Consider the following 85,272-nt stretch of genomic DNA (forward strand, 5'->3'; position numbering starts at 1 on the left):
TCAGCATCATACGGGTTGCAGGGCCGAAATTGAGAACAAAGGCCAGCGCAACCAATAAAATATTAAGCCAAACCAACTGGCGGAAAGCGCTTTCGTAGCGGTATGCCGCGCTGAGGCCGTCGCGCGAATAACCAACGGCTTTAATCATGCGCGTAATGCCTTTTTTTCCTTTAACTGTTTCTGCATATCGTTCATTCTGCATGATTCTTATCCTGTTTGTTTTCAGACGGCCTTACGGTTTTGCCCATGCCGCAACGGCATCGGCGAACATGGCTGCCACATCAAAGCCTTTCTGCTTCATGATTTCCTGAAAACCGGTGGGGCTGGTTACGTTGACTTCGGTGAGACAGTCGCCGATTACGTCCAAGCCTGCCAGCAAAATGCCGCGGCGTTTCAATTCGGGCGCGAGGGTTTCGGCGATTTCGCGGTCGCGCGCGGAAAGCTCCTGCGCCACGCCGCGCCCGCCTGCGGCCAGGTTGCCGCGCGTTTCGCCGTTTTGCGGGATACGCGCCAGCGCAAACGGCACCACTTCGCCGCCAATCACCAACACGCGTTTGTCGCCGTGCACGATTTCGGGAATATAACGCTGCGCCATGATGGTGCGCGTGTCGAGCTGCATAAGGGTTTCGAGTATGCTTCCGGTGTTGGGGTCGGCTTCGGTGAGGCGGAAGATGCCCATGCCCCCCATACCGTCGAGCGGTTTTACGATGATGTCGCCGTGTTCCTGCAGAAAGGCGCGCACGTCGGCGGCGCGGGTGCTCACCAGCGTGGGCGCGGTAAAGCGGCCGAAATTCAGAATTGCCAGTTTTTCGTTGAAATCGCGCATGGCCTGCCCGCTGTTAAACACTTTCGCTCCCTGCCCTTCGGCCAGCGTGAGCAGCTGGGTGGCGTAGAGATACTGCATATCGAAAGGCGGGTCGGTGCGCATAATCACGGCATCGAAATCTTTCAAGGCCGTCTGAATTTTACCGCCTGCTCTGAACCATTCGTGGTCGTGATCATTTTTCGCGCCGGCAAACTCAAACGGTGCGGCCTGCGCCGCTACGCTGCCGTTTTGCACCGAAAGCTCGCTGCTCAGTGTATGAAACAGCGCCCAGCCGCGCGCGGCCATTTCGCGCATCATGGCGTAGGTGGTGTCTTTATAGGTTTTGAAAGTTGCCAACGGGTCGGCGATAAATAAGATTTTCATAGGTTTCCTTTTGAATCCGGCCAATCATACATGCTGATACCTTTGCAAAAACCGCCTTCAGGCCGTCTGAAAATACCGCTGCGGTTTCAGACGGCCGCAATTGTGTTTTCACTACACCTGCCAATCCACCACGCCCAACCCGTGTTGCTGCAAATAAGCGTTGGCCTGCGAAAAATGGCGGCAGCCGAAAAATCCGCGGTAGGCCGACAGCGGCGACGGATGCGGCGCGCTCAACACCAAATGGCGGCTGCGGTCGATAAACGCGCCTTTCTTCTGCGCGTGGCTGCCCCACAGCATAAACACCACGTTGCGGCGGTGTTCATTCAATTGCGCAATCACGCAGTCGGTAAACTGCTCCCAACCCAGCGCGGCGTGGGAATGCGCCTGATGCGCGCGCACGGTGAGTACGGTGTTGAGCAGCAGCACGCCCTGGTCCGCCCAATGTTGCAGATAACCGTGATTGGGAATGCGAAAGCCTGCGATATCGCTTGCCAGCTCTTTATAGATATTCGCCAGCGACGGCGGAATATCCACTTCGGGGCGCACCGAAAACGCCAGCCCGTGCGCCTGCCCCGCGCCGTGATAAGGATCTTGCCCCAGAATCACCACCTTCACTTGGCCGAACTCGGTGGCTTTGAACGCATTAAACACATCGGCCGCCGGCGGATACACCGTCTGCCCGCTTGCGCGCTCGGCTTTAACGGTGCTCAGAATATGTTGGAAATAAGGCTGCTGCTTCTCCGCGCCGAGGGCGTCGTGCCAAGTCTGCATAAACTGCTCCGTAAACGGTGTGAACGAACCGTGCCATTATATAAGAAAGGCCGCCCGAAATGTTTCAGACGGCCTTACCGCACCAAGCGATAGACTATATAATCGCAGCCTGACTATATTTTTTCCGCTTTGCCATGCTTAAATTCACCCTGCACAAAACCGACGGCCACGCCCGACGCGGCACGCTCGAACTCAACCACGGCAAAATCGAAACCCCCGTATTCATGCCCGTGGGCACCTACGGCTCGGTGAAGGCGATGACACCGCAAAACCTGCACGATATCAACGCGCAGATTATCCTCGGCAACACCTATCATTTATGGCTGCGCCCCGGGTTGGAGGTAATCGAACAATTCGGCGGACTGCACCGGTTTATCGGCTGGGACAAACCCATTCTCACCGATTCGGGCGGTTTTCAGGTGTTTTCGCTCTCCGATATGCGCAAACTCACCGAAGAAGGCTGTACCTTCAAAAGCCCGATTAACGGAGACAAACTGTTTTTATCGCCCGAAATCTCGATGAAAATCCAAACCGTGCTCAACTCCGACATCGTGATGCAGCTCGACGAATGCACGCCCGGCGAAGCCTCGCACGAACAGGCGAAAAAATCACTGCAAATGAGCCTGCGCTGGGCGGAGCGCAGCAAAAAAGCGTTTGAAGATTTGAACAACCCTAATGCCCTCTTCGGCATAGTGCAAGGCGCGATGTATGAAGACCTGCGCGAAGAATCGCTGCGCGGGCTGGAGCAGTTTGACTTTCCCGGGCTGGCCATCGGCGGCTTGAGCGTAGGCGAACCCAAGCCCGAAATGTACCGTATGCTGCGCGCCGTCGGTCCGATGCTGCCCGCGCACAAACCGCATTACCTGATGGGCGTGGGCACGCCCGAAGATTTGGTGTACGGCGTGGCGCACGGCGTGGATATGTTCGACTGCGTGATGCCCACACGCAACGCCCGCAACGGCTGGCTGTTCACCCGCTTCGGCGACATCAAAATCAAAAACGCCAAACACAAACACGACACCCGCCCGCTCGACGAAACCTGCACCTGCTACGCCTGCAAAAACTTCAGCCGCGCCTATCTTTATCATTTGCACAAAGCCGGCGAAATCCTCGGCGCGCAACTGAACACCATCCACAACCTGCATTTTTATCAGGTAATCATGGCAGAAATGCGCGAAGCCATCGAACAGGGCAGGTTTGCCGGCTGGCAGGCGCAGTTCCACGAAAACCGCGCGCGCGGCACAGACTGAAAATTTGCCGGCTTTAAACAGGGAGAATCCGATGCAAACCAAATTGCTTTCATTTATTTTAGGTATCGCGATGATACAGGCGGCTTTTGCCGATGTGCTTATCGACGTTCGCTCGCCCGAAGAATATGCCCGGTCCCATATCAAAAACGCCGTACTTATGCCCGTAAATACGGTGAAAAACAATATTGCCGCCGTTGCACCCGATAAAGCGGAAACGGTTTACATCTATTGCCGCAGCGGCAACCGTGCTGAAAGTGCGCGCCAAACGCTGCTTTCAATGGGCTATACCGATGTGAAAAACTTAGGCGGTTTGGAAGATGCCCGTATGTTTCTTCAAAAACACCCCAAAACAGCTGCCTCAATCCGGAAACCGAAATAAAAGCCGGATGAAGCGCAATAAACAATCCGGCATTTTCCAATAATAACAGGCCGTCTGAAACTTTCAGACGGCCTGTTAACACAACAGCGGCAACCGCTTTATTTCTTACGTTGCGGCGGCAAATCGGTGCACACGCCTAAAGCCACCTCAGCGGCAAGGCCGATGGTTTCGCCCAAGGTCGGATGCGGGTGGATGGTTTTGCCGATATCGGCCGCATCGCAGCCCATTTCGATGGCCAGACAGATTTCGCCGATCATGTCGCCGCCATTGGGGCCGACGATGCCGCCGCCGATGATGCGGCCGGTTTCCGCGTCGAAAATCAGCTTGGTAAAACCCTGATCGCAACCGTTGGCGATGGCTCGGCCGGAAGCTGCCCACGGGAAGTTGGCTTTGGTGATTTTGATGCCCTGCTCTTTGGCAAAAGTTTCGGTTACGCCCACCCACGCCACTTCGGGAGCGGTGTAGGCCACACCGGGAATCACGCGGGCATCGAAATAGGCTTTGTGGCCGGCGCAGTTTTCGGCGGCAACGTGGCCTTCGTGCACGGCTTTATGCGCCAGCATGGGCTGGCCGACGATGTCGCCAATGGCGTAGATGTGCGGCACGTTGGTGCGCATCTGTTTGTCCACTTCGATGAAGCCGCGCTCGGTAACGGCCACACCGGCGTTTTCTGCACCGATTAATTTGCCGTTGGGCGCACGGCCTGCCGCCACCAGCACCACATCGTAACGTTGCGGCCCTTGGGGGGCGTTGGCGCCTTCGAAAGTAACGTAAATGCCGTCTTCTTTCGGCTCCACCGCCACGGTTTTGGTGTTGACCATAATGTTGTCGAAGCGGTATTCGTTCTGCTTCTGCCACACTTTCACCAAGTCGCGGTCGGCGCCCTGCATCAGGCCGTCCATCATTTCGACCACGTCTAAACGCGTGCCCAGCGTGCTGTACACCGTACCCATTTCGAGGCCGATAATGCCGCCGCCGATAATCAGCATTTTGCCCGGCACCGATTTGAGGGCGAGTGCGCCGGTCGAATCGATGATGCGCGGGTCTTCGGGAATAAACGGCAGGTTCACCACGCGGCTGCCGGCGGCGATGATGGCGTTTTTAAACGCAACGGTTTGTTTTTCGCCGGTTTCGTCTTTACCGCTGCCGGTGGTCAGCACCACTTCCATGTGGTTGGAGCCGACGAATTTGCCGTTGCCGCGAATCACGTCGACTTTGCGCATTTTCGCCATGCCGGCCAAACCGCCGGTAAGCTTGCCGATTACTTTTTCTTTATAGGCGCGCAACATATCGATATCCAGCTCGGGTTCGGGATATTTGATGCCGTTGGCGGCCAGATGGCGCACTTCGTCGATTACGTTGGCGTTGTGCAGCAGGGCTTTAGAGGGGATGCAGCCCACGTTCAGGCACACGCCGCCCAAGGTGGCGTAACGCTCGACGATAGCAACTTTCAAGCCTTCGTCGGCTGCGGCAAACGCGGCGGAATAACCACCGGGGCCGCCGCCCAGCACCACAACGTCGTATTCGGCATCGGCCTTGCCGCCGAATTGCGCGGCCTGAGACGCGGCAGCAGCCTTAGGGGCTTCCTGCTGCGCGGCTTCGGCTTTGGGCGATTCTGCGGCGGCTTCAATCACGGCAATCACGCCGCCTTCCGAAATTTTACCGCCCACTTGCACTTTTACTTCTTTCACCACGCCGGCGGCTTCGGCCGGCACGTCCATGGTAGCTTTATCGGTTTCCAGCGTAATCAGCGTATCTTCAACCGCCACAGTGTCGCCCGCTTTGATTTCTACGGCGATGATGTCCACGTTTTCATGGCCGCCGATGTCGGGCACTTTCAATTCAATCAAGCTCATGTTTCAGCCTTTCTTTTCAGGCAGTCCTGCCTGTTTCAATACAGTTTTTCAGACGGCCTGCCGTTTCCGGCGGATGCCGTCTGAAAAGTTTTTACAGCACCACGCGGCGGAAGTCTTTCAGCAGGTTTGCGAGATACACGGTAAAACGCATACCGGCCGCACCGTCGATAACGCGGTGGTCGAACGACAGGCTCAGCGGGCACATCAGGCGCGGTTCGAAAGCCGAGCCGTTCCACACGGGCTTCATCTGCGATTTGCACACGCCCAAAATGGCCACTTCCGGAGCGTTGACAATCGGGGTAAAGCCGGTACCGCCGATGCCGCCCAAGCTGGAAATAGTAAAACATGCGCCCTGCATTTCTTGCGGTTTGAGTTTGCCTTCGCGAGCTTTTTTGCTTAATTCGGCCAGCTCTTGCGAGATTTCTTTCAAGCCTTTCTTATCCACGTCTTTAATCACGGGCACAACCAAACCGTTGGGCGTGTCGGCGGCAAAGCCGATGTTGTAGTATTTTTTCAATACCAGATTGTCGCCGTCGAGTGAGGCGTTAAATTCGGGGAAAGCTTTCAGTGCCGTTACCGATGCTTTGATAATGAAAGCCAAGGGCGACAGTTTCACGCCTTCGCGCTCCCATTCTTTGTTGAGCTGCCTGCGGAATTCTTCCAAATCGGTCATGTCGGCATCTTCATTAACGGTAACATGGGGGATCACCACCCAGTTGCGCGACAGGTTTTGGCCGGAAATCTTCTTGATGCGGGAAAGTTCTTTAACCTCGATTTCGCCGAACTTGCCGAAATCGACTTTCGGCCACGGCAGCAGGTCGAGGCCGCCTCCCAAAGAAGCAGTGGCTGCAGCCGGGGCAGCTTTGCCCGCACCACCCTGCATGGCGGCTTTTACAAAGGCTTTAATGTCTTCGCCGACGATGCGGCCTTTGGCTCCGGTTCCTTTTACCAAACCCAAATCCACACCCAGCTCGCGTGCCAGTTTGCGGGCGGAGGGGCCTGCGTGGGCTTTGGCAAATGCTGCTTCGTTGACCGGGGTATTGCCGAATGCAGCTACGGGGGCGGCATCGGCTTTAGGTGCGGCAGGAGCCGGAGCAGCTTGTTGTGCGGGAGCGGCTGCGGGTGTTTCGGCTTTCGCTTCTTGAACCGGTGTGGCAGCAGCGGCGGAGGCACCACCCGCGGCTTCCACTTCGATAATTTGAGTGCCTTGCGAAACTTTGTCGCCCACTTTCACATAAACCGCCTTTACCACACCGGCTGCGGTACTGGGCACGTCCATGGTGGCTTTGTCGGTTTCCAAAGTAATCAGGGTATCGTCTTCCGATACGGTATCACCTACTTTGATTTCTACGGCAATCACATCCACATTATTGTGGCCGCCGATGTCAGGCACTTCTACTTTAACGGTTGCGCCGCCTGCCTGTGCGGCAGGAGCGGGAACGGCCGTTTGGGCGGCTGAGGGAGCAGCGGCAGCGGTAGGGGCAGCCTCAGGCGCTTTTTCTGCCGGAGCGGGCGCGGCGGCGGCACCGGCGGCTTCCACCAGCACAATAACGCTGCCTTCCGACACTTTGTCGCCCACTTTCACTTTCACTTCTTTCACCACGCCTGCGGCGTCGGCCGGCACGTCCATGGTGGCCTTGTCGGTTTCCAGCGTGATCAGCGTGTCGTCGACGGCGATGGTGTCGCCCGCTTTCACTTCAACGGCAATCACGTCCACATCGCTGTGGCCGCCAATGTCGGGTACTTTGATTTCTACGATCTGACTCATCGTGATATTCCTTTATCAACCGCAGTTTGATCGCTGCGGCTTGAATGTTTCAAATGTCTGCCTGTTTTTCAGACGGCCTTAACAACAGGCCGTCTGAAAAGCGGCATCAGCGTTTCCAGCTCGGTGCAGTGTCGGTTTTGATGCTGTATTTTTCGATGGCTTGCTGCACGACGGCTTTGTCAACTTTGCCCTGATCGGCCAGCGCGCTCAGGGCAGCTACGGCAACGTGGCGGCTGTCGACCTCGAAGAAATCACGCAGGTTGGCACGCGAATCGCTGCGGCCGAAACCGTCGGTGCCCAAAACGTGGTAATCGTTGGGGATATAGGCACGGATGCGGTCGGCAAAGCTGCGGATGTAGTCGGTGGAGGCAATCACCGGCCCTTCGCGGCCTTGCAGCTGACGGGTAACGTAAGCCTGTTTTGCCTCTTCCAGCGGATGCAGGCGGTTATAGCGTTCGGCCTCAATGGCGTCGCGGTACAGCAGGTTGAACGAAGGCACCGACCAAATGTCTGCCTCCACGCCGAAATCGGCTTTGAGCATATCGGCGGCTTTAATCACTTCGTTCAGAATCACGCCCGAACCCATCAGCTGCACTTTTTTGCCGCCCTTGCCGCCTTCTTTAAACAGATACATGCCTTTAAGGATTTCTTCTTCGATTCCTTGGCGCTGCGGCATGGCGGGGTGGGCATAGTTTTCGTTCATCACGGTCAGGTAGTAGAACACGTCTTCCTGCTCCACATACATACGGCGCAAACCGTCTTGGATAATCACCGCCAGCTCATACTGGAAAGTGGGATCGTAAGAAAGGCAGTTGGGAATCAGATCGGCTTGGATGTGGCTGTGGCCGTCTTCATGCTGGAGGCCTTCGCCGTTAAGTGTGGTACGGCCTGCGGTGCCGCCTACCAAAAAGCCGCGTGCGTGCATGTCTCCCGCCGCCCAAGCCAAATCGCCCACACGTTGGAAACCGAACATCGAATAGTAGATATAGAACGGAATCATGGCGTAGCGGCTGTTGGCATAGCTTGTAGCTGCGGCAATCCAGTCGGCCATCGCACCCGGTTCGTTAATGCCTTCCTGCAGAATCTGGCCGTCGACCGATTCTTTATAGAACATCAGCTGGTCTTTATCCTGCGGGGTATAAAGCTGGCCTTTGGGATTCCAGATACCGTATTGGCGGAACATGCCTTCCATGCCGAATGTGCGGCTCTCGTCGGGCACAATGGGCACAATGCGTTTGCCGATTTGTTTGTCTTTCAGCAGGGTGGAAAGAATGCGCACGAACGCCATGGTGGTGGAAAACTCACGCTCGCCGCTGGTTTGCAGCTGCGCATCGAAAGCTTCCAGTGCCGGTACGGGCAGGGCTTCGGTGTTGGGGTTGCGTTGGGGCAGGTAGCCGCCCAAAGCATTGCGGCGCTCCCGCAGGTAGCGCATCTCTTCGCTGTCTTCGGGAAAGCGGTAATAGGGGATGTCGCCGCTGTCGATTTGTTCGTCGGTTACGGGAATGCCGAAACGGGTGCGGAATTTTTTCAAAGACTCCACATCCATTTTTTTTGCCTGGTGGGCAACGTTCTGCCCCTCGCCCGACGCACCCATGCCGTAGCCCTTGATGGTTTTTGCCAAAATTACGGTGGGGCGGCCGCCGGCGTTGTTTACCGCTTCGTAATAGGCGGCATATACTTTGTGCGGGTCGTGGCCGCCGCGGTTGAGCGCCCAGATTTCTTCATCGGACATACTGGCTACCATGGCCTTCAGCTCGGGGGTGTTGAAGAAATGCTCGCGCACATAGGCGCCGTCTTTGGATTTGTAGGTTTGGTAATCGCCGTCCAAGCATTCATTCATACGCTGTTTCAGCGCATTGTCGGTATCGGCGGCCAAGAGGTTGTCCCAACGGCGCCCCCAAATCACTTTCAGCACGTTCCAACCTGCACCGCGAAAATTGCCTTCCAGCTCTTGAATGATTTTGCCGTTGCCGCGCACGGGGCCGTCGAGGCGCTGCAGGTTGCAGTTAATCACGAAAATCAGGTTGTCCAAACCTTCGCGGGCGGCTAGGGAAATCGCACCCTGGCTTTCCGGTTCGTCCATTTCGCCGTCGCCGCAGAACACCCACACTTTTCGGCCTTTGGTTTTGGTCAAACCGCGCGATTCAAGGTATTTCAGAAAACGCGCCTGATAAATGGCCATCAGCGGCCCCAAGCCCATGGATACGGTGGGAAACTGCCAAAAATCGGGCATCAGGTGCGGGTGCGGGTAAGAAGACAGGCCTTTGCCGTCCACTTCCTGACGGAAGTTGTCCAACTGCTCTTCTGTCAGGCGGCCTTCCACAAAGGCACGGGCATAGATACCGGGAGCCACGTGCCCCTGGATAAACACCATATCGCCTTCTTCGCCCTCGCCTTTGGCGCGCCAAAAGTGGTTGAAACCCACATCATATAAAGTGGCTGCGGATTGGAAAGATGCGATATGCCCGCCCAATTCCAAATCTTTTTTACCCGCACGCAGCACCATGGCTGCAGCGTTCCAGCGTATGGCGGCACGGATGCGGTGTTCCAGCTCGTGATTGCCCGGCGACTTCTGCTCTTTGCCCACGGGAATAGTGTTCAGGTAGGCCGTGGTGGCGTCAAACGGCATGTGCACGCCGCGGCGGCGGGTGTATTTCACCAATTGCTCCAGCAGGAAGTGCGCACGCTCGGTACCTTCGGTTTCCAAAACCGAGCTTAAGGCATCCAGCCACTCCTGGGTTTCAATCGGATCAGCATCTTGAATTTGGGTGGACATATTTATCCCTTCTTTCGAGTGTAAGAATAGGCCTTTTCAGACGGCCTTTCCGTTTTCGTTTATGAAAACCCTGTGTTTTCCGCTTACGCTGCAAACACGCGGGCAACCTGCAACACACCCCGCAGCGCCGATCTAAAGTGTTAATATATTTAAAACTTTAGCGACAAACCGCCCTTATTCGGGCACTGTTCGGACTGTGCCGCAATATCCATTGCTTAATGTAAAATCCTATCAGCAAACCGTGCGGCTGGCAAATTGTGCTCATCAAGCCTGCAACACTTCCGCACACAATCTGAGCCGGTTTTTTTCTTTATAGAAAAACATAAACTTAAAACGGCCGTTTTATTTTCTTTTTTAATCAAAAAATGAACTGGAACGAATATTTTTGCTGTGTAAAAAAACGTTGCGGCTGCCCCGGCGGAAAACAGGTTTTTCAATATACCCGATTGAAAAAACCGACGGGCAAAAGCAGGCAGAATATTGGCAAGCCCCGTCGGAATCCAAACGGCGGGGCTTTTACAGAATTCATGCCGGTATTTAAAAACTCTGCGCCATATCCGCGCATGGCGGCACATAAAATTTTCAGACGGCCTGAACAAATGCAGCAAAAGTTGCGGCCTGTTTCAAACCGGCACCGTCAATCCGCCTGCGGCTGCGGATTGAAAACCGGCACCGTCAATCCGCCTGCGGCTGCGGATTGAAAAACGCCAGCAGCCGCCCTCCGCCCTGCTTCAGGGCTTCAAGGAAAATCGCCACTTCGCGTTCCTGCGCTTCGGGATGGCTCACGGTAAACAGCCAGCCTTCCTGTGTCAGCGTATAGTTGACGCCCAAACCGCCAGGCGACGTGGGGGCGAAAGCAAAGTTGACAATTACGGCATCGTCGCCCAAGGTTGATGTGGAAAGAAAATCGGTGCAGAAAGTTTGATAACCCGCACTTTTGAAAAAGGCGGGCAGGCGGCTGCCGTTGCGTTGGGCCGTCAGTTGCAGGCCGAGCAGGTGGCGGTTGGCACCCTGCCCCATCTTGGCGGCCTTTACCCGCGCTTTGTGTTCGGCCAGCGCGGCGTCGAGCAGGGTTTGAACAGGTTTTTCCTGCAACAGCGAGGCCACAAACGCGAGCGATTCTTCCGACACGGGGCGCACGCATTCGGTACGGCCGTAGGCGAAATGGCTTGCATCCACCGCTTCGTAGGTGTTGCGGATGTCGCCGTAGGTGGTTAATTGGGCGTATTGCAGCAGAAACTGCATCAGCGCATCATGGCTCACTCCTTTGGGCACGCTGCCGCCGTTGAACGGGATAACGGTGCTTTTTACGCGCATTTTGCGGGCTTTGGCGGCATAATCCTGCTGCCATTGCAGCCAGTTTTTCTTTTGGGCGGGCGTTAAATGCCAGGTGTGGCGGCTGATGGCAGGGGCGGTTTTCCGGCCTGTGGCACCGGTTTTTTCCGCCGCCAGCGCAACGATGCCTTTCAATGCGCCGCCGTCTTCCCATGTGTGTTCGCAATGCAGAAACAGGCGGCCGGTGGCGGTGTTGTAGCAGAAGGTGGCCGGCTTGTAACACCAGATGTTTTGCTGCGGCGCAAACGTGGCGCGTGCCAAATCTTCGTCGGCACTCAGGTTTTCCTCACGGTAAATACTGATGTGGAACAGATCGGTTTCGAGATAATCGGCCAGTTCGGTGTTGTCGTCTTTGCTGCGCAGGGCTTTATAGACGCGAGCGGTTCGGTCGCCGCCGAGGTAACACGGCACGGCCACGGGGAACGGGTTTTCGGCGGTGTCGGCCAGAATTTGGGCGATTGCCTGTTGAAACGTGTCGGGGTGGTAGGCTTCGTGGTTGTCGTCGAGCGCGGTAATGCGGTAATAAAAACCGTTGTGCAGCACGCCGATGTGCCGGCCCGGGGTGTCGGCGATGCGGAAGGTGTCGCAACCGTTTTGCGGCACCCTCGCCGCGCCGCGCAGAATCTGCCATTGCGCCATACACACAGGCGTACCCTGCGGCGTTACGGACGCGCTGATGCGGCCGTGGCGGTAGTCGGCGCACACGGCGGCCAGAGCGGCTGCCCATCCGCCCAAATCTTTGCCGTGGGTGCGGATATTGAAGCCGACATTGCTCGCCAAAGGCAGCGGCGTGCGGATTTTCAAATAGCTTTCCAGCCATGCGTCAATCAGCCAGCTTTTTTCGGATTGCCCGGCAAATTCCTGCAAAGCAGCCTGCAGGTTCTTCCCGCTGCGGCCTTGAAACTGCCTGACAGAGGCGGTTGCGGCAGCATAGGTTTCATCATCAAGCAGCGGTTTCACCTGCTTGAGGTAGCGGGCACAGGTTTCGGCGAGGTCGGGCACAGGCAGCGCAGGCGGCTTCCGCATGGTTTTCTCCTTTGGTATTAAACGCATGATATTTCGAAGATTGTAGCTGAAAGCTGCCGTATTGGTAAGCCCGGTTTTCTTCTGAAACCTGTTGGTATTTTCAGACGGCCCGGAATATTTATTTCAGGCCGTCTGAAAGTATCGGGGAATCCGGTTTTACGCCGTTTTGCTTTTACTTGGCGCAGCGGAACCCTAAATTGTTGAGTACGAATTTCGACTGCAGGCTGGTGCGTATGCCGTAACGCATAAAGGCAGCATAATCGCTCGGATCGGCCGAACCGGCAGAAGCGCCGCTGCAAAACATGTTGCTGCCTGCCGCCGAGGCGGAGGTGAGCAGGCTGCTGTTGAAGTCTTCGGTCCACTCCCAAATCAGGCCGTGCATGTCGTGTATGCCCCAATAGTTCGGTTTGCCTTTTCCGACATCCCTCAAGCCTTTGCGGCTTCCTTCGGCATACCAATCCAAAATGGTGCGGTTATAGCCGGGTTCCGCAGTGCCGTTGATTTTGGTAGCTGATGCCTGCCCGGCAAATTCCCATTCGTCGATGGTGGGCAGACGCTTGCCTTGTGCGGCACAGTAAGCATGTGCGGCAAACCATGAAACGTTGGTTACGGGTTTGTTCAAATCGCCTTTTTGCGGAACAAAACCGCCGCCGCCCGCCACCCAATGGCGCAGATAACCTTGTTCGGCATGTTTGCTGCTGACTTTGTTGCGCTGCCATTGCGGGTGTTTTTGCACAAAAGCGGAAAATTGGGCATTGGTAACGGGCAAAGTGTCTATTTGAAACGCTTTTACAGTAATCATCGGCGTTTCTTTTTTCAGATAAAGCGGGCGGTACCTGCCGCCGCTGACTTTGGCCATTTCCGCCGCACCGGCTGCGGAAGCTGCTAAAAGCAGGAAGGTACCGAAAATTTTGACAGTATTCATAGCAGTGGTTCCTTTATTACGCTTTCAGACGGCTTTAGAGGCCGTCTGAAAAGGTCTGCATTACAGGCACCGCTTACAGACGGCCTGTGCGGTTCGGCTGCTTTTTAGCTGCCGCGTTCTTTGGCCACATCGGCCGGACTGAACTGGCCGCCACCGTTGCCGAAGCTGTTGAGGATATAGGTTACCACATTGGCGGTATCTTCGTCGTTTAAGGCAACGGAAGGCATTACACTGTTATATTCCTTGCCGTTAACGGTGATTTTGCCGCTCACGCCTTTGAGTACGGCGTGGATACCGCGTTTGGGATCGGCTTTCAGGTAGTCGGATTCGGCCAGTGGGGGAAATGCGCCTTCAACACCCTTGCCTTCCGCACCGTGGCATGCCATGCAGTTGGCATTGTATACGGCTTTACCCAGTTTGATCTGCTCTTCTTTGTTGGAAGCCTTGGCAGGCCCGGCTTGCACTTTCTGTTCTTCTTCGGGCGTTAACGGCACGGTTTGAATAGCACCGCCTTCGGGCCGGTAAACCGTATCGCTGATTTTGCCGGAATAGATTTCTTTGTTTTCAGGCCCTTCCACCACCAGCTGGCCGAGTGCGCCTTTATTGAACGCACGGAAAATGGAGTGGTCGACCAAAGTGTAACTGCCGGGAACATCAAGTTTGAAATCTACAATCGCGGCACCGCCCGCAGGCACGATGGTGGTTTGGATGTTTTCGTTAATCAGTTTCCCGCCTTCTACATAAACCTTATCGAAAATTTCACCGATAACGTGGAATGACGACACCAGGTTGGGGCCGCCGTTGCCGACGAAAATGCGTACGCTTTCGCCCACTTTGGCTTTCAGGGCATTATCGCCCGCAATTGCGCCCACGTGGCCGTTAAACACAACATAATCAGGTTGCTCTTTAATGGCTTTTTCCATATCGAAAGGCTGCAGGCCGGTTTCGCCGTATTTGCCCTTGGTGTAGAAGTCGCCCTGAACCACATAAAACTCTTTGTCCACTTTGGGCAGCCCTTCTTTCGGTTCGACCAAAATCAGGCCGTACATGCCGTTGGCGATGTGCATACCCACAGGAGCGGTGGCGCAGTGGTAGATATACAGGCCGGGCTGCAGGGCTTTAAAGCTGAATGTGGAAGTGTGGCCGGGGGCGGTAAATGTGGCTTCGGCACCGCCTCCCGGACCGGTAACGGCGTGGAAGTCCACATTATGCGGAACAGTGGAAGAAGGATGGTTGGAAAACTGCACTTCTACCGTATCGCCTTCGCGCACACGTATGAACTGGCCGGGAACGTCTCCTCCGAAAGTCCAGTATTTATAGTCTACGCCGTCGGCCATCGGCATCACTTTTTCGATAACTTCCATTTTAACCACCACCTTGGCCGGATAGTCGCGGTCAATCGGCGGCGGCACTTCTGGAGCCGAAGTCATTACGGCATCGATAACCGGCAACTCGCCCTGAGGCCGGGTGTCGGCTTTTTGATCTGCAGAAGCCGCGGCCGGTGTGTCGGCAGACTTGTCGGCTGCCTGCTGGCCGCAGGCTCCGAGAGCGAACAGAGAGGTTATCAGTACGGCTAAAATGTGGCGTTTCATAGCTGGTTCCTTTGTGGTTATCCGCTGTGCGGTGTTATCGTCGGCCGCGATGTTTTTTCAAACGGAAATTAAAGTTGAGGCCGTCTGAAAACATGCGTACCGGTAATTTTTGTTTTCTAAAATGTGTGCCGTGCCCTATGTTTAGGGTTGCCGTTTTATTTTGATTGGTTTCGCCTGCTTGGGCAGATTATGGGTTAAACCTGTAAATACCATTTTGACTTACGTCAAAAGTTTTATTTAATCTGAATCTTAAAGAAATCAGAAGAGGAAATTCCAAATCAAGTCTCAAAGAGCCCTACAACACTGTTTTTCTTGGAATATCAAATAAAAATTCACTTTAAACCTTGATTTTAATTTGATTAAGTTTTTTTAGTTTGGATTAAAAAACCCAGCATTTCAGCCGTATCTATTTTCAAAAACCCGTGTTAGAATGTTTTAACATTCCTATTTAATGAATGTTAAACCACTCCCAACCGAAATGAAGGAGCACAAAATGGGACAGTACAAAAAGCTCTGGTATTCGCTGATTGCCGTGCTGGCGATTACCTTCTCGATACTCGGCTATCTGGGTATTGAAGTTTACAGGCAGGTTCCGCCCGTTCCCCAAGCCTATGTGTCGGAATCCGGCGAAACCGTTATCAGTAAAGAAAACATCCTGGCCGGGCAGTCGGCCTGGCAGAGCACGGGCGGCATGGAGCTGGGGTCGATACTCGGCCACGGCGCTTACCAAGCCCCCGACTGGACGGCCGACTGGCTGCACCGTGAAGCGGAAGCCTGGCTCGACATCACCGCCGAAAAAGAAACCGGCAAAAAATATGCCGAACTGGATAAAGCCACCCAAGCCAATATTCAGGCGCGCCTAGCCGACGAATACCGCAACGGCAGCCGCGTAAACGAAAACGGGCAGGTGGTGTTGTCCGATACACGTATCGAGGCGGTTAAGCGCGTTGCCCCCTACTACATCACGCTCTACGGCGACGACCCGTCGATGATTAAAACCCGCGAAGCATTTGCCATGAAAAACGGCACGCTGCCGAGCGAAGAAGCGCGCCAAAGATTAACCGACTTCTTCTTCTGGACGGCTTGGGCATCTTCGACCAACCGCCCCGACCACGATGCCACCTACACCAACAACTGGCCGCACGAGCCTTTGGTGAACAACGTGCCGACCACCGAAAACTATATGTGGTCGTTTGCCAGCATCGTGTTTCTGCTTCTGGGCATCGGCCTGTTGGTTTGGGGTTTTTCGTTTTTGAAAAAACACGACGAAGAACCGGCCGCGCCGTCTGAAGACCCGCTGTCTAAAGTGGTGCTGACTCCGTCGCAAAAAGCCTTGGGCAAATATGTGTTTTTAACCGTGGCATTGTTTGTGGCGCAAGTGTTGCTGGGCGGCCTGACCGCGCACTACACCGTTGAAGGCCAACAGTTTTACGGCATCGACATCTCGCAGTGGTTCCCCTATGCATTGGTGCGCACCTGGCACATCCAGTCGGCGATTTTCTGGATTGCCACCGGTTTCCTCACCGCCGGCCTGTTTCTGGCGCCGGTTATCAACGGCGGCAAAGACCCGAAATTCCAACGGGCGGGCGTGAACTTCTTATACATCGCCCTGTTTATCGTGGTACTCGGCTCATACGGCGGCAATTTCTTGGCATTAAGCCATGCGATGCCCGCACATCTGAATTTTTGGTTCGGCCATCAGGGCTACGAATATCTCGATTTAGGCCGTTTCTGGCAGATTCTGCTGATGGTGGGTTTGCTGCTGTGGCTGTTTTTGATGCTGCGCTGCACCGTAAACGCCTTCAAACAGAAAACCGATAAAAACATGCTGGCGATTTTCGTCGCCTCGATGGCCGGCGTGGGCCTGTTCTACGCACCCGGCCTGTTTTACGGCGAACACACCAGCCTCACCATTATGGAATACTGGCGCTGGTGGGTTGTGCACCTGTGGGTGGAAGGCTTCTTCGAAGTGTTCGCCACCGCCGCCTTGGCTTTTATTTTCTACAATATGGGTTTGGTGTCGCAACGCACCGCCACCGTTACCGCCCTGGTTTCCGCCAGCCTGTTTATGGTGGGCGGCGTGCCCGGCACTTTCCACCACCTTTATTTTTCAGGCACCACCACGCCCGTGATGGCGGTGGGCGCGTCGTTTTCGGCTTTGGAAGTCGTGCCGCTGATTCTTCTCGGCCGTGAAGCTTACGAGCATTGGTCTTACCAGCACGCCGCACCTTGGGCGAAACGCCTGCGCTGGCCGCTGATGTGTTTCGTTGCCGTGGCGTTTTGGAACATGGTGGGCGCGGGCGTGTTCGGCTTCTTGATTAATCCGCCGATTTCGCTCTACTACCTGCAAGGTTTAAACACCACAGCCGTGCACGCACACGCGGCCCTGTTCGGGGTGTACGGCTTCTTGGCGCTGGGCTTCGTGCTGTTGGTGGCAAGCTACATCAAACCGAATGCCGAATTTAACGAAAGCCTGATGACTTGGGGTTTCTGGCTCCTAAACAGCGGCCTGGTGCTGATGATTGTTATCAGCCTACTGCCGGTGGGTGTGATTCAGGCCTATGCCAGCATCACACAAGGCTTGTGGTATGCCCGCAGCGAAGGCTTTATGCAGCAGGAACTGCTCGACACCCTGCGCTGGGTGCGCACCGTTGCCGACCTGATCTTTATCGGCGGCGCGTGCTGCGTATCGTGGCAGGCAACGAAAATGGTTTTTGCCCGCAGCAAATAAACCGGTGTATCCGAATCTCGAAAGGCCGTCTGAGAAAATTCAGACGGCCTTGTTTGCAATAGCCAAAATAGGTTTGCCGGCCGCATACCGTATGAAAATCTACGGTAAAACAAAAAGAAAAAAGTATTGAAGCTGCAAACAGCACCGGCAGTACAGAGCGGGAACTGCCGCTGCCGATACCAAAAGAGACCTTTGCTCCAGATGTGGATGCAGTTCAAGGCATAGCAGCGCAGCGGGCGCAGACATATCAAGTACAAGGCTAAGCGGGCGGGCAGTGCACAATGCAGAAATGCGCCGCAGATGGGGTTTTTGCAAAGGTCTCAAAAATACGTTTTTTCCGCTATATAATATCGGATATGGATAACCGCCTGATATGGCAGCCCCGCCTGCCCGAAAACATTTCACCCCGCTCACCGCAAGCCGCCGTGATGCGGGCGCAGTCGCTCACCGCTGCCTTGCGCGGTTTGAACGCCGGCTTCTCCGTGCGCCTGCTGCATTTGGGAAGCAGCAGCTTCGACCGCCTTTTTTCAGACGGCCTGCAAAACAGCACCCCACAAAACTGGTTTGCCCGCGACGTATTGCTGTGTTTGGACGGAGAACCCGTCGTATGGGCGCGCAGCCTGTGCCGGCAAACGTCGGCCGACTGGCTCGGCCTGCTCGACTGCGGCACGCGCCCCCTCGGCGAGCAGCTGTTCGACGGTTCGCTGCCCTTAACGCGCTCACCGTTCGAATATACCGCCCTGCCGCCGCATTACCCGCTGGCGGGTTTCGACGGCCATGCCTCGGTGGCGCGCCGCTCGCTGTTTGACTGGCAGGGCGAAACGCTCGGCCTGGCAGAATGCTTTCTGCCCGCGCTGCAAAGTTTTGTTCAGCCCGCTGATGAGTGAGATAGAATTAGATTATAATCGCCCCCACGATACAGGCTGAGACCTTTGCAAAACCGCCACCTGCGGCGCATTTCTGCGTTATGTGCTGCCCGTCCGCTTGCCTAACTCCACGTTATGTCTGCGCCCGCTGCGCTGCTACGCCTTGAACTGCATCCGCATCTGCCGGTTTTGCAAAGGTCTCAGGCCGTTTGGAAACAAGCGGCTTTATCCGTATCGGCTAAATTTATAATTAAAGTTAATATCACACATGAACATTAAACGGTTGCTCCTGAAATTTCTGCCCCGCTATACGGTCGGCAGGCTGGTGATTTACAGCCGGCTGATGCGTATCGAAAAACCTATCGGCACCCTGCTGCTGCTGTGGCCCACTTTTTGGGCGTTGTGGATTGCCTCGCAGGGCATACCCGACTTCACCATTCTGCTGGCCTTTGCCGCCGGCACCTTTCTGATGCGCAGCGCAGGCTGCGTAGTCAACGATTTTGCCGACCGCGGCATCGACGGCGCGGTAGAGCGCACCAAAACGCGGCCTTTCGCACGCGGCTTGGTTTCCGCCGAAGAGGCCGTGCTGCTGGCGCTGATACTCTGCCTGGCGGCCGCCCTGTGCCTGCTGCCGCTCAACCGCCTGACTTGGCTGATGAGCCTGCCCGCGCTGTTTCTGGCGGTAAGCTACCCTTTCACCAAACGTTTTTTTCCACTGCCGCAGTTTTATCTGGGGCTGGCGTTTTCGTTCGGTATACCGATGGCGTTTGCCGCCGTAACCGAAACCGTGCCGCCGCTGGCCTGGCTGCTGTTTACCGCCAACGTATTGTGGACGCTCGCCTACGACACCATCTATGCCATGGCCGATAAAGAAGACGACCTCAAACTCGGCATCCGAACCTCGGCCATCACCTTCGGCGACAACGACGTATGGGCCATTATGCTGTGCCATTTCTGGTTCAGCGCCCTGATGGCGGTGCTGGGCCGGCAAATCGGCGCCACCTGGCCTTTCTGGATCGTACTGCCGCTCACGGTTTACTGGCAGGTGCAGCAATACCGCCAAATCCGCACCCGCGACCGCTGGGTGTGTTTCCGCACGTTTTTAGAAAACAACCGCATCGGCCTGGCTTGGTTTTTGGGCATCGCCGGGCATTATCTGTGGCTATCGCTTTATTCGGCCGTCTGAAAACGCTTTTCAAAACTCCTCCCCGCCTTGCGGAACACCCTGCCACGGGCTAGAATCGGGCGTTCCGGCCGGAGGAACCGTATGCCGGAAAGCGGGCGCAGCAAGCTGCACGCATTACGGTTTTTTTTCAACAGCCGGCAACCGCGCCGCACCGTACCCGCATACCGATTAGGCTTTCTTTCCAAGGCACATCAATATGTTACCCACTCCCGTTTATAATTTTTCAGCCGGCCCCGCCGTGCTGCCCGATGCGGTGCTGCATACCGCACAAAACGAAATGCTCGATTACAACGGCACCGGCTTTCCCGTGATGAGCATGAGCCACCGCTCCGATGTGTTTATGAGCATCCTCCACCACGCAGAGCAGGATTTGCGCACACTGCTGGATATTCCGAACAACTATAAAATCCTGTTCCTGCAAGGCGGCGCCAGCTCGCAGTTCAATATGGTAGTGATGAACTTCGCCAACGGATTCAAACGGGTGGATTCGGTGGTAACGGGCAATTGGTCGTCGGTGGCGCACAAACAGATGGGCAAGCTTTCCGATGCCGAAATCCATCTTGCGGCCGACGGCAAAACGCTCGACTATCTCGACCTGCCACCCGCAAACACTTGGGATACCGGCCGGCACTCGGCTTTCGTGCACTTCGCGAGCAACGAAACCGTAAACGGCCTGCAATACGGCGAACTGCCCCGGCCGGACGCAGATATGCCGCCGCTGGTTTGCGATATGTCGAGCGATATTTTGTCGCGCCGCATCAACGTGCGCGATTTCGGCGTGATTTACGCCGGCGCGCAGAAAAACATCGGCCCCTCGGGCGCAACCGTGGTGATTATCCGCGAAGACCTGCTCGAACGCTGCTCGGCGCGCGTGCCCGACGTATGGAACTACCAAGCCCACATCAACCGCCAGGGTATGCACAACACGCCCGCCACTTATCCCATCTATATCGCCGGGCTGGTGTTCCGCTGGCTGCTGGCGCAAGGCGGCGTGGCGCAAATAGAAACGGTGAACGCGCTGAAAGCCGCCAAACTCTACGATGCCATCGACGGCAGCGGCGGTTTTTATATCAACAAGATCCGCCCCTCCGCCCGCTCGAAAATGAACGTGGTGTTCGGCACGCAAAGACCCGATCTTGACCAACGCTTCGTGCAGGAAGCCGATGCCGCCGGCCTGAAACTGCTGCAGGGCTACAAATCGGTGGGCGGTATGCGCGCCAGCATCTACAACGCCATGCCCCTACAGGGCGTGGAAGCGCTGGCCGGCTTTATGCAGGACTTCCAACGCCGCCACGGCTGATCAACAAACCCTAAATCAAAATTCAGGCCGTCTGAAACATAAAGTTTTCAGACGGCCTGATACCTTTCAAAAAAGTCAGATGCGGATGCAGTGCAAGGCGCAGCAAAGGCTTCAGCCTCGCTTCTTCTTAATTTTGTTTCACTACAAGTTTAACCTTCCCGCCCGCAGAAACGGTTGCGTTTCAACAAAATCCTCACTGCGCCGTCATTGCCGGGGCGCGGTTCGGTATAAGCCAATACATCAGGGTGGGCCATCAGCCAGCGGCGCACCAGATTTTTCAGCACGGGTTTGTAGCCTGAAGAACCCAAACCGCTGCCGTGGATAATCTCACCGCACACACCGCGTTTTTTGGTGAACTCTATAAATTCGTTCAACACCTGCTGCGCTTCTTCCTGCGTGTAGCCGTGCAGATCCACATCTGCCACCACCGGCCAGTGGCCGCTCTGCAAACGGCGGATGTCGTTTTTACCCTGCCCGTTTTTGCTGAAAGTGGCGGGCGGCTCGTCGGCTCCGCCGTCGCCCACATAAAAATAATCTTCGGCCGCCAACGCCTCTGCCTGGATTTTGCGCGGTCTGATGGGCGACATGTCGCGCGGCGGCACATAGCGGTTGCTGTTTTTCAACGGGGTAACACCGGCCATTTCTTTGGCGAAATCCACTTGTTGCGCCGCCTGTTTGCGTACCACTTCTTCGGCTTGTGCCTTCTCCTCGGCGGCCTGTTTGGCCTGTTTGCCCAATGTTTTTAAAACGGATTGGAAATCGTTGCTCATTGCTGTTGCTTTCTATGGCCGGGTTTTCAGACGGCCTTATCGAAAATATTTCATGCCGCACCTTAACGCAGGCGGCGCACATCATCAATAACGTTTGTGCCGAAACACCCGCTTGCAATCATTCCGGCAATTCCGGCGGCGGCGGTTTCGGGGCTGCTCAGTCCGCCCTCTGCTTTCAGATCAAGAAAACGCCGCACCATCGGAAAATCTGCTTCATGCACCCGGCGGATTTCGTCCTGCATGGCGGTATCGATCACGCCCGGGGCGATGGATGCGATTTTCACGCACGGATGTTGTTCGGCGGCGATGCAGCGGGCGTGATGGTCGAGCGCGGCTTTGGCGGCACCGTACACGCTCCAGCCAGGATAAGCGTTGCGCCCTGCCCCGCTGCCGATATGGGCGATTTTCAGCACCGATCCTTCGGGCTTGCAGGCTATCAGATAATTGGCCAGCAGCATGGGCGCGGTAATGTTCAGCGAAACGGCGGCGGCAACCTCGGCTGCCTGCTGCCGTCCCGCCACGGCATTGGGAACAACGGTTGCGGCATTGTTGATTAAAACGATTTCCCTGCCGTCTGAAACAAAATGTGCCAATTCACCGCTTTGCAGCCATGCCGTCAAAGCGTCGGTATCGCTCAAATCGATACTGTGCTGCACGATGTTTTCAGACGGCCTGAAATCTGCCTGCCGCCGCGCAATGCCCAATACACGGCAGCCTGCCTGCAGATAATGCACGGCCAGTGCTTTACCCAGGCCGCTGCTGTGGCCGGTGATGATGATTTTGGTGTCCATACGGTCTGTTTGATAAGGGAAGAAAACCCTATTTTAACGCGGACACTGTTTTTGCCAAGGCTTCGGCCGTCTGAAACAGGCATGGTATCCAAGCCTTGTGTTTTGCGGTATATTGACCCGCTTCATAAGCAGGCACCGGCTGTTTCCAACCGGTTTGGCCGATAGTTTTAAAAAAAAGGAAATGCGATGTTTAAACGCCCTGAAGAACTGATTGTGGCCGTATTGGCGGCCTTATGGGTGGTACTCTCCTACCTGATTGCCAATTATTTCGGCGCTCCCGCACAAACCAAACTGCTGATTTCAGCGTTAACGCTGATTTGCGTAACCGTATGCTTCGTGCTGTGGCAGCGCAACCTGAGCCGCACGGTCTGGCCGTTTTTTCTGGGGCTGCTGACAGCCTGCTGGTGGCCGTACCTCGATTGGGTGGCGGTGCGCGATATTCTGGTGCCCGGTGCGGAATCTTCGGCCATCGTTATCAGCAAACCCTGGTATGCCGGCTGGACTTTTAAAATCATCACCGCCGCCGTACCCGTAGTGCTGGGCTATGCGGTAAAATGGAAGCTGCACAACAAACACAGGCATAAAGCGGTGGATTAAACCGTACCAATCCGCAAAGGCCGTCTGAAAAACGCTTTTCAGACGGCCTTTGCACAGCACTGCTTTATTTATGGTTATAAAACCAGCTTTTGAAATACACGTCTGCACCTTCGCGCAGCAGCACCAGCGTTACCGCCGCCAGCGGCAGGCCGACGAGCATGCCCACGAAACCCATCAGCTGCCCGAACGCCATCAGCGAGAAAATCACCCAGAAAGGCGACAGGCCGATACGGTCGCCGACGATTTTCGGTGTGATAAAGAAACTTTCTAAAAACTGGCCGGCGGCAAACACCCCCCACACCATCAACAGCCCCTGCCACGAACCGAACTGCAACAGCGCGGCAACAGAAGCGAGCAGCAGGCCGGTAAATGCGCCCAAATAAGGCACAAATACCAAAATGCCGGCAATCATGCCGATGGCAAAACCCGAATCCAGCCCCACCAGCATCAGCCCCATGCCGTAAACCAAACCCATAATCAGCATCACCATCAGCTGGCCGCGCAGAAACTCGCCCAACACCTTATCCATATTGCCGCTGATACGCACATAGCTGCCGATAAAACGGCGCGGCACCAGCTTGCGCACACCGTCGCCCCAACGCTGCCAGTCGAGCAGGAAGTAATACAGCAGAAAAGGCAGCAGCAACAGGTTGGAAACCCCCGCCGCCACATTGCCGCCCTGCCGTATCAGAGTGGGTGCGGCCTTGCGCAGGGTATTGCTCAATTCGCCCGTGTGCGACTGCAGCCACACGGTAATGCTCTGCACGTCGACTTCCACCCTCTCTCCCGCCAAACGGCTCACCCACGGCAAGAACCTGTTTTGAACAAAGCCCACAATTTGCGGCAGGCGCTCCACCAGATTGTTAAACTGGTTAATCAGCATCGGCACAATAATCAGCACCAGCGCGAAAATTACGGCCAGAGAAAAAACCATCACCACCATCGCCGCCGGTGCGCGCCCCATACCTTTGGCGCGCAGCTTTTCCACCAGCGGGTTGAGGATATAGGCCAGCACAGCTGCCACCACAAACGGCGTAAGGATATTGCCCAATGCATAAACCAGCCATATAAAAGCGGCCAATACCGCCGCCATGATTATCCACGGCCGTGCGCCGCGAGGTTTTTTGCGATACATAAAATCAAATAAACAGTTTGTTTGCAGGTTTCAGACGGCCTCAAGCATATCATATTTGGCTTTAAAAGCCGTCTGAAATTACAGGCAGGCATCGGCAGCCCCAAGCCCTCACCTGCATTTCCGGCATGCGCCGGAAGCTTTCGGACGGCCGCAACAACACCGCATAATAATCAGGTAAAATAACCTAATTTTTACCTTAGAAAGAAAGCCCCGCGATGAACATCCCTTCCCTAAGCTACCGCGACGCAGGCGTCGATATCGATGCAGGCGACCAATTGGTCGAAAACATCAAACCCTTTGCCAAACGCACCATGCGCCCCGAAGTGTTGGGCGGCTTGGGCGGCTTCGGCGCGCTGGTGGAAATCAGCAAAAAATACCGCAACCCCGTTTTGGTTTCGGGCACCGACGGCGTGGGCACCAAACTGAAACTGGCCTTTGATTGGGACAAACACGACACCGTCGGCATCGACCTCGTAGCCATGAGCGTGAACGATATTCTGGTGCAGGGCGCCGAGCCGCTGTTTTTCCTCGACTATTTCGCCTGCGGCAAACTCGACGTGGCACGCGCCACCGATGTGGTCAAAGGCATCGCGCAAGGCTGCGAAGAATCGGGCTGTGCCCTAATCGGTGGTGAAACCGCCGAAATGCCCGGCATGTATCCCGAAGGCGAATACGATTTGGCCGGCTTCGCCGTGGGTGTGGTGGAAAAAGATCGGATAATCACCGGCCGCAGCATCGCGCCGGGCGACGCGGTATTGGGCTTGGCTTCCAACGGCGCACACTCCAACGGCTATTCGTTAATCCGCAAAATCATCGAGCGCTGCCAACCCGATTTGGATGCCCCGTTCGACAACGGCCAAACCCTGCGCCAAGCCGTTATCGCCCCCACCCGCCTGTATGTGAAACCGGTTTTGGCCGCACTGCAAAAATTCACCATCAAAGGCATGGCGCACATCACCGGCGGCGGTATCACCGAAAACCTGCCTCGCGTGTTGCCCGAAAACACCGTCGCCCAAATCGATGCGGGCGCATGGCAGATGCCAAAACTGTTCCAATGGCTGCAACAGGCCGGCAATGTGGAAACGCAGGAAATGTACCGCACCTTCAACTGCGGCATCGGCATGGTGGTGATTACCGCCGCCGAAGATGCCGATGCGGTGCAAGCCTTCTTGGCCGGACAAGGCGAAACCGTTTACCGTTTGGGTTCGATTCGCGAACGCTCGGGCAACGAACACCAAACGCAGATTGCCTGATTTTGGTTTGATTGTCCGAACATACGGATAAATCGGATTCACACCAAATCAGTACTGCAGTAAAAATGCCGTCTGAAACAATTTACTGTTTCAGACGGCATTTTGATTTGGTAATCCCGAACAAAGTAATTTTAGAAAACTTTATACAACCGCAATAAATTCGATATCTTTTTAGCATAAATAACGATTATTTTATAGGTATTTACAAATCAAATTTAACCGATATGATTATTCATTTTTCAATTAAACTACATAATAACAGATGAAATCCAGCAGCATTTTTAAAATGGTTGTATTCATTATAAATTACCTATCAAAAATGCCGAAAACATTTACGGCTGCCACACAGCGGAATCACTGCTTTGCAACCCCAGCTATCCAAGTTCTCCGGCAAGCCGGCCTGCGTCAAAAGCTTTGTCCGTAAACAGTGCCTCCCACCACCTTCAAGCAGGGCTTTCATACCACAGATACCGTTTCGCTGTCCGGAAAGCAGTTCGAAATCCGACAAATTGCCTAAAGCATCAATCATGGCAAGGATTTTTAGCACCCATTTTGTCCTTTACACCAAAAAACCAACTTCAAAATGAAACTTTTTTTTATTTTGATAATCGTAACAGTGAATCTCCATAGAACGGGATTTATGTTATTGATGATTTCATATTAAAGGAATAATTATGCATACCTTGAAACACAGTGAATTGAACCATGTGTCAGGAGGATTTGCCTTAAACGCAGGAGGCGCTGCCTTAGGAGCATTAGGAGGCGGTATTTCCTATGCTACTTATAATTATGCAAGTAACGGCAAATGGAATTGGACTCACTTTGCGGGATCCGTAAGTGGGGGCGCAATGGCTGGTGCTTTAATGAATCCGGTTGCAGTTGCAACAGTAGGTGCCGCCGCTAACGGAGCAATAGCAGGCACTGCCGCAAGAGCCAAATAAAAAAACAAATCAGCTTCTGCTAAAGCGGAAGCTGATTATCAATAACAGAGACAGGGTTATTTCAGATGAATTTTTTATGGAAAATTTTAGCCCCCTCCGATTCGTTTGCACAAAATATGTATGTCGTTTTTTTTATTTTTATCGGCATGGTATTTATCATGCCGGCATTTTACCGTCTGTTTGCAGGAATCGAACCTGTTACGGCTATGGGCCGCTTTGCCGTTCCGTTTTTATCACTGCTTGCAACTATTGCCGTTTCCACCCTGTTTACTTTGTTTTCGGCCAAACTTCATAAACAGAGTAAAAAATGCAAACATGATTAAAAAAAAACTGTGGGAAAAGGTCGGGTTGTTTACACTTTTTATGCCAAACGACTTTTGTTTTTTGCTGGAATGATGGTTTCGTGATTTTTGAGCATTCTCAAGAACGATGCGGCTTCGCCGTGCCTTTCGGCATTCTTGACAACCCTCAAAAATCCCAAAATGGGTCTGCATACAAAAAACGGAAAGTGTAAACAACGCTAGAATTTCCTACAATATACAGCAGGCCGTAACAGCAGGCTATAAGACTAAATTGATTTCTTCAGGCCATATTCTTTTGGATTCGCATTTTTCAATACAAGGCAGCCGGCCGAAAACAATACAAACAGCAAGAGACAGCTTCTGTTTCTGCTGCGGTTTATAAAACGTTCTCTTTAGGTCAAGGTGCAGCATCACCGTAGCAAAAATTTAAGCTAACCCACCATTTAAGCTTTGAATGTTTCAACACACAGGACGACACATAAAGCGCCGCCCTACGTGTTGCCCTGATTGGGAAGGGGTTACACCCCTACCCGATAAACCCAAATTCTACCGCCATAAATGGCGGGGTCTCAACCGAAAAGGAAACTTGATAAAATCCCCAACCGGACGCAGATTTCAAATGCGGTTCTGCTAAAACGTTTTACCCATTTCGATAAACATACGGTTTTTGCGGTACCCGTAATACACATCGTTGCTCGATGTGCCGTTGTGGCCGAACGTGAGGCGCGGGGTGATGCCGCCGAAGTGGACGGCGCGGTGCCACAGGCTCACCGAAGCGTTCCATTCTTTATCGCGGCGGTTTTCATTATCGCTGAACAGGCTGGGCGTGTAATAAACGCGCTTGGCCGCCCCCGCCTGCACACGGCTTGAGAAGCCGCCCTTCCATTCCTGCCCCCATGCGGCCCGCAGGCCGAAACGGTTGAAATTGTCGGAACGGTCATCGCGGTTGCGCTCTTGGTAAAAATCCTGCCCCACCAGCCAGTATTGCCGCGCATTGCGGTGGAACACCAGCGAAGCGCTGGCCAAACGGTGCTGCGTATCGGAATACGGCCGCCTCAGGTTGTTCAGGCGGCCTGTTTCCAATGCGGCCAAACTTTGCAGCCTGGGCTGCCACCAACGGTTCCAATAAAGGCGCACACCGTTGGTATAACTGTAAGCGTCGTTGCCGTAGAAGCGGCGCTCGTGAAACACGGTTGCTCCCGTATCGTTGCGCTGGCCGGCACGGCCCAAACCTGCCGACAGCCGCGCAGAGGCATCGTTGTACCGCGAATAGGAACGGTAGGCCTTACCCCACACATCCGCACCGGCCTTGGCGTAAAAGCCGTTTTTCAGCGACTGTTTTTTCTCTGCTCCCGCCTGATAGCTAAGGCCGGTTGTATCGATGGGCGGGTTGAAACGCCAGCCTATAAAACAGTCGTTGTCCGGCTCGTTGATTCTTTGGCGGTATTGATCGCATTCCGCGCCTTCAAGCTGCGTGCCCAAGCGCTGCTGCCTCGGGGCTTGGTTGATATTTTGCTCGCGGGCAAAGTTTACCCCGGCATAAAGCTGCCACGAGTCGCGTTTGCGCAAGGCTTCTCGGTAGGCTTCGATACGCTGCACCACCGCTTCGGGCAGCCGCTCGGTTTTCAGGCGGTCAAACTGGTCGGCGGCAGCTTCGTTTTGCTGGTCTTCAAACAGTGCCTGCGCAAGCTGTAGGCGGATAACGGGCGAACCGGGCTGCGCCGCAATCAGAATGCGGTAAAGTTTCACCGCCTCGGCCGCCCGCCCGTCGTTCTGCAATACCAATGCGCGGCCGAACATGGCCAGCTCTTTATCGTGTTGCGGCCATTTTTCATAAATCGGCAGCAACATCTTGATACCCGCCACGTTCATCCCGACTACGGCGGAATACATCGCCCGCGACAATAATTCCGTGTCGGCCAGCAGCACCGTTTCGTCAACCTCCAACACCCTGCTCCGGCTGCCTTCCGCATCCGGCGGGGTTTGTTCCTCCGCATGTTCGGGCGGTTCGGCGGCACGGATGTTCAATTCCAGCTCGGGTTTGGGTTGGGGCAGCGGCGGCGCGGCGGCAGGATCGGGCGGCGTATCGGCACGGGCGTGTGCAAACAACCCGGCCAGTGCCAGAAAACATAAGACGTTTTTCATTAAACTTATCGTTATTAAAGTTTGTTTACAGAATAAAAATGAATTTTAACACAAAGCGTTTTAAAAGCCAGCAAAGCCGCACACGATTTCACACGGTCCGCACGCTCGCTTTACGGTAAAATACACCCGTTCGCCGCCGCAAGGCCGTCTGAAAGCACTTGAATTTATGACCGACATCACCGCTTTTGCCAACCGTTTGGGCAAAAACATCAAACACTACCTGAAATGGGCGCGGCGCAACGGCATCGAAGCGTGGCGCATGTATGACCGTGATATTCCGCAGTTTCCGTTTGCCATCGATATTTACGGCGACCAAATCCATTTGCAGGAATACGACACCGGCTGGCTGATGCAGCCCGAAGCATATGAAGCATGGCTCTCCGGGGTATTCGAAGCCGTTGCCTTCGTAACCGGCTTTACGCCCGCACAGATCCATTTCAAACGCCGCGAACGCCAGAAAGGCTTGCAGCAATACGAAAAAACCGGCAGAGAAGGCGGCGATTTCATCATCAGCGAAAACGGGCGGCGGTTTTGGGTGAACCTCGATAAATATCTCGACACCGGCCTGTTTCTCGACCACCGCAACACCCGCAAAAAAGTGGGCGAAACCGCCGGAGGCAAACGCTTTCTCAACCTGTTTGCCTACACCGGCAGCTTCAGTGTTTACGCCGCCACCGGCGGCGCGGCCGCCAGCGAAACCGTGGATTTGTCGAACACCTATCTCGATTGGGCGAAGCGCAATTTCGAGCTTAACGGCATCAACACCGAACAGCACCGTATCGTGCGCGCCGATGTGTTCCAATACCTGCAAACCGCGCAGGCGGAAGGCAAAACATTCGATTTGATTGTGATGGATCCGCCCAGTTTTTCCAACAGCAAAAAAATGCCCGGTATCCTTGACATCCTGCGCGACCACCCCAAACTGATAGACGGCGCCATGCGGCTGCTCGCTTCAGACGGCCTGATGTATTTTTCAAACAACCTGCGCAGCTTCGAGCTGAGCGGCGGCATAACGGAACGCTACCGCGTGAAAGACATTTCCAAACAATCCGTTCCCGAAGACTTCCGCAACAAAAAAATCCACCAATGCTGGGAAATCCGCCATCAGGCCGTCTGAAAGGATATTTTTCATGAAAAAAACATTATTTATCCTGCTCGCGCTGCCCCTTGGCGGCTGCTTCTACGCCGAAACCCCGTACGGGCGCGCGGCGGCGGTGGATTTGCCGCTGCACAGCCAAACCACCGTCAACAAAAACATCACCATCAACGCCCCGCCCGGCAGCACGGTGATTTATCAGGAAGCCCAGCCGGTGATGCCCGCCTATCCGCGCTACCGCCGCTATTGAAGCCTGTGGAAGTTACGGGCAGGCCGTCTGAAAAAACCTCCCGCTTTACACCCCGCCGCAACCTTTCAGACGGCTTCTCAGCCGCCCGCAGCCATCAAATTCCGCTATCGCACCAACATTTTTTTCAATCGCAACTTCGGCTATAATATTGCGCTGCCATTCCCTTTCCCTCGATCACAATGCAACTCACCGCCGTCGGCCTCAACCACCAAACCGCCCCCCTGAGCATACGCGAAAAGCTGGCCTTTACTGCCGACGGCCTGCCCGATGCCCTGCGTGCGCTGGCCGCCGAAGCAGCCGTGAAAGAAGCAGTGATTCTTTCCACCTGCAACCGCACCGAGCTTTACTGCGTGGGTGATGCCGAACACATTGTCCGCTGGCTGGCCGGCTACCGCCGGCTCAATATCGAAGAAATCCGCCCCTACCTCTACACCCTAGGTTGCAGCGACACCATACGCCACGCCTTCCGCGTGGCCTGCGGCTTGGATTCCATGGTGCTGGGCGAGCCGCAGATTCTCGGCCAAATCAAAGACGCCGTGCGGGTGGCGCAAGATCAGCAAATGGTGGATACCTGGCTCAACGCCCTGTTTCAGAAAACCTTTGCCGTTGCCAAAGAAGTGCGCACCGGCACGGCGGTGGGCGAAAACTCGGTTTCCATGGCCGCCGCATCGGTTAAGATGGCCGAACAGATTTTCCCGTCGGTGGGCGGTTTGAACGTGCTGTTTATCGGCGCCGGCGAAATGATCGAGCTGGTGGCCACCTATTTTGCCGCAAAAACCCCGCGCCTGATCACCGTGGCCAACCGAACGCTGCCCCGCGCGCAGGAATTGTGCGAAAAACTGGGCGTAGACGCCGAACCGCGCCTGCTTGCCGAACTGCCCGAAATCCTGCACGAATACGATGTCGTAGTGTCTTCCACCGCCAGCCAGCTGCCCATCGTCGGCAAAGGCATGGTGGAACGCGCGCTCAAACAGCGCCACCATATGCCCGTGTTTATGCTTGATCTGGCCGTGCCGCGCGACATCGAAGCCGAAGTGGACGATTTGAACGATATTTACCTCTATACGGTCGACGACATCGCCAACATCGTCCAAACCGGCCGGCAGGCGCGCCAAAAAGCCGCCGCCGAAGCCGAAGCCATGGTGGAGCAGAAAGTGGCCGAATTCGTCGAATGGCAGCGCAGCCGCCAAAGCGTGCCGCTTATCCGCGCACTGCGCGACGAAGGCGAGCGCGCCCGCCGCCAAGTGCTTGAAAACGCCATGAAACAGCTCGCCAAAGGCACTGCACCCGAAGAAGTGTTGGAGCGTTTGTCGGTACAGCTCACCAACAAACTGCTGCACTCGCCCACCCGCACCTTAAACAAGGCCGGATCGCAGAATCAGAATCTGGTAGACGCCGTGGCGCAGATTTATGATTTGGAACATCCGAACAACGGTTTGTAACCGCTGTTATCTCAGGCCTGCCGCTTTGTATCGAAATCATTCACCCCGCCATAAATAAGGCCGTCTGAAAACATTAAGCTTTTCAGACGGCCCGAACTTTCAATCAATTCAATCAAACCGCCGCGTCGGATCGCTCGCCCGTGCGGATTCTCACGGCCTCTTCCACCGGCAGCACGAAAATTTTGCCGTCGCCGATTTTGCCCGAGCGCGCGGTTTCAATGATGGTTTCCACCGCACGCTCCACATCGGTATCGGCCAGCACCAGCTCCAGCTTCACTTTGGGCAGAAAATCCACGGCATATTCGGCACCACGGTAGATTTCGGTGTGGCCTTTCTGGCGGCCGAAACCTTTCACTTCGGTAACGGTCATGCCGGTGATGCCGATTTCGGTAAGGGCTTCGCGCACGTCGTCGAGTTTGAACGGCTTGATAATGGCTTCTATTTTTTTCATGGTTTGCTCGCTTGTTTTCAAATGGCTTTCAGACGGCCTGTTTTTAGCATAAAGGCTGATCTTCTTCAATCGGCCCATTCAGCTTTTCAAGAGGCCGTCTGAAACCGAAATACCCGAGCAGCCTACCCCGCTTTCGCGTACAATTACGGTTTTTCCAACCGCCATCCGAGAGCCACGTCATGTCCGTTGTTTTACCCCTGCGCGGCGCACCCGCCCTGTCTGACTTCCGCGTTGAAAAACTTTTGCAGAAAGCCCGTGCCGCCGGCCTGCCCGAAGTGGGTTTGAGCAGCGAATTCTGGTATTTTGTGAGCAGCGGATCCGCCCTAAACGATGAATCCGCAGAAAAACTGCAGGCCCTCCTGGCAGCCGAACGTATCGGATACACCCCCAAAGCTGCAAACGGCCTGCATTTGTTTTTGATCACCCCGCGCATCGGCACCATTTCGCCGTGGGCTTCCAAAGCCACCGACATCGCGCACAACTGCGGTTTGTCTGAAATCGAACGCATCGAGCGCGGTATGGCGGTTTGGCTTTCAGGCAGCCTGAACGATGCCGAAAAACAGCAGTGGGCGGCCTTGCTGCACGACCGCATGACCGAATCGGTATTGCCTGATTTTCAGACGGCCGAAAAGCTGTTTGCCCACCCCGAAGCGCAAACTTTTGAAACGGTAGACATTCTCGACGGCGGCAAAGACGCGCTGCTCAAAGCCAACCGCGAGCTGGGCCTGGCGCTCTCGCCCGACGAAACCGACTATCTGCTGGAAAATTATCGGATTCTAAACCGCAACCCCAGCGATGTGGAGCTGATGATGTTCGCACAGGCAAACAGCGAGCACTGCCGCCACAAAATCTTCAATGCCGACTTTATCCTAAACGGCGAAAAACAGCCGAAATCGCTGTTCGGCATGATCCGCGACACCCACAACGCCCACCCCGAAGGCACGGTGGTAGCCTATAAAGACAATGCTTCCGTTATCGAAGGTGCGAAAATCGGGCGGTTCTACCCCGATGCCGCCGAAAACCAAGGCTACCGTTTTCATGAAGAAGACACCCACATCATCATGAAAGTGGAAACCCACAACCACCCCACCGCCATCGCCCCGTTTGCGGGCGCGGCCACCGGTGCGGGCGGCGAAATCCGCGACGAAGGCGCCACCGGCAAAGGCGCGCGCCCGAAAGCGGGTTTGACCGGCTTTACCGTATCCAACCTCAATATCCCCGGTTTCAGGCAGCCTTGGGAGCAGGATTACGGCAAACCCGGCCACATCGCCTCGCCTCTGGACATCATGATCGAAGGCCCCGTCGGCGGTGCGGCTTTTAACAACGAATTCGGCCGCCCCAACCTGTTGGGCTATTTCCGCACCTTTGAGCAGGCGCACGAAGGCACGGTGCGCGGCTATCACAAGCCGGTTATGATTGCGGGCGGCCTGGGCAATATTCAGGCGCGACAAACCCATAAAGACCGCATTCCCGAAGGCGCGCTCTTAATCCAGCTCGGCGGCCCGGGCATGTTGATCGGGCTCGGGGGCGGCGCGGCTTCTTCGATGGACACCGGCAGCAATGCCGCCGATCTGGACTTCAATTCCGTGCAGCGCGGCAACCCCGAAATCGAGCGGCGCGCGCAGGAAGTGATCGACCGCTGCTGGCAGCTCGGCGAAGCCAACCCGATTATCGCCATTCACGACGTGGGCGCGGGCGGCCTCTCCAACGCCTTTCCCGAGCTGGTGAACGATGCCGGCCGCGGCGCGGTGTTCAAACTGCGCGACGTGCCCTTGGAAGAACACGGCTTAAGCCCGATGCAGATTTGGTGCAATGAAGCGCAGGAGCGTTATGTGCTCTCGATTCTGCCCGAACATTTGGATTTGTTCCGCCGAATCTGCGAGCGCGAACGCTGCCCGTTTGCCGTGGTCGGCACCGCCACCGACGATGGGCATTTGCAGGTGCACGACGATCTCTACGGCAACAATCCGGTCGATCTGCCGCTCAACGTATTGCTCGGCAAACCGCCCAAAACCACCCGCAGCGACCACACCGTAAGGCCGCCTGAAAAAGCATTCGACGCATCCGGCATCAATTTGAAAGAAGCCGCCTACCGCGTATTGAGCCTGCCTGCCGTGGCCGCCAAAAACTTTTTGATCACCATCGGCGACCGCAGTGTCGGCGGCATGACCCACCGCGACCAGATGATCGGCCGTTACCAAACCCCCGTGGCCGATGCCGCCGTTACCCTGATGGGCTTCAACACCCACAAAGGCGAAGCGATGGCGATGGGCGAAAAACCCGCGCTCGCCCTGTTCGACGCGCCCGCCTCGGGGCGGATGGCCATCGGCGAAGCCATCACCAACCTCGCCGCCGTGAACATCGGCGACATGGGCAACATCAAACTCTCCGCCAACTGGATGGCCGCCTGCGGCACCGCCGGCGAAGACGAAAAACTCTACCGCACCGTCGAAGCCGTTTCCCAAACCTGTCAGGAACTGGGCATCAGCATTCCGGTGGGCAAAGATTCGCTTTCCATGAAAACCGTGTGGCAGGAAAACGGCGGACAAAAAGCCGTGGTTTCGCCGCTCAGCCTGATTATCACCGGCTTCGCACCGGTGCAGGACGTACGCAAAACCGTTACCCCCGAATTGAAAAACGTGCCCGACAGCGTGCTGCTGGCGGTTGATTTGGGCTTCGGCCGCGCCCGCATGGGCGGATCGGCGTTGAGCCAGGTGTATAACGATTTAAGCGGCGAAGCGCCGGATATCGAAGCAGGCCGTCTGAAAGCGTTTTACGAAGTGATTCAGCAGCTGGTGGCCGAAGACAAACTGTTGGCCTATCACGACCGCAGCGACGGCGGCCTGTTTGCCACACTGGCGGAAATGGCGTTTGCAGCGCGTTGCGGCATTGAGGCCGATGTTTCCCAATTGGCGGCCATGCACCATTCAGACGGCCTGAACGGCGCACTCTTGCGCGTACTGTTTAACGAAGAACTGGGCGCAGTGCTGCAAATCCGCGAACAGGATTATCCCGCCGTGCGCAACCTGTTTGCCGATAAAGGCATTCCCCTGCCCGCCCCGATCGGTAAAACCGCACCGCACGGACGCTTTACCGTATCCGTGAACGAAACCGCGTTTGAAAACCTCAAACAAGACCGTTTCGGCGGCGCACGGGACGACGTAATCCTCACCGTTTTGGACGAACCCCTCGCCGACCTCCAACGCGCCTGGCAGAAAACCTCCTACCACATTCAAAAACTGCGCGACAACCCCGAATGCGCCGACAGCGAATTCGCCCTGCTCGCCGACAACCGGCGCAGCGCGCTGTTTGCCGACCTGAAATTCGACCTGAAAGAAGACATCGCCGCGCCGTTTATCAACACAGGCGTCCAACCCAAAATCGCCGTGTTGCGCGAACAGGGCGTAAACGGGCAGGTGGAAATGGCCGCCGCCTTCACCCGCGCCGGATTCGATGCCTATGACGTGCATATGTCCGACCTGATGGCCGGCCGCTTTAACCTCACCGGCTTCCAAATGTTGGCCGCCTGCGGCGGTTTCAGCTACGGCGACGTGCTGGGCGCGGGCGAAGGCTGGGCAAAATCGATTCTGTTCCACCCCGACCTTCGCGATCAGTTCGCCGCCTTTTTCGCCAACCCGAACACCCTCACGCTGGGTGTGTGCAACGGCTGCCAAATGGTCAGCAACCTCGCCGAAATCATTCCCGGCACACAAGGCTGGCCGAAATTCAGGCGCAATGCGAGCGAACAGTTCGAAGCGCGTTTGAGCATGGTGCAAGTGCCCCAATCGCCCTCGCTGATTCTGGCCGAAATGCAAGGTTCGAGCCTGCCCGTGATTGTCAGCCACGGTGAAGGCCGCGCCGACTTTACCCATTTGGGCAGCCGCAATGTTTCAGACGGCCTCAACACCGCCCTGCAATATATCGACGGCTTGGGTGCGGTTACCGAAACCTACCCGCTCAACCCCAACGGTTCGCCGCAGGGCATCGCAGGCGTTACCAACGCCGACGGGCGCATCACCATCATGATGCCCCACCCCGAGCGCTTATACCGCACCGCACAGATGAGCTGGCACCCCGACGAATGGAAAAGCAGCGAGCTTTCCGGCTGGTACCGCCTCTTCGCCGGCGCGCGCAAGGCTTTGGGCTGACCTGCCGTTTTTGACAACAACGGCCGTCTGAAACTTTCAGACGGCCTCACAGCGTTAAATATAAATTTTCCGCTTTAATGTTTCAACACATCAGCTATACCCCAAAACCGTTCAAACGGCCTTTATGCTAAACTGGCCGCCCGTTCCCCAATCTTTTCCAGAAGCAAAACACCATGGCAGGCAACACTTTCGGACAACTCTTTACCGTAACCACCTTCGGCGAAAGCCACGGCCCCGCCTTAGGCTGCATCATCGACGGCTGCCCACCGGGTCTGGCCTTAAGCGAAGCCGACATCCAGGCAGACCTCGACCGCCGCAAACCCGGCACCAGCCGCCACGTTACCCAGCGGCGCGAGGCCGACGAAGTGGAAATCCTATCCGGCGTGTTCGAAGGCAAAACCACCGGCACCCCCATCGCACTGTTAATCCGCAACACCGACCAGCGCAGCAAAGACTACGGCAACATCGCCCGCCAATTCCGCCCCGGCCATGCCGACTACACCTACTGGCACAAATACGGCACGCGCGACTACCGCGGCGGCGGCCGCTCTTCCGCCCGCGAAACCGCCGCCCGCGTGGCTGCCGGTGCGGTAGCGAAAAAATGGCTAAACGAAACATTCGGCACACAAATCATCTGCTGGGTAACCCAAGTGGGCGAAGTGGAAATCGCATTTGAGGGCGAAGAATGGATTGGGCAAAACCCGTTTTTCGCCGCCAATCAAAGTCAAACCGCCGAACTCGAAGCCTATATGGACAGCGTGCGCAAATCACTGGATTCCGTGGGCGCGAAACTGCACATCGAAGCGCGCAACGTGCCCGTGGGCTTGGGCGAACCCGTGTTCGACCGCCTCGATGCCGACATCGCCCGTGCCCTGATGAGCATCAACGCCGTGAAAGGCGTGGAAATTGGCGACGGCTTCGACGTGGTGGCGCAACGCGGCAGCTATCACGGCGACGAACTCACGCCCGAAGGCTTCGCCTCCAACCACGCAGGCGGCATTTTAGGCGGCATTTCCACCGGCCAGGCCATCACCGCCAATTTCGCCATCAAACCCACCAGCTCCATCGCCACCCCGCGCCGCAGCATCGACATCGACGGCAACAGCGTCGAAATCGCCACCCACGGCCGCCACGATCCCTGCGTGGGCCTGCGCGCCGCCCCCATTGCCGAAGCCATGCTCGCACTGGTGCTGATCGACCACGCGCTGCGACAGCGCGCACAAAACGCCGATGTTTGCGTGAACACGCCCGATATCGCACGTTTCTGAATACAAAGCTTTTCCGGTTATCATAACATCTGCTTCAAAGTTAAATGTTTTCCCGTCCGAATCAAAAAACGGGCGTACCCTCTGAAGGTACGCCCGTTTTTCAATTATATTTTTGCGGTTATCCGCGCTCCACCTGGCTCACATCGCGCACGGCGCCGGTGTCGGCGGAAGTGGTCATCGCGGCATAGGCGCGCAGGGCGGCAGAAATGCGGCGGTCGCGGTTTTCGGGTTGCCATGCTTTTGCGCCCCGCGCTTCCATTTCGGCGCGGCGGCCGGCCAACTCTTCGTCGGATACGGCTAGGCGGATGCTGCGGTTGGGGATATCGATTTCGACGGTATCGCCCTCGCGCACCAAGCCGATGGCGCCGCCTTCTGCCGCTTCGGGGGAAACGTGGCCGATGCTCAAACCGGAAGTGCCGCCTGAAAAACGGCCGTCGGTGAGCAAGGCGCAGGCTTTGCCCAAGCCTTTCGATTTCAGGTAGCTTGTGGGATAGAGCATTTCCTGCATGCCCGGGCCGCCTTTGGGGCCTTCGTAGCGGATAATGACAATGTCGCCGGCGACGATTTGGTTGTCCAAAATGCCTGCCACAGCAGCGTCTTGGCTTTCAAACACGCGGGCGCGACCGGTGAATTTCAAAATGCTGTCGTCCACGCCGGCGGTTTTTACCACGCAGCCGCGTTCGGCGATGTTGCCGAACAGCACCGCCAAGCCGCCGTCTTGTGAGTAGGCGTGTTCTTTACTGCGGATGCAGCCGTTTTCGCGGTCTAAATCCAAGCTCGGCCACTGGCGGTTTTGCGAAAAGGCTTGCGTAGTGCGCACGCCGCCGGGCGCGGCTTTGTAACGCGTGTGCGCCGCTTCGTTGGCGGGATTCATCACGTCCCATTGTGCCAGCGCGTGTTTCAGCGTGGGCGCGTGTACGGTGGAGACATCGGTTTGCAGGCAGCCGGCGCGGTCGAGTTCGGCCAAAATGCCCATCACGCCACCGGCGCGGTGCACGTCTTCCATGTGGTATTTCTGGGTGGCGGGGGCGACTTTGCACAGGCACGGCACTTGGCGGCTGATGCGGTCGATATCGGCCATTTTGAAATCCACTTCGGCTTCATTGGCGGCAGCCAGCAAGTGCAGCACGGTGTTGGTAGAACCGCCCATTGCCACATCAAGGCTCATGGCGTTTTCAAAGGCGGCTTTAGTGGCGATGCTGCGCGGCAGCACGCTCACGTCGTCTTGTTCGTAATAGCGTTTGGTGATTTCCACAATCAGACGGCCTGCTTCCAGAAACAGCCCTTTGCGCCCTGCATGGGTGGCCAAGAGCGAGCCGTTGCCCGGCAGCGACAGCCCCAGTGCTTCTGTGAGGCAGTTCATTGAGTTGGCGGTAAACATGCCCGAGCACGAGCCGCAGGTGGGGCAGGCAGAGCGTTCCACCGCCGCCACTTCTTCGTCGGAAACCTGATCGTTGGCGGCATCCACCATGGCGTCCACCAAATCGAGCTTGCGTTCATCAACGATATTGGCCACGCCGATCACTTTGCCCGCCTCCATCGGGCCGCCGGAAACAAACACGGTGGGGATGTTCAGGCGCATCGCCGCCATCAGCATGCCCGGGGTGATTTTGTCGCAGTTGGAAATACACACCAGCGCATCGGCGCAGTGGGCATTCACCATATATTCCACCGAATCGGCAATCAAATCTCGGCTGGGCAGGCTGTAGAGCATACCGCCGTGGCCCATGGCAATGCCGTCGTCCACCGCGATGGTGTTGAATTCTTTAGCCAAGCCGCCCGCTTTCTCAATTTCGCGGGCAACCATTTGGCCCAAGTCGTGCAGGTGCACATGGCCGGGCACGAATTGTGTGAACGAGTTGGCGATGGCGATAATCGGCTTGCCGAAATCTTCGTCGGCCACGCCGGTGGCGCGCCACAATGCGCGGGCGCCGGCCATATTGCGGCCGTGGGTGGAGGTTTTGGAGCGGTAGGCTGGCATGGTTGTTATCCTTTTTCTGAATCGGTTGCAGGCCGTCTGAAAGATTGCAGCGGTTTGAATATCGGTTTTGCGGTTGCAAATATGTTGCAGAAACCGTTTTCAGACGGCCTTAAATAAATACGTTTGACGATGTTTTTTTTAAGGAGTGTAGTCAGGATTTTAACCAAAAATGCCGCCGCAACGCGGTCGACTACACGCCCTAAGGCTTACAAGCGCACTTCGATACCGGCTGCGCGCATAGCCAGTTTGGCTTCGTGTATGCCCACTTCGCCGAAGTGGAAAATGCTGGCCGCCAGCACCGCATCGGCTTTGCCTTCTTTCACGCCGTCGATCAGGTGCTGCACGTTGCCCACGCCGCCGGAAGCAATCACGGGAATATCCACCGCCTCGGAAACGGCGCGGGTGAGCGGCAGGTTGAAGCCGGCTTTGGTGCCGTCCCTGTCCATGCTGGTGAGCAGGATTTCGCCCGCGCCGCGTGCCTGCATGTTTTTCGCCCATTCCACCGCATCAATGCCGGTGGGTTTGCGGCCGCCGTGGGTAAACACCTCCCAGCGGGTGTTTTCGGGGTTGACGGCTTTGGCGTCTATCGCCACCACAATCGCCTGCGAACCGAAAAAACCGGCCGCTTCGTTAACCAAATCGGGGTTGGTAACGGCGGAGGTGTTGATGCTGGCTTTGTCGGCGCCGGCGTTGAGCAGGCAGCGCACGTCGGCCACGCTGCGCACGCCGCCGCCGACGGTCAGCGGGATAAACACCTGCGAGGCCACATCTTCGATAACGTGCAGAATGGTGTCGCGGTTGTCGCTGCTGGCAGTGATGTCGAGAAAGGTCAATTCGTCGGCACCTTCGTCGTTGTAGCGTTTGGCCACATCGACGGGGTTGCCCGCATCGCGCAGGCCGACGAAATTCACGCCTTTGACCACGCGGCCGTTATCGACATCCAAACAGGGGATGATGCGTTTTGCTAATGCCATGTTGTGTTTCCCGAAACAGGCCGTCTGAAAAAACGGCACGGGTGTTTTCAGACGGCCCTGGTTGGTGCGGTTTCTCAAACCGCCAAACCCGCCACCCAGCCGGGCAGCCGTTCGAAAAGCTGGTAATAGCCGACTGCGCCTATGGCGGCCATCACCATGGTGCTCATAAAACTGCCGGCAGCGCGATTGACGACGGCAAACACCAATGCCGCGTAAGCCCACAAAATGCCCATCACCGCGCACCACTGCGCATCGATTTGCGGCAGCGCGAAATCCATGCCCATGCTGATTAATATACTGATAATGGTGAAGGCCAGCCCTTCGCTGACGGCATGGATATCTCGGTCGGACGACCACAGCGTCCAAAAGCCCAAAACAAATGCCTGAAACATGGTTCTACCCCTTTTAATAAAATAACAATCTGTTTTTGAAATATTTTAAATTTCCTGCAAAATTGCGGCAGCCGTTTCGGACGGCCTTTGTTTATTGCCCCGCAAGCGAATCGGCCAGTTTTTGCGCTTCGGCAAAATCAATGCTGCCTTCGTAAACCGCCCGGCCGGTGATAGCGCCGGCCACGCCGCTTTTTTCTACGGCGCACAGGGCGCGGATATCGTTCAAATCGGTCAGCCCGCCCGAGGCAATCACGGGAATGCGCACGGCTTCGGCCAGTTTGACGGTGGCCTCGATGTTTACGCCGCTCATCATGCCGTCGCGGCCGATGTCGGTGTAGATGATACTGTTGACGCCGTCATCTTCAAAGCGTTTGCTCAAATCAATCACATGGTGTTCGGTAACGGTTGCCCAGCCGTCGATGGCAACCATGCCCTCTTTGGCATCCAAACCCACGATGATGTGCCCCGCGAATTCTTTGCAGGCTTCGCGCACGAATCCGGGATTTTTCACGGCGGCGGTGCCGATAATCACATCGGTCAGCCCCAAATCAAGGTATTTTTCGATGGTGTGCAAATCACGGATACCGCCGCCCAGCTGAACGGGAATCTCTTTGGCCACTTCGCTCAAAATGCCGCCGATGGCTTCGAGGTTTTTCGGTTTGCCGGCGAAGGCGCCGTCCAAATCCACCAAATGAAGGCGGCGCGCGCCTTGTTTGAACCAGTGCAGCGCGGTTTCGGCCGGGTTGTCGGAAAACACGGTGGCCTGGTCCATCAGGCCCTGCTTCAGGCGCACGCAGCGGCCTTCTTTCAAATCGATTGCGGGAATCAGCAGCATTTTATTTCCTGGTATTTTTCATGCTTTCAGACGGCCCCGATGCCGTCTGAAAAGGCTGTATTTTACACAATTTTAACCGTTCCAGCGGAGAAAATTACGCAGCAGCAGCAGGCCGCCGTCATGGCTTTTTTCGGTGTGGAACTGGGTGGCAAACACGTTGTCTTTGCCCACGATGCAGGCAAATTCGTTCGGATATTCGCTGGTGCCGAACACGATGTTGTTGTCGGCGGGGGCGAAATAGTAGCTGTGCACAAAATAGAAACGAGTGTTTTGGGGCACATCTTGAAACAGCGGATGCGCCTGCGTTTGATGCACGGTGTTCCAGCCCATATGCGGCACTTTGAGTTTGTTGCCCTCCGCATCAAGGCGGTTGGCGGCAAAACGTTTCACGTCGCCCGCAAACCAACCCAAACCGGCGGTATCGCCCTCTTCGCTGTGGTCGAACAGCAGTTGTGCGCCCACGCAGATACCGAAAAAAGGCTTGTTTTTCAGGCCGTCTGAAACCGCCTCGCCCAAGCCGCTGCGTTGCAGCGCGGCCATGCAGTCGGGCATGGCGCCCTGCCCCGGAAACACCACTTTATCGGCGGCAAACACTTCTTCGGGGCGGTCGGTGAGCACGATTTGCGCGTCCACATCCGCCAGCTTTTGCGCAGCCTGCACCGATTTGAGCACCGAATGCAGATTACCCATGCCGTAATCGACGATGGCGACTTTCATGCTTAATCCTTTTTGGCGGTTAAAACAATTTGCAAACGGCAGATGATAACAGAAACAAACAAAAGCGGGAAAAGGCCGTCTGAACGTATAAACAGCCCGCTGCAGAGCACTTCAAAGTCTCACGCAGCACCCGGGTGTCGTGGAATATAGTGGCTTTAAATTTAAAGAGGGCAAGGCGGCAAAACCGCAGGCTGTACAAGTAGCACGAAACCGGTTCTGTTGCCGTTTCAGCGGCCTACAAAATCATTCTCTTTGAGTTAAGGCGCTGCAATGCCGTAGCGGAGTGAGTTAATCCGCTATAGCCCACCGGTGTGCGGACACCCGCGTTTATTTCAGAGCGCGTATCCCCACTGCATCGCGCACTTGGTCGAGCAGCACGCGGGCTTCTTTTCGGGCTTTGGCCGCACCTGCCTGCAAAACCTCTTCGATTTGCGCGGGGTTGGCGGTGAGCGCGGCATAGCGTTCGCGCGGTTCGGCCAATTCGGCGTTGATTTTCGCCGCCAGCAGTTTTTTTGCTTCGCCCCAAGCCAGCCCTTCGGCCAGCATTTGTGTAAAATCAGCGGTTTCCTGCGGCGTGGCGAAGGCTTTGTATATCTCGAACAGCGGGCTTTCGCCAGGCTGCTTCGGCTCGCCCGGCTCTTTGAGGTTGGTGATGATTTTGTTCACCGATTTTTGGGTTTTCTTGTCGTTTTCCCACAGCGGAATGGTGTTGCCGTAGCTTTTGCTCATTTTACGGCCGTCCAAACCCGCCAACAGCTCGACGTTTTCGTCGATTTTCACTTCCGGCAGGGTAAATACTTCTTTAAAGCGGTGGTTGAAGCGGCCGGCGATGTCGCGCGCCATCTCGACATGCTGGATCTGGTCGCGCCCCACCGGCACTTCGTTTGCCTGAAACATCAGAATATCGGCGCTCATCAGAATCGGGTAACTGTATAAGCCCATCTCGATTTGGTGGTCTTGGTCTTCCTGCCCTTTGTCCAGATTTTCCTGCACCGCGGCTTTATAGGCATGGGCGCGGTTCATCAGCCCTTTGGCGGTGATGCAGGTGAGTATCCAGTTTAATTCCATGATTTCGGGAATATCGCTCTGGCGGTAAAACGTGGTGCGCTCGGGGTCAAGTCCGCAGGCCAGCCAAGTGGCGGCAACGGCTTGGGTGGACACGTGAATCACCGCCGGATCATGGCACTTGATAATGCCGTGGTAGTCGGCAAGAAACAGATAGGATTCGGTGCCGGGATTCTGCGCGGCACGCACGGCGGGGCGGATGGCGCCGACATAATTGCCCAAATGGGGGATGCCGGTGGTGGTTACCCCGGTTAAAACGCGTTTTCTGGTCATGACAGCTTTCTTTATCTCTTTGCAAACGGGCTTAAAACGGCGGCAGAGGCCGCCTGAAAATCTCTCATTATACAGGCAAATACCGGGATATTTTATTGCCGCCGTGCGGCGGGCGGATATTTCCATGTATTAACCCAAAAACATATTTCTCAAAAAACCCATTCTGATTGCACAAAAATTAACAAAAAAAAAAAAAAAACTAAAACAAAATTATAAAAACTATATCAATAAAAACGAATCCCACCTATAGAATTCACGCCGACGGCGGAATTCTTGAATTATCAAACTATCATTAGGAGTTTTATTATGAGAACTTTAAATGCAAATGAATTGAACTATGTGTCTGGTGGCTTGGTACTTAATGCTGTTGGTGGTATTGCAGGAGGAATAGGAGGACACTTTGGGTACCTAGGCGGTGCGATTGCAAGTGGCACATATAACAGAAATGCACATTTGGCAGCAATTGGTGCTGGAGCAATAGGTGGAGCAGTTAACCCGATAAGAGGCGTTGGCAGTGCCATTGCAACTTTCGGAAGTAGTACTGCGCTGACAGGTGCAACAACCTATATTGGTAATACTGGAACAAGTACCCGTATCAGATAAATACGGTGTTTTCAGTATGTATTAGGCATGTTATGGAAAATCATAACATGCCTCCAATTCCATCAAAAACAAATATTTTAATATGATTATCATGGCTTTTTTAGCAACTTGCTTTATGCTTTGTTTCGGGTTTGCCAATTATTGCGTCAAAAATAAATTTTATAGGATTGTTTTTTTAATTTTAGGATGGGTGTTGTTCGGTTTACATTCTTATTTTTTACAAAAAACCATAGATGATTACAACTTCAAGCAAATATCTATTTATTTTTTATACTTGTTTGCCCAGTTGGTTGCTTTTATTTTTCTGTTTCGTAAGTTTGACAAATAACCTGCTTCGTTGTGTACAATGAAATCCAAAATGTATCCGGCGGCTGGGTTGTCGCACATGCTGCAGGAGCTGTATTGGGAGGTTATGCCAGTGGATACGGCTATTTGGCCGGCGGCGGTAAAGATCCTGATGGATTTCGCAATGCCGTTATTGCAGGGGCAGCGGGAGGAGCACTCAGTCCTGTGAGAGGCATTGCATCCGGTGCTACTGCAATTGCCAGCGGAATAGTCAGTGGGGCTGTAAATACACACCTGTCAAAAAATTAGGATACAAGTATGTGGGATATGCTATATGAACCTTTATTTATCGGCCTAAGCATATTACAGATGATTCTATTTGGAGCAATAGTACTTGGCCTTTATATTTTTTATATTTTTGTCATGAAGCGTATCCATCATAATTTACTGCTTACATTTTTAGCACAAACTGGAGCAGCCATTATCGTCGGCTATCTAGTTTCTAAAATTTTTAATATTCATCATTAACTGAATATCTAAAAATAACACTGCCTGTAAATTTTACAGGCAGTGTTCTTATAACTAAAATGCTGCTTTAATGCCGTTTGAAACTTAATTTATGCCGATTGGCCTCCAATGGGAGGAAGAATGCTTTATTATGCAGCAATATTGGCTACAGCTTTTATGCTTTGCTTCGGATTTGCCAACCATATAATCAAAAACAGGTTTTATAGAATAACCTGTTTGATTTCCGGTTGGATTATTTTCACTTTTCATCAGTATGTCATAATAAATAACATAGAACATGTTCCGGGCCGTTATTTTTTATACTTATTCACACAGGCCGTTATCCTTGTTTTTCTGTTCCGAAGATTTTCAAAATAATCATCTTTTTAAAACCGGTACAGGCCGCCTGAAAACCCCTGCATTATACAGGCAAATACCGGGATATTTTATTGCCGCCGTACGTCGGGCGGATATTTCCATGTATTAGCTCAAAAACATATTTCTCAAATAATCCATTCCGATCGCACAAAAATTAACAAAAAAAAAAAAAAAAAACTAAAACAAAATTATAAAAACTATATCAATAAAAACGAATCCCACCTATAGAATTCACGCCGACGGCGGAGTTCTTGATTTATCAAACTATCATTAGGAGTTTTATTATGAGAACTTTAAATGCAAATGAAATCCAACATGTATCCGGCGGCTGGGTTGCCAATGCGTTAGGTGCGGCAGCAGGAGCATACGGAGCCGGATACGGCTATCTTGCCGGAGGCGGCAAAGATCCCAATAGATTTTTAGGAGCCGTAGCACTGGGGGGGCTTACTGGCGCAGCAAGTCCTGTGAACGGTATTCGTTCTGCCGCAAAGACAGCAGCTGTCTCATTCGGAGGTAGTGCCGCCACCACTGCAATTGGAAGTCCTTATTTTTAAATAAATGAAAAAAGATTTTCTATTCTTTTTTGTTATTCTATTATCATTTATTACCATAATAATAGGGTTAAAATACTTGTTTCCTGATAGAGATATGTTTTACTGGCAGCTAGGAACAAGCTTAACTGCTGCAGTTCTTATCCGAAAACTGTTCAAATATTAACCCTCAATCCAAAGGGAAGAATTTAATTCTTCCCTTTCTGCTTTCCGCTTCGGCCTACTTATTTTTCAGACGGCCTCAAACAAGCACTCAACCCGAACTTACCCACAAACTAAATAAAATAATCAAACAAAAACAGAATATTGAATAAAACAGCTGCAATAAAAAGCAGTTTTTTCTTGACTTATCCACAACCAAACCCATATAGCCTGCATTCAAAAACCATATCTGATAAAAGGCAAACAGATGAGATTCGACAAACTTACCGCAAAATTCCAACAAGCCCTTGCCGACGGCCAAAGCCTGGCGCTGGCTGCCGACAACGGCTACCTAGAAGCCGGCCACGTGCTCAAAGCCCTGCTGGATGACGACAGCGGCATCACCGCCCTGCTCGCCCACGCCGGTGTGAACGTGGCTCAAGTGAAACAGCAGGTGCAGCAAACCTTAAACAGCCTGCCGAAAGTATCCGGCCAGGGCGGGGAAATCCTGCCCGGCCGCGAATTGCAGGCCGTATTGAACCTGATGGACAAAGCCGCCATGAAGCGCGGCGACGCCTATATTGCCAGCGAACTGTTCCCGCTGGCGCTGGTTCAGCAAAACGATACCACCGGCAAAATCCTGAAAAACGCCGGTGCCACCGAGCAAAACATCAACGCCGCCATCGATGCGGTGCGCGGCGGCGCGGCGGTGGACAACCCCAATGCAGAAGACCAACGCGAAGCCCTGAAAAAATACACGCTCGATTTAACCCGGCGCGCCCGCGAAGGCAAGCTCGACCCCGTTATCGGCCGCGACGACGAAATCCGCCGCGCCATTCAGGTTTTGCAGCGCCGCACCAAAAACAACCCCGTACTCATCGGCGAACCCGGCGTAGGTAAAACCGCCATTGTCGAAGGCTTGGCACAACGCATTGTGAATGGCGAAGTGCCCGAGAGCCTGCGCAACAAGCGCTTGCTGGTGCTTGATTTGGCCGCGCTGATTGCCGGCGCCAAATACCGCGGCGAGTTTGAAGAACGTTTAAAAGCCGTATTGAACGATCTGGCGAAAGACGACGGCAACACGCTGATTTTCATTGATGAAATCCACACTTTGGTGGGCGCGGGCAAAACCGACGGCGCAATGGACGCGGGCAATATGCTCAAACCTGCGCTGGCGCGCGGCGAGCTGCACTGCATCGGCGCGACCACGCTCGACGAATACCGCCAATACATCGAAAAAGATGCCGCGCTGGAACGCCGTTTCCAAAAGGTTTTGGTAGGCGAGCCGAGTGTGGAAGACACCATCGCCATTCTGCGCGGTTTGCAGGAGCGTTACGAAATCCACCACGGCATCGACATCACCGACCCGGCGATTGTTGCCGCGGCGGAGTTGAGCAACCGCTACATCACCGACCGCTTCCTGCCCGACAAAGCGATTGATCTAATCGACGAAGCCGCCAGCCGCATCAAAATGGAGCTGGATTCCAAGCCCGAGCAGATGGACAAACTCGACCGCCGCATCATCCAATTGAAAATGGAAAAAATGCACGTTGAGAAAGAAAGCGACGATGCCAGCAAAAAACGTTTGGAGTTAATCGACGAAGAAATCGGCGGCCTGCAAAAAGAATACGCCGATCTAGACGAAATCTGGAAAGCCGAAAAAGCCTCTTCCGCCGGCACCGCCGACATCAAAAAACAAATCGACGAAATCAAGGTGAAAATCGAGCAGGCCAAACGCCAAGGCGATTTTGCGCGCGCATCCGAATTGGAATACGGCGAACTGCCCAAGCTGACCCAACAGCTTGCCCAAGTGGAAAGCCTTTCAGACGGCCAAAAGCAGGCCAACAAACTGTTCCGCACCAAAGTGGGGGCCGACGAAGTGGCCGAAATCGTTTCGCGCATGACCGGCATTCCCGTGGCCAAAATGATGGAAGGCGAACGCGATAAGTTGTTGAAAATGGAAGAAGTGCTGCACAAACGCGTGGTCGGCCAAAACCAGGCCGTGCGCGCCGTGTCCAACGCCATCCGCCGCAGCCGCAGCGGCTTGGCCGACCCTGGAAAACCTTACGGCAGCTTCCTGTTTTTAGGCCCCACCGGCGTGGGCAAAACCGAATTGTGCAAAGCGCTGGCCAATTTCCTGTTTGACAGCGAAGACCATTTAATCCGCATCGATATGTCGGAATACATGGAAAAACACGCCGTCGCCCGCTTAATCGGCGCGCCCCCGGGTTATGTGGGCTACGAAGAGGGCGGCTACCTCACCGAACAGGTGCGCCGCAAGCCATACAGCGTGATTCTGCTCGACGAAGTGGAAAAAGCCCACCCCGACGTGTTCAACATCCTGCTGCAAGTGCTCGACGACGGCCGCCTCACCGACGGCCAGGGCCGCACAGTGGATTTCAAAAACACCGTGATTGTGATGACTTCCAACATCGGCAGCCAGCACATTCAGAAACTCGGCACAAGCGATTACGAAGCGGTAAAAGAAGTGGTGATGGAAGACGTGAAAGAACATTTCCGCCCCGAAATGATCAACCGCATCGACGAAGTGGTGGTGTTCCACGGCCTCGACCAAGCCAATATCCGCAACATCGCCAAAATCCAACTTGAAGGCTTGAGAAAACGCCTCGAAGCCATGAACCTGCGCCTAAGCGTCGACGATGCCGCGCTCGATGTGATCGCCCAAGCCGGTTTCGACCCCGTGTACGGCGCCCGCCCGCTCAAACGCGCGATTCAGGCGGAAATCGAAAACCCGTTGTCGGTCAAACTGTTGGAAGGCGCTTACCGGCCCGACAGCGAGATTCATGTGAAAGCCGACGGCAATAAGCTGGTATTTGCCTAAGCGTTTGATGGTATTGTAAACAGGCCGTCTGAAAAATATTTCAGACGGCCTGTTATTTTGCCCCACCCAAGCCGGCAATCTACACTTCGCTCAAGTTCAGATAATGGCGGCTGCCCTGCATATCGCTCATGGCGCGCAGCAGCATTTCGAAGTGGTCGTCGTTGTTGATGAAGTCCAACTCGTCGGCATTGGCGATCAACAGCGGCGAGTTTTGATAGAGGTGGAAAAAACGGCGGTATTCGTCTTGAATCTGCCCCAAATAGCCGGGCGGGAAAACGTTCATCATGTTGCCGTGCCGCTTTTGCAGGCGTTTTTGGGCGTTTTCGTCGGATGTCTGCAAATAGATCACCAAATCGGGCACGGGGTATTCGGGCATAATTTTGCGCTTCATCTGCCAAAACAGGGTTTGTTCGTTGGCAGGATCGCTGCCTTTGAGCACCACCGGCACGAAAATCTGGTCTTTTTCAAGCAGGAAATCGGCGATAATGCGCTCGTTTTTTTCTTCTTCGGTGTTAATCAGCTCCACCGCTTCGGCGCGGCGCATCAGAAAATACAGCTCGGTGGCCAAGCCGTGGTTGGCGGCGTTGAGGTAGAACTGCTCCAAAAAGGGATTGCGCTCGGGGCTTTCGGTTAAGTGCAGGGCATCGAAATATTCTGCCAAACGGCGGCTCAGCTCGGATTTGCCGCTGCCGATGGAGCCTTCTACTACGATATAACGGTGGTGCATGATGGGTGGTCTTTCTGTGGTGGTCGGTTGTTTGTCTGCCTGTTCGGGCGGCGGTTCAGACGGCCTGACTGCCAAGGCCGTCTGAAAAAACGGGGACGGCTTCGGTTACGGCGATGCCGCCGCTGCCCAATTGTTCCGCCAAATCCGCCGCGCGGCCGTGGCTGCCTATGCGGAAATCGGGGGCGATTTCGGCCAGCGGGCGCATCACGAAACTGCGCTCGTGGGCGCGCGGGTGCGGCAGGGTGAGGTGCGGGTCTCTGCTGGATTCCCCGTTGTAGTCGATAATATCCAAATCGAGCGTACGCGGGGCATTGCGGAAACTGCGCTCGCGCCCGAAGTCTTGTTCTATGCCGTTTAACACGGCCAGCAGACCGGATCCGCCCAAGTTGGTGGATACGGTGCAGACAGCGTTAACGAAGTCGGGCTGGTCAGTGTAGCCCACAGGCGCAGTGGTATAGAGCGAAGATACGCGCCGCAGTTCAATCTGCGGGTGTTCGGCAATGATTTGTAAGGCGTTTTTTATCTGCCGCGCGGGGTTTTTCAGATTGCTGCCCAGGGCGATTACGGCAGTGTCGGTTAAAGGTGCAGGCATAATTTTTCAGACGGCCTTGTTAAAACGGTTTGTAACGCGCCAGATAAACCATCGCCGCCACGCACAGCATCGACAAGGCATAGCCCGCCCATGCCCTGCCGGTTCTCGGCTCGGCGCGCACGGTCATCATGCCGAAACCGATATAGGCCAGCAGCAGCAACAGTTTCACACCCAGCCAGCCTGCATTGCCGAAGGGAGTGAAACGGGTGATTTTCATCAGCCACAATCCGGTAAACAGCAGCAGCGTATCGTTGAAATGGGGGATGATTTTCAAAATTTTCGACAGCGGTTCTCCGGGCCTGGCGGCGCGCAGCCAGAAACGCAGGTTGAACAGCAGCACAGTAACGGCCACAAACAGCATATGGCTGTGTTTCACAATCAGATATTGCATGGCGGCTTCAATATTTGTTTTTTCAGACGGCCCGTATTGTAACCCGAAACCGGTATGGATTTTGTATCTTCAGTAGCGTGATGGCCGTGATTAAAACCGAGGAGGGGTTTAAAACGACGGCATGGATTATGCCGGAGTTCCGGCCTGTTTTTCCGTTTCTTCGGCAATCATTTCCCGCAATGCGCTGCGGCGGTTTTCCTGTGTGGTGCAGGCCGTCTGAAAAGCGGTGCGGCCGCCCCAGAATACAAACCGTTCGCGGGCGCGGGTAACGGCGGTGTAGAGCATGGCGCGGTTCAGGCCGTGCCGGCTGCCGTCGGGGGTGGAAGGCGGCAGCAGCCACACTTCGCCGTATTCCGACCCCTGGCTTTTGTGCACGGTGATGGCGAATGCGGTTTCGTGGGCGGGCAGGCGGCTTAACGGCACGGCGCGCTGCCCGCCTGCGGCGGGGAAATAGGCGGCCAGCGTACCGGGGCGGCTGCGGTCGGGCAGAATCAAACCGATGTCGCCGTTGAATAAATCAAGCGCGTAATCGTTGCGCGACACCATCACCACCTGCCCGGCGAACCACGGCGCATCGGCGCGCGCCAAGCCCTGCCGTTGCAGGCAGCGGCGGTAGGCTTCGTTGAATGCGGCAGCATCTTCGCGCCGGGCCGCCAGCACCACGGTATCGGTTTGGCGGCGGAACGCCTGTTCGGAATCGCCCGCAGCCACCGCCTGCCAATAGGCGGCCTGTTGTCCGTAAAAGGCTTCGGCCTGTTGTTTGAGGCTGCCTTCGCGCACGCCGAGCGCGTCGGGGAAACGGGCAAACTGCGCCCATGCGTTTTCCGCATCTCCCGCCACAATGGCGCGTGCCAGGCAGCCGATACCACTGTCGGCGCCGAAGCGGTGGCTGAAGTGCAGGCGGGCGGTATTTGCCGACAAGGGCGGCGGGTTGCCGGTAACTTTGAAACCGTGCCGGGGCAGCATGGCCGACAGCTCTTGCGCGGTTGCCGTGTTTAACCGGGTTTCCTGCGCCAGTTCGGCCAAAACCGCGCCAGCCCCCACCGAGGGCAGTTGGTTTTCGTCGCCCAGCAGAATGACGCGGCAACCTGAAGGCACGGCGCGCAGCAGTTGCAGCATCAGAGCCAGGTCGAGCATTGAGGCTTCGTCGATAACCAGCACATCCAGCGGCAGCGGCTGCTCGCGGTGGAAGGCGGGCCGCATCTGCGGCGGACGCAGTTTCAACAGGCGGTGTACGGTTTGGCCTTCGAGTTGCAGCAGATAGCGGCGGACTGTGTCGGGCAGCCCGAAAGTGCCGGCGGCATGGTGCAGCGCCCGCGCCATATGGGCAGCGGCCTTGCCCGTGGGTGCGGCCAGCGCGATGCGTGGCAGCCTGCCGCCGTTGCCGCACAACAGCCCCAGCAGTTTGGCCACGGTGGTGGTTTTGCCCGTACCCGGCCCGCCGCTGATTAAGATAAGCGGTTGCAGCAGGGCCAATGCGGCGGCATCGCGCTGGCCTTCGCTGTTTGCACCGGCAAACCATTGCGCCAGATTCTGCCCGGCCTGCATCTGGTCAACAGGCTCTGCCGCCGCCGCTGTCAGGCGCACGATTTCCCGCGCCAAGTCGCGCTCGAGCTGCCACATTCTGCCGAGAAACAGCCGTTTGCCCGAGAGTATCAGCGGCATCCCGCTGCCGCCCGCTATGCCCGGAATCTGCCGCAAAGCCGCCACGTCGGCATCGTTTAACCAAATAAAGGTGTGGCCGTCTGAAAGCGCTTCAAACAGTTTGCGCACATACGGTGAGGCGGTAGCGGCCTCTTCGGGTGCGTGCCGCTGCAATAGTTCAATCGCGGCATCGGCGGCGGCATGATTTAAATCGGCGTTGGTTTCTTGCGGCATGAAAATCTTCCGTCATTAACTAAACAATTGGATTTTAATGAAGATTTCAGGCCGTCTGAAATTTTCAGACGGCCTGCTTGTTACATCTGAATCTAAAACCGCATCACAACGCAGCCAAAGCAGCAGCGTAATCCGGTTCGTTGGCGATTTCGCCCACCAGTTCGCTATGCAGAACCCGGTTGTTTTCGTCCAGCACCACCACCGAACGGGCGGTCAGCCCTTTGAGTGCGCCGCTGTCGACGGCCACGCCGTAATCGCGGGCGAAACTGCTGCGGAAAGCGGACAGCATCACCACGTTACCGATGCCTTCCGCGCCGCAGAAACGCGCTTGGGCGAACGGCAGGTCGGCGGAAACACACAACACCACAGCGTTATCCAAGCCGGCTGCTTTTTCGTTGAAAGTGCGCACGGATTGCGCACACACGCCGGTATCGACGCTGGGGAAAATATTGAGGATTTTGCGCTTGCCGGCAAAGTCGGCCAATGCTTTTTCCGACAAATCGCCTGCGGTCAGGCTGAAATCGGGTGCGCTCTGCCCTTGTTGTAAAAACACGCCGCCCACTTCGACGGGGTTGCCTTGCAGGGTTACTTGGGCCATAACTTTCCTTTCATATTTGAAAAATCAAACTTTGCACGGCGGCAAAGCGGAGGGGTAGATTGACACGTTGGTTTGCGCGAGTGCAAACAGCGTTTCGAGCCGGCGCTGCGCCTGAATCTGCGCGTGTTCAAGAATATCTGCTTTACAGGCGCTTGCCAACACTTGTTTTTTCGCCTGTTCCTGCACGGCGGCAAACACGCTTTTATCAATGGGGTGCAGGCCGAGCGAACCGGTTTTGATGTCGTACACTTCGATATTGTCGAGGTTCACGTCTAAAATTTCCACCGGCGGCAGGCTGATAATCACTTTGCCGTCAACCACGTTCACATTGTCGGCGGTGAGTTTGTTTAAATCCAAACCCGCCAGCACCCTGCCTTGCGCCATAAACAGCCCGGTTTGCGCGTCTTGCCACAGCGCATACCAATTGCCTTTCTTTTCGGTTTTCACAATGGTGTCGATGTGGAACGCCGTGCTCTCCAAGCGGTTGAGGTTTTGGATTTGCGTGAGCACGCCCTCGCGCGTGAGCACTTGCTGCTGCGCCGCCTGCTGCGGCTGTTTGTGAAGCCCGTGCCACCAGCCGGCGGCAACGGCCAGCAGCAATAACAATACCGCAGTGGCGGCACGGAAAAACGTTTTCATGATCCAACCTCAACAAATTTACCAACAGCTCCCAATATAATGTTTCTAATCGGATTTTCAATATTCGGAGCCGTCTGGAAAAACACAGTGCGGGCAGATCCGCCCGCGCCCCCCGTTGCCGAACCTACCGTTTCAGGCGCCCACCGTTTCCAATCTCGGAAACAAGCCGTCTGAAATTAGCCGAAACCGCATTTTTCGGCTAAAATACACAACTATTTGGTTTTTGTTTTGCCCGACCGGGCAAACCTTTTTCAGACGGCCTCTCAAGAATAACAACCGGCATATCCAACCCAATGAAAAACATCAGAAATTTTTCAATTATCGCCCACATCGACCACGGCAAATCCACCCTCGCCGACCGCTTTATCCAATATTGCGGCGGTTTGGAAATGCGTGAAATGAGCACGCAGGTGCTGGATTCCATGGATATCGAAAAAGAACGCGGCATCACCATCAAAGCACAAACCGCCGCCCTCAACTATAAAGCGAGAAACGGCGAAACCTACCTGCTCAACTTAATCGACACCCCCGGACACGTTGATTTTTCTTACGAAGTCTCCCGCTCGCTTTCCGCCTGCGAAGGTGCGCTCTTGGTGGTAGACGCTTCGCAGGGCGTGGAAGCGCAAACCGTGGCCAACTGCTACACCGCCATTGATTTGGGCGTGGAAGTGGTGCCCGTTTTAAACAAAATCGACCTGCCCGCAGCCGATCCCGACCGTGTGGCGCAAGAAATCGAAGACATCATCGGCATCGACGCCGCAGACGCAGTGCAGTGCTCTGCCAAAAGCGGTATGGGCGTGGAAGACGTGCTCGAAGAAATCGTGGCAAAAATCCCCGCGCCCGAAGGCGATGAAAACGCACCGCTGCAAGCCATGATTATCGATTCGTGGTTTGATAATTATGTGGGCGTAGTGATGCTTGTCCGCATCAAACAAGGCCGTCTGAAACTGAAAGACAAACTGCTGTTTATGAGCACCAAGGCCGAAACGCAGGCCGAACAGCTGGGTGTATTTACCCCGAAATCACTGCCCAAACCCGAATTGAAAGCCGGCGAAGTTGGCTTTCTGATTACCGGCATCAAAGAGCTGAACGCCGCCAAGGTGGGCGACACAGTAACACTGGCGGCCAACCCCGCACAGACCGCACTGCCGGGGTTCCAAGAGGTGCAGTCGCAGGTGTTTGCGGGGCTTTATCCGGTGGAAAGCCACGACTACGAAGCCCTGCGCGACGCGCTGGAAAAACTGCAATTAAACGATGCCTCGCTGAAATTCGAGCCGGAGGTGTCGCAGGCGTTGGGCTTCGGCTTCCGCTGCGGCTTTTTGGGGCTGCTGCATCTGGAAATCGTGCAGGAGCGTTTGGAGCGCGAGTTCGATATGGACTTAATCACCACCGCGCCGACGGTGGTGTATGAGGTGCTGCTGAAAAACGGCGAAAAAATCGAGGTGGAAAACCCGTCGAAACTGCCCGACGCAGGCAGCATCGACACCATTTTCGAACCGGTTATCACCGCCACCATTCTGGTGCCGCAGGAATATGTGGGCGCAGTGATGACGCTGTGCAGCCAAAAGCGCGGCGTGCAGAAAAACATGCAGTATATGGGCCGGCAGGTGATGCTCACCTACGATTTGCCCATGAACGAAGTGGTGATGGACTTTTTCGACAAACTCAAATCCACCTCCCGCGGCTATGCTTCGCTGGATTACGAATTTAAAGAATTCCAGGCCGCCGATTTGATCAAACTCGACATTATGGTGAACGGCGAAAAAGTCGACGCCCTAAGCCTGATCGTGCACCGTTCCAACGCCGTGTTCCGCGGCCGCGAGCTGGCGGCGAAAATGCGCGAACTGATTCCGCGCCAAATGTTCGACATTGCCGTGCAGGCCGCCATCGGCAGCCAGATTATCGCCCGTGAAACCGTAAAGGCCCTGCGCAAAAACGTATTGGCAAAATGCTACGGCGGCGATATTACCCGCAAGAAAAAACTCTTGGAAAAACAAAAAGCCGGCAAACGCCGCATGAAGCAGGTAGGTAATGTGGAAATTCCGCAGAGCGCATTTCTGGCGATTCTGCAGGTTGGGGACAAATAATGAACAACACTTTGATTTGGGGTGCAGTGGCCGCTTTGCTTGCCGGCCTGGTTTTATATGTGAAAAGCAGTAAGTCGCGCGAAGAAGGCGGCGAATGGAGCGGCGGCCTGCAATGGGGCTATCTGCTGATGATGGTGGGCGTGTTCGGCTTATTGTCGGCCTTTATGAGCTTCACCGCCGTTTTACTGGTTTTCGTGCTGTTTACCGGCATCGTGTGGTTTGTCCACAAAGGCCGTCTGAAAAAGAACCCGACCGGCGACAGCAACCATTTCACCGACTATATGAGCGGGTTTTTCCCGATTATCCTGGCGGTATTCGTGCTGCGTACTTTTGTGGCCGAACCGTTTCAAATCCCGTCGAGCTCCATGCGGCCGGGGTTGGTGGTGGGCGACTTTATTCTGGTTAATAAATTTTCCTACGGCATCCGCACGCCGATTATCAATAATGTGCTGATTTCCACCGGAGAGGTGGAGCGCGGTGATGTAGTAGTGTTCAACTACCCCGAAGATACCAGAATCAACTACATCAAACGCGCGGTAGGGCTGCCGGGCGACGTTGTCGAATACAGCAACAAGGTTTTGAGCATCAACGGCCAGGTTGTTGAAGACCGCTCTGCCGGCATTCAAAGCTACCGCGAAAATACGCCGCAATACGGTCTGATTACCATTGAAGCCCAAGCATTCAAAGAAACCATAGGTTCGCACCAATTCGAAGTGCTCAAAATTCCCGGCCAGCCCAGCTTTCTGCCGCAGGGCGTGCGCCCCGACTTTGCCCACCGCCAAAGCTGCGAATACGCCGAAGACGGCTCATGGTTCCGCTGCACCGTGCCTGAAGGCCATTATTTTATGATGGGCGACAACCGCGACAACAGCGAAGATTCCCGTTATTGGGGTTTTGTGAGCGACAAGCTGATTGTAGGTAAAGCATTTTTTATTTGGATGAATTTCGGCGACATCAGCCGCGTGGGTACCGGTATACGGTAACTTTCCGGCAAGGCCGTCTGAAAACATTTCAGACGGCCTTTGGCTTTAAGGGGGCATCATAATAAAAGTTTAAGGCGTTTAGCCAGAAAGCTGATTCTGAAAAAGCAGGCAAAGAAAAAAGCACCGGTTTTAAGCGGTGCTTTTTTCTTTAAAGGTTTGGCGGAGTGGACGGGGCTCGAACCCGCGACCCCCGGCGTGACAGGCCGGTATTCTAACCAACTGAACTACCACTCCGCGCAGAAAACTTGGTGGGTGATGACGGAGTCGAACCGCCGACATTCTGCTTGTAAGGCAGACGCTCTACCAACTGAGCTAATCACCCGTACCGTCTTGCGAAGGCGTAATTAAACCAAAATCCCGAAGCTTGTGCAAGCATTTTTTCGGCCTGATAAATCACTTTTTAACAAACCCATGAAATATAAAAATTAGTTTTCAGACGGCCTAAACTTTGCGGCCGGCAATGTTTAACGTTTTTCCTGTTTGCGTATCAGATACACGCCCAAAACGGCAAACAGAACTGTCGGCAGCACGGCGGCTGCAAACGGCGGGATTCCGTAAAGCTGCCCGGTAAAACTGAACAACCGGCCTGCAAAATGGAATGCCAAACCCAAACAGATGCCGCCGAACAGTTTCAAGCCCATATTGCCGCGTCGGGTGTTTTGCGGGGTAAACGCCAGCGCCACCAACGCCATCACCAAGGCGGCGACGGGATACATCAGTTTGCGCCACCAAGCGATTTCGTAGAGCTTGGTTTGCTGCCGGTTGTTTTTCAGATGGCCTATATAAGTGGTTAATTCGGACACCGACATTTGTTCCGGCTTCACCAGCAACACGTCCAGCAGGCCGCGTTGCAGCCTGACCGGCCAGTTTTGTTCGGCCTGTGTTTCGGTGCGCACCGCTTCGCCGTCAAGCAGGCTGCGGCGCACGTTTTTCAGCTGCCAGCTGTTATCTGTGTTCAGCGTTGCGGATTCCGCTTCCACCGCTTCGGCCAGTTGGAAGGCTTCGTTGTGCCGCCACACTTTCACGCCCAACAGGGTATGGTCGGGCAGCATTTCGCGCACGTTGATAATGTTGTTCTGCTCTTTCAGCCACAAGCCCTGCGCACCCGTGCTGATGCGGCCGCTGGTAGCGGTGGCTTTCATGTTTTCGGCGCTTTGGCTCAGCGACGGCGCCAGCCATTCGCCCAAGACGGCGGTGGCAACGGCGAAAATCAGGCCGAAACGCAGCAAGACGGCAATCAGCTTCCCGGTGCTCATGCCGCTGGTTTTCATTACCGTGATTTCGCTGCCCGAAGCGAGCTGGCTCAAGGCAATCAGGCCGCCGATCAGCACGGCCAGCGGCATCAGGTCGTAAGCGCGGGCGGGCATCTGCATCAGCACATACTGCATCATTTTGGTGCCGTTATAGCTGCCTTTGCCGAGATCGCCCACTTCATTGATGATGTCGAAAAAACTGTAAAGCGCCAGAAAGGCAAGCAGTGCATAAACCGCCATCACGCTGAGCTGGCGGATAAGGTAGCGGGTAACCAGCTTCATCCGGCACCGCCTTTCAAGCTGAGTTTTACTGCGCGCCAGAAAGGCTGTGCAGGCATGCTGCGCACGCGCAGCAGGATAACGGCGACGGCGGCAATCAAGATGTGCATGGGCAGCATACCGAGCCAGAAATTTAGTTTGCCGCCTTCCACCGCATTGCGCAGAAAGGTAAGGCCGTTTTGGTAAACCAGATACATGCCGATGGCGATGAGGATATTATAGGTGTGTCCCGTGCGCGGGTTGAAATAGGAAAGCGGCACGGCGAGTATGCTCAACAGCAGCACGCTGACAGGCAGCGACAGCCGCCACATCAGCTCGGCCCGGTGTTGCGGGTTGCTGCTGCCGAAAAGTTTTTCGGTGGGAATGGTGCGGCGGTGTGAAATCGGATCGACGATTTTCGGCGTGGTGCTGATAATCAGGCTCAGATGTTCGAACGACACTTGGTTATAGTCGGCCCGGCCGGGCTTGCCGCTGTAACGGTAGCCGTTGCTCAGCTCCAGCGTGCGTTTGTTGTCTTTCAGGGAAAACGTGCCTTCTTCGGCGAAAACGATGTTGTCGTTGCCTTTACTGTCGGTTTCACGCAAAAACAGGTTTTTCATAATGCCTGAATCCGTATCGAAGGTTTCTACGAAATACACACGTCCGCCGCGCTTGCCCAGCGCGCGGAATTCGCCCGCCTCAACCAACGAGAGCTCTTGCTTCTGCTTCAGAATTTCAGAATATTCGCGGCTGCGCAGCTCCGCCCACGGCATCACAAAAAGCTGCATCACCGCAATCAGCAGGGCGAACGGCACGGCAAACTGCAACACGGGGCGTATCCATTGTTTCAGCGCCAGCCCGCACGAGAGCCAAACCGACATTTCGCTGTCGCGCCAATAACGGGTCAGCACGGTGAGCGTGCTGATATAGGCGGTGAGCACCAACAAGAGCGGCGTCATGCCGATAACCCAAAAGCCCACCAGCGCGGCCACGGCGTCAATCGCCACGCGGCCGTCGGCGGCGCGCCCAAGCAGGTTGACGGCCTGTGTGGACACCAACACCGCCAGCAGCACCACGAAAATGCCCACGGCGGTGAAAGAAAGTTCTTTGATAAAATTTCGTTGATAAATCATAAAATAGCCGCTTCAAATGGCGGGGTTGGCGTGATATGGCGGAAAACCGGATGCAAACAACGGCGGCAATAAGTTTTCCGCCACGGGGTTTCCCCAAGGTTTCGGGCAGACCGATGATAGAGTACAATCAAACCGATATGTTTCAGACGGCCTGTAAATTAAGCAAGGCCGTCTGAAAAAATTCTTTAGGGATAACCGCTCATCTAGGAGAATCAGCGTGAAATTTAGCACAAAAGCCGAAAAATTGCAGCCGGACACCGCAGGCGCCCTGCTTTATATTTGCGAAAAAGCCTGCCCGTGCAGCGAAAACAGCGATAACGAAACCGCCGCCCTGCTCTGCGGTTCGTTAGAAGAAGACCAAGCCTTCGCCGAAACCAAAATCTCTGAAAACGGCGCCCTGAAAGCCGTGGCCGTTGTGCGCCTGCAAGACACCAAGCGCGAAACCGTGGCCAAAGCCGCCGCCGAAGCCGCCGTGTGGGCGCAAAAGCAGGAGCTGGTAAACGTCTGCCTCGCGCCGTTTAATCAAGAAGCCGCCGCTTTGGTTGCCGAAGTGTTCGCGCTGGCGTTCGGCAACGCCGTTTACCGTTTCGACCGCTACAAAAAAGAAGCCGGCCCGGCCAAACTTGCCCGGGCGGAATTTTTCAGCGGGCAAAACAGCCAAGCCGTTCAGACGGCCTTAACCTTGGCCGACGCCCAATTATACGGCATGGCACTATGCAAAGACCTGGGCAACGCCGCGCCCAACGAATGCACACCCGGATTCTTGGCCGAAACCGCCAAAAAGCAAGCCAAAAAACTCGGCGTTACCGCCAAAATCCTCGGCAAAGACTACATCAAAAAACACATGGGATCGTTTTGGTCTGTTGCCAAAGGCAGCAAGCAGAAACCCTATTTAATCGAACTTTCCTATTTCGGTGCCGAAAACAAAGAAGCCGCCCCTGTGGTATTGGTCGGCAAAGGCATCACTTTCGACAGCGGCGGCATTTCGCTCAAACCCGGCCTGAATATGGACGAAATGAAATACGATATGTGCGGTGCCGCCGGCGTTATCGGCACATTTTGCGCCGCCGTCAAACTCAAGCTGCCGGTCAACCTGATCGCCATCGTGCCCACCTGCGAAAACATGCCTTCCGGAGGTGCCAACAAGCCCGGCGACATCGTCAAAAGCATGAAGGGCCTCTCCATCGAAGTGCTCAACACCGATGCCGAAGGCCGCCTGATTCTGTGCGACGCGCTCACCTATGCCGAACAGTTCAAACCCAAAGCCGTGATTGACGTCGCCACCCTCACCGGCGCCTGCATCGTCGCCCTCGGCCATGATGTCAGCGGCCTGATGGGCAACAATCAGGAGCTGGTAGACAACCTGCTGGCCGCCTCGCGCGAAAGCGGCGACCAAGCCTGGCAGCTGCCGCTGTTCGACACCTATAAAGAGCAGCTCAAATCGAACTTCGCCGACCTGCCCAACATCGGCAGCCCCGGTGCAGGCACGATTACCGCAGGCACGTTTTTGTCGTATTTCACCGAAAGCTACCCGTGGGCACACCTCGATATCGCCGGCACCGCGTGGAAATCGGGCAAAGACAAAGGCGCCACCGGCCGCCCCGTACCGCTGTTGCTGAACTATCTCCGCAAAGTGAAGTAAATACCGTTAAATCAAACGCAGCATAGGCCGTCTGAAAACAAAACGCGGTTTCCGTTTTCAGACGGCCTGTTTATATATGACAAAAATATAAACCCAATCCCAATCAAGCCCTTAAAGCTTACTCACAAAAGCTGTGGATAACTGTGTGGAAAGTTTGTGAAATCCCCGCGTTTTCCCCGCAAAATCAAGCTTTGCATATTGTTGCACAAAAATTAAGCCCAAATAAAAAACATTTATATATCAAATAAATAACCACTTCAAACAGTTGTCAAGCCCCTTATTCCGCATACTTGTCAATGCCGTAACTATTGATGTGGATAAAGAAAATATTTTCTTGACAAAACACCCCGAAGCGATAATCTCGCGCCACGCAAAGATTTATCAAAACCCATCATGCTTTCCGAACGCCAAACCTGCCTGCCCCCGAAAACCGAATCCGCACCCGTTTGCTGGATTTTCTGCACCGTTATCGACAATTTCGGCGACATCGGCGTGTCGTGGCGGCTTGCACAAATGCTCCGCAACGAGCTTGGCTGGCTGGTGCACTTATGGATTGACGATACCGGAGCCCTGCGCGCACTCTGCCCCGATTTGCCCGCCCCGCCCTGTACGCACCAAAATATCCATATCCGCCTGTGGAACCCCAACGGTGCAGAAGGCTTGGAATCCGCCCCGCCGCCCGACACCGTTATCGAAACCTTCGCCTGCAACCTGCCGCCCAACGTAACGGCGGCAATAGCCGCAGCCCGGCCGCTGTGGCTGAATTGGGAATACCTGAGCGCCGAGGCCGGCAACGAACGCCTGCACGCCCTTCCCTCGCCGCAGGCAAACGGCCTGCAAAAATATTTCTGGTTTATGGGCTTTACCGAAAAAAGCGGCGGCCTGCTGTGCGAGCGGGATTACGCCGAGCGCAGCCGCTTCAACACGGCCCAATGGCGTACCCGCCTGATGCTGTCCGAAAAAACCGCCCCCGAATGGCTGCTGTTCGGCTACGAAAGCCCCGTTTGGGCCCAATGGCTGGATATGTGGCGGCAAAACGGCGAACCCGTTACCCTCCTGCTGGCCGGCAGGCAAATCACCGACAGCCTGAAAGCCGCCGCAGCCGTTCCGCACCATGCCCTGCAACAGACGGGCGACACGTTTCAGACGGCCTGCGTAACCCTAATCCGCATCCCTTTCGTGCCGCAACACGATTTCGACCGCCTGCTGCACCTTGCCGACGGCCTGATTGTGCGCGGCGAAGACAGCTTCGTGCGCGCCCAGTTTGCTGCCAAGCCCTTTTTCTGGCACATCTACCCGCAGGAAGAAGCCGTGCATATCGAAAAACTGCACGCATTTTGGGACAGGGCCTATGCGTATTACCCTGAGGACGTCCGCACCGCCCACCGGCAGTTGTCAGACGAACTCAACGGTGCAGCCGCCCTCTCCCCCACGCAACGCCTGGCCGCCTGGCAAACGCTGCAAAGATGCGCCACAAACTGGCAAAAAAGCGCGGCAGACTGGCAAAAACACCTGTTTTCACAACCCACAGCCATAGAAAAACTAGCCAAATTCAACCGGCACCGCTAAAATAACGCGTTTTATTTTCACTGAATACCGATTGGAAACACTATGAAAACCGCACAAGAACTGCGCGCAGGCAACGTATTTATGGTCGGCAACGACCCGATGGTGGTGCAAAAAACCGAATACATCAAAGGCGGCCGCTCTTCCGCCAAAGTGAGCATGAAGCTGAAAAACCTGCTCACCGGCGCCGCCACCGAAACCATCTACAAAGCCGACGACAAATTCGACGTTGTCGTTTTGGCGCGCAAAAACTGCACCTACAGCTACTTCGCCGACCCCATGTATGTTTTCATGGACGAAGAATTCAACCAATACGAAATTGAAGCCGAAAACATCGGCGACGCCCTGAAATTCATCGTCGACGGCATGGAAGACGTGTGCGAAGTAACTTTCTACGAAGGCAACCCGATTTCCGTAGAGCTGCCCACCATCATCGTGCGCGAGGTGGAATACACCGAACCGGCCGTTAAAGGCGACACTTCGGGCAAAGTTATGAAAACCGCCCGTTTGGTCGGCGGCACCGAAATCCAAGTGATGGCCTACGTTGAAAACGGCGACAAAGTGGAAATCGACACCCGCACCGGCGAATTCCGCAAACGTGCCTAAAGTTTGATTACCCCTGCCAGAACAAGGTTTGGCCGTCTGAAAACATATTTTTCAGACGGCCTTATTGTTTTTAAGCCCGGCGGCAGCGGGCAGATTTGGCCAACAGCCCGGCATTTTGCCGTGCAGGATAACGTCCCTTGATTCGGCAGCCGTATTCCCCAGCCATACTGTAACGGGCTTGGCAATTGTAAACCCCTGCCTCTTGTGCCAAAATCTTTGCCGTTCACTCTGCAAAGGAAAAACCATGTTCCGACACATCGACTTCTACCCCGGCGATCCAATTTTGAGCCTGGTCGAAACCTATAACAACGACCCGCGCGGCCACAAAGTAAATCTCGGTATCGGCATTTATTTCGATGAAAACGGCAAACTGCCGCTGCTGGACTCCGTGCGGGCTGCCGAAACGAAACGTGCCGCCGCCGCGCAGCCGCGCCCCTATCTGCCGATGGAGGGCTTGGACAGCTACCGCCGTGCGGTACAGAAACTGCTGTTCGGTGCCGACTGCACGGCATTGAAAGAAAACCGCATCGCTACCATCCAAACCCTCGGCGGTTCGGGCGCACTCAAAGTGGGCGCTGATTTTCTGCACCGCTGGTTTCCCAAAGCCAAAGCCTATGTGAGCGATCCCACTTGGGACAACCACAAAGGCATTTTCGAGGGCGCGGGTTTTGAAGTCGGCACTTATCCTTACTACGACTCCGAAACGGGCGGCGTGAAATTCGAGGAAATGCTGGCCTTTTTCTTAAGCCTGCCCGAACACAGCGTGCTGGTGCTGCACCCCTGCTGCCACAACCCCACCGGCGTGGATCTAACGCCCGCACAATGGGATGCGGTGCTCGAAATCGTGCAAACCCGCAAGCTGATTCCGTTTATGGACATCGCCTACCAAGGTTTCGGCGAAAACTTTGACAGCGACGCCTACGCCATCCGCAAAGCCGTTATGATGGGGCTGCTGCTATTCGTCAGCAATTCTTTCTCTAAAAACTTGTCGCTCTACGGCGAACGCGCCGGCGGCCTGAGCGTGGTATGCCCCAGCGAAAAAGAAGCCGCCTTGGTGTTCGGCCAGCTTAAGTTTACCGTGCGCCGCATCTATTCCAGCCCGCCCGCACATGGCGGCTATATCGCGGCAGACGTGATGAACACGCCCGAACTGTTCGCGCAATGGGAAAGCGAGGTTTACGCCATGCGCGACCGCATCCGCGCCATGCGGCAGAAATTGTATGAAGTGCTCTCTGAAAAAGTGCCGGGCAGAAATTTCGACTATTTCATCACCCAGCGCGGCATGTTCAGCTACACCGGCCTTTCCCCCGAACAAGTGCAGCGCCTGCAAAGCGAATTTGCGGTTTATCTGGTTTCCTCCGGCCGCATGTGCGTGGCGGGGCTGAACGAAGGCAATGTTGGCTATGTGGCCGATGCGTTTGCCGCCGTGTTGAACGGGTAAAACCTCCGCTGGTTCAATCCGTTAGTTAGAAATCATCAAGGCCGTCCGAAATATTTTCAGACGGCCTTTAATTCCGTTTAAAACTACCGTTTTAAAACTATTGCGCCTTGGCCACGCGCCGCCAGTGGTGCAGCAGCGGTTCGGTATAGCCGTTGGGCTGCTCCGTGCCCTTAAATATCAAATCACAGGCGGCGAGGAAAGCGGGCGAGGTATCGAAACGTCCGGTCATCGGTGTGTAGGCGGGGTCGCCTTCGTTTTGCCTGTCCACCACGCCGGCCATGCGCTCCAGCGTTTCACGCACCTGCGCTTCACCCACCACGCCGTGCAGCAGCCAGTTGGCGATGTGCTGGCTGGAAATGCGCAGGGTGGCGCGGTCTTCCATTAAGCCTACGTTGTGGATGTCGGGCACTTTCGAGCAGCCCACTCCCTGCTCCACCCAGCGCACCACATAACCGAGTATGCCTTGGCAGTTGTTGTCGAGTTCCTGCCTGATTTCGTCGTCAGACCACATCCGGCCGTCTGAAAACGGAATGGTGAGCAAATCGCCGGTATAGTTTTGCGGCGGTTGCGCGAGCAGCGTTTTCTGCACGTCGAACACGTTCACCTGATGGTAATGCAGGGCGTGCAGGGTGGCGGCGGTGGGCGACGGCACCCAGGCGGTGGTGGCGCCGGATTTGGGGTGGCCGATTTTCTGTTTGAGCATTTCGGCCATCAAATCGGGCATCGCCCACATGCCTTTGCCGATTTGCGCTTTGCCCGGCAGGCCGCATTGCAGGCCGGTTTGCACATTGCTCAATTCGTAGGCGTTAATCCATTTGCTCGACTTCATATCGCCTTTGCGGATAAATGCGCCGCCCTGCATGGAGGTATGCATTTCGTCGCCGGTGCGGTCGAGGAAGCCCGTGTTGATGAACACCACGCGCTCTTTGGCGGCCCGAATGCAGGCGGCAAGGTTGGCGGAAGTGCGGCGCTCTTCGTCCATAATGCCCATTTTGAGGGTGTTGCGCGGCAGTTTGGCCAAATCTTCAAAGGCGGCGAACAATTCGTCGGCAAACGCCACTTCTTCGGGGCCGTGCATTTTCGGCTTCACAATATACACCGAGCCTGCGCGGCTGTTTTTGTTTTCGCTGCGGTTCAGGTCGAAGAGGGCTATCAGGGCGGTCATCACGCCGTCGAGTATGCCTTCGGGAATTTCGTTGCCCGCTTCATCGAGCACGGCGGGAGTGGTCATCAGATGGCCGACGTTGCGGATAAACAAAAGCGAGCGGCCGGGCAGTTTGAAGCCGCCGCTGCCGTCGGGCTTGGTGTAGGCGCGGTCGGCATTGAGGCTGCGGGTGAAAGTTTTGCCGCCTTTTTCCACTTCTTCGGTGAGCGTACCGGTCATCAGGCCGAGCCAGTTGGCGTACACCAGCGCTTTGTCTTCGCCGTCAACCGCGGCCACCGAGTCTTCGCAGTCCATGATGGTGCTCAGGGCCGCTTCGAGCACGATGTCTTTCACGCCGGCGGGGTCTTGGCTGCCGATGGGGCTGTTTTTGTCGATGAGGATGTCGATGTGCAGGCCGTTGTGCAGAAACAGCAGCGAGGAAGGCGCATCGGCGCTGCCGTTGTAGCCTGCGAAGAGTTCGGGCGAAGCCTGGCCGCTCTCGCTGCCGTCGTTCAGTTTGGCTTTCAGACGGCCTTCCGAAACGGTGTAGGCCGCAACGTCTTTATGGCTGCCTTTCGCCAACGGAATGCTGTTGTCGAGAAATTCGCGGGCAAACGCAATCACGGCGTCGCCGCGTTTGGGGTTGTAGCCTTTACCGGGCGCCAAACCGCCGCTCTGATCGATGGCGTCGGTGCCGTAAAGCGCGTCGTAAAGGCTGCCCCAGCGGGCGTTGGCGGCATTGAGTGCGTAGCGGGCGTTGTTAATCGGCACCACCAGCTGCGGCCCGGCCTGTTCGGAAAGCTCGCGGTCGACATTGGCGGTGGCGATTTTGAATTCTGCGGGCGCCTCAACCAGATAACCCAGCTCTTTCAAAAATGCCTGATACGCGGCTTCGTCTTTCACCGCACCGGGATTCTGCCTGTGCCAAGCGTCGATTTGTGCCTGAATTTCATCGCGCTTTTGCAGCAAGGCGCGGTTTTTCGGGGCGAATTTCTGCACCAAACCGGTAAAGCCCTTCCAAAATTCAGCCGATTCGACTTTCGGATGCTTGGCCAATACTTCGTTTTCGATAAATTGATAAAGACGATCGTCCACCTGCAAACCGGCGGCGCGGGTATAGCTGTATGCCATATCGGGTTCTCCTGAAATATTTTTCTCATTGCACCCTACCGCAGCTGCTGCGGCAAAGTTAAGGCAAAAATACCATTAATCTCGGGAATAATCCATAGTTTTAAACCGCTAACCTGCAACAGGCCGTCTGAAAAAAGTTTTTATACACAATCTGTTTCAACAGACTACATACAACATGCCTTACAAAAACCGACAGGCTGCCCTAAAATGCGTTTCAAACGGCCAAGGCCGTCTGAAAAAGGAACCCATCGATGAAAACCAGCGCAAGAAACCAATTCGCCGGCACCGTTAAAGCCATCAGGCAAGACACAGTAAACAGCGAAGTAACCATCGCCCTGCCCGGCGGGCAGGAACTGGTGGCCGCCATCACCCGCAGCAGCTGCGACAACCTGAATCTGGCGGCAGGCAGCCCCGTGGTCGCCTTGATTAAATCCACCCACATCGTTATCGCCACCGATTTGGATCACATCAAACTTTCCGCCCGCAACCAGTTAAACGGCATTATCAGCGATATCGAACGCGGTGCGGTGAACTCGGTGATAACGCTTGATGTCGGCGGCGGCACGCTGATAACGGCGGGCATCACCATGCAGAGCACCGAGCAGCTCGATCTGCGCCCCGGCCAAAAAGCAACCGCGATATTCAAAGCCGGCAGTGTGATTTTGGGCGTATTGGCCTGAATATAGTCAGACTACTTACTTAGCAACGATTCCGTCATACCCGGGCTTGACCCGGGTATCTCTTTTTCTTCTAAAACAAAAAGATGCTCGGGTCAAGCCCGAGCATGACGCAAGTGTTTTAAGGTACCTAAACAACTTGCAAAGGTCTCAAAAAGATACCTGGGCCAAGCCCGGGTATGACGCGTGTACTTTATATCAAGCTGATTAACTAAGGCCGTCTGAAAACACGCTACACCATGCCTATGCCCGACACTTCCCGCGCCATTTTGGCAGCGGCGTTATCGGTCATGCCGCCGACGAAATCGAGAATCTTCATATAGGCTTCATACAGGCTGTCGCTGCGGGTAACGGGTTCGCTGTTTTTCAGCAGTTCCAACGCGAGCGACTGGCGGGTGTTAACCTGCCCCTGTGTAATCAGCGCATGGGCGGCGGGAACCAGCAGGTCGAGAATCGAGCCCAAGCAGGGGAAGGCGGCGATTTCGGTCATCAGTTTGCTTTGGTGGCGGAAAATGCGTGTGCGCGCCAGCTCTTTGGCTTTTTCGAGCGTATTCTGCACTTCGGGGCTGCACAGGGCGAGCAAATCCCTGCCTTTGAAATGGTTGGACAGCAAATCCTGCTGGTGCGTCATAAAGGTTTGCGCCACGTCTTCAATCGCCCGCCCGATGGCCATGCCGCGCAGCATGGCGCAGCGTTGCAGGCTGCTTTGCGCCTGCCATGCGCCGGCGGTTTCGGTGAAGGTGAGTTCGGCCAAAATGCTTTCCACTTCGGCATCGCCGAGCAGGCCGATTTCGACGGCGTCTTCCAAATCGAGCAAGGCGTAGCAGATGTCGTCGGCGGCTTCCATCAGGTAAGACAGCGGATGGCGCGCCCAGCGGTCGCCGCCCTGCCCGATTAATCCCAATTCGTCGGCCACGCGGCGGATAAACGGCAGCTCGGTTTGGTAGATATTGAATTTTTTGCGGCCGTTGGGGTCGAGCGTGGTCCACGGGTATTTCAGCAGCGCGCCTATGGTGGCCGCCGTCAGCCGCATACCGCCTTTGCCGCGGTACATTTCCAAACTCGCCAGAATGCGCAGGCTGTGGGCGTTGCCTTCATAAGTTTGCACATCGTTGCGTTCGGGTTCGCTCAAGGTGTCGAGATAACGCCCGTGGACGGGGTTGCGGAACCAGTCGCGCAGCGCGTCTTCGCCGGTGTGGCCGAACGGCGGATTGCCCAAATCGTGCGCCAGACACGCCACCTGCACCACCGCGCCGATGTCGCCCGGGGTGTTGCCCTGCGGCAGAAAACCGCCGGCCTGCAACATCACGCCGACGCGGTTGCCCAAGCTGCGGCCCACGCTTGCTACTTCCACGCTGTGGGTGAGGCGGTTGTGGGTGTGGTCGTGTTCGGCAAACGGATGCACCTGCGTTTTGCGCCCCAAACGGCGGAATGCGCCCGAAAACACCACACGGTCGTAATCGATATGGAAATCGGTACGCAGTGCATCGGCCCCCTCTTGGGTAGACGGCGTTACCGTAGGCACCACTTCCCCGTCTTTCAGGCGGAAGCGCCGGGTAGAGAGCAGTTGCTGCCAGTTCATTTTCTGCATAAGCCATTCAGCCTTTGTTGTCAGCCTTTATTGTCAGCAGGCCGTCTGAAAGCTTTCAGACGGCCTGTATGTCATTTACCGCGCATCAGTTCGAAAAACTCGTTGTTGTCTTTGGAATCTTTAAGCTTGCCCACCAAAAACTCAATGGCCTCGATTTCGTCCATCGGATGCAGGAACTTACGCAGCAGCCACATACGCTGGAGCTGGTCGTTGGGTACCAGCAGCTCTTCGCGGCGGGTTCCCGACCTATTGATGCTGATGGCGGGGAACACGCGTTTTTCGGCGATGCGGCGGTCGAGGTTGAGCTCCATATTGCCCGTGCCTTTGAATTCTTCAAAAATCACGTCGTCCATGCGGCTGCCGGTGTCCACCAGCGCGGTGGCGATGATGGTGAGCGAACCGCCCTCTTCCACATTGCGCGCCGCACCGAAAAAGCGTTTGGGGCGGTGCAGCGCGTTGGCGTCCACGCCGCCGGTGAGAATTTTGCCCGAGGCCGGCACCACGGTATTGTAGGCACGTGCCAGGCGGGTGATGGAATCGAGCAGGATCACCACGTCTTTTTTGTGCTCGACCATGCGCTTGGCTTTTTCAATCACCATTTCGGCCACCTGCACATGGCGCTGGGCCGGCTCGTCGAAAGTGGAAGCCACCACTTCGCCGCGCACGCTGCGCGACATTTCGGTAACCTCTTCGGGGCGCTCGTCAATCAGCAAAACAATCAGTTCCACATCGGGATAATTGGCGGTAACGGCATGGGCGATATTTTGCAGCATCACGGTTTTACCGGTTTTCGGCGGCGCCACCAAGAGCGCGCGCTGGCCGAAACCGATGGGCGAAACCAAATCAATGGCGCGGCCGGTGATGTTTTCTTCGGCCTTGATGTCGCGCTCGAGTTTGAACTGTTTGGTGGGGAAAAGCGGGGTGAGGTTTTCAAACAGGATTTTATGCTTGCATACTTCAGGATTGTCGCCGTTGATTTTGTCCAGCCTCACCAAGGCAAAATAACGCTCGTTGTCTTTCGGCACGCGCACGCTGCCTTCGATGGTGTCGCCGGTGTGCAGGTTGAAGCGGCGGATCTGCGTGGGGGAAACGTAAATATCGTCAGGGCCTGCCAAATAAGAAGTGTCGGCACTGCGCAGAAAACCGAAACCGTCCGGCAGGATTTCGAGCGTGCCCGAGCAGGTAAACGATTCACCCTGCTTCATCATTTGGCGCACGATGGCAAAAACGAGATCTTGTTTGCGGAAACGGTTGGCATTTTCAATGCCGTGCTGCTCGGCCATTTCCACCAATTGGGAAATGTGTCGGGTTTGTAGTTCGGAAACGTGCATAAATTTTATGGATATAGTGTGTTAAGTAGATTGGCAAGAACGAAAAATCAGGCGGCCGGTATGCCGTCTGAATTCTAAAGATATTCAGAAATCCGGTTGCCGATACGGCAGTAAAGAATGACAAGGTGTTTGTCGGGTTGGGATTTTAGGGAGTTCGGCAAACGGTGTCAAATGGATTTATGGGATTTATACCAAGCCGCCGCAATCACCTGCGAAAAACTTGCAAGCCCTACCAACGCTGTACTGTTTTAAATTTAAGCCACTATATTGCAGGCAAGGCATTAATCCTGCATACACGGCAACTGCACCATGAATTCAGATGTATAAAAATTAACGGAATATACTTCACTTAAAAATAATGCCGTCTGAAAATATTTTTCAGACACTGCCGGTTTTTAATAACGGATTCCTGCAAGCATTCCCTTTTCTCCTGCACGGCACATTATTGATATTTGCAAACACCCTCATAAAATAATCCTTAACGCCAACCCGGCATTCTGTTCCGCTTCAAGACGCCGGCAAAAACTGAAAAGCCGATAAATCCACAGTTTCAATGCAGGTTACTGCCACGCAATTCTCTCTGCCTCAAGAAACCCATCAAACCTTTTCCCCTGAAATGCCGAATCAAAGTGTTTACCAAATTTGACACACAAAACAAAGAAAAGATAAAATTTTAACGAATTTAATTTTGTGTTTTTGAAAAAACAGCTTATATCTGCCCCGAAACAGAACAAACTGCCGGATGGCGCGTATCGGCGCCGACAGCATTAGTCCCGGCTGTTGCCGGTGCATGTACAACACGGAAAACACAAAATCATTATGCCGCGAACACTTGCGGCAGTATTGGCGGCCGCCTTGCCTACTCCTTGCGGAGCAGTTCGGAACTGCCCGGTTGCCGCCAATTCTCAACCATCGACGGAGATCGAAAAGCCATGGGTACCTTTGCAATCATTATTTCATTGATATTGCTGATGTTTTTCGCCTACAGAGGTCTGACAGTGCTGCTGCTTGCCCCGCTGATGGCAGCCTTGGCGGTTCTGCTTTCGGGCGACGGCGGCTTTCTGATGCCTGCCTACACCGAAACCTTTATGAGCGCGCTTGGCAATTATCTGTTGAAATTTTTCCCTGTATTCCTGTTAGGCGCGCTCTTTGGCCAACTGATGGCCGATTCCGGCGCAGCCACTTCCATTTCCAACGGAATCATGAAGCGGCTGGGCGCAAAGCACGCCATCTTGGTAGTAATCCTGGTGTGCGGCCTGCTGACATACGGCGGGGTTTCCCTGTTTGTGGTCGCTTTCGCCATCTATCCGATTTCCAAAGTGCTGTTCCGTCAGGCCGGCATTCCCAAGCGTTTGGTTCCCGCCTCTATCGCACTGGGATCGTTCACCTTTACCATGACCGCGCTGCCCGGCACGCCCGCCATCCAAAACGCCATTCCCATCCCTTATTACGGCACCAATGCATTCGCCGCACCCGGCTTGGGCATTATCGGTGGTGCCGTCATGTTCCTGCTCGGCTGGTGGTGGCTGCACAGCCGTGCGGCAAAAGCAGCGAAAAAAGGTGAAGGATACGGCACCTATTCCGACGATGCGCTGGAAGACAAAGAACCCGAAAAATCGGATATGCCTTTCTTGATTGCCCTCCTGCCGCTGGTTTTGGTTATCGCTGTCAATGCCGTTTTAACGTATTTTGTTTTCCCCAACGTGAATTTCACATTTTTATCCGAGCGTTTTCCTGATTTGAAAGTATCTGCCCAGCAGGGTTTGTGGTCGATTATCATCGCCCTTCTGACCGCCTGCTCGGTATTGATCGTTTTGAACCTGCGTCATTGGAAACACCTGCAAGGTACAGTGAATAAAGGTGTATACGGCTCCATGCTGCCGATTTTCAACACCGCCTCCGAAGTGGGCTACGGTGCAGTAATCGCATCGCTGGCAGGCTTCGCCGTCATCCGCGACAGTGTGTTGGGCATTGCGCCCGGCAACCCCGTGATTTCCGAAGCAGTAGCCATGACCGCACTGGCAGGTATCACCGGCTCTTCTTCAGGCGGCCTCAGCATTGCACTGCAGACTTTAGGGGCCGACTATCTCGCCATGGCTCAGGCAGCGGGCATTTCTCCGGAACTGCTGCACCGCGTGGCCGTGATGGCGGCGGGCGGTTTCGACACCCTCCCCCACTGCGGCGCCGTGATTACCCTGCTTTCGATATGCCACCTTAACCACAAACAGTCTTATATGGACATTGCCGCCGTTACCATCGCCATTCCCGCCGTCGCCACGATAACGGTAATCACCTTGGGCACCCTTTTCGGATCTTTCTAACCCCATCACCGACCATGAAATTTTAGGAGTAAGCCATGTCTTCCATCCGATATGATTTGAACGGAAAAACCGCATTGGTTACCGGCGCCGCCAGCGGCATCGGCAAAGAAATCGCCGTACAGTTTGCCAAGGCGGGCGCCAATGTCGGCGTGGCCGATTTGAATCTGACTGCCGCCGAAACAACCGCCTCCGAAATCACAGCAGCAGGAGGCAAAGCCCTTGCCGTCGCCATGGACGTATCCGACGAAGCCGCCGTACAGGCCGGCACCGACAAACTGGCCGCCGCTTTCGGCAGCATCGACATTCTGGTTTCCAACGCCGGTGTGCAGATTATTGATCCGATCGACAAACTCTCTTTCGCCGACTGGAAAAAAATGCTTGCCATCCACCTCGACGGCGCGTTCCTAACCACACAGGCGGCCTTGAAGCACATGTACGGCGGCAACGGCGGAACGGTTATCTATATGGGCTCCGTGCACTCCCACGAAGCATCTGCGCTCAAAGCTCCCTACGTAACCGCCAAACACGGCCTGCTGGGCTTGTGCCGCGTGTTGGCGAAAGAAGGAGCGGCACACAACGTCCGCGCCCACGTCATCTGTCCGGGCTTCGTAAAAACTCCTTTGGTAGAGAAACAGATTCCCGAACAGGCCCGGGAAAAAGGCATCAGCGAGGAAGAAGTGGTTAAGAAAGTCATGCTGGGCAACACCGTCGACGGCGAATTCACCACCACCGATGATATTGCACAACTGGCCCTCTTTTTGGCCGCATTCCCGACCAACGTCTTTACCGGCCAGTCTTTTCTTGCCGGACACGGCTGGGGCATGAAATAAGCGCACCGGCAGGCCGTCTGAAAACAGATTACCTGCCGCGCGAAACCCTGTTTCCCCGGATACGGCCTGATCCCGTTCCGGACATCCTGATACAAATGGGTAAAAACATTATGTTCCGTTTTCTCGTTGAGTTGAATGTGCGGATAATGAAAAATTATCTGCCTTCCCCGTTCGTTTTCTGCATCATCCTGACAGCCTTGATTTCGGCCGCCGTATTAACCGTAACCGGACAAACCCTGCTTCAGGCGGCCGGTTTTTGGAGCGACGGTTTGTGGTCGCTTTTGGGTTTTTCCATGCAGATGGCCCTGATTCTGGTAACCGGCCACGTTTTGGCCAAAGCCCCTTCTGTCGGCCGGCTGCTGGATAATCTGGCCGCCAAAATCAAAACCCCCCGTGCCGCTGTTGCTGCCGTTACCCTTGCGGCATTGATCGGCTGCTGGCTGAACTGGGGTTTCGGCCTGATAATCGGTGCCGTTTTCGCCAAAGCCCTGGCAAGGCAGGTTCGCGGCGTGGATTACCCGCTGCTGGTAGCATCGGCCTATTCGGGTTTTCTGATTTGGCACGGCGGCCTTTCCGGCTCCATCCCCCTCGCACTGGCCACGGAAGGTGCGGATTTGGTCAAACTTTCCGGCGGCACGATTCAGGCAGCCGTTCCCGTTGCCGAAACACTGTTTTCCCCCTTAAACCTAACCATCGTTTTCGGCCTGCTTTTCGGCCTGCCTCTGCTGAATATGCTGATGCTGCCGAGAAATCCCTTAGTTGCCGATCCTGAAAAACTGCAAGAAAAAGCACCCGAAATGCCGCCGCGCGATACGTTCGCGCACAAGCTCGACGACAGCCGCCTGATTGCCCTGTTTCTGGCCGCTTTCGGGGCAGTCTACCTATATGCACACTTTAGCCGGAACGGGTTCAGCCTGGCCTTAAACGTAGTTATCGCCCTGTTCCTGTTTGCCGGCCTGCTGGCACACGGCACGCCCGAACGCTACAGCCGCGCCGTCGAAGACAGTGCCAAAGGCATTGCCGGCATTGTCCTGCTGTTTCCCTTTTACGGCGGTATCATGGGGCTGGTCATGGGCGCACCCGAAGGCGGTACGTCCTTGGCCGCCATGATTACCAATGCCTTTATCGCCGTGTCTTCCGAACGCACTTTTCCGGTACTCGCCTTTCTCAGCGCCGGTCTGGTCAATGTATTCGTGCCCTCCGGCGGAGGGCAGTGGGCGGTTCAGGGACCTGTGATGCTGCCTGCCGGTGCCGCCTTGGGTGTCGATCCTGCCGTTTCGGCCATGGCGGTCGCGTGGGGCGATGCTTGGACCAATATGATCCAGCCGTTTTGGGCCCTGCCGCTTTTGGGCATCGTGGGGCTGGATGCCCGCGCCATCATGGGTTACTGCCTGACCGCCCTGCTCTATTCGGGCGCTTTAATCATATTGGCATTTTTGTTTTTAGCCTGACCCTTCCGCCCGCATAACGGGAGAGGCAGACTTTTGGAGGCAGCCGGAATTCCCGCCCTGCCGTTTTCCAACCTGATGTGTTCAGAAGGAGCATTAATGATGAACAAACTTTATCCCGATGCCGCAACGGCATTAAAGGATGCCGTTGCCGACGGCCAAACCATCGCCGTAGGCGGTTTCGGCTTGTGCGGCATTCCCGAAGCCCTGATTGCCGCACTGCGCGAGAGCGGCGTAAAAAACCTGACCTGCATCAGCAATAATGCAGGCGTGGACGGATTCGGGCTCGGCCTGCTGCTGGAAACCCGCCAGATCAAAAAGATGATTGCTTCCTACGTGGGCGAAAACAAAGAATTCGAACGTCAGTTTTTGTCGGGTGAGCTGGAAGTGGAGCTGACCCCGCAGGGCACGCTGGCCGAAAAACTGCGTGCCGGCGGCGCGGGCATTCCCGCCTTTTTTACACGCACGGGTGTCGGCACGCAGGTAGCCGAAGGCAAGGAAGTACGCGAATTCGACGGCGCAGAATACGTTCTGGAGCGCTCCCTCACTGCCGATGTTGCTTTGGTGAAGGCTTGGAAGGCCGATAAATCCGGCAACCTGGTATTCCGCAAAACCGCACGCAACTTCAACCCCGACGCGGCCACGGCAGGCCGCCTGACCATAGTGGAAGTAGAAGAACTGGTAGAAACGGGCACACTCGATCCCGACCATATCCATCTGCCCGGCATTTACGTACACCGCATCGTGGTTAACGCAAATCCCGAAAAACGTATCGAACAACGCACCATCAGGGAGGCATAAACATGGCTTGGACACGCGAACAAATGGCGCAGCGCGCCGCCAAAGAGCTGCAGGACGGCTTTTATGTAAACCTCGGCATCGGCCTGCCTACACTGGTGGCCAACTACATTCCCGACGGTGTGAACGTGATGCTTCAGTCTGAAAACGGCCTGCTCGGCATCGGCGCCTTCCCAACCGAAGCGGAAATCGATGCCGACCTGATTAATGCCGGCAAACAGACCGTTACCGCACAAACCGGTGCCAGCTATTTTTCCAGCTCGCAATCGTTTGCCATGATACGCGGCGGAAAGGTCAACCTTGCCATTCTCGGCGCCATGGAGGTTTCCGAACAGGGCGATCTGGCCAACTGGATGATTCCGGGCAAAATGGTCAAAGGCATGGGCGGCGCGATGGATTTGGTTGCCGGCGTACAGCGCGTTATCGTGCTGATGGAGCATACCGCCAAAAACGGGGCATTTAAAATCAAGCCCCAATGCGACCTGCCGCTGACCGGCAAAAAAGTGGTCGACCGCATCATCACCGATTTGGCCGTACTGGACGTTGTGCCCGAAGGTTTGAAACTGGTTGAACTTGCCGACGGCGTAACACTGGAAAGCCTCCAAGCCGCCACCGGAGTAAAAATCCTGCCGTAAACCGTTAAAGGCCGTCTGAAAAACAGCTCTGCAGTTTCAGACGGCCTTATATATCAACCTTACCGCATCGAAATAAGGAGTTATTTGTTATGAGCCGCAATATCGTGATTGTTGCCGCCAAACGCACCCCCATAGGCAGTTTCCTGGGCGGCCTCGCCACCCTGCGCGCGCCCGAACTGGGGGCGGTAGTCATTAAAGACCTGCTGCAGCAGACCGGCCTGAAACCCGAACAGATCAGCGAAGTGATAATGGGCAACGTGCTGACTGCCGGAGTCGGCCAGAACCCCGCACGCCAGGCCGCCATTTTAGCGGGGCTGCCCGTTCATATTCCCGCCACCACCGTCAACGTAGTTTGCGGTTCGGGTTTGAAAGCCGTCCAGATGGCAGCACAAGCCGTCGCCTGCGGCGATGCCGAAATCGTGATTGCGGGGGGTCAGGAGTCCATGTCGCAAAGCCCGCACTATGTCCATTTGCGCAACGGCATCAAAATGGGCAACGGCGAATTGGCCGACAGCATGGTTTCAGACGGCCTTACCGACGTTTACAACAAATACCATATGGGCATTACCGCCGAGAACATTGCCGAACGCCTCGCCATCAGCCGCGAAGAACAGGATACCCTCGCCCTGCAATCACAGCAGAAAGCCGCCGCAGCACAGGAGGCAGGTAAATTCAAAGACGAAATCACCCCCGTTTCCGTACCCCAGAGAAAAGGCGAACCTGTGATATTCGGCCAAGACGAATACATCAAAGCCGGCACCACCGCCGAAAAACTGGCGGCACTGCGCCCGGCCTTTAAAAAAGACGGCACAGTTACCGCAGGCAACGCCTCAGGCATTAACGACGGCGCCGCTGCCGTAGTGGTGATGACGGCCGAAAAAGCCGCAGAACTCGGCCTGAAACCCTTGGCCGTTATCCGTGCCTACGCCACCACAGGCGTAGAACCCGAAGTGATGGGGCTGGGTCCGGTAGGCGCAGTGGAGAAAACATTGGAAAAAGCCGGCTGGAACGTCGGCGACGTAGACCTGTTCGAAGCCAACGAAGCCTTCGCCGCACAAGCCTTGGGCGTTGCCAAAGAACTCGGCCTGCCTGCCGGCAAAACCAACGTTAACGGCGGAGCCATCGCCCTCGGCCACCCCATCGGCGCATCAGGCTGCCGCATTCTGGTAACGCTGCTGCACGAAATGCAGCGCAGCGGCAAAGCCAGAGGCGTCGCCACACTCTGCGTCGGCGGCGGCATGGGTTTGGCCGTGGCGGTAGAACAAATCTGACAACGCTCCTTCCCTGCCGAACCGTCCGGCTTTTCTAAAGCATCAGGCCGTCTGAAATGTTTTTTTCAGACGGCCTTGCCCGTTTTACCCGAACCCCTGCTGTAACAGGCGGCATCCGTTCAGGCTCTGCAAAAAAAGCCTATAGCGTCGCCTAGGGTCTGTTGACAATTAACGCAACGGCGGTATTTAAACGCTTCAGACGGCCCGTCTATTTCACAGCCCGATAGGCCTTGTCAGCTTCTTCAAACCTGTTTTCTACTTCTTTGGAAACCCTGCCCGTCAGCGACACCGCCACAATGGCGGTAAAGCAGGCAATAAATCCGGGCACGATTTCATAGAGGCTGCTGCCGGTCAAAGGCTTCCATGCCACCACGGTAACGGCACCGGCAATCATGCCGGCCAGCGCGCCGGCGGCGGTCATGCGTTTCCAAAACACCGACAAAATCACCACCGGGCCGAATGCGGCGCCGAAGCCTGCCCAAGCGTAAGACACCAGGCCCAACACTTTGCTTTCGGGGTCGGCTGCGATAATGACGGCGATCACGGCCACGGCCAGCACCATAATCCGGCCTACCCACACCAGCTCCTGCTGTGGCGCGTTGGGGCGTAAAAAGCCTTTATAGAAATCTTCGGTAATCGCGCTCGAGCATACCAGCAGCTGGCACGACAGGGTAGACATCACGGCGGCGAGAATGGCGGAAAGAATCACGCCGGCAATCCACGGATTGAACAAAAGCGCGGTCAACGCAATAAAAATGCGCTCGTTATTGCCTGCCATGGCACCGGCCTGTTCAGGATGCGCACCAAAATAAGCGATACCGAAATAACCCACGGCACATGCACCCGCCAAGCACAGAACCATCCAAGCCATACCGATACGGCGCGCGGATACCAGAGACTTCACGTTTTCGGCGGCCATAAAGCGCGCCAGAATGTGCGGTTGGCCGAAATAGCCCAAGCCCCATGCGGCGGTTGAAACAATACCCATCAGGGTGGTACCGGCCAGCAGGCTGCCGTATTCTTTACCGGCTGCGGCGGCCGCACTTTGGATGGCGGCACCTACTTCACCGGCTCCGCCCAAAGCCAGATACACCATAACGGGAGTGATGATGAGGGCAAAAATCATCAACGTAGCCTGCACGGTGTCTGTCCAGCTCACGGCCAGAAAGCCGCCGATAAAGGTATAGGCGATGGTTGCGCCCGCCCCCAGCCACATGGCCTGGGTATAGGTAACGTCAAGCAGGCTTTCAAACAGGCGGGCACCCGCCACGATGCCCGAAGCACAATAAATTGTGAAGAAAAACAGAATAATGGCGGCAGAAATCACCTTCATAGCCCTGCCGCCCGCACCGAAACGGTTGTAGAAATAATCGGGCAGCGTAAGTGCATTGTTATTGTATTCGGTGTGTACGCGCAGGCGGCCGGCCACCAAAAGCCAGTTGAAATACGCACCCACGGTCAGGCCGACGGCAATCCACGCTTCACTCAGTCCGACAGCATAAACCGCACCGGGCAGCCCCATCAGCAGCCAACCCGACATATCGGAAGCGCCCGCCGACATCGCGGTAACGAAACTGCCCAAACTGCGGCCGCCGAGAATATAGTCGTCGAAGCTGCGGGTAGAAAAATATGCCGCCAAACCTATCAGCAGCACGACAATCAGATAAATGCCGAAAGTAACATACATCGGATTAAACGCACCCATAAAAACCTCTTTAACTCTCAAATATTTTTCTGAAAAGGCCGTCTGAAACGGCGGTTAATACCTGCCCAATATGCTGCGGCATTTAACCCGAAGCGCCGCTATCCGTCAAGATTGGTTAGACAAAGTTAACCGCTTGAAAACACACCGCTCGGTCAAAGCACCAGCCCGCACGTTTCAATCTGCCTCCTGCGTTTCAGACGGCCTCTGTTATAATGGCTGCCCGCAAACGCACCCGCATAAGGTATTCCGTTATGATAATACACCCGGAGTTCAGCCCCGAACTAATCAGCATCGGCCCGTTGGCGATACGCTGGTATGCGCTCAGCTACATTGTCGGTTTCGTTCTGTTTATCTGGTTGGGCCGGCGCCGCATCGGCCGCGACGGCCAAGTGTTTACCAAAGAAATGCTCGACAACTTCCTCACCTGGGGCGTGCTCGGCGTGATCCTCGGCGGCCGTTTGGGCTATGTGCTGTTTTACCAGCCCGCCCACTTTCTCCAACACCCCGCCGACATCATCAAAGTTTGGGAAGGCGGCATGTCGTTCCACGGCGGCTTTTTGGGTGTATTGATTGCCATGTGGCTTTTCGGCCGCAAATACAAAACCGGCTTTTGGCGTACGGCCGACTTCGTTGCCCCTCTGGTGCCTTTAGGTCTGGCTTCCGGCCGCATCGGCAACTTTATCAACGGCGAGTTGTGGGGCCGTGTAACCGACGCCAACGCCTTTTGGGCGATGGGCTTTCCGCAAGCCGCCTATGAAGATGCCGCAGCTGCCGCCCACAACCCGCAATGGGCGGCCTGGCTGGCGCAATACGGCATGCTGCCGCGCCATCCTTCACAGCTCTACCAGTTTGCACTCGAAGGCATCTGCCTGTTTGTGATTGTGTGGCTGTTTTCCAATAAGCCGCGCCCCGTCGGGCAGGTATCCATGGTGTTTTTGGCAGGCTACGGCGTGTTCCGCTTTATCGCCGAATTCGCCCGCCAGCCCGACGAGCATCTCGGCCTCTTAACGCTGGGTTTGTCGATGGGGCAATGGCTGAGCCTGCCGATGATTATTCTCGGCATCATCGGCTTTATCTGTTTCGGCAAACGCAACGGAAAGGCCGTCTGAAAACCGCTTATCAAACGCCGCGCCGTTTCAGACGGCACCTTTGAAAACGATAACAGGCTGAAACATCATGCTTCTAATGATCGACAACTACGACAGCTTCACCTACAACATCGTGCAGTATTTCGCCGAACTCGGCCAAGAAGTAGAAGTGCGCCGCAACGACGACATCACACTCGAAGAAATCGCCGCCCTCAAGCCGCAATACCTGGTTATCGGCCCCGGCCCCTGCTCGCCCAAAGAAGCAGGCATTTCCGTAGCCGCCATGCAGCATTTCGCCGGCAAACTGCCGGTTATGGGCATCTGTTTGGGGCACCAAACCATAGGCGAAGCCTTCGGCGGCAATGTCGTGCGCGCAAAAACGCTGATGCACGGCAAAGTGTCGCCCGTGCATCATTTGAACAAAGGTATGTTTCACAACCTGCCCGATCCCGTAACCTGCACCCGCTACCACAGCCTCGTTATCGACCGCCCCACTCTGCCAAGCTGCCTCGAAATCACAGCCTGGACCGACGACGGCGAAATCATGGGCGTGCGCCACAAAACGCTGCCCGTCGAAGGCGTGCAGTTCCACCCCGAAGCCCTGCTCACCGAGCACGGCCATGAAATGCTGGCTAATTTCTTAAAAGAGTTTCAATATTTTCAGGTGGCCTGAAACCGTACAACAAGTAAAGGATCAAACCGATGCCGATATTCCACCCCGACAACCGCAGCCGCAGCCCCCTGCACAAAAAAATCTACGCATACAGCGAACTGGCCTATACGATAGTCGACTTTTCGGCGGCACTGCTGTTTGTTATCGGCAGTATCCTGTTTTTCAGCGCCCGAACCACATACGCAGGCACATGGCTGTTTTTAATCGGCTCGGTTTTATTCGGCCTGCGCCCAACCATCAAACTGTGCCGCGAGTTTGCCTACCTGCGTTTGGACAGCATGCCGCCTCAAAACAGCAGCCGCCGGCACCGGCAGTATTCCAACCCAAACTGCAAGTGAATGTTTCCAGGCCGTCTGAAACACCCGACCTTCAAGGAAAACCAATGATTACCCCCCAACAGGCCATTGCCCGCCTGATCGACAACAACGAACTTTTCTACGACGAAATGACCGCCCTGATGCGCCAGATCATGAGCGGCCAAGTGCCGCCCGAACAGCTGGCCGCCATTCTGACCGGCCTGCGCATCAAAGTGGAAACCGTATCCGAAATCAGCGCCGCCGCCGCCGTGATGCGCGAGTTCGCCACCCCCGTGCCCGTTATCGACAAAACACACTTGGTCGACATCGTCGGCACCGGCGGCGACGGCGCCAAAACGTTCAACATCTCTACCACCGCTATGTTTGCAGCAGCAGCAGCAGGCGCAAAAGTGGCCAAACACGGCGGCCGCTCGGTATCGTCATCCAGCGGCGCCGCCGACGTGCTCGAGCAAATGGGTGTTAATCTTGAGCTAACGCCCGAACAAGTCGGCCGCAGTATCGACGGCATCGGCATCGGCTTTATGTTCGCCCCCAACCACCACAGCGCCATGCGCCACGTCGCCCCCGTGCGCCGCTCGCTGGGTTTCAGAAGCATTTTCAATATCTTAGGCCCCCTTACCAACCCCGCAGGCGCACCGAACCAACTGCTCGGCGTGTTCCACACCGACTTGTGCGGCATACTCTCGCGCGTGCTGCAACAGCTCGGCTCGCAGCACGTTTTGGTGGTACACGGCAGCGACGGCCTCGACGAAATTACCGTTACCGGCCCCACCCGCGTGGCCGAGCTGCATAACGGCACCATCAGCGAATACGATATTTCCCCCGAGCAGTTCGGCTTAACCACCTACCCCAACCTCGACGGCATACGCGTAGGCAACAGCGCCGAATCGCTCGCCCTGATGAACCGCGTTTTAGCAGGCGAACCCGGCGCCGCACGCGACATCGTGCTGCTCAACACCGCCGCCTGCCTGTATGCGGGCGATGTTGTCCCTTCGCTGGCAAGCGGCGTTCAGGCCGCCGCCGAAGCCATCGATTCGGGCAAGGCCAAAGCCAAGCAGGTCGAATTTACGGCCTATACGCAAAGCTGCGCGCAATAGCCATACCAACCTAACCATCTGAAAAAATTAAAAATATCAAAACCACAATCCGCCCTCCTCCCGCCTTTCGGCCTGCGTGCGGATTGTGTAAATTATCGTTCAGGCAAAATCAAAGCAATGTTATACTTGCCATTTTCTTATTCCTTATCTTCAGGCCGTCTGAAACACAGGCCGCCGCACCTTGAACCATGAGCAGAATCCGGCAGACCTTCAACGCGCTGGGCGGTAACAAAGCCCTGATTCCGTATATCACCGTCGGCGACCCCGACACCCGCACCACACTCGCACTCATGCACAGCATGGCTGCCAACGGTGCCGATTTAATCGAACTGGGCGTGCCGTTTTCCGACCCGATGGCCGACGGCCCCACCATCCAGCGTGCCGCCGAACGGGCTTTAGCGCAAGGCGTTTCGTTGAAAGACGTGCTGGCCGTGGTGCACGAATTCCGCCAAACCAACCAAACCACCCCCGTAGTGCTGATGGGCTATCTCAACCCCGTGCATAAAATGGGCTATGCCGAATTCGCCCGCGCCGCCGCCGAAGCAGGCGTTGACGGCGTGTTAACCGTAGACTCGCCCGTCGAAACCATCGCCCCGCTGCACGACGCCCTGCGGCAAAACGGCTTGGACTGCATTTTCCTGGTCGCCCCCACCACCGGCGAAGCACGTATGGCCGCCATCGGCAAACTCGCCAGCGGTTTCGTATATTATGTATCGCTCAAAGGCGTAACCGGTTCCGCACAGTTGGATACCGAAGCCGTTTCGCGTAAAATCGAGCTTTTACGCAAATATACCGCCCTGCCCATCGGCGTGGGTTTCGGCATCAGCAATGCCGAAAGCGCCCGCAAAATCGCCGCCGTTGCCGATGCCGCTATCGTCGGCAGCCGCATCGTGCAAGAAATCGAAAACAACGCAGGCCGCGAAGCCCAGGCCGTCGGCGCATTGGTGAAACAACTAAAAGACGCCGTTGCACAGGCCGTCTGAAAGCATCTTCTAACTAAGGAGCAAACATGAGCTGGTTAGACAAAATCCTCCCTCCGAAAATCAAACGTGAAGACAAAAACGCATCCAACGTGCCCGAAGGTTTGTGGCACAAGTGCCCCTCATGCGCCGCCACCCTTTATTCCACCGATTTGCAGCAAAACCTGCAAGTATGTCCCAAATGCGGCCACCACAACGCCCTTTCCGCCCGCGAACGCCTCAACATCCTTTTAGATGAAAACGGCCGCGAAGAAATCGGCGCCGGCGTCAAACCCGTCGACATATTAAAATTCAAAGACAGCAAAAAATACCCCGACCGCCTTACCGCCGCACGCAAATCCACCGGCGAAGACGATGCACTGGTGGTGATGAAAGGCACCATGAACGGCCTGCCCGTCGTAGTAGCTGCGTTTGAATTCCGCTTTATCGGCGGCTCGATGGGTTCGGTGGTGGGCGAACGCTTCGTGCAGGGGGTGCGCCGTGCCGCAGCCGACCGCTGCAGCTTCATCTGTGTTGCCGCATCCGGCGGTGCGCGTATGCAGGAAGGCCTCAATTCGCTGATGCAGATGACCAAAACCAGCGCTTCCCTGCATCTGCTTACCGAAAAAAACCTACCGTTTATTTCAGTGCTCACTGATCCGACCATGGGTGGCGTATCTGCCAGTTTCGCTTTTTTGGGCGATATCGTAATAGCCGAACCCAACGCACTCATCGGTTTTGCCGGCCCCCGCGTGATTGAGCAGACCGTACGCGAAACCCTGCCCGAAGGTTTCCAGCGTGCCGAATTTCTCCTTGAAAAAGGCGCGATCGACCAAATCGTCGACCGCCGCGAGATGAAGCAGCGCATCACCGGCCTGCTTACCCTGCTGCGCCGGGAAGAACCCGTTACCGCCGCCTGATTGAAACACCCGAACAAAATCACATAAAGCAAACAGCATAATATTCAAACAGGTTATTACATTGCCATTTGTTTTCAAAAACAACCATTCGATTTAAATATGCCTTCAGCTTATTAAAACAGAATAGAATAAAAGTTCGATTGCACCCGCAACCGCCCCGGTACTGCGGGTGTTTTTTAACCAAACCTATAGGGAGTGTTAACAATGAACTACGGCTATTCTTCTTACAGCTACAAAGGCTACAGCGCCGCATACTGCGCACCTTCGGCTAAAAGCTATTACCAAGGCGGCAGCTACGGCAGCTACTTCGGCTATTACGGCTATCAGAAACACGGCGGTAAAAGCAGCAGCAAAGCCGGAAAAAAAGGCGCTTGGGATATCTATTGTATTCCCAAAGACTATATCCCCTACTGTCCTCCTGTAAAACCCCTACCGAAACCCGAACCTAAGCCCGAACCT

71 protein-coding genes, 2 tRNA genes and 4 pseudogenes (1 of these 77 running past the window's edge) are annotated in these 85,272 nt (G+C 55.4%); 40 read left to right on the forward strand and 37 right to left on the reverse strand.

All coding sequences use genetic code 11. The annotated features are described in order from the left end of the window. The 3 genes and pseudogenes from Q3970_RS02040 to ung all read right to left on the reverse strand — a co-directional run. Positions 1-202, reverse strand: partial view of a diacylglycerol kinase gene (locus Q3970_RS02040; RefSeq protein ID WP_303098946.1) — the 5' portion only. Its footprint begins 203 nt before the window's first position; 202 of the gene's 405 nt are visible here — the first part of the coding sequence; the start codon lies at positions 200-202; the stop codon falls past the left edge of the window. Positions 203-232: 30 nt separating this feature from the next. Then, positions 233-1,189: a glutathione synthase gene (gshB, locus tag Q3970_RS02045; RefSeq protein WP_303098947.1), complete on the reverse strand. Its 957-nt coding sequence runs from the start codon at positions 1,187-1,189 to the stop codon at positions 233-235. A 111-nt stretch (positions 1,190-1,300) separates the two neighbouring features. Next, a pseudogene (gene ung / locus Q3970_RS02050) lies at positions 1,301-1,966 on the reverse strand (uracil-DNA glycosylase); the annotation flags it as partial. A 128-nt stretch (positions 1,967-2,094) separates the two neighbouring features. Here ung and tgt point away from each other — a divergent pair. Both tgt and Q3970_RS02060 read left to right on the forward strand, forming a co-directional pair. After that, complete coding sequence (gene tgt, locus Q3970_RS02055) at positions 2,095-3,210, forward strand: tRNA guanosine(34) transglycosylase Tgt (protein WP_303098948.1); 1,116 nt, start codon at positions 2,095-2,097, stop codon at positions 3,208-3,210. A 31-nt stretch (positions 3,211-3,241) separates the two neighbouring features. Then, positions 3,242-3,589: a rhodanese-like domain-containing protein gene (locus Q3970_RS02060; RefSeq protein WP_303098949.1), complete on the forward strand. Its 348-nt coding sequence runs from the start codon at positions 3,242-3,244 to the stop codon at positions 3,587-3,589. Between the two features lie 98 nt (positions 3,590-3,687). Here Q3970_RS02060 and lpdA read toward each other — a convergent pair whose 3' ends face one another. From lpdA to nirK, 8 genes and pseudogenes are all read right to left on the reverse strand, one after another. Next, entirely contained in the window at positions 3,688-5,445 is a 1,758-nt protein-coding gene (gene lpdA, locus Q3970_RS02065) for a dihydrolipoyl dehydrogenase (RefSeq protein WP_303098950.1), read from the reverse strand. A gap of 91 nt (positions 5,446-5,536) precedes the next feature. After that, a complete protein-coding gene (gene aceF, locus Q3970_RS02070) occupies positions 5,537-7,213 on the reverse strand; it encodes a dihydrolipoyllysine-residue acetyltransferase (protein ID WP_303098951.1) in 1,677 nt (558 codons plus the stop codon). Positions 7,214-7,319: 106 nt separating this feature from the next. Next, positions 7,320-9,989 carry a pyruvate dehydrogenase (acetyl-transferring), homodimeric type gene (gene aceE / locus Q3970_RS02075; RefSeq protein WP_303098952.1) on the reverse strand — a complete coding sequence of 890 codons (2,670 nt, stop codon included), beginning with the start codon at positions 9,987-9,989 and terminating at the stop codon, positions 7,320-7,322. A 215-nt stretch (positions 9,990-10,204) separates the two neighbouring features. Then, positions 10,205-10,597 (reverse strand): hypothetical protein, encoded by a 393-nt coding sequence (locus Q3970_RS02080; RefSeq protein WP_303098953.1) that lies wholly within the window; start codon positions 10,595-10,597, stop codon positions 10,205-10,207. Between the two features lie 67 nt (positions 10,598-10,664). Next, complete coding sequence (locus Q3970_RS02085) at positions 10,665-12,350, reverse strand: choline/carnitine O-acyltransferase (protein ID WP_303098954.1); 1,686 nt, start codon at positions 12,348-12,350, stop codon at positions 10,665-10,667. Between the two features lie 172 nt (positions 12,351-12,522). Beyond that, positions 12,523-13,275 (reverse strand): formylglycine-generating enzyme family protein, encoded by a 753-nt coding sequence (locus tag Q3970_RS02090; RefSeq protein ID WP_303098955.1) that lies wholly within the window; start codon positions 13,273-13,275, stop codon positions 12,523-12,525. Between the two features lie 104 nt (positions 13,276-13,379). Next, on the reverse strand, positions 13,380-13,769 hold the full coding sequence (locus tag Q3970_RS02095; RefSeq protein ID WP_303099013.1) for a cytochrome c: 390 nt from the start codon (positions 13,767-13,769) through the stop codon (positions 13,380-13,382). A gap of 33 nt (positions 13,770-13,802) precedes the next feature. Further along, a pseudogene (gene nirK, locus Q3970_RS02100) lies at positions 13,803-14,867 on the reverse strand (copper-containing nitrite reductase); the annotation flags it as partial. A 493-nt stretch (positions 14,868-15,360) separates the two neighbouring features. Between nirK and Q3970_RS02105 the strand changes: the two are divergent. Continuing rightward, positions 15,361-17,598, forward strand: coding sequence for a nitric-oxide reductase large subunit (locus Q3970_RS02105; RefSeq protein WP_303098956.1), 2,238 nt, complete (start codon positions 15,361-15,363; stop codon positions 17,596-17,598). Between the two features lie 99 nt (positions 17,599-17,697). Here Q3970_RS02105 and Q3970_RS02110 read toward each other — a convergent pair whose 3' ends face one another. After that, entirely contained in the window at positions 17,698-17,949 is a 252-nt protein-coding gene (locus tag Q3970_RS02110; RefSeq protein WP_303099014.1) for a hypothetical protein, read from the reverse strand. 5 nt (positions 17,950-17,954) lie between these two features. Between Q3970_RS02110 and Q3970_RS02115 the strand changes: the two genes are divergently transcribed. From Q3970_RS02115 to serC, 4 genes and pseudogenes are all read left to right on the forward strand, one after another. Next, a complete protein-coding gene (locus tag Q3970_RS02115) occupies positions 17,955-18,485 on the forward strand; it encodes a chorismate lyase (protein ID WP_303098957.1) in 531 nt (176 codons plus the stop codon). 45 nt (positions 18,486-18,530) lie between these two features. Next, positions 18,531-18,743 (forward strand): annotated as a pseudogene (locus Q3970_RS02120) (lipoprotein signal peptidase). Further along, complete coding sequence (gene ubiA / locus Q3970_RS02125) at positions 18,733-19,650, forward strand: 4-hydroxybenzoate octaprenyltransferase (RefSeq protein ID WP_303098958.1); 918 nt, start codon at positions 18,733-18,735, stop codon at positions 19,648-19,650. Before Q3970_RS02120 ends, ubiA begins: the two are co-directional and overlap by 11 nt. A gap of 196 nt (positions 19,651-19,846) precedes the next feature. Continuing rightward, a complete protein-coding gene (gene serC, locus Q3970_RS02130) occupies positions 19,847-20,950 on the forward strand; it encodes a phosphoserine transaminase (protein ID WP_303098959.1) in 1,104 nt (367 codons plus the stop codon). A gap of 149 nt (positions 20,951-21,099) precedes the next feature. Here the strand turns inward: serC and Q3970_RS02135 are convergent, their stop codons facing one another. After that, positions 21,100-21,720 carry a Smr/MutS family protein gene (locus tag Q3970_RS02135; protein WP_303098960.1) on the reverse strand — a complete coding sequence of 207 codons (621 nt, stop codon included), beginning with the start codon at positions 21,718-21,720 and terminating at the stop codon, positions 21,100-21,102. A 62-nt stretch (positions 21,721-21,782) separates the two neighbouring features. Beyond that, positions 21,783-22,511: an SDR family NAD(P)-dependent oxidoreductase gene (locus tag Q3970_RS02140; RefSeq protein WP_303098961.1), complete on the reverse strand. Its 729-nt coding sequence runs from the start codon at positions 22,509-22,511 to the stop codon at positions 21,783-21,785. Between the two features lie 186 nt (positions 22,512-22,697). Here Q3970_RS02140 and Q3970_RS02145 point away from each other — a divergent pair, with 186 nt between their 5' ends. Further along, the gene (locus Q3970_RS02145; RefSeq protein ID WP_303098962.1) at positions 22,698-23,108 is read left to right on the forward strand and encodes a hypothetical protein; all 411 of its coding nucleotides are present in this window, start codon (positions 22,698-22,700) and stop codon (positions 23,106-23,108) included. Positions 23,109-23,172: 64 nt separating this feature from the next. On the opposite strand, the gene Q3970_RS02150 is transcribed toward Q3970_RS02145, so the two are convergent. After that, positions 23,173-24,243, reverse strand: coding sequence for an AI-2E family transporter (locus tag Q3970_RS02150; protein WP_303098963.1), 1,071 nt, complete (start codon positions 24,241-24,243; stop codon positions 23,173-23,175). Positions 24,244-24,458: 215 nt separating this feature from the next. Between Q3970_RS02150 and purM the strand changes: the two genes are divergently transcribed. From purM to Q3970_RS02165, 3 genes are all read left to right on the forward strand, one after another. Then, complete coding sequence (gene purM, locus Q3970_RS02155; protein ID WP_303098964.1) at positions 24,459-25,496, forward strand: phosphoribosylformylglycinamidine cyclo-ligase; 1,038 nt, start codon at positions 24,459-24,461, stop codon at positions 25,494-25,496. A 674-nt stretch (positions 25,497-26,170) separates the two neighbouring features. Continuing rightward, a complete protein-coding gene (locus Q3970_RS02160; RefSeq protein WP_303098965.1) occupies positions 26,171-26,437 on the forward strand; it encodes a hypothetical protein in 267 nt (88 codons plus the stop codon). 65 nt (positions 26,438-26,502) lie between these two features. Continuing rightward, positions 26,503-26,760, forward strand: a complete 258-nt coding sequence (locus tag Q3970_RS02165; protein ID WP_303098966.1) for a hypothetical protein — start codon at positions 26,503-26,505, stop codon at positions 26,758-26,760. 609 nt (positions 26,761-27,369) lie between these two features. Here the strand turns inward: Q3970_RS02165 and Q3970_RS02170 are convergent. Next, positions 27,370-28,884, reverse strand: coding sequence for a surface lipoprotein assembly modifier (locus tag Q3970_RS02170; protein WP_303098967.1), 1,515 nt, complete (start codon positions 28,882-28,884; stop codon positions 27,370-27,372). A gap of 166 nt (positions 28,885-29,050) precedes the next feature. On the opposite strand from Q3970_RS02170, the gene Q3970_RS02175 reads away from it, so the two are divergent. The 3 genes from Q3970_RS02175 (at position 29,051) to hemA (ending at position 31,672) form a co-directional block, all read left to right on the forward strand. After that, positions 29,051-30,001 carry a class I SAM-dependent methyltransferase gene (locus Q3970_RS02175; RefSeq protein WP_303098968.1) on the forward strand — a complete coding sequence of 317 codons (951 nt, stop codon included), beginning with the start codon at positions 29,051-29,053 and terminating at the stop codon, positions 29,999-30,001. Between the two features lie 13 nt (positions 30,002-30,014). Continuing rightward, positions 30,015-30,230, forward strand: coding sequence for a methionine-binding protein (locus tag Q3970_RS02180; protein ID WP_085366536.1), 216 nt, complete (start codon positions 30,015-30,017; stop codon positions 30,228-30,230). Positions 30,231-30,409: 179 nt separating this feature from the next. After that, positions 30,410-31,672 (forward strand): glutamyl-tRNA reductase, encoded by a 1,263-nt coding sequence (gene hemA / locus Q3970_RS02185; RefSeq protein ID WP_303098969.1) that lies wholly within the window; start codon positions 30,410-30,412, stop codon positions 31,670-31,672. A gap of 112 nt (positions 31,673-31,784) precedes the next feature. Here the strand turns inward: hemA and Q3970_RS02190 are convergent, their stop codons facing one another. After that, on the reverse strand, positions 31,785-32,123 hold the full coding sequence (locus Q3970_RS02190; RefSeq protein ID WP_303098970.1) for a P-II family nitrogen regulator: 339 nt from the start codon (positions 32,121-32,123) through the stop codon (positions 31,785-31,787). A 179-nt stretch (positions 32,124-32,302) separates the two neighbouring features. Here Q3970_RS02190 and purL point away from each other — a divergent pair, with 179 nt between their 5' ends. Then, positions 32,303-36,271, forward strand: a complete 3,969-nt coding sequence (purL, locus tag Q3970_RS02195; protein ID WP_303098971.1) for a phosphoribosylformylglycinamidine synthase — start codon at positions 32,303-32,305, stop codon at positions 36,269-36,271. 173 nt (positions 36,272-36,444) lie between these two features. Further along, positions 36,445-37,539: a chorismate synthase gene (gene aroC / locus Q3970_RS02200; RefSeq protein WP_303098972.1), complete on the forward strand. Its 1,095-nt coding sequence runs from the start codon at positions 36,445-36,447 to the stop codon at positions 37,537-37,539. Between the two features lie 118 nt (positions 37,540-37,657). On the opposite strand, the gene ilvD is transcribed toward aroC, so the two are convergent. The 6 genes from ilvD to trpS form a co-directional block, all read right to left on the reverse strand. Beyond that, positions 37,658-39,520: a dihydroxy-acid dehydratase gene (gene ilvD / locus Q3970_RS02205; protein WP_303098973.1), complete on the reverse strand. Its 1,863-nt coding sequence runs from the start codon at positions 39,518-39,520 to the stop codon at positions 37,658-37,660. A 206-nt stretch (positions 39,521-39,726) separates the two neighbouring features. Then, positions 39,727-40,494, reverse strand: a complete 768-nt coding sequence (gene hisF, locus Q3970_RS02210) for an imidazole glycerol phosphate synthase subunit HisF (protein ID WP_303098974.1) — start codon at positions 40,492-40,494, stop codon at positions 39,727-39,729. A 74-nt stretch (positions 40,495-40,568) separates the two neighbouring features. Continuing rightward, positions 40,569-40,886: a multidrug transporter MatE gene (locus tag Q3970_RS02215; RefSeq protein ID WP_303098975.1), complete on the reverse strand. Its 318-nt coding sequence runs from the start codon at positions 40,884-40,886 to the stop codon at positions 40,569-40,571. A gap of 91 nt (positions 40,887-40,977) precedes the next feature. Further along, positions 40,978-41,721 carry a 1-(5-phosphoribosyl)-5-[(5-phosphoribosylamino)methylideneamino]imidazole-4-carboxamide isomerase gene (gene hisA / locus Q3970_RS02220; RefSeq protein WP_303098976.1) on the reverse strand — a complete coding sequence of 248 codons (744 nt, stop codon included), beginning with the start codon at positions 41,719-41,721 and terminating at the stop codon, positions 40,978-40,980. 72 nt (positions 41,722-41,793) lie between these two features. Then, complete coding sequence (hisH, locus tag Q3970_RS02225; protein ID WP_303098977.1) at positions 41,794-42,438, reverse strand: imidazole glycerol phosphate synthase subunit HisH; 645 nt, start codon at positions 42,436-42,438, stop codon at positions 41,794-41,796. Between the two features lie 327 nt (positions 42,439-42,765). Beyond that, positions 42,766-43,776: a tryptophan--tRNA ligase gene (gene trpS, locus Q3970_RS02230; protein WP_303098978.1), complete on the reverse strand. Its 1,011-nt coding sequence runs from the start codon at positions 43,774-43,776 to the stop codon at positions 42,766-42,768. Between the two features lie 273 nt (positions 43,777-44,049). Between trpS and Q3970_RS02235 the strand changes: the two genes are divergently transcribed. The 4 genes from Q3970_RS02235 (at position 44,050) to clpB (ending at position 49,083) form a co-directional block, all read left to right on the forward strand. Continuing rightward, positions 44,050-44,379, forward strand: a complete 330-nt coding sequence (locus tag Q3970_RS02235; protein ID WP_303098979.1) for a hypothetical protein — start codon at positions 44,050-44,052, stop codon at positions 44,377-44,379. A 603-nt stretch (positions 44,380-44,982) separates the two neighbouring features. Continuing rightward, positions 44,983-45,192 (forward strand): hypothetical protein, encoded by a 210-nt coding sequence (locus Q3970_RS02240; RefSeq protein WP_303098980.1) that lies wholly within the window; start codon positions 44,983-44,985, stop codon positions 45,190-45,192. Positions 45,193-45,800: 608 nt separating this feature from the next. Next, complete coding sequence (locus Q3970_RS02245; RefSeq protein ID WP_303098981.1) at positions 45,801-46,103, forward strand: hypothetical protein; 303 nt, start codon at positions 45,801-45,803, stop codon at positions 46,101-46,103. Positions 46,104-46,509: 406 nt separating this feature from the next. Next, entirely contained in the window at positions 46,510-49,083 is a 2,574-nt protein-coding gene (clpB, locus tag Q3970_RS02250) for an ATP-dependent chaperone ClpB (protein ID WP_303098982.1), read from the forward strand. Positions 49,084-49,162: 79 nt separating this feature from the next. On the opposite strand, the gene Q3970_RS02255 is transcribed toward clpB, so the two are convergent. The 6 genes from Q3970_RS02255 to Q3970_RS02280 form a co-directional block, all read right to left on the reverse strand. Further along, a complete protein-coding gene (locus tag Q3970_RS02255) occupies positions 49,163-49,810 on the reverse strand; it encodes a deoxynucleoside kinase (protein WP_085366228.1) in 648 nt (215 codons plus the stop codon). A gap of 55 nt (positions 49,811-49,865) precedes the next feature. After that, complete coding sequence (folK, locus tag Q3970_RS02260) at positions 49,866-50,402, reverse strand: 2-amino-4-hydroxy-6-hydroxymethyldihydropteridine diphosphokinase (protein WP_303098983.1); 537 nt, start codon at positions 50,400-50,402, stop codon at positions 49,866-49,868. A gap of 19 nt (positions 50,403-50,421) precedes the next feature. Next, positions 50,422-50,793, reverse strand: a complete 372-nt coding sequence (locus Q3970_RS02265) for a SirB2 family protein (protein ID WP_303098984.1) — start codon at positions 50,791-50,793, stop codon at positions 50,422-50,424. Positions 50,794-50,919: 126 nt separating this feature from the next. After that, positions 50,920-52,671 (reverse strand): exodeoxyribonuclease V subunit alpha, encoded by a 1,752-nt coding sequence (gene recD / locus Q3970_RS02270; RefSeq protein ID WP_303098985.1) that lies wholly within the window; start codon positions 52,669-52,671, stop codon positions 50,920-50,922. 103 nt (positions 52,672-52,774) lie between these two features. Beyond that, positions 52,775-53,269 carry a thiol peroxidase gene (tpx, locus tag Q3970_RS02275; RefSeq protein WP_303098986.1) on the reverse strand — a complete coding sequence of 165 codons (495 nt, stop codon included), beginning with the start codon at positions 53,267-53,269 and terminating at the stop codon, positions 52,775-52,777. Positions 53,270-53,293: 24 nt separating this feature from the next. Then, positions 53,294-53,908 carry a DUF4230 domain-containing protein gene (locus tag Q3970_RS02280; protein WP_303098987.1) on the reverse strand — a complete coding sequence of 205 codons (615 nt, stop codon included), beginning with the start codon at positions 53,906-53,908 and terminating at the stop codon, positions 53,294-53,296. A gap of 293 nt (positions 53,909-54,201) precedes the next feature. Between Q3970_RS02280 and lepA the strand changes: the two genes are divergently transcribed. Continuing rightward, positions 54,202-55,995, forward strand: coding sequence for a translation elongation factor 4 (lepA, locus tag Q3970_RS02285; protein WP_303098988.1), 1,794 nt, complete (start codon positions 54,202-54,204; stop codon positions 55,993-55,995). Further along, complete coding sequence (gene lepB, locus Q3970_RS02290; RefSeq protein WP_303098989.1) at positions 55,995-56,978, forward strand: signal peptidase I; 984 nt, start codon at positions 55,995-55,997, stop codon at positions 56,976-56,978. Before lepA ends, lepB begins: the two co-directional genes overlap by 1 nt. Positions 56,979-57,135: 157 nt before the next feature. On the opposite strand, the gene Q3970_RS02295 is transcribed toward lepB, so the two are convergent. From Q3970_RS02295 to lptF, 4 genes are all read right to left on the reverse strand, one after another. After that, positions 57,136-57,212, reverse strand: a tRNA-Asp gene (locus tag Q3970_RS02295). Between the two features lie 12 nt (positions 57,213-57,224). Next, positions 57,225-57,300, reverse strand: a tRNA-Val gene (locus Q3970_RS02300). A gap of 142 nt (positions 57,301-57,442) precedes the next feature. Beyond that, a complete protein-coding gene (gene lptG / locus Q3970_RS02305) occupies positions 57,443-58,513 on the reverse strand; it encodes an LPS export ABC transporter permease LptG (protein ID WP_303098990.1) in 1,071 nt (356 codons plus the stop codon). After that, the gene (gene lptF / locus Q3970_RS02310; protein ID WP_303098991.1) at positions 58,510-59,622 is read right to left on the reverse strand and encodes an LPS export ABC transporter permease LptF; all 1,113 of its coding nucleotides are present in this window, start codon (positions 59,620-59,622) and stop codon (positions 58,510-58,512) included. Before lptF ends, lptG begins: the two co-directional genes overlap by 4 nt. A 217-nt stretch (positions 59,623-59,839) precedes the next feature. On the opposite strand from lptF, the gene Q3970_RS02315 reads away from it, so the two are divergent. The 4 genes from Q3970_RS02315 (at position 59,840) to Q3970_RS02330 (ending at position 64,877) form a co-directional block, all read left to right on the forward strand. Beyond that, positions 59,840-61,264 carry a leucyl aminopeptidase gene (locus Q3970_RS02315; protein ID WP_303098992.1) on the forward strand — a complete coding sequence of 475 codons (1,425 nt, stop codon included), beginning with the start codon at positions 59,840-59,842 and terminating at the stop codon, positions 61,262-61,264. A gap of 393 nt (positions 61,265-61,657) precedes the next feature. Continuing rightward, positions 61,658-62,833, forward strand: coding sequence for an elongation factor P maturation arginine rhamnosyltransferase EarP (gene earP / locus Q3970_RS02320; protein WP_303098993.1), 1,176 nt, complete (start codon positions 61,658-61,660; stop codon positions 62,831-62,833). A 42-nt stretch (positions 62,834-62,875) separates the two neighbouring features. Further along, entirely contained in the window at positions 62,876-63,436 is a 561-nt protein-coding gene (gene efp / locus Q3970_RS02325; RefSeq protein ID WP_303098994.1) for an elongation factor P, read from the forward strand. A 244-nt stretch (positions 63,437-63,680) separates the two neighbouring features. After that, a complete protein-coding gene (locus Q3970_RS02330; RefSeq protein WP_303098995.1) occupies positions 63,681-64,877 on the forward strand; it encodes an amino acid aminotransferase in 1,197 nt (398 codons plus the stop codon). Between the two features lie 97 nt (positions 64,878-64,974). Here Q3970_RS02330 and Q3970_RS02335 read toward each other — a convergent pair whose 3' ends face one another. After that, positions 64,975-67,152 (reverse strand): malate synthase G, encoded by a 2,178-nt coding sequence (locus Q3970_RS02335; protein ID WP_303098996.1) that lies wholly within the window; start codon positions 67,150-67,152, stop codon positions 64,975-64,977. Positions 67,153-67,403: 251 nt separating this feature from the next. Here Q3970_RS02335 and Q3970_RS02340 point away from each other — a divergent pair, with 251 nt between their 5' ends. After that, entirely contained in the window at positions 67,404-67,832 is a 429-nt protein-coding gene (locus Q3970_RS02340) for a molybdopterin-binding protein (protein WP_303098997.1), read from the forward strand. 229 nt (positions 67,833-68,061) lie between these two features. On the opposite strand, the gene Q3970_RS02345 is transcribed toward Q3970_RS02340, so the two are convergent. Together Q3970_RS02345 and rho are read right to left on the reverse strand one after the other, a co-directional pair. Beyond that, entirely contained in the window at positions 68,062-69,411 is a 1,350-nt protein-coding gene (locus tag Q3970_RS02345; protein ID WP_303099015.1) for a deoxyguanosinetriphosphate triphosphohydrolase, read from the reverse strand. An 80-nt stretch (positions 69,412-69,491) separates the two neighbouring features. Continuing rightward, positions 69,492-70,751: a transcription termination factor Rho gene (gene rho, locus Q3970_RS02350; protein WP_303098998.1), complete on the reverse strand. Its 1,260-nt coding sequence runs from the start codon at positions 70,749-70,751 to the stop codon at positions 69,492-69,494. Between the two features lie 932 nt (positions 70,752-71,683). On the opposite strand from rho, the gene Q3970_RS02355 reads away from it, so the two are divergent. The 6 genes from Q3970_RS02355 to Q3970_RS02380 all read left to right on the forward strand — a co-directional run bounded on the left by Q3970_RS02355 (position 71,684) and on the right by Q3970_RS02380 (position 78,054). Then, positions 71,684-73,072 carry a GntP family permease gene (locus Q3970_RS02355; protein ID WP_303098999.1) on the forward strand — a complete coding sequence of 463 codons (1,389 nt, stop codon included), beginning with the start codon at positions 71,684-71,686 and terminating at the stop codon, positions 73,070-73,072. 35 nt (positions 73,073-73,107) lie between these two features. Continuing rightward, positions 73,108-73,902, forward strand: a complete 795-nt coding sequence (locus Q3970_RS02360; protein WP_303099000.1) for a 3-hydroxybutyrate dehydrogenase — start codon at positions 73,108-73,110, stop codon at positions 73,900-73,902. Positions 73,903-73,997: 95 nt separating this feature from the next. Beyond that, on the forward strand, positions 73,998-75,353 hold the full coding sequence (locus Q3970_RS02365; RefSeq protein WP_303099001.1) for a short-chain fatty acid transporter: 1,356 nt from the start codon (positions 73,998-74,000) through the stop codon (positions 75,351-75,353). Positions 75,354-75,449: 96 nt separating this feature from the next. Continuing rightward, a complete protein-coding gene (locus Q3970_RS02370; RefSeq protein WP_368494365.1) occupies positions 75,450-76,151 on the forward strand; it encodes a CoA transferase subunit A in 702 nt (233 codons plus the stop codon). 2 nt (positions 76,152-76,153) lie between these two features. Next, entirely contained in the window at positions 76,154-76,783 is a 630-nt protein-coding gene (locus Q3970_RS02375) for a CoA transferase subunit B (protein WP_303099002.1), read from the forward strand. An 89-nt stretch (positions 76,784-76,872) separates the two neighbouring features. Further along, entirely contained in the window at positions 76,873-78,054 is a 1,182-nt protein-coding gene (locus tag Q3970_RS02380; RefSeq protein ID WP_303099003.1) for an acetyl-CoA C-acetyltransferase, read from the forward strand. Positions 78,055-78,262: 208 nt separating this feature from the next. On the opposite strand, the gene putP is transcribed toward Q3970_RS02380, so the two are convergent. Then, positions 78,263-79,759 (reverse strand): sodium/proline symporter PutP, encoded by a 1,497-nt coding sequence (putP, locus tag Q3970_RS02385; RefSeq protein ID WP_303099004.1) that lies wholly within the window; start codon positions 79,757-79,759, stop codon positions 78,263-78,265. 251 nt (positions 79,760-80,010) lie between these two features. Here putP and lgt point away from each other — a divergent pair, with 251 nt between their 5' ends. The 7 genes and pseudogenes from lgt to Q3970_RS02420 form a co-directional block, all read left to right on the forward strand. Then, positions 80,011-80,868: a prolipoprotein diacylglyceryl transferase gene (gene lgt, locus Q3970_RS02390; RefSeq protein ID WP_303099005.1), complete on the forward strand. Its 858-nt coding sequence runs from the start codon at positions 80,011-80,013 to the stop codon at positions 80,866-80,868. A gap of 67 nt (positions 80,869-80,935) precedes the next feature. After that, a complete protein-coding gene (locus Q3970_RS02395; RefSeq protein ID WP_303099006.1) occupies positions 80,936-81,520 on the forward strand; it encodes an aminodeoxychorismate/anthranilate synthase component II in 585 nt (194 codons plus the stop codon). 29 nt (positions 81,521-81,549) lie between these two features. Beyond that, entirely contained in the window at positions 81,550-81,858 is a 309-nt protein-coding gene (locus Q3970_RS02400) for a YrhK family protein (protein WP_303099007.1), read from the forward strand. Between the two features lie 44 nt (positions 81,859-81,902). After that, positions 81,903-82,934, forward strand: coding sequence for an anthranilate phosphoribosyltransferase (trpD, locus tag Q3970_RS02405; RefSeq protein ID WP_303099008.1), 1,032 nt, complete (start codon positions 81,903-81,905; stop codon positions 82,932-82,934). 188 nt (positions 82,935-83,122) lie between these two features. Continuing rightward, positions 83,123-83,917: a tryptophan synthase subunit alpha gene (gene trpA / locus Q3970_RS02410; RefSeq protein ID WP_303099009.1), complete on the forward strand. Its 795-nt coding sequence runs from the start codon at positions 83,123-83,125 to the stop codon at positions 83,915-83,917. Positions 83,918-83,943: 26 nt separating this feature from the next. Further along, complete coding sequence (accD, locus tag Q3970_RS02415; protein WP_303099010.1) at positions 83,944-84,813, forward strand: acetyl-CoA carboxylase, carboxyltransferase subunit beta; 870 nt, start codon at positions 83,944-83,946, stop codon at positions 84,811-84,813. Between the two features lie 204 nt (positions 84,814-85,017). Further along, positions 85,018-85,272 (forward strand): annotated as a pseudogene (locus tag Q3970_RS02420) (hypothetical protein); the annotation flags it as partial.

The organism is Neisseria sp. (assembly GCF_030530745.1).
Lineage (GTDB): Bacteria > Pseudomonadota > Gammaproteobacteria > Burkholderiales > Neisseriaceae > Neisseria.

Excerpts from the sequence above, each read along its gene's own strand:
- gshB (WP_303098947.1), bottom strand. The coding sequence starts at position 1,189 with ATGAAAATCTTATTTATCGCCGACCCGTTGGCAACTTTCAAAACCTAT.
- tgt (WP_303098948.1), top strand. The coding sequence starts at position 2,095 with ATGCTTAAATTCACCCTGCACAAAACCGACGGCCACGCCCGACGCGGC.
- Q3970_RS02060 (WP_303098949.1), top strand. The coding sequence starts at position 3,242 with ATGCAAACCAAATTGCTTTCATTTATTTTAGGTATCGCGATGATACAG.
- lpdA (WP_303098950.1), bottom strand. The coding sequence starts at position 5,445 with ATGAGCTTGATTGAATTGAAAGTGCCCGACATCGGCGGCCATGAAAAC.
- aceF (WP_303098951.1), bottom strand. The coding sequence starts at position 7,213 with ATGAGTCAGATCGTAGAAATCAAAGTACCCGACATTGGCGGCCACAGC.
- aceE (WP_303098952.1), bottom strand. The coding sequence starts at position 9,989 with ATGTCCACCCAAATTCAAGATGCTGATCCGATTGAAACCCAGGAGTGG.
- Q3970_RS02085 (WP_303098954.1), bottom strand. The coding sequence starts at position 12,350 with ATGCGGAAGCCGCCTGCGCTGCCTGTGCCCGACCTCGCCGAAACCTGT.
- Q3970_RS02090 (WP_303098955.1), bottom strand. The coding sequence starts at position 13,275 with ATGAATACTGTCAAAATTTTCGGTACCTTCCTGCTTTTAGCAGCTTCC.
- Q3970_RS02105 (WP_303098956.1), top strand. The coding sequence starts at position 15,361 with ATGGGACAGTACAAAAAGCTCTGGTATTCGCTGATTGCCGTGCTGGCG.
- Q3970_RS02115 (WP_303098957.1), top strand. The coding sequence starts at position 17,955 with ATGGATAACCGCCTGATATGGCAGCCCCGCCTGCCCGAAAACATTTCA.
- ubiA (WP_303098958.1), top strand. The coding sequence starts at position 18,733 with ATGAACATTAAACGGTTGCTCCTGAAATTTCTGCCCCGCTATACGGTC.
- serC (WP_303098959.1), top strand. The coding sequence starts at position 19,847 with ATGTTACCCACTCCCGTTTATAATTTTTCAGCCGGCCCCGCCGTGCTG.
- Q3970_RS02135 (WP_303098960.1), bottom strand. The coding sequence starts at position 21,720 with ATGAGCAACGATTTCCAATCCGTTTTAAAAACATTGGGCAAACAGGCC.
- Q3970_RS02140 (WP_303098961.1), bottom strand. The coding sequence starts at position 22,511 with ATGGACACCAAAATCATCATCACCGGCCACAGCAGCGGCCTGGGTAAA.
- Q3970_RS02145 (WP_303098962.1), top strand. The coding sequence starts at position 22,698 with ATGTTTAAACGCCCTGAAGAACTGATTGTGGCCGTATTGGCGGCCTTA.
- Q3970_RS02150 (WP_303098963.1), bottom strand. The coding sequence starts at position 24,243 with ATGTATCGCAAAAAACCTCGCGGCGCACGGCCGTGGATAATCATGGCG.
- purM (WP_303098964.1), top strand. The coding sequence starts at position 24,459 with ATGAACATCCCTTCCCTAAGCTACCGCGACGCAGGCGTCGATATCGAT.
- Q3970_RS02160 (WP_303098965.1), top strand. The coding sequence starts at position 26,171 with ATGCATACCTTGAAACACAGTGAATTGAACCATGTGTCAGGAGGATTT.
- Q3970_RS02165 (WP_303098966.1), top strand. The coding sequence starts at position 26,503 with ATGAATTTTTTATGGAAAATTTTAGCCCCCTCCGATTCGTTTGCACAA.
- Q3970_RS02170 (WP_303098967.1), bottom strand. The coding sequence starts at position 28,884 with ATGAAAAACGTCTTATGTTTTCTGGCACTGGCCGGGTTGTTTGCACAC.
- Q3970_RS02175 (WP_303098968.1), top strand. The coding sequence starts at position 29,051 with ATGACCGACATCACCGCTTTTGCCAACCGTTTGGGCAAAAACATCAAA.
- Q3970_RS02180 (WP_085366536.1), top strand. The coding sequence starts at position 30,015 with ATGAAAAAAACATTATTTATCCTGCTCGCGCTGCCCCTTGGCGGCTGC.
- hemA (WP_303098969.1), top strand. The coding sequence starts at position 30,410 with ATGCAACTCACCGCCGTCGGCCTCAACCACCAAACCGCCCCCCTGAGC.
- Q3970_RS02190 (WP_303098970.1), bottom strand. The coding sequence starts at position 32,123 with ATGAAAAAAATAGAAGCCATTATCAAGCCGTTCAAACTCGACGACGTG.
- purL (WP_303098971.1), top strand. The coding sequence starts at position 32,303 with ATGTCCGTTGTTTTACCCCTGCGCGGCGCACCCGCCCTGTCTGACTTC.
- aroC (WP_303098972.1), top strand. The coding sequence starts at position 36,445 with ATGGCAGGCAACACTTTCGGACAACTCTTTACCGTAACCACCTTCGGC.
- ilvD (WP_303098973.1), bottom strand. The coding sequence starts at position 39,520 with ATGCCAGCCTACCGCTCCAAAACCTCCACCCACGGCCGCAATATGGCC.
- hisF (WP_303098974.1), bottom strand. The coding sequence starts at position 40,494 with ATGGCATTAGCAAAACGCATCATCCCCTGTTTGGATGTCGATAACGGC.
- Q3970_RS02215 (WP_303098975.1), bottom strand. The coding sequence starts at position 40,886 with ATGTTTCAGGCATTTGTTTTGGGCTTTTGGACGCTGTGGTCGTCCGAC.
- hisA (WP_303098976.1), bottom strand. The coding sequence starts at position 41,721 with ATGCTGCTGATTCCCGCAATCGATTTGAAAGAAGGCCGCTGCGTGCGC.
- hisH (WP_303098977.1), bottom strand. The coding sequence starts at position 42,438 with ATGAAAGTCGCCATCGTCGATTACGGCATGGGTAATCTGCATTCGGTG.
- trpS (WP_303098978.1), bottom strand. The coding sequence starts at position 43,776 with ATGACCAGAAAACGCGTTTTAACCGGGGTAACCACCACCGGCATCCCC.
- Q3970_RS02240 (WP_303098980.1), top strand. The coding sequence starts at position 44,983 with ATGTGGGATATGCTATATGAACCTTTATTTATCGGCCTAAGCATATTA.
- clpB (WP_303098982.1), top strand. The coding sequence starts at position 46,510 with ATGAGATTCGACAAACTTACCGCAAAATTCCAACAAGCCCTTGCCGAC.
- Q3970_RS02255 (WP_085366228.1), bottom strand. The coding sequence starts at position 49,810 with ATGCACCACCGTTATATCGTAGTAGAAGGCTCCATCGGCAGCGGCAAA.
- folK (WP_303098983.1), bottom strand. The coding sequence starts at position 50,402 with ATGCCTGCACCTTTAACCGACACTGCCGTAATCGCCCTGGGCAGCAAT.
- Q3970_RS02265 (WP_303098984.1), bottom strand. The coding sequence starts at position 50,793 with ATGCAATATCTGATTGTGAAACACAGCCATATGCTGTTTGTGGCCGTT.
- recD (WP_303098985.1), bottom strand. The coding sequence starts at position 52,671 with ATGCCGCAAGAAACCAACGCCGATTTAAATCATGCCGCCGCCGATGCC.
- tpx (WP_303098986.1), bottom strand. The coding sequence starts at position 53,269 with ATGGCCCAAGTAACCCTGCAAGGCAACCCCGTCGAAGTGGGCGGCGTG.
- Q3970_RS02280 (WP_303098987.1), bottom strand. The coding sequence starts at position 53,908 with ATGAAAACGTTTTTCCGTGCCGCCACTGCGGTATTGTTATTGCTGCTG.
- lepA (WP_303098988.1), top strand. The coding sequence starts at position 54,202 with ATGAAAAACATCAGAAATTTTTCAATTATCGCCCACATCGACCACGGC.
- lepB (WP_303098989.1), top strand. The coding sequence starts at position 55,995 with ATGAACAACACTTTGATTTGGGGTGCAGTGGCCGCTTTGCTTGCCGGC.
- lptG (WP_303098990.1), bottom strand. The coding sequence starts at position 58,513 with ATGAAGCTGGTTACCCGCTACCTTATCCGCCAGCTCAGCGTGATGGCG.
- lptF (WP_303098991.1), bottom strand. The coding sequence starts at position 59,622 with ATGATTTATCAACGAAATTTTATCAAAGAACTTTCTTTCACCGCCGTG.
- earP (WP_303098993.1), top strand. The coding sequence starts at position 61,658 with ATGCTTTCCGAACGCCAAACCTGCCTGCCCCCGAAAACCGAATCCGCA.
- efp (WP_303098994.1), top strand. The coding sequence starts at position 62,876 with ATGAAAACCGCACAAGAACTGCGCGCAGGCAACGTATTTATGGTCGGC.
- Q3970_RS02330 (WP_303098995.1), top strand. The coding sequence starts at position 63,681 with ATGTTCCGACACATCGACTTCTACCCCGGCGATCCAATTTTGAGCCTG.
- Q3970_RS02335 (WP_303098996.1), bottom strand. The coding sequence starts at position 67,152 with ATGGCATACAGCTATACCCGCGCCGCCGGTTTGCAGGTGGACGATCGT.
- Q3970_RS02340 (WP_303098997.1), top strand. The coding sequence starts at position 67,404 with ATGAAAACCAGCGCAAGAAACCAATTCGCCGGCACCGTTAAAGCCATC.
- Q3970_RS02345 (WP_303099015.1), bottom strand. The coding sequence starts at position 69,411 with ATGAACTGGCAGCAACTGCTCTCTACCCGGCGCTTCCGCCTGAAAGAC.
- rho (WP_303098998.1), bottom strand. The coding sequence starts at position 70,751 with ATGCACGTTTCCGAACTACAAACCCGACACATTTCCCAATTGGTGGAA.
- Q3970_RS02355 (WP_303098999.1), top strand. The coding sequence starts at position 71,684 with ATGGGTACCTTTGCAATCATTATTTCATTGATATTGCTGATGTTTTTC.
- Q3970_RS02360 (WP_303099000.1), top strand. The coding sequence starts at position 73,108 with ATGTCTTCCATCCGATATGATTTGAACGGAAAAACCGCATTGGTTACC.
- Q3970_RS02365 (WP_303099001.1), top strand. The coding sequence starts at position 73,998 with ATGGGTAAAAACATTATGTTCCGTTTTCTCGTTGAGTTGAATGTGCGG.
- Q3970_RS02370 (WP_368494365.1), top strand. The coding sequence starts at position 75,450 with ATGATGAACAAACTTTATCCCGATGCCGCAACGGCATTAAAGGATGCC.
- Q3970_RS02375 (WP_303099002.1), top strand. The coding sequence starts at position 76,154 with ATGGCTTGGACACGCGAACAAATGGCGCAGCGCGCCGCCAAAGAGCTG.
- Q3970_RS02380 (WP_303099003.1), top strand. The coding sequence starts at position 76,873 with ATGAGCCGCAATATCGTGATTGTTGCCGCCAAACGCACCCCCATAGGC.
- putP (WP_303099004.1), bottom strand. The coding sequence starts at position 79,759 with ATGGGTGCGTTTAATCCGATGTATGTTACTTTCGGCATTTATCTGATT.
- lgt (WP_303099005.1), top strand. The coding sequence starts at position 80,011 with ATGATAATACACCCGGAGTTCAGCCCCGAACTAATCAGCATCGGCCCG.
- Q3970_RS02395 (WP_303099006.1), top strand. The coding sequence starts at position 80,936 with ATGCTTCTAATGATCGACAACTACGACAGCTTCACCTACAACATCGTG.
- Q3970_RS02400 (WP_303099007.1), top strand. The coding sequence starts at position 81,550 with ATGCCGATATTCCACCCCGACAACCGCAGCCGCAGCCCCCTGCACAAA.
- trpD (WP_303099008.1), top strand. The coding sequence starts at position 81,903 with ATGATTACCCCCCAACAGGCCATTGCCCGCCTGATCGACAACAACGAA.
- trpA (WP_303099009.1), top strand. The coding sequence starts at position 83,123 with ATGAGCAGAATCCGGCAGACCTTCAACGCGCTGGGCGGTAACAAAGCC.
- accD (WP_303099010.1), top strand. The coding sequence starts at position 83,944 with ATGAGCTGGTTAGACAAAATCCTCCCTCCGAAAATCAAACGTGAAGAC.